Here is a 91,165-nt window from a genome sequence, read left to right as displayed (position 1 = left end):
CCGGCCGTCATGCTTATCAGCACCATTACCAAAAAGTGGGCGATGAAGAATGGCATCTTTCCTGGTGTGATAATTTGCCACTGAATAACAGCGCGGCAGATGTGCGCACGAATTTTTTAATTTTAAAAGTCACGGGCAAAAAAGGCAAAACCGCTACTTTTACTTGGGTTACAAATATTAAAATTAACAAAAGAAATGTAGTGTTTCTTGCCCGATGCGGCCGCGGCCGGTGGAAAATCGAAAACGAAACGTTCAACACGCTGAAAAATCAGGGCTACAATTTTGAGCACAACTATGGGCATGGGAAAAAACATCTATCAAATTTGCTAGCGACTTTGATGATGCTCGTTTTCCTCATTGACCAAATCCAGCAATTGGCCAGCAAGGTTTTCAAAAAGGTATTGTCTGCGGTAAAAACTAAAACCCGTCTTTGGGATGAATTCAGGGCTGTTTTCCGTTTTCTGGGGCTCAACTCATTTAAACACCTGCTCATGGCTTTAGCTTCAAATCATTCAGCTTCAGGGCCTTAGATGCCAAAGCGGGAATCGCTGCCTCCTTACAGGGCGGAGCTCTCAACCCTTATTAAACAAACCTTTACAAATAACAATAATATAAATCTGATAAATACCGGGTATGCGGTATGGAATAAATTGCAGTAAATCCTATATTTGTAACAACGAAAGTAGGCACCGTACTTAACTTAGTGTGTGTATAAGGAACCTCTTTCAAATTTTATTATCCCTTAAACTACATAATCCCATGAAAAAGCAGGTATGTCCTGGTTTTAACACGTTGCGTGTTCCACCCACTCTCCTTTCCGCTAATTTTCCAGTAAGGTTTTCTGAGTACTAAATTTCAGTTGATTCCGAATCAACCCTGAAAATCGTTTAGCCATACGCATGGCTGAGTAGCAGAAAGTGTACGACATGCAAGTAGCAATCCCAAAACTTAAAAAAATACTGCTCTATTTTTGGTTGTTGCCAATTGGGCTATGTGCCCAGAATGATGAGGCGGCATCCATCTCCCCCCAACCGCTTGTCTTTACAGGCACACACGGTACTGTGTTCTGTCAGGATTCCTGGCAGGTACCACCACCGGTTCTATCCTCTTCCTCATCTGAAACAATTTTCTACACTTTCGAAGACCAGTACTTCAACCTGAGCTGTCAAAGCCAGGGCTGGCAAGGCTATTTAGCATGGTCCAACTGGCGCCATGCCACAAGATATGGTGACGGTGGGGTAGATGTCACCGGAGCTCCCAATTCAGTATTAGTTGAAGGGGCTAATAGTGCTTCAATTATTCTGGCTCCCGGAAGCCAGGCAGCTTACGAGCTCGCCATTCCGGCTGACGGATTCGTCAGATTTGATTGGAGTTACGTTGGGGGCTCCTCTTTTTCGAACTACACTTTTAAAGTGTTCATCAATAATGAAGCTGTGCAGGACACTGGTCCTGAGCAGCCTTCCAACACATTTCATTCTTCTTTTCTCAGCACAGGAGATACGCTGAGACTCGTTGCGGAAGCCCGGGAAAGGGGCTTTGAAATCAGGCTCTCCAACTTTGAGTTTTTTAGCAATGCATTGGGCGTAGTGGAGCGTTTGTGGGTGGCTACAGACCCTGAAGCACCCATCAGTACTTTCCGCCAACTGATCAGTATCGAAAAACCGGGGATGGAGAATATCATCTTTCCCGAATCATTTGATGGGTTTGAGGCGCCAATACTGGGCAACCCGGCAACTTCAGATCCTGCGTATACCGGTTTCCCTGTAGTAGATACGGACGGGGACCCGTCCACTACACACGACCAAATAAGCCTGGGCGAAGTATCCTGCAGCTTTATGGCCACCTGGGAGGATGAAACACTATATGAAAACGGCTTTTGCATCATCTATCGCAAGTGGAGCGTGCGGGACCTTTGCGGGCAGAATGCACACCATGCTATCCAAACACTCAAAGTGGCCGGAGGCTGCCCCAACTGGGGAGTACCTATCCCAAAACCGTATCAGACAGAGGGCGTACCCCAGCCAGATTTTGACAATATTACGCCCGACGCCCACACCCTGACAAAAATCATGCATCCGGTAACAGACTGGCTGCGCGCCCCCCTGAATGCCCTGTATCCTTAGGATCTGTAAGCAGGCGGCGAAGCTTCCTGCTTGTAGGTTTGTAAAGGGTTTCTTATTACAGGACACTTTGATGGCAGAGAGCAACGGCTCTCTGCTTTTTTTATTTTAATTTGGCAGGGAGTAAAAACGCCACTTATGAAAAACCTACTTGAAGAATTTCCTGCTGTAGACAAGGCCACCTGGGTTGCCAAAGTGGAAAAAGACCTGAAAGGCAAACCGCTGGAAGATTTATTTTGGCACCTGGGCGAAGACATCACAGTTGCCCCATTCTATCACCCGGAAGACATTGATCATCAAACAACTGCCCCCCTACTCGCTGGCCGGCGGGGCAATGACTGGGAAATCGGTGAGTACATCAACGTTTACAAAGATGCAAAACAGGCGAATACAGCCCTGCTCGAAGGACTGAAAGGGGGCGTACAGGCTCCACTCTTTCGGCTGTTCCAGCCTTTAGACCGTACCCGCCTCCACCAGCTTCTTGATGGTGTGGCACCGGAAATGGTGACGCTGAACTTCAGCGAGCACTATTCTGACAAGCAGCCTGCCCGGTTAATGGAGCTCTTACAGAGCTGGTATCAGGAGAAAGGCGTTACTGGTGCACAGGCCAATTTTACCATTGACTTTGACCCCATTCTTGATTTTGCTGAGCCTCCTGTTGATACACTGTCCGCGTTCATTCAATCCTGTGCTGACCAATGGCCCAACGTACGCCCACTACAGGTCAATGCCAAAACCTTCCACAGCGGCCCCGAACAGGTCGTCGAGGAATTGGCTCTTACCATGGCTAAAGGTGCAGAGTACCTGGCCCGGCTAACCGAAACGGGACTGAATGCAGAAATTATCAACCAGCATTTGCAGTTTGGTATCGCTGTCAGCAAAAGTTACTTTGTGGAAATCGCGAAATTCAGAGCACTGCGCCTGCTTTGGAGCAACATATTGAAGGGCTATGGCGTGAAAGGGAAACAGCCTTTTGTGGTGGCCCACTTCGCTCAGGAATCACAGGACGAGAACCCGAATTCCAATATGATCCGCGCCAGTACGCAGGCGATGTCTGCCGTTATCGGGGGCGTGGACCGGTTGTATGTTTTGCCTTCTAACCGGGCACAAAAGGAGCCTGATACGCCCTTTAGCCGGCGGGTAGCTCGTAACCTGCAGCACCTCCTTAAAATGGAAAGCCACCTCGACCGGGTTATTGACCCCGGAGCGGGCAGCTATTATATCGAAAAACTTACCCGGGAAATTGCCGACCGGGCCTGGGCAAAGTTTCAGCAACTGGATCAGGAGCGCGCATTCGACTAAACACCAGGCCCGCAATACGAAGAGCGCCATCCGGACTGTTACCAGATGGCACTCTTTTTATCTAACCCATTTCAGGGAAAAATTTAGGGCAGCAGTACAGTATCAATAACGTGTACCACACCATTGGCTCCCTGAATATCGGCCAGCTCAACGGTTGCGGTGCTGCTGCCGCCTACGATCTGAGGAGCATCCGGGTTAGAAAGATCCACCTCAAGTGTTGCGCCTTCCGCCAGCGTGCTTACCATCATTCCGTCAGAAAGATCTGAAGAGCGTGCATTGACGCCGCTGCTGACATGGTAAGAAAGTACCGCCTCAAGCGTACCTACGGGGATATCGTTAAGCGTATTCCAGTCATCATTGCTGTCGAGCAGCGCCTGAAATGCCGCATTACTTGGTGCAAATACGGTGAATGGACCGTCACCACTCAATGCGCCTACAAAATCGGTGCTAAGGTCTGAACGGGTGAGTGCCGCCACCAATGAAGACAGCGCTGGGTTAGATGTTGCGAAGTCAACCACAGTAGGTGGCAAAATGACTGCATCGACACCGTGAATCACGCCATTGTCCACATCCACGTCTGGCACGACTACCTCGGGACCGCCATTCAGGACAACACCGTTATCGAGGTTGACATACAGGCTGGTGGTTGCATCACCAAAGCCAGTGGCGCTGAGGGTGGAATAATATCCTGCCATCAGATCAGAAGAAGTTACTTCTCCTCCGAGCACGTGGTTGGTCAGTACTGCTGTCAGGGTTGCTTCCGGGATATCGTCGAGGGTATTCCAGTCCGCGTTGCTGTCGAGCAATGCCTGGAAAGCAGCGTTGTCTGGTGCAAATACGGTGAATGGACCAGTGCCTGACAGTACCCCGTCAAGACCAGCTGCAACTACCGCTTCTGCCAGGATGGTGTAATCGTCGCTATCTTGCGCGAAGGAAACGATTGTTGTGGGCTCCGGCATCGGATCCGTATCATCGTCATCGTCACAAGCTGTAAATGTTAGTGCAGAAATGGCGAAAATGGCTAATAGCCAAAGATTCAATTTTTTCATGTTTGCTTTTTTAATTGATTGGAGAATTATCATCATTTCGGGTTCTTCAACGGGTACGCTTGGCAGAAGTTCACAATCAATTAACATCCCCTTCTAAGAACTGAGCAAAATGCCAATTCCTTTACAAAACCGCCGAAAAGCCTGTCTTAATACAACATTTGACGGACTTGCTCAGCCAGGGCATCATGTTGAACTGCAGTGGGAGGGGATGCAAAAGCATCACCGGAGAGTAGTTGTGCGACTTGTTTTTCGGCAAATGCCGCGACTGGTTCCCGGTAGGCAGCATCCTGAGCAGAAACGAGAACGATTAGCTTAAGGCCGGGGTATCCACTGAGTTTTGTGCCCAGCGTATTTAAGTGTTTTTGAAAGGCCCCTGGAGGTGCGTTTAGCGCTTCATCTTCCTGTCCAACTTCCAAGATCAGGCCTTCGGGTTTACGGTCCAAAAGTTGAGGGAGGCGCTGCAGCAGCCCCGGGAGTGGCTCACCGGTAATACCCGCATTAACCACGGCAGCTCCCAGCTGATCTGCAAAACCGGCTCCAAGGTCTGCCCCCTCCCCTGCCGTCCACCGCCCGCCACAGGCGATCCAGCCTTGGTGTGGCTTTGGTGGTATGATTTCAGTTTCTATCGGATTAGCTGTTACAGGGGGTTGTGGCTGTTGCCGGGTCTGCCTTTGATCTTCAGGCGCTTCCACCACCGGATCACAACTCCACAGCAACAAAGTCAACCAAATCAGGATATTACGCTTCATGGTCGGCTTTTTCAGATAGGGGCTTCAAAAAATTGATATTGCGCTTGAGCCCTTCGTACTTCGTCCGCTTTACCGCTGATTTACGGAAAAGCTCGCGGAAAACCTCTTCCGTCAGTTCTTCCCAATCACGGGCGGAAAGGTCCAGCAAATCAGGATGGGGCTCGAATTCGGGTTCCTGATGGGGCTTGCTGAAGCGGTTCCAGGGACAGACCTCCTGACAGATGTCGCAACCGAACATCCAGTTCTCAAAGTGGTCCCGGTAAGCTTCCGGTATGGCGCCTTTCAGTTCAATGGTGAAGTAAGAAATGCATTTGCTGCCGTCCACCACATATCCCCCGGGGCTGATCGCATCGGTAGGGCAGGCATCAATACAGCGGGTACAGGTACCACAATAATCTTTTATGGGGTGGTCATAAACCAGGTCTAAATCAATGATCAGTTCGGCCAGAAAGAAGTAGGAGCCGGCCTTAGGGTGGATCAGCAGGGTATTTTTGCCTACCCAGCCTATGCCGGTACGCTTAGCCCAGTCGCGCTCCAGCACGGGGGCGGAATCGACAAAAACCCGGCCGTTCACCGCTCCAATTTCGGCCTGAATGTACTTCATCAGGTCTTTGAGCTTATGCTTGAGGACGAAGTGATAGTCTTTGCCGTAAGCATACTTCGAAATCTTCGGGGCATCCGGGTCTTTGGGGCGGCGGTCAGTGTAGTGGTTGTACATGAGCGTAACCACTGTTTTGGCACCCGGCACGAGTTTCCGGGGGTCCACCCGCTTTTCAAAGTGGTTTTCCAGATAGCCCATTTCACCGTGCATGCCCTTGTTCAGCCAGGCCTCCAGCCGGCGCGCTTCCTCATCCAGACGGGTGGCTTTGGCAAACCCCACAAAGGCAAAGCCCAGGCGCTGTGCCTCTTCCCGGATCATCTGCGTATGCAAGGTTTTATTGCTCATAAGGGCAAAGGTAATGTACGATAGTCTAAATTACCGCCCGCCCACCTCAAAGTCGAGGTATTCTTCTTCCTGCGGATCGTAGGTGTCGTGGTCAAATTCAGGGATGTCCTTCCAGTTTTCGGGCTCTTCGATCAGTTCAACGATGCCAAACTCCTGCTCCAGCGCACGCTGAATCTCCCGTTTGCGGAATTCACTCCGCTCAAAGTCTTCCCTGACCCGCTGCTTGGCTGCCGTAATGTTGTAGTCGTCCAGCGTCCCGAGCATAGCGTAGTACAAGTTGAAAAAGCCCGACTGCCGTGCCGGCTTGGGCTTAAGGCTAGGGTCATGCTTTCGGAACCGGTCGGCTAGTACCTGTCCTGCATTCACCTTGAGGTAGTAGCCAATTTCGTTATCAAAGGAGTGCTCTCCGCTAATGGTAAGGTTGAGCGCATTGCTCCGGATGAACATCACAGGCAGGTAGAGCCGGCGGTTCCTGATCTCCAGGAAGTTCTGCATGTCCACAAAATTGATTTCCCGGAGGTCCCGGATATGAACGAAGTCGGAAAAATCCTGCAGCATTTCCAAGCCTTGCAGGGTACCATCGGAAATGCCAATGCCGGCTAATACACGTAGCCGGTCCATGAGGAAGTTGCCCTGTTCATCCCAGTAGGCATAAATGGCGACTTTGGTGTCCAGCTGCCCCTTTAAATGGCGGTGGGTGAGCACTTCCTGCCCGAAATTATCCGCCTGCTCAAATAAGGTGCTGACTTCCAGGTTTTGGCAGGCCATACGCGCCTCCAGGACCGGGGCAGCCTCAAAATTGACTTCCCCGTCCAGGCTTATTTGCCCGCCAAAGGCTTTAATCTCGCCCAGTACATTCATGGTATTGGCGCGGAAAGCCAGCTTGCCCTGAAAGTCTTCTCCTTCAATTTTTTGATAATTCAGTGCCTCAATATTGGCATCAAAGGTACCGTTTAGGAACCCCAGGAATAACGCCTGAGGCTCCTGTTCTTCCGGTGCTAAGTCCTCTTGAGTGGCTGGAGCATCAGCTTCCGCCTCTGCCGAAAATGTGAGGGCTCCCATCAGGCGGTCAATATCAAGGCTGCGGCCCGACAAACGCGCGTCAAACTCCAGTTGTGCCCGGCTGGAGTTTAGCGAATCCGCAAAAAGCACCGGAAGCAGATTGAATGCGGTACCATCAAAGGTGATGTCGCTTCCGGCTCCCTCCAGGCGCAGCCCTTCGATGCTCAGGCGGTTGCCTTCCAGCTGTAGGCGGCCCCGGTCCAGTAGCAGTGCTTCTTCTCCGATGACCAGTCCGGCATCATCAAATTCCAGCATGCCTTCAGCCGATACACGCCCGATGCGGCTCGGGTTGATCATATCTTTATAGCGACCTTCGATACGTACGTCTTGGAATTCAACCTCTCCGGAGCCTTCGGTGATTGCCGGTTTGCCCAGCAAGCCGTAGGCTGACTCAAGCGGCAGGACGCCGTTCAGGAAAAACCGGATATCAGGTTCTTCAAAATTGCTGACCTGCGCAGTCATTTCAATCAGCTCCCGGTTGAAGTACCCCTTAAACTGGTCCAGACGAAAAATGGAAGACTTTGCATTCCGATACTTCCCATTCGTAAATACCGCCTGCAAACTTACGTCTTTCAAGGGCTGCTCCAGCAGGTCACTGCTCAACCGGCCATCCTCAAGGCTGAACTCCACCCGTACCTCCGGTTGCTGTTGCTTGTTGTACTGCCCTTTTACAATCGCATCAAAGGCAAACCGCCCCTTGCTGCTAAAGCCTTGCAGCTGACTGGCGTAGGTAGCAGGCAACAGGGCCAGGACACCGGCCAGGTTGCCATCCTCTGCTGTGGCGTAGAGGTCGAAATAGGTCCCCGTTTCCCAATTTTCCACCGTGCCATCCACTTTAAAGGCATTGCCTTCCACCTCCAGCGCGCCCCGCTGCAGGGCGTAAGTGCCCGCTTCCAGGTCTACAGCCAGCTCCACGTCATAGGAAACAGCCTTACCGGGGAGATAACGGATGCCATCGAGGTCTGCAAATTCAAATTGAATCTGCGCCTCGCTTTCCAGTTCAAAAGCGGTATTGGAGAATGCCCCGGAAAACAAAGCAGATTGAACAACTCCTTCGATCTGTTGCCTCTGGCTTTGGTCGGTATAGGATATCGCAACCTGCCTCAGCTCGGCCGAGGTCAGGTCGATATTGGTAGCCTCTGAGCTGGCTTCTTCCTCTCCGGGTTTGAGAATATCGTAGTTGCCCCTACCCTGCTTATCGATCAGGATGCGCAGTTGCCCCTTATCAACCACTACTGAGCCGATCTCCAGGCTGGATTTGAAGAGACTGAGCAGCCCAAACCGGAAACCGATCGTCTCCGCTTCCAGCAATGGAGCCCCTGCAGTATCTTCCAACCGGACACCTTTTAGATTAGCCGAAAGGCTGGGGAAGCTTCGGAACAGCGTAATGTCGAAGCCCTGAACAGTAAGCTCAGCGGTAAGTTGGTTGTTGATGGTTTGGGTAAGCGCCCGCCCGATGCGGTCCTCAAACAGGTTCGCAATGACCGCCACGGCTCCAATGAGCAGCAGAACGGTAACGGATAGGATGATCAACAGGCGTTTTAAAATTTTTTTCATGGCAGCAGCAGGTTTTCAAAGCCCTGAAAATAAGCGTTTTCCGGCTAAAAAAGAGAAACGTTTACCGATTGCCGATTATTTTTATTTATTTTTTTTCTTGAAAAAGCTTGCGCCGTATCATTTTCGCCTCTATATTTGCACTCGCAATTAACGCACAGCGGAGCAAAAGCGCTCCGAAAACAAAAAAGGGCGGTTAGCTCAGTTGGTTCAGAGCACCTCGTTTACACCGAGGGGGTCGGGAGTTCGAGTCTCTCACCGCCCACAAAAGGGAGTACATGCAAATGTGCTCCCTTTCTTTTTTCCCTGCACTCAGGTCAAAAAAAGAGCCTTCCGGTGCAAAACGATGGAAGACTCATCAGTGCGGATTGTTCATAGGAACTGAATCACCGCTATTCGAAACATAACACGTTCTTTAACGAGGCATAAGGACCTGATTGATCTTCATTCGGGCCCGCAATGCCATAACAGATTGCTGCAGCTTCGTATCATCCTGCACTATATCCGCGACAGGAACCTGATGCAAGATAAAATGCTTTTCTATGGCTCGCTCGAGGCGGGACAATTGGTGCTGATGATGATCAGCAGCTAATTCCAGGTCAAGCTTTAAAGCGCTGATATCAGAGGCTTTACGTTCCGGTTCAACCGACTCCGCATACTCCACAATCGTATCAATAAGCACATTGAAAATCCAGGGGAGGGCCCGGTCTTTCGCAACATCAATCGTTTGAGCCTGAGCCCAGGCATTGACATAGGTCTTAACCAATAACGCTTCTATCACCTCATCGGTCTTACCGACTCGCCGTACAGTGCCATAGACAATTGGGCTGTAGGCTTCGTATAGCCACTCGAGCGCTCTTTTTTCCTTCTTTTTCAGCAAATTCATCATGCTTCGCTCATCCATTTGGCTTGTTGTTTTTATTGTTTACGGATCATACCGCTACCGTAGTGTTTGTTTCAGGCTATTTAGACTGCAAAGACCGGACCAAAGCATAAATTACTGACTTACAATACTTTAACTTTAATCCAGCGTTACTAAAATCACTACATAAGACAACTTTTATCTTATTTAATAAAAAATAAATCAAATTTGTATTTGCCTTGGATTTGATTATATTTAGACTGATTTACATCACGAAAGGCGTGAATCAAATAAAGCCCCCAGTCCTTACGCCCTCACGGCTTCAGGATGGTAACGTATGAAAGAACATTAAATACACCTACGTTCTAGGATTGCCAACATGAAGGAGAAACCAGCTTTAGATGCTGTGGATTTTGCTGCATTGTTCCAGCTCATTATGGCCAGGGGCAATGATGCCGTCATGTTATTTGACAAGAAGGGCCATATCCGGTATGCTAATGCTGTAGCGAGAAAAAGGCTGGGGTATTTGCAAGAAGGGCTCACGCAACTCCAGATTTTTGACCTGGAAGAAGAACTGAACATGGTCCGGTACCTGCAACGCTGGGATGCTGCAGGCGCCAGAAAAAGCAAATCCTGGCTCGTAGAATGGCGGCTCAAGTCTGGTGAAACTAAGTTTTTCCGAATACAGGGCTCGGTTTTAAAAAATACCTCCCCACCTTTACTATGCTGTTTCATACCTCCGGCAGGCTCTATTCAGAGCCTTAAAACACCGACCTACAGGCACCTCAGGCACTATCAAATTGCTATTTGGGAATGGAATATCATTAACGGGGACTTTCAGATGACAGATAACTTTCCTGATATCCTGCAACTGGATGCCGATCAACTCCCTCCGCCCCGCCAATTGAATATTGTATCTGCTCTAAAGGACCGGCTGCCTTCAAATCAATTTGCCACCCTCATCCAAAAAATCAAAGCTGCCCAGAAAAACCGGTCTCCTTTTGAGCTACAGCTGCAGTTACGCCATGACGAACAGCGGCCGGGGTATGAAATCAATATCTATGGCTACCCGGTGGAAGAAGACAACATAGTCGGAAAGCTGCAGGGCAGTATCTCAATAGGGCAGAGCTCCTCAGCGGAAAGGCACCTGGCAGGGGCAGTCCTGGATCGTTCCGAGGCTATGGTATGCTGGATCAACCCCGACTGCACCCTGCGATATGTCAACCGGGCCATGGCCAACCGGCTTGGCTATGAAGCTTCGGAAATGACCGGCAGGCTGGAAATTACCGATATCGATGCAGAAAACACCATTGAGCAATGGCATGAGATATGGGCTGAGGCCTCGGCAGGGGAAACCATGAAAATGGAAAGTACCCTGAGGACCAGAAACGACCGGGTTTTTCCTGCTGAGTTCCATCTTGACTTTTTGGACATCAACGGCACTAAGCTTATCAGCCTCAGTGCTCATGATATCACAGAGCGCCGCCAACAGGAAGCCGAATTGAGGAAAGCGTTGCTTGAAGTACAAACGCTTTCTGACCGACTGGAGGAAGAGAACATTTATCTAAAGGAAGAAATCTCTGAGGGCAATAAATTCGAGAACATCCTGACTCAAAGTGACAATTACCGAAAGGTACTCCAACAGGTAGAGCAGGTCGCGCCAACTGAAGCTACGGTGCTGATCGAGGGAGAAACCGGGACGGGCAAAGAGCTGTTGGCCCGGGCTATTCACAGCCTCAGCAAGCGCAGTGAGCGCTCTCTGGTGAGGGTCAATTGCGCTGCGCTCCCTGAAGAACTGATCCTCTCTGAACTGTTCGGCCATGAGAAGGGGGCTTTCACAGGAGCAACGGCTACAAAAACCGGCCGCTTCGAGCTGGCGGACAAAGGCACTATTTTCCTGGATGAAATCGGAGAAATCTCTTTGAAGATACAATCCCAACTCCTTCGGATACTTCAGGAGGGTGAATTTGAACGCGTAGGCGGGGTGGAGACCCTAAAGGTAGACGTCCGGATTATTGCGGCCACCAACCGTGACCTGAGAAAGATGGTCTCCGGGAAACAATTCCGGGAAGATTTGTATTACCGTCTGAGCGTATTCCCACTGCAAAATCCTCCGCTGCGGGACCGCCCGGAAGACATCCCTTTGCTGGTCCGGCATTTTATGAAACAGTTTGCCCGGAAAAATGGCAAACCGATTGATAACATCCGTGCCAAAGACCTCAAGCGCCTGCAGCAGTACGATTTCCCCGGTAATATACGGGAGCTCATGAATATTGTGGAGCAGGCAGTGGTCCTTTCCAATAACAAGACCCTTGACCTTTCCTACTGGCGCCCGGTACGCTCCAAACAATCGGCAGCCCACTCCGAAATCGGAGATGAATTCCCTACATTAGAAGAAATACAGCGTCAACATATCATCAATGCTCTTGAAAAAACCCACTGGCGGGTGACTGGCCCACAGGGCGCTGCCAAACTACTGGGCATGAAAGGGCAAACCCTGTTTTCAAAAATGAAAAAGCTGGGCATTGAACGGGAGTAGCTTTATTGCCTTCGCCTAATCTATATCTTCAATCAGAGCTGCATATTTAATATACCCTTCCAGTATAATCGGCACGATTATCAGAGAAGCGTCTCCTTTGGAACCACCCTGGTAATCATAGCTGAACTGCAACCGCTCGAAGGGCTTGCCATCAAAGACATTTTCCAGCATTTTTTTAACTTCGTCCCGAATATCTTCCGGCAAATAGGAATAAATAGGCTGCCCGATTAAGTCATCTGACTTTTTGCCGGTAAACCGTACCCGGTTAACAAAATGGACCTTCCCTTTTTTGTCGATAATCGCGATCTGCTGGTCTGATTGGCTAACGAACTGCCTGAAAATCCGCTCGGCTTTTTGTGTTTGATTGCGCGATATCGCGAGTTCGTTGATATTCACAAAAGTTAGCACTAATCCATCGATATAATCCTCCTCGGTACGGTAAGGAAGGACCCGCAGCAAATAATGATCGCCTTCCTTGTCTACAATCTCTTTTTCAAAAGGAGAAAGGGTGCTGAATACCTCCTGACAGACCTCTTCGATATCCAGCCCTTTAAAAGTAGTGGCAAAATTGGTAATCGAACGGCCAACATCAGAGTCTATGAGATTAAACTGCCGCCGGACAGCAGGTGTGAAGCGCCGGATCTTGAGTCCCTTGTCCAGAAAAATAGTGCCAATATCCGTGCTCTTGAGCAAATTGGAAATATCGTTATTAGCGGTTGTAAGCTCTTCATTTTTCATTTGGAGTTCGCTGTTCACGGTATAGAGCTCCTCGTTTACCGATTGCAGCTCCTCGTTGGTACTTTGCAGCTCCTCATTGGAGGCCATGAGCTCGCGGTTGGACGTTTGCAGTTCTTCATTAGTCGCTTCCAGCTCATTGACCAGTTCCTGAGAGCGGCGCTTGGAGGCTTTCAGTTGTTTTTGCAGCGTAGTGACTTTGCCTTCCGTCATATTCTTAGGAGCAGGCTCGTCTTCTTCTTTGGACTCTTCGGGCAGATAAACCTCGATGAGGATGACTTTCGGAGTGGACTCGTTTTCTCCTTTTTCGTACAATTCGGGCAGATGGGGTAAATCAAAGCGGACTTCTGCGATAAATTCCCGGTCGCGTTTCCTGAGTACAACATGCTCAAACGATATAGGACCACCCTCTGACAACACTTGCTGTATGCCCGCTTTAAAAGTAAGCAAATCCTCTTTGCTGAGCATTTTGCTAAGGTTTAACCGGGCTAAAGCCCTGGGCATGTTCAAAATCTGCTCAGCTTCACCGTTGAGGTAAAGAATATCCAACTCTTCAGTCACAAAAAAGGCAATCGGCGCGAAACGTTCAACCAGAAACCGGGTGAACGGGTCAGTATCCGTAAAAGACGGATGGAGGTCTGATTGGAAGCTACTCATATTCTGCTTTGATTTTTCAGTGTTTGCAGGCTTTATATGCATTGAAAACGAGGACTGAAGCTTTGGAGACTTATCAGCGCGCTTCGTAAAGATATTCCAGCTACGGGTGTATTTTTCAAAGGCATATTTCAGACTGCCGAGGGATTCACTTGGCCCAAGGAACAAAAATGCTCCCGGCTTGAGCGCAAAGTGCAATGTGGAAAGCGCTTTTTGCTGAACCTCCGGCCGCAGGTAGATGAGCAGGTTGCGGCAGGTAATAAGGTCCATATTTATAAAGGGCGGGTCGCCCAATAGATTTTGAACAGCAAACATAATCCGTTTACGCAGAGAAGGCCTGACCTGCATGTAATCACCTTCACGGATAAAATATTTGGATTGATACGGTTCAGGCACATCAGCGACCATATTCAGGGAGTAAGTGCCTTTAAGGGCAAATTGTATCGCGTGCTCATCAATATCAGAAGCAAAGACCTTATAATCTACGTTTTTCCTATCGTGCTCCTGCAAATAATCTTCGATTAGCATAGCGAGGGTATAGGCTTCTTCGCCGGTAGAACAGGCCGTTACCCAAAATCTGTATGGCGCGCCTTCTGCCTTCGGCTGGGAAAATATTTCGGGCAGGACTTCCTTCCTGATGGCATCGTAGGCCTCGGGGTCTCTAAAGAAATTGGTCACACCAATAAGGAAGTTACTAAACAGAGCGGCCACCTCCGTTGCATCCTGCTGAATGATTTCCCAGTAAGCCTGAATATCATTGCACTTTCGGATAAGAATGCGGTTTTCCAGCCGCCGGCTCAGTGTAGGCTCCCGGTATTCGCTAAAATCCACATGGGTTCGCTTAGAAACGAGTTGTACGATTTTATCAAAATAGGTCTCCTTCTGTTTTTTATCCTGAAAACCAACTTCTCTTGTTTTAAAATCCCGATGGGTAAGGATATATTCTATATCCTGCGCCAGTTCTTCGGGCGGGCTGATGCGATCTGCAATTTTCAGGTCAATAGCCGCTCTTGGCATCCCATCAAACTTTGCGGTCTCCGGTGACTGCACCAATACAAACCCACCTTTCTCCTTTATGGTACGTAGCCCTCTTGTCCCATCTGTGCCAGTGCCGGACAAGAGCACACCAACGGCATGGCTACCGAGCGATTCTCCTAAAGAATTGAAAAACTGGTCAATAGGCAGGTTTATTTCCGACTCAGGCGGGCGGGCTTTAGTGAGCAGCCTGCCATTGGCGAACACAATGTTCTTATTCTCTGCCATCACGTAGATGTGATTAGCTTTAACAGGCTGATCCTTGTACACCATCGTGACAGGCATACTCGTATGCTTCCCCAAGAGCTCCCCAATCATAGACTTGGTATTGGGAGACAAATGCTGTAAAAAAACAAAAGCGGCTCCGCTTCCATTGGACAATTTGGATACAAGCCTTGTTATGGCTTCCAGTCCGCCCGCGGATGCGCCGATACCAATTACTTTCATAGTCCCTTTTTCTGTTATCCAGGCCAGCGCGCGGGCTATATATGTTCTTGTAAACCAATAAGGCAGCTCGGGTACTTCTCCTTGCAGAGGAGGAATACCCTGCGTTTCCGGCAGACTTGGCTGTTGAATATATCAGAGCCAGTCCACGGGCATTCAGCAAACAAGAGCGTTTGATGGGAAGATAGGAAAATAAAATGAAGATACCTCAATGTGAGGGTTCATTTTCAAGAACAGAAGTCCGCCCGACAGGAATTTTTTCAGTGCCAGGCTACCAAATCCGAGGTCTGACAGGGCTTTGGTCCAATAGCTCAAATATATTTCTCAGCCCAATTAATAATCTTTCCAGTACTTCAGTGTGATTGAGATGACCTGTTCTGCCTGATTAAGCGGTACCGCCGCATCATTGAACGTTGGGGCCCGCCATTTCACGATTGGATTATTGGAAAAAGCATAAGGCTCAGTAGGGATACCCAGGGCGTTTTTATCCAGCTGATCATTGCCGTTCATATCCTGAAAGACCGCCACAGCGTAGGTATTATGGGGCAGGGCTTCCAACTGCCCGCTGACTTCTGCTTTGCCCCGGGGCGACAGAACCACACTGGATAAAGCAGATTCGTCCTGTAAGAAAGTGGCCTCCCGGTGTATGGCAATGTGAATATTCCCTCCGTTTGCAGCCACCCCCAATACGTTGACCTTCAGCCTTGCCGTAGCTGCCGGCCAATCCTGGCTTTGCCCCTCCGTAAATGTCAACAGCAATAAACAAAATCCAAGTACCCCATTCATTGGCTTAAATTTTACAGTAGCTAAACATGGCATTCACAACCTCCCGGACAACACTTTGTTACAACTCTGAAATTCAACATTCATTATGGGAAGCGTCAAAAAAATTTATCAAAAGTACGAATTAACAGATCGGAATATTGACCGGATCATAGAAATGGCCTGGGAAGACCGCACGCCCTTTGACGCCATTGAGGATCAGTTTGGCGTGAAAGAATCCGAGGTCATCCGCATCATGAAGAAGGAAATGAAGCTAAGCAGCTGGAAAATGTGGCGGAAACGGGTACAGGGCCGGGCAACCAAACACCGCAGGCTGCGGGCTAATCAGAGTACACGTTTCAAGTCCACCCGGCAGAAACACATCTCCCACAACAATATCTCTAAGCGATAGGGGGAAGTTAAGGTGCCGTTACAAATGCCAGCGCAAATACGATAACGGATACAATCAGTCCGTACATGAAGATACCGTAGCAAATGCGCAGGTATTTGTACTTCTTGGCCAGCACCACACCGAGGTAGTACAAATCGCGCGTCATAGAGCTGTATAAAAAATCGCTGTCGCGGATCATTTCCATCATGCCCCAGTGAAAATCGTTCAGCTCCATGTTGTAGAAATTGCCGAAAAAGAGCAGATTGGAATTCTTGTTCTCAATATTTTCCCGGGTTACCCGCCCTTCTGTCACCTTGGGGCGGGTGGAAAGGATGGCAAAGACCAAAGCTGACAAACAAACCGCGAGCAGCAATATCGTAGGCAGGATCAGACGGGGATTATCGGAAAAACGGGGTACCAGGCTAGACACCACAATCGAAATGATAATGGCATTGATCGACAACATGATATTGGCTTTATTGTCTGCGATGGAGCTCAAATTTACATGGGTACGGTAGGTAGTCCGGTACATGGTCTCCACGCCTCTTCCCAGGTTCAGTTCCTTCAACTGATCGCCATCCTTACCTTTCTTCTTTTTTTTCTTCTTCTTTTTCTTCTTGGACTGCTCTTCCTCCTGCATCACCTTCAGCGTATCCGGATTGAGGCGGAGCTTTTGCTTGTTCAGCTGCCTGATATGCTTCAGTTTTTGCTCATTGAAGAGCTCGCGGGCCACATCCGTATGATAGCTGTGCTGCATCAGGAAGTTGATCTCAAATTCCACCCACTCCGGATCCGACATTAGTATCCCTCTCGCGATGGCCATTTCCTGCCGCAGTCTGCCACAACGGTCCCAGTAGTGTGCATTGCCCAGATGGCTGAGATCTGCATCGCAGAGTATTTGCTGTAGTAAATTTTCGGGAGACTGAGGCAGCCGGGTCGCCAGTATACATCCCCTGACTTGCTCAATTTGCGCTTCCGGATAACCTTGCTCCTGTAAGAAAGCCCCTGCTAATACCGCACTCCTTGACTCATGCCCTTCCGGGGATTCGAAATAGCCCAGATCATGAAACCAGGCCGCCAGGCGAAGTACTTCGAGGTCCTCCGCCCCAAGTTCATACGCTTCACCGATCAGTTGTACTGCGTTGACAACATTCTCAAAATGCCGGTAATCGTGGAATGGTAGGTTATCCTGAAAATTTTCCTCATAAAAACGCTTTACGTATTGCTCAGCGGCAGCGACAATAGGGGTTTCCGTTTTCGTCATAGCATTATCCAGGTTGGCGATGGAGGTTTGAGGGGGCTAAAGATAGTAAACTCCGCGGTCCGTTTGGCCATTCGGCTCCTGTTAACGATACTGATGGCCCAAATAGTATAAAGTCCCTCAGTTCCTTACCTTTATCAAAAAATATGCGCCCCTGCCTGAATTTAATGTGGACGTTCCTGCCGCTGATCACCGTCAGCCCGCTTGCTGCCCAGTGGCCGGAAGGCGGTATTCGCGCTACTTCCAGCAACCATGTACAACAAGCTTTGGCCGAGCTCGAAGCTATTGCGCCCAATTTGATTGGCTTCATTCCTGAGACACAGCGGCGTTACATCAAAATTCCCCGAAGCAGTGCACTGCCAGATCAGTGGCAGGAGCGGCTACAGGATGCCTTCTATCGGGATGCGGCGGCGGCCTGCCAGCTTTATGGCCAGTTGTACCTTGCTGACTGGCGGGCTCTGCTAAGCAAAGCCGCGAGAGAGTCCTTTTGGGGTACTTCCTTTCTGTCCAACCGCACCCTCAACTATTTTGGCATCCGGCACCACGGCAAACCCTGGATTTGCGAACAGCTTGGCTTTTGCGCCGACCATATTCGCAACGACCCTGAACCGGCTTCATTTGTGGTGTTCCCTAACTTCGAGGCTTCCGTTTGGGCCTTCATCCATACCATTTACAGCGGTCATTTCCTGGCGCGCCTGCCTGATGGCGGCATCAGGGTCGCCGATGCTATACAGTTTGAGCGCAAACATGGCATTCACTATTGGGAGTATACCGCCACAGGGCACACCTACGGCCCCATGCTGCAAGGCCCGCTCTATCCTTCGCAATCCCTGATCTACAGCTGGAGCGGGCACCCTATCAATAACCTCTGCATCAACTGCGACCGGGCAACCGACTGGGAATGGGTACAAAAAATAATCAGGGCTGAAGAACGAACCCGGGCATACCCTCCTGCTTTCAACAATTAATATGCTGCTGCACAATTTCTCAAAACCGAAGAGCGTTTACTACCCGTTTTGGTGCTGCCCAAATGACCGAAGTGTGACTTTAACATCATACGAAGTCTAAATGACAGACAAATGTCGTAAATTAGTATCTGAGGCAATCCATGAACAAAAACCAAAGCCATATGAAAAGCTTACTCTTTCTTGCCTTTTTACTGCCCAGTGCACTACAGTCCCCGGCGAACCTGTCTGCCATCACGCAGGCGATCAGCCAGGGAGATGCCACCACATTAGGCAACTACTTCGACGATTCCGTGGAGGTTTCCATTTTAGATAAAGACGATGTTTATGCCAAAGCCGATGCCATAGGTGTTGTCCGGCAGTTTTTTAGCCAGCACCGCCCTTCCGGCTGGAGCACCGTGCATAAGGGAGCCGCCCGCAATAATGATTCTCAGTACTGCATTGGCAACCTCTCGGCCAACGGGCAGACTTTCCGGGTGTACATCTACATGAAAGAAAAAAATGGCCGCCAGCTTATTCAGGAGTTGCGCTTCGACCGTGAGTAGCAAGGCTTATTTCCCCTCCAGCACGCCCATCCCAAACAGGGCAAAATCATACTTTACAGGATCAGCGGGGTCGTAGCGCCTCAGCGCTTCGGTAAGCTCAAGAACGGCTTGCCAGTCCACCTGCTTGCGAGTCAGCAAGCCCAGCCGCCGCGCTACCCGTTCCACATGCACATCAAGCGGCATCAGCAACTGTCCGGGGCGTATCGTATTCCAAAGCCCAAAGTCCACGCCGCGCTCATCGGAGCGTACCATCCAGCGCAAAAACATATTGAGCCGCTTGCAGGTCGACTTTCGCACAGGCGTTGCTACATGCTTGCGAGTGCGCTGTGGCGCAAAGGGATGGTCGAAAAAACCTTCGTGAAACCCGGCCAACGCAGGCCCCACATGCTCTGCGTCAGAACTGAGATGACGGGCAAAAGCAGTTTCCAATGAGTCATGCGCCCGGTAATAGCGCTGCAAAAAATCCAAAAAATAAAGGGTATCGGTAGGCTGAAAGGTGCGGTGCTTAAAACTAAGAAAGCGGGCGCGGTCTTCCTCTGTATGTTGTGTGATAAATTCGTAGGGAGCACCATCCATCAACGCCACCAGCTCCTGCGCTTTATTGATGATGGTTTTGCGTTGCCCCCAGGCGAGCATCGCTGCCCAAAAGCCCATGATCTCAATATCCTGCTTGCGGGTAAACTGATGCGGGATGCTTATAGGGTCATCCTCAATAAAGCCGGGTCGATTGTAGTGGTCAACTAATGCTTCTAACTGTTGCTTAAGGTCTCGCTTGGGCATGCTTCTGCGGCTGTTCATAAATACGGAAACGCCCCAGCCCCAGCCGCTGCAGCAGATGGCTGAAAGACACCCGCAATACGCCCAGCCCGTACTTGCTGCTGCGCGCAAAATTGATGGAAGAAGCTTCTTCGAAGTATTTGGTCGGGCAGGTCACCTCAGCAATATGAAATCCGGCGTAGATGATCTGGGAAAGCATCTCATTGTCAAAGACAAAGTCATCGGAGTTGGCGTTGAAGTTGATCAACTCCAGCACTTCCCGGCTGAAGGCACGGTAGCCCGTGTGGTATTCGGAAAGTTTGTAGTTAATCAGAAGGTTTTGGGTCAGCGTCAGCGCGCGGTTGGCAATGTATTTGTAGAGCGGCATTCCTCCCGCCAGGGCTCCCTTTCCTAAAATCCGGGAACCCAGTACCACCGGATAAAGCTCATCGCCAATGATGTTGACCATGGCCGGTATCAACTTAGGCGTGTATTGGTAGTCCGGGTGCAACATGATGACAATATCACCGCCCAGCTCCAGGGCTTTATTGTAAAGCGACTTTTGGTTGCCTCCATAGCCTTTGTTGGTCTGATGGGTAATGACATGCTCAATGCCAATCGACCTTGCCAGTTCAGATGTATTGTCCTTGCTGGCATCGTCGCAGAGAATGACTTCATCCACCAGATCAAAAGGGATTTCCTTATAGGTTTTTTCAAGTGTCAGTGCAGCATTATAAGCAGGCAGCACTGCGATGACTTTCTTGCCTTTATACATGATTGCGGTTTATTGGGCGCAAAGATAGCAAAAGTGCGTAGACCTTATGGTATTGAACTGACAAACCAATCACTGGCTTCTTTGTTACACTCACCAAAAAACGAACACCCATGTCCAAAGCCATTCTCTGGTTCCGCAACGACCTGCGGCTTACCGACCAACCTGCGCTTAATGCAGCGCTCAGAAAGTACAAGGCTATTCTGCCCGTATATATATTGGACGAACGCCTGTTGCAGCCCGATCGCTGGGGCTTCACCCGCATGGGCCCCTACCGCCTTAATTTTTTGCTGGAAAGCCTGGAAGACCTTAGGGATGACCTGAAAGAGAAAGGCAGCGACCTGCTGGTCAAAGTGGGCATACCGGAAAAGGTTATACCCGAATTGGCGAAAGCCCATGACTGTACAGCTGTTTTCGCTTCCCATGAATACACACACGAAGAGCTTCAAACCGAAGCAAAACTCGCCAGTCACCTTCCACTCCACCTTTACCACAGCCAACTACTGTTCAACCCTGAAGACTTGCCCTTCGCCGTGGAACAGACGCCGGATATTTTCACGCAATTCCGGAAGCGGGTGGAAAAGTATGCAGATATCCCGCTGCCGCTGGACCCGCCTGAAACGATTGCCACCGTGGCTTTTGAGGCGGAATCCCTGCCTACTCTGGAAAGCCTGGGCTACCCTGCGCCTGTGCAGGACGATCGTGGTGTGCTGGCGTTCAAAGGCGGTGCACTTGCTGCCTACAGCCGCCTCGACCACTACCTTTGGGACACCGACGCTCTGGCGTCCTACAAACAGACCCGAAATGGGCTGATCGGAGCCGATTATTCCTCCAAGTTTTCAGCCTGGCTGGCCAATGGCAGCATCTCCGCCCGGGCCATTTGGCACGAAGTAGAAGCCTATGAGGCTGAGCGCACCAAAAATAAAGATACCTACTGGATGAAGTTCGAACTGCTGTGGCGGGAATACTTCAAGTACGTGGCCATGCGGTACGGGCGCAAAATCTTCTTCAAAGGCGGCATACAGGACAAGAGCGTGCGTTGGAAAAACAGCCCCAAAGCCCTTCATAAATGGATAACCGGTACCACCGGAGACGATTTCGTGGACGCCAATATGCGGGAACTCCTCTACACGGGCTTTATGAGCAACCGTGGCCGGCAAAACGTGGCCTCTTACCTGGTCCACCAACTGAAGCAGGACTGGCGCAAAGGTGCCGCCTGGTTTGAATCCCTCCTGGTCGATTATGATGTAGCCAGCAATTATGGCAACTGGATGTATGCCGGCGGCGTGGGCAATGACCCGCGCGACCGGGTTTTCAATACCCAAAAGCAAGCCCGGGACTACGATAAGGATGGGGCTTTTCGGCGGCTATGGCTGCACGAAGATGAGCGCGACCCTGAGGAAGTTATTGCTCAACTGGGCGTACTTCAGGCAGAACATTTCTAAATAAGACACATAGCGCCTGATTCGTCAACTTTGAATGCCAGCCCACGTTGTAATAGCTGAGTCAAAATTAAAATGCATTATGAGTATTGAAACTAAAAATCTGACCCACGAAAAAGTGGACGTAAATATCGGCATTGAAACCTCTAACCGTCAGGGAGTAGCCCACGCGCTTAAGCAGTTACTTGCAGACGAGCATGTGCTTTACATCAAACTGCGCAACTACCACTGGAACGTTACGGGTATCCACTTCCAGCAGCTTCATGCTTTCTTCGAAGAGCAGTACGATGCCCTGGAAGACCATATCGACGATATCGCAGAGCGTATCCGCAGTCTCGGCTTTTTCTCTCCGGGCTCTATGGAGGCGTTCAAAAAAGAGGCTCGCCTGGAAGAAACCGGCCACCTCAACGGTAATGCAGAGCAGATGCTTAAAAACCTCCTCGCCGACCATGAAGCTATTATACAGTTCCTGCGCCACGATCAGGAAGTAGTAATGGAAGAGTATAACGATGCCGGCACACAGGACTTCCTCATCGCACTGATGGAGGAGCATGAGAAAATGGCATGGATGGTACGCGCACATCTTGCTTAAGCTATCCTTTGAAGCAAGTGATTCTGCCTCATAGGCAGGAAAAAAGAAAACCGGAGCAGGAAATACTTTCTGCTCCGGTTCTTTTTTGGTGCTATTTGCTTAAGCTAATATTGCCTAGTTGACTTCCAGTTTAAATTTCACTGGCAAGTTGAAGAGGACTTTTACTTCCCGGCCGCGCTGACGGCCCGGGGTCCATTTTTCATTCATATTGTTCATCATTTCGACTACCCGGAGGGCTTCTGCGCCACAACCGCCGCCGATTTCCCGTACCACCTGAGCATCATCAATAGTGCCATCGGTGTCCACAACGAAGCTTACGACTACCGTACCTTCGATGTTGTTATCCCGGGCCACGGATGGGTACCGGATATTCTCGTAGATGAACTGAAGCATCTTTTGGTTAGCGCACATCCGCTTTTCGGAAGCGCTGGCTGTCATTTCTTCACAGCCGGGGAAGCGAGGCATTTCCTCTACCACCTTGAAGATTTCCGCAGCCTCTTCCTTGGGAGGAGGAGGTGGGGGCGGAGGAGGTGGAGGTGGTGCATCATTCTTCTCTTCATAGACTGGTGCGTCAATGTAGGTATCGGCGTCAATAGACTGGTCTTCGAACTCGAAGTCATCCTCTTCGTCTATGTCAATCTCCGCTACCGCCTCAATTTTTGGAGGAGGAGGTGGTGGAGGTGGAGGAGGCGGCTCCGCAGTACGGGGCTTTTCGATTTCGATATCTACATCCAATGCCAAGGCATCTTCAGGGATGTAAACCTCTTTCTCGTAGACGGTCCAGTTAAAGGCTCCGATGACCAACACCAGTACGGCGATAGCAGCGATGCGCAGAAACATGGGCGAATAATTGAATACGTTTACTTCCGGATACTTATTGCGTGCAGCGAGGCGGGAGCTCCTCTTCTCATCGCGGTACCGATCGGCCAGGCCGGAACGGGACTGTTTATTGAAATAGAAGCGCCCCAAGAATATAATGGCAAGAAGAACAAGTACTCCAATGCCCACGCCTGTCAGTAATGCTGGTCCTGTGATTGCGAAATTAGGGTTCATGAGTGAGGAGTTTTTGCCCGAGGGCGTTTAAAAATAATTTCTTTTAACACTCACAAGATGCTGGCTTTCAAAAGGATTCTGAATGACGAAACGCAGGGCCCTTTTATGACTTTTATCAATTTGTTAAAGTTTAGCGCCAGGCTGACTGCCGCATCACTTCAGGATCGGCAAGGGTCCTGGCACGGGCAGCCAGCAGTACCCTTCGGCCTTCGAAGGTACGGGTGTAGAGCAGTTCGAGGGGCTCGGGCATCTGCCACTGTAGCGACTCCCGGTAGGCTTCTGCCTCGGCGCGGCGTTGGCCAAACAGCCCCGGCACCGCATAGTACTGCACACTTAGCAGGGTTTCTCCGTCGCAGTGCTTCCGCAAAATCAGGTAGCGGGGATTGTCAATGGGGCCCAGGGCTTCTTCCAGCAGCTCGAGAAAAAGCTGCTCTTCCTGCAAAGTAACGCCCTCCAGGTAGCACCCCTCTTGGTCCTCCGCACTTTTCACCATGCGGAGTTTGATTTTGAAGTAAGGGCTGCGCAACTTATCCAGCTGCCGCAGGGCAAGCAAGATGCCGCGGGCGGTACGCTCGATGAGCAACCCTCCGTCCCCGGCTTCGTCCAGTTGACGTTGTGCGGCTGAAAGCTTGGGGCCTTGCAGGAGGGAGAGTGCAAGACCGGTAGCGGCACTACCCAGCAAGACCACGGTCAGGCCCGTCAACCATCCGCCAATAGCGCCGGCAGCCAAGGCAGACAGCCCAGCCGCTACCCCTACCCTGCCCCAGCGTACCCTAAGCTGTTGCCCTGCTTCGAATTGCCGCACCAAACGCCGTAAACGACCGATGTAACCATTGCGCCCCAAATTGAAAAGGCTGTACAGCAAAAGCAACAGCACACTAACCAGTAACAGCACCTGTGGAGGGATCAGCCCGGAAACCACCAGAGCTACGCTGCCCGCTGCCACCATTGGCATGACGATGTTCCCCATTTCCACAAGTTCTTCCAGCTGAGGAGCCACCATCGCCTGATTCTTCGCCCAGTACACTTCATAAACCTGCTTTTGGCGCCTTGTCCGAATCACCGGCAACGTAATCTCCTCCGCCATGTGCACACCTCGCTGAATACTTTCGCCCCAGGCACGCCTAAGCCGGTCGCGCATACCGGCCTGTTCCAGCATGCGCCTGTTAGTTTGGGCTACCGCGGCAGGCGTGATGGGCAATTCCCCTAAATGGAAACGCCCCACCCCGTTTTCAATACGTGGCGCGGCTTCAAAGGAAGGACCGGCAAAAGCCCGGAAGCGTTGTGCCAGCTTTTTCCAATCCAGTCCTCCTGCGTGGTGGTAAGGGTCCATACAAGCCAGGTGCCAGATATTGGCGGCTTTGGAGGGCTGCCGTGGGTCAGTACGGATGACCCGCCCCCGGGCCTGATTGGAAGTCACAAATGACTTAACCACAGAGGCCAGGATTAGGGTATTTGCGGCAGGGGCATCCCAACCTTCACCGAGCAGGGCGTTGGTGCCCACCAGGACTTGTAGCTGACCGTCATTGAACAGCTGCGTGATCAGGCCTGTCATCTGCTTTCTCAGGTGTTCCTGAGGCTGCAGGCTTACGTAGTGCGGATCGTGTGGCAATGCTGAGGCCAGGAGGCTGCTATCTGCCAGTCCTGTCTGCGCCATGTGCTGCCGGAGGGCAGGCAACAGCAATTTAGGCAAAATCAACAGGCTGCCAGTGAGCACGCCTATTTCGACTTCTACGGGGAAGAGCCGGAGGAGCACCTCGAAAATGGGAGCTACGCCTATTTTCTGCAATTCGGAATCATCCTCCAGTTCGGCACGGGGCAGGGCTTCCGCTCGAATGTAATCGGTGAGCACCAATAGCCGCAGGTCGCCGCCCATGCTTCCGTACTCTGCCCGGGCGATGGAAGCTATGGCATGCAGTTTGCTGCTGCTCTGCCGGATGCGGCGCTCCAGGTGAGGCGGCTCTTCCAAATAAATACGCCGACGCTCAATGGCATGTGCTTTCCGCAACCTCCGGTGAATGGACACCATACAGGGCTCCTCCCTTAAAGGCTCGAAGTAGGGGTCTTTATAAAAGGCTTCATTGAGGAACATCTCCAGCCATTCGAGATTCATTTCAGGGATCAGGCTGTCATCAGCGCCAATAATACCAATAGCGGTGGCAGGAGCTACCCCGCCTATGCCTTCCAGCACAATCATGAGCGCAGAGAAATACGAGGGATTTTCATAGATGGCTTCCAGGCACACCTCCGGGCGGATGAGCCAGGGATGTGCTTTGAGGTGCTCGCGAAACGTATAATTGGCCTTCAGGTGGTCCAGCAAGTCATCGATGGCTTCCTGAAAAGCCTTTAGCGGAGCCTGTTCTTCAGCAGCAGGCAGGGTAAACCAGATGTAGTCCTGATGCGGGCAGAGATTACCTTCGGCGATCAGCTCGGGCATGCTGATTTCGGCATCGATCAGGCCGCAGAGTTCCTGATAGCGTTGCCATTCGTAACCGGATACATCGTAGGGGGGCGTAGCGGTGAGGGCAATAAGGGTAGGCGACCACTGTTCGTAGGTTTTCATCAGGCTCTGCCACCAGGCTTTTTGCAGGTGGTGGCACTCATCGACTATCAGAGTACCGGCAGCAAGCCGCTTGAGGGTATTCCACACTTCATCTCCCCGCTTTACCGCAGCGTGCAGGGCCTGATAGGTGGTAATGGTAACGGTACCGGGCTTTTCGAGGTCGTAAGAAAGCCAGTCGGGTTGCTGCCCATTCAGGAAGTCCTGCGTGAGGCGTTCGCCCCATTGCTGACGGATGGCCAGCGTGGGGCAAAGGATGAGGCAGGGCTGATTGAGCTGCCGCATGATTTCCAACCCCAACACCGTCTTGCCAGACCCGGGCGGGGCTACCACATGCAGGCGGTTATCCCCGAGGTGCTGCCCCAGCTCAGACAGCAACCGCGCCTGATAGGTACGCCAGGGGAAATTGAATTTCATGTGGGGCGGAAAAGCCATTCGGGTCCGGGCATTAGTTAGCAAACCTTAAAATTAGGGATTCGACGGGGAAATTTCCCGTCCTGGATAGCTTCACTTCAGAATACCTTATCTTAGCCTCAAAAAAGAATGCGGCGCTACCCTGCCCTGTTGCAGTACCTTTTATTTTGGGCCATCACCCAGCTGTTTTACTTTCCCACACGGCACTCCGGCTTCGTCACGGACTTTACAGGGCTGTTGTCCCGTTTTGAAGGAAGGACAGCTGCGGGCATACTGGACTGCTTTGGGTTTCCGGCCATGCAGCAGGTACTGAATGCCCTGCTTTTTACCTGGCATTCCGTCTTTGGCATTGCGCCCCTGCCCTGGTATCTGCTGCAGAGTAGCCTTCATGCGCTCAATGCGTTACTGCTTTTGCAGTTGGGGAAAGCGCTGAGCGAGCGCCTGCAGTTGCCTAATGCTCATCTGATGGGGTGGATGGCGGCTTTTCTCTTCCTGCTATCGCCCTATGCTTCCGAGCCAGTCACCTGGCGGGTGGCACAGAACTTCCTGCTTTCCACCGCAGTCATTTTGGGTACGGCACGCCTCACTTTAGACTGGCTGGACAAGCCTGACCCTCGTCGGTGGGTGCTAATACAGGGCCTCTTTATCCTGGGCTTATTCACCTTTGAGTTGGTCCTGATCATCCCGCTCCTCAGCAGTTTGCTCCTGTTGATGCTACCCCATGGAAGCTGGCCTAAGTGGCGGCGACTGAGCCTGCCGCAGTTTGGAGGCGTAGGGCTTTACTTTATGCTCAACCGGCTTATGCTTGGGTCCTGGGTAGGGCACTACGGAGCGGAGGTCCATCTCAAGTTTGAGCTACCGGTGCTGCTTGGCAACGGTCTGCGCTACACCGCCAAGCATTTGCTTTTTGCCCGCAACTGGCCGCACGCTGCCAAACAATGGCTTTTTGAGGGGTTGGCACAACCTGCGGTTGCGTTGGGGTTGGGTGGAATATTGATTGTGCTCTTAGCCGCAGGGCTTATATTCCGGAACAGACTGAGTAACCGGTGGCGGTTATCGGTCATAGGGCTGACGGGTTTTGGGCTGGCGCTGCTTCCGGTGCTCAACCTGTATTTCAATTACACCCTGCATTTGGAAAACGACCGCTACGGCTATCTCGCCTCTGCCTTTCTCGCGCTGGTTCTGGCCGCAGGCTTGAGCGCGCTGCCGAGGTGGGGCCGCCTGCCTCTGCTGCTGGCCTATCTTGGTTGTTCCAGCTATTTCCTGTGGCAGCACAATCAGTTTTGGTGGAAATCCACACAGGTATACCAGCAAATGCTCGATGGATTTGACTACTACGATGCTCCGGCGGCTTACCTTCTTAATCTGCCGGACAACTTTCAGGGTGCGCCCATGTTCCGCGACTACAGCGGGGAGGATCACGCCTTTCGCGATGCGTTGAAGTACATCAGGCAACAACCTTACAACGGTCAAATCTACGAAGTAGCCCAATACAATATGACCCGTCTTACGGATGGTGCCACCGCTACCGTTGACAATACGGGCACCTTACGGGTGGAGTTTAATCAGTGGGGCAATTGGTGGTGGAGGCGCGGTATTGGTATGGGGCCGGGCTATGACACAGAAGTATATGAGGTCGATAGCAAAGGGCATCATTATTTTTTGACGCTGAGGCAGCCGGAGCAAGGAGCTGTATTTTTGATACAGGAGGGGCTGGAGTGGAAAACAGTAGATTGATGAAGGAAAACAGACAAGCCCCGGCAGCCAACACCGCCAGAGCTTGTCCATAAAGCCTTATTCCTCTTCATGCCTTACCGCTGTACCATCACTTTGAGCTGATGGGCGCGCTGCCCGTCTGCGGTAGTGAAGTGCAGGAAGTACCAGCCCTCTGCCCAGCTGTCGACCGGCAAGCGGTTGGTGCCGGACGGCAGCAGGCCTGACCATACCTCCTGCCCGGCTGCATTAATGGCGCGCAGAGAGAATTGGGCGCCCGGGCTCCACTCTACCGCCACTTCGTCCTGTGCCGGGTTGGGGAAGGCGGAGGGCTGCCTTTTATGCCGGCCAGCCCGTTATTGAGCAGCTTGGCGCAGTCCATCGTGACCAGCCCATAGTTGCTGCCTTCCCGGTTGCCCTCCACGATATGGAGCCCATAGAAATCATTATCCGCCACTTCAGCCTGCCCGCGCAGGGTGACATTAACATACTTGCCTGGCGGGCAGTACAAGCCCACGTCATTATTGGACAGCTCGCCCCCGCTCATGATGTACTCGCCTACGTTGGAGACGTGGACGGCGCCCCAGGTCATATATTCAGGCTCCGTTGGCACATTGTAGTTTTCAATGACACTTGCGTCTACCCGCACAGACTGCAGCTCGTCGAGCAGCATCGCATTCACACCGGTGCCGGTGCCATTGAAATGGCAGTCCCAAACCCGCGCATTGCTGCCGTATGAGAGCCAGATAGAATTCCGGTTATCAGAAAAGCCGCTCTGGAAGAACAGGAAGTCCAGCGCATTGGCTGGGTAGGTATGGTAAGCCTCCACAGCATTGGCAAACCCGTAGGCTTCGTTGTATACAAAACGGATTTTAGTCGCCCCGTCAGCCAGCAGGCCCACCGCCGTCTGCCCGCCGGTCTTCAGCTCTATGTTGGAGATAAAGGCTTCGCCCTGACCTACGGAGATTTTGGCATAATTCCCGTATTCCGCCAGGCCTTCCAGCAGCTCTACGGTATTGTCTCCAATATTAAGGGTCGTATTGTTGCGCAGGCGCAGGAAGCGCTTGCCGATGCCCCGCCCTTCGATGCGGAAAATACCGCCCGTAAGGCTGAGAATATGGCTCTGGAAAAAGTCAAAGAAGCCATTACCGCTGAAGTCGATGCTGCCCTGTACCTCCAGCTCGCCCTGCACTTCGAGCACAGCACGCCCGAAGGGGTCGTCCCCGTCCCAAAGCTGCACGATAGCGCCCGGCTCCAGTACCAGCTTGCCGCCGTCTTCCACCACGCACTTGGAATCCTGGCTGACGCGCAAAATGCCCCCACTGCCAATGCGGGCTTCGCCCCCTTTTTCGATGCGGACCTGCCCGCCAAAGCCTGCGCTGAGCAGCCCATCGGAGAGTACCTCGGTGTAGCCCCCTTCCTGTACGATAAACCGGGAGTCTTTATTGATGTACAGCTCGCCCTGGGCTTGAATGGAGACCGTCGCGTCTGCCTGCACGTAGACCTGGGCGGTGTTGGTGATGCCGGCGGCGGCGTCCCATTGGCCGAGCTCCATACGGGCGGTGGGGGCGATGGTGAGGGTGGTGGGGTCGCCCTCGCAGAAGCTGCTGCGGATGAAGACCTCAAAATCACTGACTTCATCGTTATTGAGATTGGCTGCTATATCCGTAAAGCCGATTCGCCCGGCCCGGTTGACCCAGAGTTGCCCGCCGTTGATGATGTCGGTATCTTCATCGATAATGGGCTCTGTGCGATATACCGGGAAAGGCATAGGAGGGTTGGCGTAATCATAGACCTCCGGGCTGTCCCCGTGGTTGAAGGTACGGTTGTCGAGCGTGGCAGGGGTTACTGCCCCATTGGAAGCTACGGAGAGCAGCATGCCGGTGTTTTCAGGGCTAAAAGGGTTTTCATGGTCAAGGTTTGCAAACTCTACTACCGGATCAATAGTAGCCACCATGTAGTCCATCGTGGTTTGTGACAAGGCCAGCACCGCGTTGTTATCATTGATAGGCTGGAAGGGGTCGCTCAGTGGCCCTGCTAAAGACTGATAGGGCCCCACTTCTAAAGCGCTTATGGTTGGAATAAAGCCAAAATTGGGCTGAAGCAGGCCTGGCAATGCCCCGCCTTCATCATCAACCAGAGCGGAACGTCCTGCCGGAGCACTATCGAAAGGCTGGGTGCCCGAAACTCGGACTTTTACGATGTCGAATACTACGGGAATAGTAAACACACGTACAACTGTCACGTTGCGGTAGATAAACTTTGGAGACGAGGGCATATCTGGCAAGGACCAAACATCAAAGTCCAAATATCCACCTGTGCCAAGAAAAAGATTGCTGGCAATATCAATTGGAAGGCTCCAGCCACTGCCCAAATTAGAAAACTGGGTCAGAAGCTGACCTGAAGTCCCTGCCAGAGAGACAAGTTTATCATGCGGATTAAAGCCCTGCCCAATGCCTATCTGAGAGCCAGCGGCTATCGCCAAATGCTCGCATTGCTGCAGTTTGCCCAGGCTCGTGAAGTAATCATAGAAACTCCGGTAGGAGTTATTGAACAGCAGGTCCTCTTCACTATGGTAGGTCAACAACTGACGAACCGAAGGGCGTTTTAGAGTAAAAGCAGCCCCAGAAAGGTCTGGCACTAACGTGCCTAGTGAGATACTTGCAACGCCCGGGACAACATGCACCTTTAAACCATTCAGGTGATGGACCATATGCTGCAACCCAAGCGGGATATTCGCCCCCCGCAGTGGGGAATCCACACTGACGAACAAACGGGCATCATGGGTTTCCCCATCGCGCTCCATCTCCAGCAGGGCCAGCTTGCCCACTACTCCGCCCATGCTTAGGCCAGCAATCACCAATGGCTCATCGGTAACCTTGCGGTCATTGATTTCCCGGATGGCTTGCTTGACCACTTGGGCATTTTGCTCCAGAGGTTTAGTCTCATCGTCAAAGTCCAGGAAAATGAGGTCGTAGCCGTCGTTGAGTAGGTCTTGAATTACTCGGTTTCCGGTTGGTGTCTGAGCATCTCTTAATCGTTGAATAATAAAGTCAAAATCATTATCAATAAAGAAAGGATGCCCATCCACCTTATTATCCTCGATATCCGGATCGAATAAAGTGGGCGTTTCAAAGCCGCCTATAATTAATAAGGGCCGACGGATGATGTCATCGCAACAGGAGGTTTGAACAAACAGCCGATCGGTTTCATCATCCCAGGCAGGCTCTGTAGATCCAAGATCAATGGTAAACTCTTCTGCTGCGCAATAATCAACCGGATCAATCGGAGAAACCGGTCCGATATCCGGCACTACCGCCATTTTGCTCCGGCTGAGCAGTACCTTACCATTGGTCAGCGTTACCCGGGCTTCAAAATCCATTTCGCTGCCCGATGATGCCGTAAAGGTGTATACACTGCCCGGTGCAACAGCGGTGAACCCCTGCCCCGTATTGATTTCGTACCCCGTTACAAACTGTGCCGGAATATTGGTCGCCACGGTGGGGCTGAATGCATAAACCTGCCCGGCCGTCAGCGCCTTCTTGCGCCACGGAGCAGCCGCAATGGCAAACTCCCGCTTGTAAGGCGAATCCTGAGGCCCGGAAATATCTACCAGCTGATTATTGGTGATACTGATGAGGTTTTGGCTGACCGCATCCGGTTTAAGTTTATGGTAAGCGTAGAGCAGAATTTGGTAATCGAAGGTATCAGAGCCAGACTCCGCAGGAAGCGCGGCCGTATCCACCTGCGCATTGGCATTGACGGTGGCGCTGAGCAAAGTGGCCTGCACGAGGCGGCAGCGGAGGGGCGTGGAGATGGTGGTGCTGTCCGGGTCGCCATTGAAGGCGCTGAGGCGCGTGAAGGGCGTGCCGTGTTCTTGCAGCAAGCCGGTAGACAACCCACTTAAATCGAGGTTAGCAAAGACCCAGTCCGGCGTGTAATATCCGGGGGGGGGGACGTATCTATGGTCTGTTGCGCGCAGAGCGCAGGCGCTGCCAGGATGAATACTCCAAGCAGCAGGTTTCTGAAAATAGCGGTTATACCGACGACGAAGTAATTTGGTTCCAAACATGACTTCGTGTCGGCATATACGCGTGCGTCGGGTTTGTGCCTTAGGCCCAAACCTCTCCGTTCCGAGTATAGTCGCATTTGATAAAGGTTAAAATAGGTTAATTAATTGGCCCAGTCGTAGTCGAATCGGCCATCGGTGATGTAAATCGTGTCGCCGCAGTTATCATCGACCACTGTGCACTGAAAGGTGCCAGAGACGATAAATTCTTCAGTGTCCAGGTTGAGAATTTCTACCCAGTTGTCAGCACCTTCCAACAGACGTGAAGGGTCACTTGACTCTTGACAAGGATGATTTCGATCGTTATAGAATGCATCGTGCAAGCTATATCTACCTACACTATCTACATACGCAGCGATATAAACCGAATCATCAAAGCCCTCACAGCTTCGTCTCATCCCAGAAATCTGAAAAATCTTATAATTCGGAGACCAGTTTCCAAGTATACTACTCTGAAGGAACCCGCCCCCACAGCGCTGCCAGTTCACCCCATTGATTTTGCAGGCGAAGTTGCCCTCCCCGGTCGTGGTGATGGGCGGTAGCTCATTGGGCTGTGCGATGGAACCTCTGTCGGGCTTAAAGAGTGGCTTATCGCACCCGACCCACAGCAGGGGTACGGCGAGCAGCCAGGTGAGGAGTAGGAATTTGTTTTTCATAGGTGAAGGTTTTATGTGTGAAAAAATAGAAATTGACTTAGATCCACCCCCGCCCTTTGGGCATCCCCGTCTCACGGCGCTGTAGCCAGTTGCGCTGCCGGAAGCGCCCGGCGGGGATAGGACGGGCGGTGCCTTCAACTGCCGGCTGGGCGGCTGTTCGGGCATGCCTGTTTAATGCCAATACTAATGGTACTGCTATAGCTCAAGGCTTTAGCAGGGCGGTTATGTTTTTTGTTCAAGTACGTGTGGCGGTCACACAGGGAGCGCCGGTTTTTATGTTACTGCGCGCAGTGATTCGTGCAATTGATTGGTAATATACGACTTGGCTGTGGTAATGTCAAGGTTGCAGCGTGAAAACATTGTTGTTGTTTTTGGGGCTTGGGTGGGGGTAGGTGGAGCGTTGGTTCTGGCTGGGTTGTACATGCGACTTCTACGAAGTCGGGCTGCATTGGGGTTCCTGAGAGATTAGGATGTGACTTCTACGAAGTCGTTTGACCGTTTTGTCCGGCTCATTAGGCAGGCTACACTTCCTTTGAGTAGCTGAAGGTGTCTGCGCCAGACTCCGGAGGAGGCGCTATAGGTTGTGCTATAAGATTGGGTACTGAAGATGTATTGGCAGAGCTTTTCTTCATGGCTTTATCCACCCGCCAACTGTACAACAAGCCGGTCCAGCTTTTCCTCATCTTCCGCGCTCAGTGGGATGTTGGCAAGCAAATCCTGACGGACGTACCTGCTCAGTACTGCCGAATCCCCTTGCGATTTGACAGACAGGAAGGTAGCAACAACCTCCATGCTCAGCTCTGTGAAGTCTGCTAATTTTTTAGCGGGCCAGTCTGGGAAGTGCACAGCGGTTTTGAGGAGGTTGAAGATGCTCTTTTTGTACATGCCTTTATCCAGCCCTTCCTCTCTACCTTCCTCCCGGCCCATTTCCAAAAGTTGTTCTAATGTACTCATCACATTCGGTTTTGTCGTGAATTCGGTGTTTTCCAGTTCCTCCAGGAATCTCTTTGGAGACCGCTCGGCTACGCCCAGGATATACGTAATGATGGAAAGCACCTGATCGCTGTCTTCTGCCCCTTCAAAGATAACCTCTATATACTCAAAGATCAAGTCCGGCTTATGCCGCAGCGCCATCGACAGTACCGTGGAGCGGAAGTAGCTAAGATCCAGCTTTAGCAATTCTTCCGGGGGTAATCGGTGCGCATCTTCAAATAAAAAACGAAAATCCGGCAGATAGGGTTTCAGGACTTCATAGCTGGGATGCACCTTGAAGATTTCTCTGATGCGCTTGGGTTGCCAGGTTGCTTTCCCATTGTAAAACAGCAGGGGCAGCACAGGCTCCAATGGCTGTTTACTGGCCTTAATTTGCTCACGCAGCAGCAGAAAAATATACAGCCCTATTTGTACCGCCACATGCTCGTCCGGCTCTGATTTGTGCTCGAACAGCAAGCAGAAATGAAAGTGTTCCCCACTTCCACCCTTCAACCGGCACCGGTACACGACATCAGCGCTGAACAGCTTTAAATTGGGGCGCATAGACTGCGTATTCTGCTGCTGAAGCGTACTGAAGTCCGCTATACCGGCAATTTCCGGATAGAAGTGCTGAAGATAAGCTTTGACCACTTCAGGGTCGCTCATGACCGACTTAAAAAAACGGTCGTCGGGCTGGTGTATTTTTGGTTTTGAGGGCATAATCATACAGAGTGTGCGTACGCCCATAAATATACAAAATACTTTTAAAAACATCCATAAAAAACAAAAACAACACTACCCGTTTTTATCTACCCCGAATACCGCAGCACGGCGCTCCCCTGATTCGACACGTATCAGTCCTTCCCGGTTATTGAAAGCATCAATATTGCAGGTCATAGGCTCTATGGCCAGGCAGGTACGGTGTGGAGGCGTGAAAAGCTGAACGTAAGGGAACCCGCTCTCCCCCACCTCCTGCCAGTAACGGAGCTCCTGATCGGCATGCGTAAGGACAATTTCAATACGCCCTTCCTGCTGCTGCAGGGCGAAGCAGTTATCCAGCACTTCGCTGCCGATACGCCGGGGTTGCGAGAAAGTGGTGTATTCGTAGCGTTTGCCCGTGGGGATCATTGCCGCATTCACACCAATCATTTCACAGGGAGGAAGGTGCAGGTGATGATTGGCGAGGTCATCCGAAAGCCGGAAGTAAGGGTGCCACCCCATGCCGAAGGGCAATGCAGAAGCGCCTGTATTTTCTACAGATAACTCCACTTCCAGAGCGCCGAACCGAAGAGTGAAAGCGGCTTCAAACCGGAAAGGGAAAGGGTAGTATTCCAATGCCCCGTCATAGTCAAACCGGCAACGGACCTGAGCATAATCTGCTGTAGCTTCTGAGCCCGCCACTTCCATCTCCTGCTCGGTACCGAAGCCATGCAGCGCGTTGTCAGTGGGCACATCATTGACCGGAAACGCATAGGCCTGCCCGTCCCATTCGTACTGCCCGTTTTTGAGGCGGTTTGGAAAAGGGTAAAGCAGTACATTTTTTGCCCAGCGGTTGATATCCATCTCACGGGGCGTTTTGTAGGTGTCCAGCACCGCCTGCCCATTCAGTTGCAGGTCAATCACACAGGCACCAAATGCCGGTACTAGCTTGAGCTGATGAGCTCCGGTAGTATCCGAAAGCAGGTACGCTTCGTATTCCCCAAAGGCTTCGGTCTTAATTTGAAACATGCTTCCTGTTTTTTATCGATTACTCCCCTTCTGTTTCACTTAGCAGGCGCAGCAACACCCCGTTGGTCCAGCCAAAGCCGTCCTGTACCGGGTACTCGCCACCGCCAGCTTCCAGCCCCATGTCTTCCACATTGTATTTTTCCACCATCTTGCCGGTATTTTCGTACACTTTGACGTTCAGGGCGACCCAGTTGTCGCGTACGCGCTGCGCCAGTTCGTCTTCTCCGTAGTTGCGCAGGCCCTTAATGCTCATCCACTGCAGGGGAGCCCAGCCGTTGGGGGCATCCCATTGCTGCCCGTTGTGGGTAAGGGTGGAAACGAGCCCACCGTCAGCGAGGAAGTCCCGCTCCAGCACACCGGCTACGTAAGCGGCTTGCTGAGGCGAGGCGATGTTGAAAAACAGCGGATACACGGCAGCCAGAGACCGCTGCCCCGTGAAGGCTTTCTCCACAAAATTGTAGTCCTGATAGAAGCTTTCCTGCTCATCCCAGAGGTACTTTTGAATAGCGGCGCGGCGCTGATCTGCTTTTTCCTCGTACAGCGCTGCCCGATCCGTCATGCCGTTCAGGGCGTTGGCTTTGGACAGGATGAGCTCCAGGTTGTAAAGCAGCGCATTCAGGTCAACCGGAATGATCTGCGTGGTCTGAACGGTCTCCAGGCGCTCAGGGTCAGCAAACCATCGGCTGCTGAAGTCCCAGCCGGATTCGCAGGCAGATCGAAGGTCCCGGTAGACTTGCTCTGCAGGGCGGTCTTCTGCTTTTTCGGCGGTTTCGATATCATCACGGTGCATCTCCTCCCGGGGATAATCGCCTTCATCCCAGTAACGATTGAGGATTTCGCCTTCCGGCAAACGGACAACATGCTTCACGGCCGGGTTTTCGGCACTCACCTGCTCTTCTCCATTCATCCAGAAAGCATATTCTTTTTCCAGCTGAGGGAGGTAACGCAGGTAGACCGCCTGCTGATCTGTGGACTCCAGTTCAGACTGTGCCAGCAGGTCAACCATAGCGGCAAAGAAAGGTGGTTGGGACCGGGTCAGAAAATAATCGCGGTTGCCATTGGGAATGAAGCCCACCGTATCAATAAGGTAGGCAAAGTTGTCCAGCATATTGCGGATCATATCGGTTTTGCCGGCAACTTCAAGCCCCAGCATCGTGAAGTAGCTGTCCCAGTAGTAAATTTCGCCAAAGCGGCCACCGGGCACCACGTAGGCATTGGGCAGCGGGATGAGCGACCCCATCGTGCTTTGGTTGTCGGGCTCACGGGTCAGCACCGGCCAAAGAGCGTTGATGTGCGCTGCCGGGCTGCGGGAAGGGTCTGAGGTAAAGCCTGAGGCGTAGTCCTTTGGTAATTCGAAATGCTCCAGTACAAAAGCCTTTAGATGAAACTCTGGTTCCTCTTTCATCGCTTCATAGGCGGCAAGGATCTCTTCCGCAGGCTGCTTAGGCGTACAGTCCACAAAGGTTTTTCCATCGGGGAAGACCTTTGCCATTTGAACATCGACAAACAGTTGCCCCCAACGCTCTGCCGGCGGCAGGAAGGGATGGGCTTCAGCAGCTGGCTGTGCGGAATTCTGTTCGGCACCAGCTTGTGCGTCTTCGGTTTGGCAGGCGGCCAGTGCGAGTAAAGTGCTTAGTGCAGCCAATAGGTATGATTTTTTCATAGGTAGCGATGGTTTAGGTTTAATCCCGATGCGGATGCTCAATCAGTTCTTCCTGCTCTGTTTTAGTGACCACGGGCATGCCCAGGCGGTCTGCCAGTACGTACAGGATGATAGCGGCAACGATGATGAGCCATAGCCAGTCCCATCGGGACAGTAAACGTCGTTTTTTAGGTTGTTCTTCAGACATAATCGAATCAGAATTCCATCCGCAGGCGGAGGTTGATCCGCCGGGAAGTGAGGTAATTCGGTATAGCGTATTGCTGGTTAAAGATAGTTTTTATCCAGGTATTGCCGGCCTGATTTCGGACCTGCATGAGGTTGAAGACTTCCAGGCTCAGCCAGGTGTTGCGGGTAAAGCTAAGGAAGTGGCTGGGGTTTTTCCGGCGCCTCTCCTCATCAAACAGCTGCAGGCTAAAGCCAATATCCACCCGGTGATAGGGCGAAAAGCGATAGGTATTTCGGAATACTTCGTTGTTGCCCTGCAGGCCAAAAGGCAGGCCGGTGCCTACGGTCAGGTTGAGGTGCATGCGGAAATTCTCGCTGTTGGGCAGATAGTCCTGGAAGAGCATCGACAGGTTCATGAACTGATCGGTGGGGCGAGGCACGTCATCTACCGGCTGCCCTTCCGTCTGCCCGACTTCGCGGATGAGGTGCTGCACACCATTGAGGCTTTCGCGCGCCCGCAGGAAGGAAAGGTTGATCCAGGACTCAGCCCCGGGCACAAATTCGCCATTCAGGCGCAGGTCGATGCCGGTCACGTAGCCCGTTGCATCATTCTGGCCGGAGTACCGGATGCGGACATTCTCAATCTCGTAGGAAACAACGTCCCAAAGGCTCTTGTAATAGGCTTCGGTGATGAAGCGGAATTTCTTGGGGTTGCGCTTGCCCAGGTAGAAATCGTAAGTGAATCCCCCGACAATATGTAAGGACTTTTGTGCCCGCAGGTCCGTGTTCACACTACCGTCAAAGCCCCGCATTTCCCGGTAAAACGGGGGCTGATAGTACAAGCCGCCCGCCAGGCGATAGGAAATATCGCGTTTGCCTGCCAACGGTTTGTACAGCAGCTGGGCACGGGGCGAGATGAGCAATTCCTGGTTCAAATCCCAGTAGGAAGCCCGCACGCCGGCGGAAACCCGCCACTCACCGCGCTCTTCGTCGCGATAGGTGTAAGTATCCTGCACGAAGGCAGTGAAACGAGTGCTCACCAGCTCGTTGCGGGTCTTAAGCACATTAAACAACTGGACATCCGAAGTATCGTAGGGCAGTGAATAGCCCGCCGAATCCAGGCGTTCCCACTCGTTGATACGATCGTCGATGAGCTCGTTTTGCACTTTGGCGCTCCATTGCACGAAGTGGCTGGCTGTCACATCGTCTTTGTCAGGATCGAGCTGCAGCTCAATGCCGCCTTTATGCTGGAAATTGTAGAGCTGAATGTCCAGGAAATTCCGGACAAACTGTTGTTGTGTGCCCGTGCCCAGCTCGGCAATCACCTCCCCAAAGTTATCACTGCCCAGCCCGGTCTCAATCTGGCGCAGGCTGTACCGGCCTATGATGTCGAACCGCTCATTCTCATCGCTGCGGAAGGAGGAAGCGAGGAATTTCAGGAAGAAGGGGTTGCGGCTGCGGTCGGGCAGATAGGTCAGGGACAATCCGCCCATCGAAGTAGTAAAATCATCGACCTCCTGCCCATCGAATACGCTGAACAGCTCCAGTGCGAAGTTGATCAGGCCCAGAGCCGTGCTACGCTCCGTAGGCGTGAAGTTGTACTCTGAGCGGTTGTAGTTAGCCAGCAGGCCGAGCTGCCAGTTGCGGTTGATGTCGTAGGTAATATAGGTCTGAAAGTCGGTAAAATTGGGGATATATTCGCCCTGCACATCCAGGGAGCCGAGCAGGTAACGGGTCGTTTTGTAACGGGCGCCGAAGAGGTAACGGAGCTTTCGGTAGCTGTCCTTACCCACATCGATGCTTCCCTCTGCATGAGTAGAGCCCCCCAGGAAACTCAGCTCCAGAGAAGCCCTAAGGCTATCCGGCCGTTTGTACTTGATGTCAAGTACAGAGGACAGCTTATCTCCATATTTGGCCTCGAAGCCACCGGAAGAAAAGGAAAGACTCCGGATCAGGTCCATGTTAGCAAAGGTCAGGCCCTCTTGCTGCCCGGCGCGGATGAGCTGCGGCCGGTATACTTCGAAGTCATTGATATAGACCAGGTTTTCGTCGTAGTTGCCACCACGCACGTTGTACTGTGAGCTGAGCTCGCCTCCGGTTCCACCACTTGCACCCAGCGCGATGTACGGCAGGAGGCTTTCAAGGTTTCCGGTGGTGGTGGGCAGGAGGCGGAGCTGCTCCACATCTTCGGTGATGATGCCTGCATCCTTAATTTTGCTTTCCCGCACGATGACTTCCACATCAGAATTAATGGGCGGCATTTCCACATCCACCTGCCGGGTGGTCCGGGGCGGCATATTGGCAATTTTGGCTTCGACCTTTTGATAGCCAATACGGCTGAAGACCAGAACGAAATCCTCATTGGCCGGCACGGTAATGCTGTAACGGCCCGTGGTGCTGGTTTCCACGGCTTTGTTCGTCCCATCAATGTAAACCGTTACCAAATCTACCGGGGCTTCGCTGACTGCATCGGTGACCAGGCCGGTGACCTTAGCTAAATTAGCTTCCTGTGCAGAAAGGGGAAAGATAGAAATGAAAAAAAGGGCAAAAAGTGACAGTTGAGTATGCTTCATAATACAGTTGTGGAGCAGGATGGTCCCTGCGGGATCGTCAAATCGGGCATTCTGAAAAGGGAACGCCGGATGGCATTTTTTATTTAGGCGAACCGCTGTATTTCGCCCCCAATGTCTTTCAGGCGCGCTACAGCATCCGCAGGGTCATCAGCTTTGAAGACACTGCTGCCCGCAACCAGTACATCAGCACCGGCCTGCAGGATTTTCTCGGCGTTGTGGAGCCCTACCCCACCGTCCACTTCAATGAGTGTTTCGGTATTGCGCACGGTGATCAGGTCTTTGATCCGCCGGATCTTGGGAATGGTATTGTAAATGAATTTCTGCCCGCCGAAGCCAGGGTTGACCGACATGACACAGACCAGGTCTGCCAGCTCGATGATATCTTCCAGGCTGCTTGCCGGTGTGTGCGGGTTGATAGCTACACCTGCTTTGGCACCGGTTGCCTTGATCTGTTGCAGCGTGCGATGCAAATGGGGGGAGGCTTCGAGGTGCACGGTGATGGTGTCTGCCCCGGCTTCGCGGAACTGCTCCACGTACTTTTCCGGCTCCACGATCATGAGGTGGACGTCGAGGGGCTTGGTGCAGAGTTGCTTCGCCGCGTCAATGAGCAGCATCCCGAAAGTAATATTGGGCACAAAGCGGCCGTCCATTACATCGAGGTGGAGCCAGTCTGCCTGGCTATCATTGACCATTTGAATTTCATCAGCCAGGCGGGTAAAATCGGCCGCCAAAAGCGAGGGTGCTATTATGTGGTTCATTGGTTGTACGATTGAGAAAGGCGAATATAGGGACGAATAGGGGAAATGTGGCAATTTAGGATAGAGTACAAAAAAGAAAACCGGTCACAACGGACCGGTTCCAAAAGAGCTTTGAGAGGCTATCTACATACCAAAAGGAGGGTGCCCATCGGCACCCTCAAAAAATTCATGAGATTATAATTGCATTATTCGTGGAACTACAATTGCTTGCAGTGATTCGGCTACTAAAAAGTGTGGATTATAATTTGTTAGTAGTAAGCCGAATGCTTTTGAGTGTCGTCGTTTGATTATGATTTGTCATCAGCAAGAAGGCTCCTGAAAAAAGATTATGATTTGTCATTAGCTCAAAAAACAGGTCGTGTTCATGAGATTATAAGTCGTTATCAGGATTTTGGATCTTGCATTGAAAGCCATTGCTTTCCGATCACATTACAAAGGTGAACTAATTTTTGGGGGATGCTAAGTACATTTTTAAATATTACTGTACTAAAACCTAAATCAACAAAAAACACAACTTTCTGATTTTCAAATACATAACACACTAAATACCTATTGAAGCTCTTAAAAACAGTGGGTTTAAGCCTGCATTCCGCTTCGTTTTTTCTGATTTTTTTTCGAAATACAGCCTTGCGCATAACAAAAAAGGCCCCCGGAACGGGGACCTTGAGACATTCGTTCGACTTAATGAGTAATGATTTACTGGCTTTTATACTCATCCTCAGCAGTTTTAACAATTGCTGCAGCGAAGTACACACTGACTCTAATGCTGGTCTAGTCAGCATTTTTGTACCGTCAGCGAAGAACGGCATAAGAAAGACGGTCAAAGCTTGCTCCAAGTCTTAAAAGGAACATGCTTGTCAGTCAAACTGGCAAAAAAGTAGCCAAAGCGTTTGGGTAGAAGCGTACTGAACATAGCGATCGAAGGGGTAGAAGAAAGGGGGGCGATTGATGATGCCGAGCTGCAAAGGGAACTCAGTGCCTTTACACTCCTTTTCCATCAGTTTTGCCGTTCTTGTTTACGTCGAACCGGCATAAGGTTTAAAATAGTGTTTCATTGTGAGTACGCCACAAATATGATATCATTTTATGTGTAAAATAAGTACATTTTCGTATATTTCTGACCATAAAACACGAACACCCATTAATCAAAAATCTGATTAACAGCAAATTACCACACAAAACTAAGCCCAATTCTGTATTTTTTTAATTTAAAACCTATGTATCAGAGCCGCCTCGTACAGCACATCCGTGAACTACCTGCCAAGAAGCGGGAGCGCTTTCGTCAATTTGTCAACTCCCCCTACTTCAATCAGCACGACCGGACGACCGCCCTTCTGGAATTCATCCTCAAAAAACTTGACGGGCGGCCCAGCGGGCTATCCAAAGAACGCGCCTACAAAGCCCTGTTCCCGGGCGAGGGCTTCAATGAGCAGCAACTGTACAATGTGATGTCTTATCTCAACAAGCTGTACTATCGGTTTATGGCAGCAGAATATACAGAAAAACAGAGGTACCTCGAGTCCATCTTCACACTTGAAGAAGCCTTCGACAACCATCAGTTCGATATCATGACCAACCGGGGCAAGCAACTGATGAAAAAGCTAAAAAAAGACCCCGTACACAATTCGGAGTACTTCCAGGCCAGCTACCGGCTCAATCATGCACTGGGCTACTACAGCGGCACTTATTTTGACCGGGCCGAAACCAACACTTTTCAAAGTATGCTCGACGAGCTTGACAAGTACTATATGCTCGAAAAGCTCCGCAACTGTTGCCACCTGACAGCCAACTCGCTTATCCTTAATACCTCCTATAATTTCCGAATGCTGAACGAGCTGCTGGAGCACTTACGGGCCAACTGGCCGGACTTCGAGGATGAATACTCAATCGTGATGTATCACACCGCCCTTATGAGTATGCTGGAGGAAGACAACCCTGACCACTATCAGCGGATGAAGCGGATGCTGGCGGAGAATATGAAGTCCTTTTCCGAAACCGAAGGGCGTGACCTCTATAGCTTCTCCTATAATTATTGTATCCGGATGATCAATGCCGGCCACCGGGACTATCAGGTAGAATTATTCCAACTTTATAAGCAAGGGCTCAAACAGGATCTTTTGCTGGACAAAGGCCTGATTTCGGAGTGGGACTACAAGAACATTGCAACCCTTGGCGCCCGGCTCAAGGAATTCACATGGACCGAAAACTTCCTGCAGGAATACCAGGAGAAGCTCCCGGCCCATCGTAAGGAGAACGCCTATAATTACAACCTCGGTAACTTGTACTACAACAAAGGCCTGTACGAAGAAGCCCTTTCGGCCCTCCTTCTTGTTCAGTTTACAGATGTCAAATACCACCTGAGCACCACCTTCCTCCTCCTGCGCACCTACTATGCCCTGCAGGATACCGAAGCCCTGCTCTCACTCATTGAAACGTTCCGCATTTACGTCATTCGCAACCGCAAGATGACCGTGGAGCAAAAGCGAGGCTACACCAATTTCCTCCGCTTTGCCAAAAAGCTGGTCCTTATCAAGCACAGTGCTTCGACCTACTCCCGTAAGGATTTTGAAAAAGAAATTGACGAACTTCGCGACAAAATAGAAATCAGCGAAAATGTCATCAATAAATACTGGCTCCTGGAAGAATGCCATACCGGCGCTAAAGCAACGGCTTAACTCATTCCTTCTCTTGCCGCTGTTGGTACTGGCAAGTACGCTCTACGGACAGGCAGGCCGCCCCCTAAAGCGTGAATTCCGTGGTGTTTGGGTCGCAACCGTTCTCAATCTTGACTACCCCAAGTCTCCCTCTGCATGGCCCACCGCCCATCAGGAGGAATGGCGCAATTTGCTGGACAAGCTCAAAGCAACCGGCTTCAATGCCGTTGTTGCTCAGGTGCGCCCGGCAGCAGATGCCTTCTACCCTTCTGCATATGCCCCATGGTCGGCCTACCTGACTGGCAAGCAGGGCCTGCCGCCCAGCCCGGAGTACGATGTCCTTAAGTTTATGATAGAGGAAGCGCACGAGCGGGGTATGGATTTCCACGCCTGGCTCAACCCTTACCGGGTGAGCATGAACCTCGACACCGCCCAACTGTCGCCCAATCAGGTGTTCTATCAGCACCGTGACTGGGTCGTACTTTACGGCAACCGCTACTACCTCAATCCGGGGCTGCCGCAGGTAAGGCAGCACCTGAGTGCCGTGGTTGCTGAAATCGCCGGCCGGTATGATATTGACGGCATCCACTTTGATGACTACTTCTATCCCTACCCGGTGGCGGGCACGCCATTCCCCGACAGCCTGGCCTTCGAGCAATATGGCAGAGCTCAATTCGACACGATCGCTGACTGGCGGCGCTATAGTGTTAACCGGCTGATTGAGATGGTCGACTCCACGCTCGAAAAGCATGCCCCCCACGCAGAATTTGGGGTCAGCCCATTTGGGGTATGGCGCAATCGGGCAGAAGACCCCAGAGGCTCTGCCACTCAGGCCAGCATCGGTGCCTATGATGCACTTTATGCAGATGCGCTACGCTGGGCGGAGGAAGGTTGGATCGATTATCTGGTACCACAGCTCTACTGGCATATTGGCTTCGAGGTTGCAGACCACGCTGAGCTGCAGCGCTGGTGGAGCCGGCACAAAGGAAAGGCCAAGCTTTATGTTGGCTATGCAGCCTATAAAGTGGGGCGTGATAACATGGAGCAGTGGCTCTTACCGGATGAGTTGCCCCGGCAGATCCAACTGGGCCGAAGCAACCCCGATATTGATGGTGGCATTTTCTTCCGTGCTGCATCCACTCTATATGGTGACCTGGGGGTGCGTGACAGCCTGCAGGCCGCTTTTGCCACTCCTGCCCTGCTGCCCGCACATCAGCATAAAGAAGGTCCGGTACCCGCTGCTCCCCGGCTCCGGAAAGCCAAAACCCGGCGGGACGGAACGTTGCTCAAGTGGAAATTTGGAAAAGGAGACCGCAAAAACCGTCCACACTATTATGTGGTGTACCGTTTCGAGGGCAATCAGCCAGTAAACTTAGACCAACCGGAGCACATTTTGCACCTTACTCATTTTGGGACGGGCAAACGGCGGTACAAATTTATGGACAACACTACAGAACCGGGGCATACCTATATCTATATGGTTACGGGCATCAGCCGCACGCACCGGGAAGGCCCTCCCAGTAAAAGGGCTGAGCTCAAGCGTTAAGCAAGCGGACATATAAGATGTGTTTTTCCTCATCGAAGCACACCAGCAAGACTTCCGGTAAGGTACTCGGGTGATCATCCTGGTAAGCTTTGATGGCCTGCAGGGCTGCTTCAGCCGCTTTTCCCTTCGGATAACCATAGCTCCCCTGCTGATACCAGGAAAGGTGATGGATGTCAATTTATACAACTTTGCTAATAAAAAGCACATCAATTCGCCAAAAAACAGATCATTACGATTCATTTTGTGCATAAAATAAACCCAAAGCCCTTTCCCTGTGTTAAAAATAATAGAAAAAATAAACTATATGGCATTGATTAACAACTGGAAAAAACTAACGAATGAGACGCCAAAAAACCTCGTGAATGCGATGCAGCAGCTTCATCATGCATCACAATGCGTTGCAGCTTTTGGCAACAGCCTGATCCCTAAAGCCTCTGATGACTCCCAATCCAGCCTGAACTGGGTGCCCGATATCAAAGCCCTGGCTTCACAGGAAGTCAACCTGAAGCGGCGTGTCCGTTTGGCGCTCGTTTATGACAAGTTCGAGCTGCGCATGATCAACGAAAATGAAAACACTATGGGCGTTTTCCCGCTGTCCGGGCAAACCAAAAGCACCGCCCTTAGCTTTGTGCGCACGCAGGCGCGAGCAATGGGACTGAGTGGGGAAGATGTACAGCCTATCGACCACTATCAATTGCCAGAACATGACCTTGACAAAGGGGCTCCATTCCTGATGATATCGCCCGAAGACCACAGAGAACTTGCCAAGTACCGGCATAACGCCAGCCTGGTACTCCGCGAAATTGCCAAGATGTACGAATATGCCAGCGAGGTGGCTACCTGGCCCCATCATTTTGATACCGCCAGCCTGATTACTGTCAGGTTCGATGACACCAGCAACCCGGAAAAAACAGTAGGCATTGGTTTTGCACCAGCCGATAATCTGTGCGACGAGCCCTATTTTTATGTGAATCACTGGGCAAAGAAAGACAACATCAGTTATGATAGCCTGCCCAGTCTTCCTGAGGGTGGCGCATGGAAAACCGACACGGACTGGAAAGGAGCCATTCTGAAGGCTTCTGCCATTGCCAAGCTCAAGGAAGGCACTGCGCAGTACGAACTTACAGATCAGTTTTTGAAAGAGGGCATCGAAGCATCCCTCGAAATACTTGAAGAAACCGCTGTAAAAGCTTAAATTACAGCTGAATTTTTCCCCGAGACGGAAAGAAGGTTCGCACCTCTTCGGAGTGGTGGGCCTTTTTCTTTTCTGGCCTCCACCGCGATATTTACCATTTATCCCGGTTTTCGTACCAATCCGCAGGCAGGACCTGCAAACAAACCGCCGCTTTTCGCATTTACAAATGCGTACCCAACTCAACAAATTTTATGACCTTGCACGCGACACCTGCCTCAGCAGGCACCCTCCTCGACCGGTACCAGTCTATTCGCCGGCAAAGCTTTAATATCTGTGCGCCTCTACAGACAGAGGACTATGTGGCGCAACCTGTACCATTCGTCAGCCCGCCCAAGTGGCACCTTGGCCATACCACCTGGTTTTTTGAGAACTTCATCCTGGCGGAGCAAATGGAGGGCTACCAACGGTTCAATGAAGCGCTGAACTATTGCTTTAACAGCTATTACCAAAGCCAGGGCCCACGGATTTTGCGCGATAAGCGCGGTAATCTGACCCGCCCCTCTTTGGAGACCATCAAGGCTTACCGCGAATATGTGGACGAGCATATGTCCCGCTTTCTCGAACAATATGCACAAGATGGCCTGCCCGAAGACCTGGCCCTGCTGCTGGAGGTGGGGTTGCAACACGAACAACAGCACCAGGAATTGCTCGTCACGGACATCAAATACATCCTGGGGCACAACCCGATGCATGAGCCTTATCAGACAGACTATACAGCCGTAACCTCTCCTGAGCCTGCGCCACTGTCTTTCACTCAGGTAAAGGAAGGCATCTACACCATCGGGCATCAGGGAGAAGGGTTCTCCTGGGACAATGAGCAGGGCGCGCACAAAACCTACCTGCACGACTTCGCCATCGCTAACCGGCTGATTACCAACGGAGAGTACATGGCTTTCATGGCCGATGGCGGATACGAGCAATTCGGGTACTGGCTGGACGATGGCTGGAGCTGGGTACAGGAACAGGAGGTCAAAGCCCCCCTCTACTGGTACGAACAAGCGGGCAATTGGTGGCACTATACCATGCAGGGGCTGCAACCGGTGGACCCCAATGCCCCCGTCACCCATATCAACTACTACGAGGCGGACGCCTTTGCCAACTGGAAGGGCGTGCGCCTGCCTACAGAGCAAGAGTGGGAAGCCGCCTGCCGCCTGCTTTGCCAGGGCATTCCGGAAGGAGCAAACTTTGTGGAATCAGAGCGTTTCCACCCTACTGCCCCGGTCAATAGCCAGGATTTTCAGATGCTGGGCAATACCTGGGAGTGGACCAGCAGTGCCTACCTCCCCTACCCCAACTACCCACGCTTCAAAGGCGCACTGGGCGAGTACAACGGTAAGTTTATGGTCAATCAGATGGTGCTCCGGGGCGGCTCCTGCGTTACCCCGCGCTCGCACATCCGGATGAGCTACCGCAATTTCTTCTATCCGCAGGAACGCTGGCAATTCACCGGGCTGCGCCTGGCTAAATAACACCAAAACCTCAAAAAAACCAGACCTATGTCTTCTAATACTGCTTCCACAGCAATCACTACGGCTGAACTTTCTGCATTCGCCCGAGATGTGCTTCACGGGCTGTCGAAAACCCCCAAGCAGCTGCCCTCCATGTATTTTTACGATGAGCAGGGCGATCAGCTATTCCAGCGCATCATGCATATGCCGGAATACTACCTGATGAACTGCGAACTGGACATCTTCGAGCAGCAGAAAGCACAAATCCTTAACGCTATCGGGCTCGAACACTTCCATCTGCTGGAGCTGGGGGCCGGCGACGGGTACAAAACCCGGGTACTGCTCCGTTACTTTATGGAACAATCAGTCGACTTCGAGTACCAGCCGGTGGATATTTCACCAAATGTACTGCTGGAGCTCGAACAGCGCCTCCGCGAGGAACTACCTGAGCTAAAAGTCCACTCCTTACCCGGCGACTACTTCAAAGTACTGCACGAAGTAAAAGAGACCGATGCCACGCCCAAGGTCGTCCTCTTCCTGGGCGCCAATATCGGCAACTACCCGCAAAAAAGAGCCGCTGCTTTCCTGCGACACCTGCAAGATGAGCTCAACCCCGGCGACAAGCTGCTCATTGGCTTTGACCTGAAGAAAGACCCCGACGTCATTCTCTGTGCTTACAATGACCCGGCTGGGATCACCGCTGCCTTCAACCTCAATCTTCTGGAGCGCATGAACCGGGAACTGGGTGCCAATTTCAATGTGCAGGACTTCCGGCACTGGGAGTCTTACGACCCGGTAACCGGAGCCACGCGCAGCTTTTTGGTGAGTGAGAAGGCACAGCACGTTTTCATCAAAGCCCTCAACCGGTCTTTCCACTTTGATGCCTGGGAGGCCATCAATGTAGAGCTGAGCCAAAAGTACAGCCTGCCGGAAATTGAAAGCCTGGCCCGGGAAGCAGGGTTTCAGGTTGAACAGCACTTCACTGATGATCAGGGCTACTTTGTAGACAGCCTTTGGTGTAAGGTTTAAACTCTTACTCCACCACAGCATTGCCCCAGCCCAGAAAGGACATCCGGACCACCTCCAGACTCGGAAAGCCAAACTCAAGGACTACCCTGCCCTCGATTTTGTAGACGCCTTTGCCCCGAAAGGGCGATCGTTTGAGGGTGGGTGGAAAGTGGACGGTATCAAAGAAGTGCCCGTCCTGCCCAATCCAGCATCCGAAAGCCATCAGTTTGCCCTTGCTGGTGCGCACGTCTTTTTTGCAAACGTAGTACCCCAGTACCCGGACGATCCGCCCTTCCAGCTCCCCCAGGCGAGCCGACTGGGAAATGGTATCTGTGAAAAACTGCCTGTCCAGCAAGTCGAAGGGCGGGCATAGGGGGAAACCAAGGAGCTCCAACTCGTCTATTGCATCGGCATAAGGCTCAGGGGCACCTGCTTTGCCTCCAGACAGAAACTGACGGGCGGTGGTTTCCGCCTCTTCGTATTCCTGCGGGAAAAGGCTCATGGTATGGCGCTCCTGCCCCGGTGGCTGAAACAGTGCTACCCGTTCCCACATCAGCTCCTGTTTGGTTTGCCCGGTAAAACGAAAGGCACCGATGCGGATGAGCAAATCGACCTGCTCTTTGCCAATTTCGACGCGATTTAGAAAGTCAGACAATCCGCGGAAGGCACCGCCCTGCGCCCGCTGATGTACGATGCGGTGGGCCACCTGCTGCTCCATTTGGTGGAGGTGCACGAAACCGATGTAGATGTCCTCCCCGTCCAGCGTAGTCAGGTACTGACTGTGGTTGACGCAGGGGGCATGCACCCGCCCGCCACAGCGCCGCGCTTCGTGAAAGTAGTACTCCGAGCGGTAGAAGCCTCCGAAATTATTGATCACCGCCACGATGAATTCCAGCGGAAAGTAGGCTTTAAGGTACAGGCTTTGAAAACTCTCGACCGCAAAACTGGCAGAGTGAGCTTTGCAGAAAGAATACCCGGAAAAACTTTCCACCTGCCGCCACACTTCTTTGGCCAGGTCTTCCGGGTGCCCCCTTGCCCGGCAATTCCCGAAGTACTTTCGCTGCAGGCGCTCAAAGGTGTCGCCTTTAGACTTCTTGCCACTCATAATACGGCGCAGCACATCGCTTTCGTCCAGCCCCAGCCCGGCAAAGTGGTGCACGATTTTCATGACATCCTCCTGGTAGACCATCACGCCGAAGGTTTCACCCAGTTGTTCTTCAAACACCGGGTGCAGGTATTCAAAACCATTGGGGTTGTGAAAGCGGCGGATGTACTCCTTCATCATGCCCGACTTGGCCACGCCCGGCCGGATGATGGAGCTGGCAGCCACCAGGTGCACGTAGTTGTCGCACTGCAGCTTCTTAAGCAAGCCCCGCATGGCCGGCGATTCAATGTAAAAACAGCCCATGCAGTCCCCGGAACGTAGCTGCGCCTTCACCCGCTCATCTGACTTGAGGCGGGGGATGTCGTGAATGTCCACTGCCTGCTCCCGGTTTTGCTTAATCAGGTCTACCGCATCCTTGATATGCCCGAGCCCCCGCTGACTGAGCACATCAAACTTATGGAAGCCCAGGTCTTCGCCGTGGTACATATCAAAATGGGTGATTGGAAAGCCTTTTGGCATCAATTGCAGTGCGGTCTGATAATAAATCGGCTCTTCCGAAATCACAATGCCCCCGGCGTGAATCGACAGGTGGTTGGGGAAGCCTTCCAGCTTACGGCCGTAGTGGACGATTTTGCCTGCCAGCTCATGATGCTCCTCTGGTTCGAAGGGCGCAGCTACGATTTTGTCGATCTCTGCCTTTGGCAAGCCATATACTTTGCCTAGTTCGCGGACAATAGAGCGCCCTTTGAACGTAGAGTAGGTGGCCAGCAGAGCCGTGTAGTCCCGTCCGTAGCGCTTAAAAATGTAGTCCGTCACATCATCCCGTTCATCCCAGGAAAAGTCGATATCGAAATCCGGGGGCGAGGTGCGGTGCGGGTTGATAAAGCGCTCAAAGTATAGCCCCAGCTCCATGGGGTCTACGTCGGTAATCCGCAGACAGTAGGCTACAATGGAGTTCGCCCCGCTCCCCCGCCCCACGTGGTGATACCCGGCTGAAGCAGCGTAACGCACAATATCCCAGGTGATGAGAAAGTAAGCACAAAAGTCCTGCTGCTCAATCACTTTTAGCTCCCGCCTGACCCGCTCCAGCGTACTGCGGTAGGCCGGAGTGTCCGTACCCAGGTGGGCGTAGCGGCGTTCGCACCCATTCAGGGCCAGCTTCTCGAGTAGTTTAAAATCACCTGCTTTGCTCCCGGTAAAGGTTTGGCGGTTGAGGTGTAGCCCGGGGCGCAGGTTTGCTTCGCAGGATTGGAGCAGGCGTTCGGCGTTCTCAATCAGGTAGGGCTGTGTTTTATAGAAGGCACGGAGCTGCTCGGGCGGCATCAGGCGCTCAGAAGCCTTGACCGTTTGCCTGGGCGTCAGCTTGCTCAGCAGGGTATTCTCATCGATCGCCCGCAGCAGGCGGTGGAGCTCAAACCCTTCGTTGTCTGCAAAAAAGACCGGGCTGAGTGCCACCAATTTGTTTTTATACTGCAGCAGTTCGTGCCCAAAAAGCCGGGCTACGTGCTCCGGGCGGACCCCCAGGAACTCTTCCTCCCGGAACACCTGAATGGGCTTGACAAGGCGGGGATAGATGATGTAAGCATGCTGCATGGGCGGAGCCACTTCGGGCAGCGGCCGACCCTCAATTGAGGCTTCACTCAGGAACTGATTGAGCTCACGAAGCCCCTCCCGGTTGCGGGCCAGACCGATGTACAGGCAGCGCCCTTCTTTACGGAACTCCAGCCCCAAAACAGGTTTAATGCCGGCTTTTTCGCAGCAGCGGACAAACTCATATGAGCAGCTGGTATTGTTGATGTCCGTGAGTGCCATAGCCGTGTAGCCCAACTGTGCAGCGCGTTCAGTCAGGGCGGGCGGTGGCAGGGTGCCATACCGGAGGCTGTAGTAGGTATGGGCGTTGAGCAGCATACGTTTTTCTCATAGTATTCGGCTCGCTAATTTAAAGTTATTGTTTGAAACAAAAACTTTCTTCCCGGGATTCTTCAAAAAAATCCCGGCTCCTGATCAATATACAGAAGCCGGGATGATCCGGGTATCGGAATCGGGCTGACGCGCTAGTTGAGGTAATACTGCTGGAAAAACAACCGGTACCCGTCGATCTTACGCTGCTTGAGGATTTCGCGGTAGTTGTTCTGTGTGACGGGGAAGAGCTCAAACTCCACCCCTCCATCAACAAATTCACTCTTATTGCGCTGTACGCCATTATAGTACTTCATCGCATCCTGCTTATCCTTAAAGCGGCGCAACACGAGGATGGGAATACGGTCATCGGCTGTTGTGCCCAGATAAATATTGGATATCCGGATACGGTCGAGCTTATGATACTTCTCATTGTAGTCTGATACCTTCACTTTAGCATCTGTCAGGCTCACTTCTTTATCTTTGAAGGCGATAATGGTGTAGTGCAGCTTGTCGTCTTCCTGTGTAAAGGCTTCGATTTCCTCTTTTGCGCCGGCAGGCAGGCTCGTAGTCGTCTCGCCCAGGAGGCGCAAGATTTCACGGGCACGCAGTTGCTCTTCCGTGTCAGGGTAGCGGGCCACGACTTTGCGCAGCGCTTCCACGTAGGCTTCCTTACCTTCCATATTGCCGGTGCTCATGGCTGAAAGCAGGGCAAACTTGGGCTGAAACGGATTAGCTGCCCCAAATTTATCCTTAGCCTGCTGACTGCGGTCAAATGCCAGGCGATAGTTACCGGAAGTAAAGGCGGCATAGGTCTCATCGTAGTAGCGGTTGAGCTCCCGTTCTTCCTTCACGAGCTCCTCAGCGTAGTTTGGATTTTTAATGATTAGCGCATAGGCGGTATTCGGGTATTTCTCCAAAATCTTATCGGCATAATACCTTGCTTTCTCGTTGTTGCCCATATCCGTGTACGCCAGATAGAGCTGATACCAGGAATCCAGCTCGTAGGTATTGCCAGGGAAGCGCTCGTTGAGCCCCTCCAGTACGGCCACGGCCTGATCGTAGTTTTCGAGGCGTTCCCGGTACAGGGCGCCCAGTTTGGACATGGCTTCCTGCAGCTGAATTTCAGCCGCTGCGATATCGCCTTCGGTTTTAGGGACTGCGCCCAGGAGTTTTTCGATCTCCTCGTCCGTCAGTATATCGCTACCGTCATCGGAGCCGATTTCCTCGATAATGTCGTTGGAGCTTGCTGCTGAGCGCCGCCAGTTGTCCTCCAGCGGGCGGGTGCCCCAAACCCGTTGAAAATCCCGGATACCCCGCTTCTGCCTGCGGTCGTCGTAGGCAAAAAAGGAACTCTCTTCGCTGCCCAGGCTTGCAGACGCATTCACCCGGTTATTGAGGTTGCCAAAACGCTGATTGGCTTGTTGATTGGCTTGTGCGATCAATTGCTTACGGCGGGCCTCGTCTTGTTTTTTCTTAATTTCCAGTGCCAGGGCTTCCTGCTCGGCCGGCGTCATCTGACTGATGGTCAGGAGGCTGTCCTGCAGGGCGATGATTTCCAGGTTTTTGGCGATATCTGTGAGGCTGCTGGCCATGCCTTTGACCCGCTTGTAGCGCTCGTCCTGTTCCGTCATTACCATGAGAGTGCTGTCGTAGTAATTTTTGGCTTTCACATAGGACTCTCCCTCATAGTAGAAGTCGGCCAGTGTCACGTAGGCTTCGGCTTTCTGCCCCTGATTGCCCGAATCATGCTGCAGGGACAGCTGCAAGTTGCGCACCCCTTCCGCCTGATCGCCTTCCTTGAACGCAATCATTGCCAGCGCAAAGTAAATTTGATCTTTAAACTCGGCATTTTTCTCTTCTCTGAGCAGCTTTTCGAGGCTGGCGCGTGCTTCCCGTGCGCTTCCGGTGCCGCTTGCCCAGGCGTTCTGCGCCATATTCAGTTTGCAGTTGAACGCCATCACATAGTCCGGCCGATAATTCAGGGCCTGCTCGAACCCGGCATAAGCGCCGCGGCTGTTGCCCAGTTTCTGATAGATTTGTGCCATGATGAAGGCGTAGCGGGCTTTGAGCGCTTTATCGTCCGTCATTTCTATGGCGTTCTCCAGAGCAGGCAGGGCATCTACGTAAGCCTCCTCCGAGATATAGAGGTGCGCTTTGATAACAGCCAACTCGGCTTTGGTCTCCGCGAAGGTCCCCGGGTCCTGTTCCAGCTCCCGAATCACCCGTTCTGCGCCGTCAAACTTGTCGCGTTCAATAAGGGTTTTGGCATAATACAACATGCCTTCCTGATAAGCCAGCTGATGCTTCAGCGGATTTTTCTTCGGATCATCGTTCGCTGCATTTTCTTCCTCCAGGGCGGCTTCATTTTCCTTTCGCTTTTCCTCTTTGGCATCTGCCATTTCCTGGTCTTTGCCACTTTGCAGGATAGCCGGCTTTTCCGGTGCCTGCCCGCCGGATTTACGGGCTTTGCGGACAGCCTTATTGTACTTTTTCAATGCCCGCGCCTTCTTCTTGCTCATCTTGTTTTTCTTGCTGCGGGACTTTTTGCGCTTCTTCTTTTTCTTTTTCTTCTTGCTGGCTTTTTTAGCGGCGTCGGCTTTTTTCTCCTTTTTGCGCATTTCTTCCGGGCTAAATTCATTAGAAAAGAAGCGGAAAGTCGCCTCTGCGGCTTCGTAGTCGCGCTTGTAGTACTGGGCTTTGCCGAAGACCAGGTAAGAGTCATCCACCCACTTGCTGTAGGGGTGCAGATTGACCACCACCGTCACTTTTTCCATGGCGATATCGAGGTCTTGTGCGACCACGGTGGCATCTTCCACAGCCAGGTGTTTGTAAATGGGCAGCAGCTTGGTATAGTTATCCGTATGCGACTGTTCCAGCAGCGCCCGGCTGAGCATGATCAGCTCATCCGCATTGAAATAACCATTATAATGTGCCGTTGTATTGTGGTAGGCTTCGCTGAGCGCTGACATATCGCTGCGGCTCTTGGTGGTGGTACAAGCTGCCAGTACCGCCATGCTCAGGAATACCCAAAGTATCTTATTGATCTGTTTCAAAGTCCTGTTATTTTCCGAATGCGCCTGCCGGGGCGCCAAATTGTAAAGAAAAAGGCCGAATTACTTCCGGGCGCTGTGGACACTGCCTAACTTTGCGAACCCGGAACTGTATAATAAACGCCAAAAGCCAAAATTATTTTATTATTAACAGACTACAAACCTTTTGAGTGGGTCTGCGTCAAATTTTAGCAGCCTGGCAGCGTTATTCAGGCGGATGCAAGAAACAACAAACACAGATGGCTCCGAACGAAGATAAATTCAAAGCGTGGTGGAAACGGACGAAGCAGAACCTGCAGCATACGTACCGTTTTATCATCATGAACAACGAGACCTTCGAAGAAGTGGGCTCTTACCGGCTTACCCTGCTCAATGTGTACGTCGCAGCCAGCACCATTCTGGTCTTGGTGGCTTTTCTGGTGGTGACCGCCATTGCCTTTACCCCGCTGCGCCAGTACGTGCCCGGCTACGGCGAAGGCGACAAAGCCCGCCGGCAGGTGGAAAAACTATACGATGAGGTACAGTCGCTGGAGCAACAGCTCGCCGCCCAGCGGGCCTATTCTGAAAATATCCGCAAAGTGCTCGTGGGAGATGTGGAAACCGCCGAACAGGCTGAGCAAAAAGCTGGCCCTGAAGTACACATGGACTCCCTGCAGGAGGTGGAACGCTCAGAGGCGGAGGAACAACTACGTGAAGAACTGGAACTCAAAGAGATTGGAGATGTGGCACGCCGTGGCCGCCCCATCAACTTCTCTCCGGGCGATGTGCCCCTGGAGCAGTTGTTTTTCTCCCCGCCCGTTACCGGAGAAATCAGTGCCGCCTTCATGCCTGACAAAAAACACTACGGCGTGGATGTACTGGCACCTAAAAACACCGCGATCAAATCCGCGATGGATGGGTTTATCTTTTTCTCCGACTGGACGCTTGAGACCGGCAACACCATCGGCATTCAGCACTCCAACAATACCATCACCTTCTACAAGCACAACTCCGTGCTGCTGAAGGAGGCGGGCAGTTTTGTCAAAGCCGGGGAAGCTGTTGCCATTATTGGCAATACCGGGACCCTGTCGGACGGGCCGCACCTGCACTTCGAGCTTTGGCACAAAGGCAAGCCGGTAGACCCGGTGGAGTATATTAAATTTTAACCCAGCAGCTGATCCAGCGCCTTGTCGATGGCCGGATATTCAAAGGTAAAGCCCGTAGCCTGAATCTTATCCGCCAGTACGCGAGTGCTGTCCAGTACGGCATCCGCCATTTCGCCCATCGCTAAGCGCATGGCAAAAGCCGGCGCCGGCACGATCAAAGCCGGGGAATTCAGCGCTTCCTTCATTTGGGTAACCAGGCGTTTGTTGGTCACCGGATTGGGCGCTACGCCGTTGTAGAAACCCGATATCGTCTCCGTTTCCAGCGCATAAATGAACATCCGGGCGATATCATCAATATGGATCCAGCTGTACCATTGCTCGCCGTCTCCAAAGTAAGTGCCTGTGTAAAACCGGAAAGGGATGAGCATTTTTTCCAGTGCGCCGCCCTGAGTAGACAGCACAATCCCGATACGCAGCCCAACCGTCCGCACGCCTGTTTCCGCCACGCCCTTGATGGCTTCTTCCCAGGCCTGTGTACTTTCCGAAAGGAAGCCGTCGCCGGGCGCCGCATCTTCTGACATCCACTCGTTGCCGCGGTCACCGTAGTAACCAATCGCAGAGCTGGAAAGATAAGCCTTAGGCTGATGCCCCAGTTTTTGGAAGGTATCGGCCAGCAAAGCTGCGGACTGGACACGGCTGCTGATGATCAGCTTTTTCCGGGCTTTGGTCCAGGGGCGGTCGGCAATGCCTGCCCCCGCCAGATTGATCACATAATCCGCTTTTGCCACAGCGGCCTCGTCGATCGTGCCCGCTTCAACATCCCACTCGAAGGCGGGGAATTCAGCATCAGGCCGGGCCGTCCGGCTGAGGTGCATCACCTCGTACCCTTTTGCTTTGAGCAATGCGCTGAGCCGTGTCCCAATTAGACCTGTACCGCCACCGATGAGAACTGTAGACATATCCGTTGGTTTTTGTTTTGAAGGTAAACCATGCCGAGCACTGCGTGGCTTGGCGTAGTTTTTTAACAATTCCTGAAAGGCAAGGTTCAGGGTAGCCTCCTGGTGCAGCCTCTACCTGGGATTGCCAGGGAAAGGTTTTCGACTTCGCTGAAGCTACGTCGAATAGAAAAGGTTCAGGTTGAGCACCAGCCTGCGCCTCCCAAAAGCACGGCACCTTTGCGGTCGCCTCCCGGTAGCCCAGCCACAGCCAATGCCTCATAGGGGCTAATATATAGGCAACCACTAATATCTTCCATCTCCTCGTGCCATAGGCCTGCCTGGCTGGCCATGGCAGACAGGTACGAAATGTAAAAACCCAAGCCACCCCGGCTAAGGTACTGCTTACACAACGCCGGGGGAAAGGAGAGCCCCCGGCGTTATGATTCCCCCAAGCCACACCGACCGGCAACGCTCGGAATCCAGGACTGCCCCTAGGGCACTGCTCGCCACTTTTACATTAGTGTATGTTTGGAGGTGCACTTCGGCTGATAACCAAAGTCTTGTGAATCCCGGTCAAACCGGGAACGTCATGGAAAAATACTTATTTGACCCGCCAAACGCGCATTTTTCCATTTAGTCATAACCACAACTCTTTGATTATCAACTCTCGTTTACTCCAAACATACACTAAGGGTTTTGCAGTTCTGGAGCGCAGCAAGGACCGTATGGGTTACATTGATAACCATGGCGGGGGTCGGGGGTGAAGGCCATTCATTTCGGTAAATGACCGGACAACCGGCCGTTTCGCCAGCAGAGCGTGCCCGGGATCAAGCCCCAATTGACCAGCCATTTATCTGAGACACCTGATTGAGAAAAACCCGTTTTGTTCACCACTCCGCCCCGGCGTACCAAGGCGATTGGCCCGCTAACAAGCCGCCGTGTGCATAACAAACTGCACTTTTGATAGCCTGGCAGCATTTGCTGTTTGCCTCTATTGGATAAGCTGGAGCAGAGCGGGAAGCTCTACCCCAGCAGCCATTGCGCTTAAATGCAGAGGGTTGCCCCCCGGTAACTAGTGGCCACTTCATATGGCGTATATAATCTACGGTATCACTTTCTGTTTTGAGCAATTTGTTATACCTACCAGGCCACCTCCGGAAAAATAATTATAAATTACTCACCAAATCCTTTAATTTCGGGCAGGTCCCAAGCTTATTCTTCCTTTGAACGAATCTGAAAATATGATCAAAATCAGCCCCGCAGTACTACTGCTGATGCTTAGTTTTTTTCTTTGGCGTTGCCAGGACAGTTCGCCTGCTTCCGGCGGGCAAGCCTCCGGAGTGGATTTCAAGCGCAAAGACAATGTCGTTTACGCCCGGCTTCCTGCCGAGCCCGACCGGCTGAACCCTATACTTGCGGCGAGCACTTACGCCCGCGTGGTGAACGAGCAGCTCTTTCTGAACCTCCTCCACTTCAACCCCACTACGCTGGAGCTGGAACCGCAGCTGGCAAAAGCGCCCCCCGTGGTTAAAGAAATCACTGAGGCCCCCAACGCCGGTGGTGTCGCCTACACTTTCGAAATACATGAGACCGCGGTTTGGGATGACGGCAGCCCGATCACCGGGCATGACCTCGCTTTTACGCTCAAAGCCATTCTCAATCCCAAAGTCAATGCCGCGCACTACCGCGCCTACCTGGAGTTCATCAGCGAGGTGGAGGTCAATGCTGACAACCCCAAAGCGTTCACGGTTTATGCCAATAAGAAATATATACTCGGCGAGCCTGCCATCAGCAATATGACAGTACTGCCTGCCCATATTTATGACCCGGAAGGCCTGCTTAGCCCATACCGTGTGGCGGACTTGTCCGACCCTGAGGCAGCGGCCCGCCTTGTGGAGTCCGACCCGGGCCTGCAGGCTTTTGCAGATGCTTTCAACAGCCCTAAGTACTCCCGGGAAAAAGGCTTCGTTTCCGGTTCCGGCCCTTACACTTTTGAAGGCTGGGAAACCGGGCAGAAAATTGAATTGTCCCGCAAAACTGACTGGTGGGGGGATGAACTGCAGGCGGATTACGCTATGCTTAGCGCGGCACCGGAGCGGTTGGTTTTTACGATTATCCCTGATCAGACGGCCATGCTGGCTGCGCTTAAAGACGAACAGATTGATGTGACGAGCCAGATTGATGCCGAAGACTTTGTCGGCCTCAGGGACAATGAGCTGGTAAGCAACCGTTATGAACTGCATACGCCGCCGGCACTCGTATACTACTTCATCGGGCTCAACAATAAGTCTCCAAAACTGGCAGACAAAAGGGTACGCCGGGCGCTGGCCCACCTGCTTGACGTGGATGAACTGATCAACACCCTTTACAACGGCCTGGCCACCCGCACTGTGGGCCCCTTCCACCCTACCAAGCCTTATTACCATGACGAGCTGCCCCCCATCCCCTTTGACCCGGAACAGGCGCGCAGCTTGCTGGCAGAAGCCGGCTGGGAAGACACCAATGGCAATGGTATCGTAGATAAAAACCTCAACGGCGTACTTACCGAACTGGAGCTGGACTATATCATCAGCTCAGCCAGCAAATTTGCCAACAACCAGGCCCTCCTCTTTCAGGATAATGCCAAACGGGCCGGCGTAAGCATTAATATCGAACCCAAAGAATTTACCGTGCTGATCGACCAGGTCAAAAAGCGCGATTACGAAATCTACTCCAGCGGCTGGGGGCAAGCCCCTATACCCGATGACCCCAAGCAGCTCTGGCACTCGGAAAGCGACACCCCGTCCGGTGGCAACCGCGTCAGCTTCCGCAATGAAGAAGCCGACCGGCTCATCGAAGCGATACAGGTAACCCTGGACGAGCAGAAGCGCCGCGAGCTTTATCTCGAATTTCAGGAGCTGATATACGAAGAGCAGCCTTACATTTTCCTATTTTCGCCACTGGAACGCATTGCCATCAGCAAACGATTCGAAGCGATGGCCTCCGCGCGAAGGCCTGGCTTTTTTGTTCAGGACTTTGTTCTGCGGGATGTAGCGCCCCAATAATTACCTATTTTACCTTAATTCGCCCCAATTCAATCTAAAAACCGACCACATGACTTTACGTTATACCCTCCGCTTCTTGTTGTTTGCTCTATTGATTGGCTTCTTTAGCTGTGGCAGTGATCCCGATCCGGCATCCGATACCGCCCAAACGAACCAAGGCATTGCCCCTGAATCGGTAAGCCTGCAACTGGATGCGGAGCCCGATCAGCTCAACCCCGTGCTGACCCTGAGCAATTATTCCAATACCATTATTGGTGCCACCTTTTCCTATTTGCAGCGGCTCAACCCCACCACCCTGGAGCTGGAACCCGCACTTGCCGTGAGCGCGCCTGAAGTGAAAATTCTGGAAGAAGACCCCTACGCCGGCGGCGTTTCCTACACCTTCGAAATCCGCCCGGAAGCCGTTTGGGACAATGGCAGCCCGGTGACGGCAGAGGACTTCCTGTTCACCATGAAAGCCACCTTCAACCCCAAAGTGCCGGCTGCGCCCTACCGCGTTTATTTGTCCTTTATTAAAGAAGTAGAGATAGATGCGGAAAACCCGAAGCGGTTCACGGTCTACTCCGACCAAAAGTACATCATTGGGGAAGAAGCAATCAGCGCAGCTTTGCCCGTGCTGCCTATGCACCATTATGACTCCCTCGGGTTGATGGCGGACATCCCCCTGCCCGACCTGATGGATACCGAGAAAGCCAAAGCCCTCGCCGAAAGCAACGAAAAGATCAACCAATTTGCCGAGCAGTTCACCAGCCCCTTTTTCAGCCGGGAGCCGGAAGGTGTGAATGGTTGCGGGCCCTACAAGCTGGTGCGCTGGGAAACTGGTCAGCGGCTGGTCCTCGAGCGCAAAGCAGACTGGTGGGGCGATCAGGTGGAAGGCGCAGGCATTGTCATGGAATCCTATCCGCAGGAAATGATCTTCCGCCCCATTCAGGATCAGACCGCAGCGGTGGCTGCCCTGAAGGACGGGCAGCTTGATGTGCTGGCGAATACTGCACCGGAGCAGTTCAATGAATTAAAGGAGACGGCTTTTGTAGCTGAAAAGTTTGACTTCTACACACCACCCTCTCTGGTGCATGCCTTTATTTATGTCAATACCCGCCTTCCAAAACTGGAAGATCCCAAGGTACGCCGGGCTTTGGCCTATGCCACTGATGTGGAAAGCATGATCAATACGGCTTTCTCTGGGCTGGCAGAGCCTTCGACCGGCTCCGTACTCGCTTCCTCTTCTTACCACAACCCGGACATTAAGCCTATCCCCTATGAAGTGGAGAAGGCCCGGGCACTGCTGACCGAAGCCGGCTGGGAAGACAGTAATGATAATGGTATTGTGGACAAAGAAATTGACGGGGTGCTCACGGAATTATCGCTGGAATATAAGTACACCGCCGGGCGGCAGGTTTCTCAAAATGTAGCGCTGCTGCTTCAGGAGTCTGCCAAAAAAGCCGGCATCGAAATCACCCTGACCCCACAGGAGCACAACGTGAATATGGAAGATGTCAGCCGCCGGGACTTCGAGCTCCTGGCAGGTGCCAAAGGCATTCAGCCCATCACCTGGGAGCCCAAGCAGGAGTACCATTCCGAAGGTGATGACCGCAGTGGTTTTGCCACTCCTGAAACCGATGCGCTTATTGACCGTATACAAGTTACCCTGGATCCCAAGGAGCGCAAAAAGCTCTACATGGACCTACAGGCCAAAATCCACGAGTCTATGCCGATCATTCCCATTTTGGTACCGACCGGCCGGCTTATCATTAATAAGGAGTTGGAAGCCCCGATCACACCGGTGTTCCCGGGCTACGTCCCTGCATTATTAAAATTTAAAACCGAGGGCTAGGTGCCCGCCATTTATGCTGCAGTACCTGCTTAAACGCCTGTTGATTTTTCTGCCCACCCTGCTGGTCATCTCTTTGCTGGCCTTTGGGCTGAGCAAGATGGCACCTGGCGACCCGGTGGAACAGCGCAACCGTGATATGGGTGGAGGACTGCAGCGTGAGCTAAGGGACGCAGACCGGGTGTACCGGGAAACGTCCGAATACCTGGGGCTGGACAAGCCTGTTTTTTACCTGAGCCTGTCTTCTGCGGCCTACCCCGACACCCTCTACCGCATCTTCAAGCGCGATGAAAGGGAAAACCTGGTCAAGCTCATTCAACAGTATGGTAACTGGGAAGCCATTTCCAACTACTATCATGCAATACGAAAGGCAGACCAAGGTACCGAACAACTCCTGGGCAAAACCGAAGCCGTTCGTGCCGTGCGCCCACTCATCAAACAGCTGTACCTGGCTTATAAAGACGAGCGCATCAGCAGCCTGCTCGACAAAGCCGCCAGCCAAACCGCCGGAGACAGCACCCTGCAGGCAACCATCGGCACTTCGGTAGCCCAACTGCAGGAAACGTATAGTCAGCTTAAGGCTCAGGCCAGCCCCGGGCGACTCTACATCCCCGATATCAAATGGTACGGGTTCGACAATCAGTACCACAACTGGATTACGGATTTTCTGACCCTCGATTTTGGAGAATCCTTTATTGACAGCCGGCCTGTGGCCGATAAGATGGGGGATGCGCTGCGGTGGACCCTGACGATGAACCTCCTGGCCATTTTTATTGCCTACCTTTTGTCGGTGCCGATTGGAGTGTTTTCGGCGGTCTGGAAAGACAGTACGTTTGACCGTGTGACGACTTTGCTGCTCTTCGTGCTGTATTCGCTGCCGAATTTCTGGATTGCCACGATGCTGGTGGTTTTCTTTACCACGCCGGAGTACGGTATGGACTGGTTTCCGTCTCTGGGACTGGGCGACCTGCCGCCGGAGGCACCATTCTGGCAGCGGTTTGTGGAAGCCGGCACACACCTGGTGCTACCGGTCTTTTGCCTGGCCTACGGTGCGCTGGCCTTTATTTCGCGTCAGGTAAGGGGCGGCATGTTGAACGTGATCCGGCAAGACTACATCCGTACCGCCTGGGCCAAAGGCCTGAATGCGCAACCGGTGATCTGGAAACATGCGTTCAGCAACGCTTTATTTCCCATTATCACGATGTTTGCGAGTATCTTCCCAGCGGTGTTTGCCGGCTCGGTGGTGATTGAGGTGATTTTCAATATACCAGGTATGGGTAAACTGACCGTTGATGCTATTTTTCAGCGCGACTGGCCGGTAGTGTACACCGTATTAATGCTTGCTGCGATACTGACGATGACCGGTATACTGGTGGCTGATATCCTTTATGCAATGGCAGACCCCCGGGTCTCCTACGGAAAAGACAAGAATTAACCATGCTGATTGGCGTACGCAAAGAACAGGAACTGGCTGACCACCTCAGCCAACAGCAGGCTCCCCCGCAGAGCTACTGGTCGATCGTGCGGCAGCAGTTCCGGAAAAACCGGATGGCGGTCTGGTCGCTGCGGGTACTGTACGTACTAGGGTTTATTGCCCTCTTTGCCGACTTCATCGCCAATGAAAAGCCGATATACGCCAAGCTGGACGAGGAGTCGCACTTCCCGGTACTCCGCTCCTATGCGGTTGGGCTGGGGCTGGACAGCTGGGAAGCCCGCTTTTTCCAGAATAGCTGGCATGAGCATGAGTACGACTATGTGATCTGGGCGCCTATCCCCTACTCCGCCCAAACGATGGACCGGAACAACCGCAACTACGTAGCTCCGGGCGATGAGCAGGATGTGCCTTCCACCCGCTTCCGGCACTGGCTCGGCACCGACCAACTGGGCAGAGATGTGGCTGCCGGGATGATTGCCGGCACCCGCACAGCTATGCTCGTTGGTATCGTAGCGATGAGTATTGCAGCGCTGATCGGCATCTTCCTCGGCGCACTGGCCGGCTACTTTGGAGATGAGCGGTTCAGCATTAGCCGGATTCGGTTGGTTCTAAACGGGCTGGGGGTCTTTCTGGCTTACTTCTATGGCTTTCAGGCCCGGTCCTTTGCCCTAAGTGAAGGCACCTTTGGTTGGGAAATATTCAAGAGCCTGGTCCTCATTATCGCCATTATGAGCCTGGTCAATCTGCTTGCGGTGTGGTTGAAAGGCAAGGGAGTCTGGTCGCAACCCATCACCATTCCGCTTGACCTCGGAGTGATGCGGCTGATCGAAGTGGTCAACTCTATCCCCGGGCTCCTGCTCATTCTGAGCATCGTAGCCATCATTGAGGAACAATCGGTTTTTTACATTATGGCCATTATCGGGCTGATTGGCTGGACCGGAATCGCCCGCTTCATCCGTGCAGAGCTTCTGCGGGTGAGAAACCTGGAGTACATTGAAGCGGCACAAGCCCTGGGCTACAGCGAATGGCGGATTATAGCCCGGCATGCCATTCCCAATGCTCTGACGCCGGTGCTCATCACTATCGCCTTTGGGGTCGCCAGTGCGATACTGATGGAAGCCTTTTTATCCTTTCTGGGCATAGGGGTAGCTGCAGAAGAAGTCACCTGGGGCTCCCTGCTCAACCTGGCCCGGAGTAAATTCTCCGCGTGGTGGCTGGCGATCTTCCCCGGGCTGGCGATTTTTGCAACGGTCACGGTATTCAACCTCCTCGGCGAAGGGCTTACCGATGCGTTGGACCCCCGCCGGAAGCAGTAGGCCTAATTTTTGTAGAACTTCTTTGGAAAAAGCTGCGACTTGCCCCCCCGTGTGGGCAGCTCCCCCTTACGGTTAGGTTTGACATGAGCGTTTTCCACTGCCGGGCACCCGGCTTTACGGTTGCAGGAAGAGGTCGTAACCGTCATAAAAGCCATAACCGTACAAAATCCTAATAACAATAAGCTTCGGCGCATGTATGCAAATTTTATTCTGATCAGGAGAAAAATAAACAAGTGTCAAATGTAATTCGCTCCAAAGATATATCCAAAACGTCCAAAACCCTTGAAAATTCTGGCTTCCCGCATTTTTTTTGAGTAGCAAAACTTGGTAATGACAGTTCCAGCGCATAAATTTGCCGCACGTTAAGTTTAACTAATTAAAACATTCAGAAATGAATAAGGGAGATCTTATTAACAAAATCGCCGACAGCGCGAACCTTTCTAAAGCACAGGCTACTGACGCACTGAACGCAGTGCTCGATGGCATCACTGACTCACTGAAGGGCGGTGACAAAGTTACCCTGATTGGCTTTGGTACTTTTTCTGTTTCCCACCGCGAAGCACGCAGCGGACGTAACCCACAAACCGGTGAAACCATCAAAATTGCAGCTAAGAACGTTGTGAAATTCAAGCCCGGTAAAGAAATCTCTGACGCTGTTAACGCTTAATTACAGCTAAGTCTTATAACACACCGGGTGGCGGCTAACGCCTCCGGTGTCCTAAAAGGGCAATCTGGTATACTTATCAGATTGCCCTTTTCTTCATTCTTAAACCACAACCCGCTACAAGCGGGCCGAAAGTACACAGCCCTACATATGAAATTCGGAACCAAAACCATACACGCCGGCGTACACCCGGACCCCGTGACCGGTGCCGTCATGACACCAATCTATCAAACGTCCACCTATGCACAAAGCGCACCGGGCGACCACAAAGGCTATGAATACGCCCGGACTCAAAACCCTACCCGGACCGTACTGGAAAACAACCTCGCTGCACTGGAAAACGGGAAGCATGGTATTTGCTTCGGCAGTGGCCTCGCGGCTATGGATGCCGTACTTAAACTCCTCAATCCGGGGGATGAGGTGGTCTCCACCAACGATCTCTACGGTGGCTCCTACCGCCTGATGACCAAAGTGTACGAGCGCTATGGCATTAAGTCTACCTTTGTCGACTTCAATGACCTGGATGCGGTGCGCGCTGCTATCTCGGATCAAACCAGGCTTCTCTGGGTGGAAACACCAACCAACCCTATGCTCAACATCGTGGACATCGAAGCGGTCTGTGGTATTGCCCGGGAAAAAGGCATCCTGAGTTGCGTAGACAACACCTTTGCCTCTCCATACCTGCAAAACCCGCTGGATTTGGGCGCTGATATTGTCCTGCACTCCGCTACCAAGTACCTGGGCGGCCACTCTGATGTGGTCCTGGGCGCTTTGGTCACTGGCAGCGATGAGCTCGCGGAGCAGTTCCACTTTTTCCAGAATGCCGTTGGCGCCGTCCCTGGCCCTCAAGACTGCTTCCTCGTACTACGGGGCATCAAAACCCTCCATCTCAGAGTAGAACGGGCTTGCCACAATGCTGCACAAATCGCGGAAGTCCTCAAGGGAACGGAGAAGGTAGGCCACGTCTATTATCCTGGCTTTTCTGACCACCCTGGTCACGAAATTGCCAAAAAGCAGATGCGCTATTTTGGCGGCATGGTCTCTTTTGATCTGAAAGATGACCGCTTCGATCACGCAGTAAAAGTGCTCAGCAACACCAAAATCTTCACGCTCGCAGAATCACTGGGTGGCGTGGAGTCGCTCATCGGGCACCCTGCTTCCATGACGCACGCTTCTATCCCGCGGGAGGAACGCCTGAAAGTAGGCCTCACGGATTCACTAATCCGGCTAAGCGTAGGCGTCGAGGATGTCGAAGACCTCATTCAGGACCTGAAGCAGGCACTGGCACAGCTATAAGGCTCCGGCGGGATCAACAACAAAATTAAGGCTTCGGGGTTATGCCCCGGAGCCTTTTTTTATGCTTTACGAACTTCATTCTGTGCCTGAAGTTCACCCGGGGGCTGTAGCTCCATTGATGGTTGTATACCGCCTGTGGATCGCTGACAACTGCCACTTTGGTAGCCTCTGCCAAGTCCGCAAACTGACCGATATGGATGAAAGGGCTATGTACCTGAGCAAAAGCCATACAGTCCACAAAAAGCTAATCATTGGAATAGTGCTCTGCATCAATTTGAATTTGGTGGTTGACTAAAGATGCAGGATTCCAAAGGTGAAAACAACCACCTATTCCGGGGCAGATGAAGAAAATAGTCTACAAATTGTTTACAGGGGTTGCAAATAAAAACTTTTTGTTTTACTTTTGTTTTAAACACAATCTTAGGAAACAAAATGTATCAAAAATGAGCCCGCAAGCAGAACACATCAAAAATTATCTACAGCGCAACTGGTTTAAGCTAAGCATTGCTGCCCTATTGATTTTTGTAGCCTTAAAAAAAGACCTCAGCTTTAAGCTCAACCTCAATACACCGGTGCAGCTGGAGCAAAGCCCGGAAGAACCGCCACAGGAAAAAGCCGTCAAAAGTGAGCGGTATACGGAAAATGCCACCCTTGATGCTCCGGCCAGCCAAACGGAGCATTTTGACCTGACCGCTGCGGCGCGCAGCCCTAAAAAGGCCAATGCCCTGGAGCGGCTGCAGCGTACCGGGCAAGACCGAATTAAGCAATACATTGAACGCTTTGACAAAGTAGCAAAAAGTGAAGAGCGCAAGTTTGGAATACCGGCAGCGGTTACCCTGGCGAGTGCCCTGCTGCACAGTCAGGCGGGCACAGCTCCCTGGTCCGGAGAGGGGCGCAACAACCACTTCCTGTTGCCTTGCACAGAGGACTGGAAGGGGGCTGAAAAGGCTTATGATGGCCGTTGCCTCAGGCAGTATGAGAATGCATGGACAAGCTTTAGGGACCACAGTTTCTACGTTACCACCGGCCCCTACAGCGAACTAAAAACACTAGGCGTAGATGATATCAGGGGCTGGGCGGCAGCACTGCAGGACAAAGGGTTTTCGGAAGAGCCCGGCTTTGCTGCCCAATTGCTGGAGGTGATCCGGGTGTATGGGCTGTAGCCGTTTGGGAGGGTGGCGGTTGCCTGTGCGGCGCTAATCCGTTTCGACGCCTTTTAGCTCGTGCTTGTAGTAGTCGACACAGGCACCGAATACCCAGCCCTCCTTACCACTCGGCGTGCGTACTTTTACCCAGGGTTCTTCTGCGGTAATTTCGCCCAGGTCAATGCGTTGTGTCGTATCCGTCACCTCACCCAGAAACTGCAATTCATCATAGAGCTCCAGGCGCTCCATGATTTTGAAGCGGAGGCCCGGCCCGGTGCGCATATTCAGCGCAGGTGTGATGACATAGAGCGGTGTGGAAATAGCCGGCTCAACGCTTTCCGCTTCAGGTGCCGGGTTCTTTAGGGGCTTTACGGTAGTATCCAGGGGCATATAGTCGCCAACCAGCCCGGCACCGCGCAGGGAATCCGCCTGAGCCTCCTCTATGGCTTCCTGCTGTGCCTGTTCCTCGTAGGCCTCCTGCGTAGCCGCGCATTTGGAGACCGCCCAAATCATAAACAAAATAAAAAAGCCCCCAATGATGAGGATCTCTACCTTTGGTAACATACCACCAGACTGCTCACTCATACAAGATTGTTTTCAACGCTTTTTGTGTTACAAACTACAAAAAAGCTACAAAAAATTGCTTCCATAATCTGAAAAGCCTATCTTTGAAGCGAAATTATAAATTAACGCGGAATTGTCCTCCGAGCCTGCCCATTCGGGCAGCAATATTTCGGTTAACGGCTAGTCAGCGCATTGTTTTTTGAGTGCACTTTATGCTGACTGTCTATTCTGTCTTGTCTGTGCAGGGTGTTCTTCTCACCCGTTATTCCAGTCTATTTTGATTCATGAGCTGAAGGTTTACTCCGCGCCAGCTATACTAACATGAATGATGATATCTTCTACCAGGTCGCTTTGACGCTCATCCCCAAAGTTGGTGCGGTGACAGCCCGTAATCTAATGAGCTACTGTGGCGGAGCAAGAGCTGTTTTCGAGGCGACAGAAAAAGAACTGAAGGGAGTACCGGGTATCGGCGCTCAGCTCCTGCACAACATTCGCAACTCAGATGCCCTTTTCATGGCAGAGCGCGAGCTGGACTTTATTGAAGCGCATGGCATTAAGGTTTTATTTTACACTGACCCCGGGTATCCACAACGGCTCAGGCATTTACCCGACAGCCCACCTTTGCTTTATTACAAAGGCAACGCTGATCTAAATGCCAAACGTACGGTGGCAATTGTCGGGACCCGGCGGCCGAGCCCGCAGGGGGTGCATTTCTGCGAAGAGCTGGTGGAAGGGCTAAAACCTTATAATGCAACGGTAGTAAGCGGGCTGGCCTTTGGCATTGATATCGCCGCCCACCGGGCCTGTATTGCGAATGAAATCCCTACAGTAGGCTGCGTTGCGCACGGGCTGGAACGCATCTACCCGGCTCAACACACCTATTCAGCTCTTGAAATGATTGAAAACGGAGGGCTGCTCTCCGAATATCCCAGTCAGACGAAACCCGACCGGGAGCGATTCCCTATGCGCAACCGCATTATTGCCGGTCTTTGTGACGCTCTTATCGTAGTGGAGACCCAGCGGCAGGGCGGGTCTATGATTAGTGCGAAGATGGCAAATGACTACCATCGCGACGTTTTTGCCGTCCCCGGCCGGATACGGGACAGATCCTCAGCAGGCTGCAATCTGCTCATCAAAAGCCACCGGGCCAACTTACTGGAAAGCGTGGACGACCTTGCCTACGTGATGCGCTGGGAAAAGTCAGATGTTCAACAGGGCATACAGCGCGAACTCTTCCCTGACCTTACGCCCGGAGAGGAGACCATTGTCGCACTCCTGAAACAACAGGATTTATTGCCGGTCGACCAGATATCGGCCGCTACGCAACAAAGCAACAGTGAGCTGGCAGCGCTGCTTTTGGGGCTGGAGTTTAAAGGGGTCGTTCGAACGCTTCCGGGCAAGCGGTATACCCTTGTCTGAAAACAAGTGGGTTTTGTAACTTAGCGCGATTTGAATTGGCAAACCCGACCGCCCTGTTATCAGCGCGTAAAATCATTTTCATGAAGTTTCAGCTACACTACCTGCTTTTTTTACTCTTGCTGCCATTTGGCTGCAAAAGCCCGGAGAACCTTAACCTGGAGCTTCTGGAGCGCGAACCACCTGCCCGGAATATCATCTTGCTGATCGGTGACGGTATGGGTATTGGCCAGATCAGTGCCGGCATGTACAGCCATAAAAAGCCCCTGAATATTGAGCAATTTAATATCATTGGCCTTCAGAAAACTTACGCTGCGGATGACCTGATCACAGACTCAGCGGCCGGGGCTACAGCTTTTGCCACCGGGCATAAGACTAATAAAAGTGCGCTCGGGTTGGATGCCAGCGGCAATGTAGTCTCCAATATCTTTGAGCAGGCAAAAGAGCGGGAATACGCACTCGGGCTGCTGACCACTTCCTCTATAGTACACGCCACACCGGCCGGATTTTTCGCACACGTACCCCTGCGCAGTCAGTACGAAGATATTGCAGAACAACTCACGAATAAAGAGATCGATTTTTTCATGGGAGGAGGCATGCGCTATTTCAACAACCGGGATACAGATGGCCGGGACCTCATTAGCGACATGAGAAAGAACGGCTATAACATCTATGATGCCTACGAAACGGAGCTGTATACGATCACGCCTGACTTTAGCCGGGGTTTTGGTTATTTCACAGCTAAGGAAGACCCACCCAAAAACAAAGATGGGCGGAAGTACCTCCCACCGGCGACCCGTATCGGGACCCGGTTTCTTCAAAAACGCAGCAGCCGGGGCTTTATATTTATGGTCGAAGGTGCTCAGATCGACTGGGCCGGGCATGCCAATGACCAGGAATACATGATTACAGAAATGCTGGACTTTGATGAGGCAGTTGGCGAAGCATTGGCTTTTGCCAAACGTAATAAAGAAACACTGGTCATCGTCACGGCCGACCACGAGACCGGAGGCTATGCCATTCAGCCGGGCTCCACCAGGGACTCTCTTATTGCCGGGTGGACAGCAGACAACCATACCGCCAGCCTCGTGCCTGTTTTTGCTTATGGACCACGGGCAGAACTCTTCCGGGGCATTTATGAAAATACTGCCATCTACGATAAAATGGTGCAAGCCCTTGGTTGGGGTGAGGAGACAGCTGCAGAAGAGAAATAAAAAAAAGCAGTTGCGGATGTACTGCAACTGCTTTTTTCATCAAAACCCTATGGGCTTAATTCAGCTGGAAGCGGACGATAACCCCCCCTGATGCATCTGTTCTCGGCGCAGCCGGGCCAATAGCCGGAACCGTACGCCGGTAATCAAAGAACAGGCGCAGTGAGAGCCGCTGACTGATTGCATACTCTGCTGAAGGCGATATCGAAAAGGCATAAGTACCCCGGGTAGGCTCCTGAATACCCTCATCCAACCGGTGGGCAAAGCTGATATCATCCCGGATCGACATATCGAAGTTGATATCCAGGTCCTGCCCTTGCAAACCCCGGCCACCGCCGCCTCGCCGGTTATTCCTACCTTGATTTTGCTGGTTAGGGTCTTGCTCCTCCTCTTCTTCCTTTTTACGGTCTCGCTTCTTATTGCTCCCTGTCAGGAATGGAATGTCTACATTACGGATCAGGTAACCAAACCCAACGGTAAACTCCTCGGATTGAGTTTCATTCAGCTGGTAGTTGACGGTACTCAGGGCCAGTGTACGGGATTTTTTGTAATCTACATTCAGGCTTATACCATTTTGCAGAGTCATATCCAATGCAATCAGCGGAGCAAACTGTTCCTGAACGACCACATCGGCAATCTCCAAACGCGGATAAAAGTTGAACGTCCCGGTATCTATGGGCTCGGTAGCCCGGGTAGCCAGGAACGGCAGGCTCGACCGGAAGTTATTCACGCTAAGCGTGGACCGGTACCCGTGGGAGATAGAAAAGTTCTGGAAGATATCCCTAAAGAATGGAATCCGGGATAAGCCATTGTATTGCATCCTCCAGTTGACAGAAGGCATTTGATCAAAAATATTTAACCGCACACTATTGGGGTCCACATCCCGGTAAGCAGCAATGAAAGCAGGCAGAATAACCTCCTGCTGTGTATTACCATAGCCCCGGGTATAACCCAGCGCGCTAAGGTTTTCATCCTGATGATTTCCCACTCCTAAACGACGGGAAATAATGACGCGGTTGGCTTCGAAAGTATTAAAGAGCTCGCTGATATCATCCCGGCTGTCCCGGAATAGCGTACTCAGCGCATTGTAGGTCATTTGTGTGCTGCCCGTTTCGTAGGGAATGGTATGCACCAGCCGCCGGACGCCATCGCCGGGGAGGGTATCCTTGAACGTCTCTGAGTAATTCTCTGTGAAAGTCCGGTTGAGCTCCAGGTCAATGCGGAAGTCCTGGAAAGGCTCAATGGTAGCCCGCGCATCAAATCGCTGCGAATAGGTCTGCATAACCTCCCGGTTGAGGAAGGAACTCCCGGTAATCCACTGCTCGTTTTCCCTCAGCCAATCTCCCTCAATATTATTTGGATTGGGGTTGAACAACTGGTCGTCTGTTAAGTTTCGGATATTTGGCTGCAAACCTGCCACAAAGCCCCAGCCCGGAGAGTCAAAATCCGTCATACCCAGTATCTGGGACTGCGGCATGTAACCCGGCACTGTAGTCGAAAACTGCTCATTATAATTAAAACGCACCCGCCGGACCAGCATCAACGGCCGGATCAATGCCCGTTCGATGGTCGATGGGCCATTGCGTTTCTTCTTTTTATCCTCGTCGTCATCCTGTTGGCTCTTGTCATCATCACGGGAACTCGGCTGCCGGCTGCGCGAACGGTTTGCGCCACCTCCGCCTCTTGAGCCCCGGTTGATCTTCCGCAGGTAATCTACTTTGTCATAAAGCCGCTCCAGGTTAAAGTCGAGGTCTGCCGTTCGGTTTTGGTTATTCTGAATGACATTACCAAGGCTATCCACGTTCAGGGCGGCAGCAGTCCAGTTGTAGCTGCCCTGGTACTGTACCTTTGCTGTCACCCAGCCCTGCAAAAGGGGCAGGTGCTTGATGGGCAGGTCATATCCCACGCTTAAGTTATGCTGATAATTCTTGGGCCGGCCGAAGTTGCGGATATTCGTCCAGATACTATCCCGCCGGATCTCCCGCGCTTGTTCAAACCCGAAGGTCTCAACCAGGAAAGATTCATTGGGCTCATCAATTACAGCACTGTTGGTCGCATTGAAATTGAACTTCAAAGCTCTCGTCAGGTCCCACTGCAAGTCATAATCCCGGTCCCAGGTAAACCTTTTGTTGTAGAAAGTCCGGTACTCCGGTGCCACATCCGTGAAGCGGTAGCTCGTCGTTTCGAACACCCGGTTCATGATTGAGCTGAAGCTAAAGGCATTAGGCAACGGGTTGAAGTTAAACTCCGAAATGATCTTGAAAGCATTGCCCTGTATCCCTTTAAAAGGCTCAATGTAGTTGGTCCGCCTGCTAAAGGCATAATCGATAGAGCCGGTATGCCGCTCTTCTTCGTTAAACTCAATAATCGGATCCCGAAACTCAGACTCCGTATAGGAATAGGACGCGCTGAAGTTGGAGATATCCCACGGCATCGCTGCCTTACTGTTATTCGCCCGCTCTTTGCGGACATTCGTCAGGTTCACACTTTTGATCGTGGTGACCTCCTGGGCAGCAGCCCGTATAGAATCGCGCTCGGTCCGGTTATCTGCATCCCTGATTTTATCTTCCAGCAGGATATCCAAATCGTAAGGATCAAATTCCGGTGTGCTCGTGGTATTGGACAACTGTGCGTAGAATGGCAACTGAAGCCCCCAGCTATCCGGCAGGAACTTGTCCAAATTGAAGTTGACCGCAAAGTCATAGCCCGTCAGCCGCTCCCGGGCCCGTTCCTGTACTTTCTGGTCCAATGCACCAAAGCCAATAGTGCTGATGTTACCAGCTGCAGCAATCGAACCGAAGTCCGCCAACTGAGCATCAATCCTTGCAGTAGCAGCGGCACCGCCCCGCTCATCCAGACCGGTAAGCCGCATTTCATTTATCCAGACCTCCAGATCGAAGTTCTCGTCCTCCGTCACAAAGTCGTACTGATTTCGCACCCCGACCATCAGGACTTTCACCTGCCCCACACTGGGGTTGCCCCTTATTTTCAGGCGGTGAATCTTAGAGCCTACCTGCTGCTGCTCGACATATTCCTCGCTCAGGTTTACGCCGCCCTCGTTGCGCCGCTTTTTAAGCTCTACAAAGTCTTTCAGCGCGAAGTCAAACCCGTTGTCCGGCCGCCAAACTGCATTTTTATAGGAAGAGCTGGTTGGCGCTCCCGACAGGTCCTCCACTTCCGACATCGTCAGCGGAATTTCGTATTCGTAATAATTGCCCTGGAAGTCACTACCCAGGCGTACGAAAATAGAGGTAGCACCCTCCGGAATCTCCGTACCATTCTTTTCTTCAGCGTGGATGAACATTTTGAAGCGTTCGTAAACCCGCATGTCCATGTTGATGACTTTGAAGACCGAGCGGGTCGCCCCGTTACACAGGTCTTCGATATTGAGCGACAGGGACTGCTCATTCTGCAGGTTGGTAAAAACGCCTACTGCCCGTTCCCGCTGAATACCTTCCGGCAGCACGTAGTTGAACGGTTCACGCCCGCTGTTCTCCTCGATATTGACGTTATCGACCGTGAAGTTGGTCTCGTCGTCAATACATTCCGGTGTGGCAGGGCCTCCTACCTCAGACAGGTCCGGGCGATAGCGCCGCCATTGGTTTCTGACCAGTTCGAGACGGGCAAAACGCAGCGTCACCGGCGCATTGAAATTGTGCAGGTACATCCGCATAAACTGAATAGAGCGGAAGTCCCGGATGCCACCGACTGCCTTATCGGGCTCCGTCAATGGGATGCGGAAACGGTACCAGATCCGTCCGTTGGAAGCCTGCCTGCGGTCGGTGATATAAGGTGTCTCTTCAAGGTCAATTTCACCGGGGTTCTCCAGGCTACGGCGCAATGGGATCTTGTACTCGAAGTAGGTTTCCGATTCATTCAGGGTATTGTCCTGGTTGAGGTCCTCTGCATCCGGGATGTTGGTACCGGTTTGGCGGAGGTTTTGGTTACCTGTATTTTGAGAAGCGGAGCGGGAGTTGCCGTCCGGGTTGTTGAATTGGATGTAGCGCTCGTAGACCCCCGCTTCGTTAGGCCATTGCCCATCGTTATAGTACCGGAAGTTGTCCTGTGAAGGGTCTTCTGCCACCTGCTGTCCCACCACCGGGTTGGTCGCCGAAATCGCCTCGATGTAATCCTGGTATTTGATCCGCTCGGCGGCATCATTCAGGCCGTCCAGCCCTACGTCCTGCTGCTCACGGGTGGCCTCGTCAATGTCGAAGCCCCGGGTAATCTGTTGGGAAACGGGCACGCGTGACCATTCCGTATCATTGGTCGGGCGGCTGGGGTTGGTCGGTCCGGGAAGGCCGTTCTCGTAAAACAGGCGCGAGTCCCGGAGGATATCCTCTGAAATGTTACCCAGGTTGATATAGAGGTCTCCCTGCTTGGCATCAGCGTCAGAAGCAGCACCCTGCCCGGACTCGTCCAGGAAAGGGCTCAGCATCCAGAATTCCAGGAATTCAATATTGGCAGACTGGAAATCGTTGGTGGTCATGTCACGCATAATACCCGCCCATCGGGTTTGGGGGTCCTTGAGTTCCACCCGCCCATTGGAGGTTTCCACCCCTCTTGTATAGCCGGGATAGCCTTCAGGGATATCAAAGTTATAAGGGCCACGGAGGGTAGGATAATAACGCAGGTCAAAGGTCTGTACGTTCGGTAATTGGTTGGGCTGTAGCTGCAAATTAGGGAAGACCTCAAGCTGAGGCACCTGGCTGGTGTATATATTCTCATTATCGTTCCCGCCACGTGCCGCCTGATCGATCCGGTACCAGTTGAGCAGAGCCCGGTTGGCACCGTAGCGCAAGTCATTGATGAGCTGCCCTTCCGGGAGAAGCTGTTCTGCGCCCGGGTCGTCATTCCGCGGCACACTGGCCAGGAACCAACGGTTGGCCTGAGCGCGGAGGTCGAAGCTTGCACCACTGCCTTCAAAGTCATCGATGTAGACCACGCCCCCTTCGTCCACCGGGTTCAGGCTGATCGCCCGGGCATGGCCAGGTTGAATAGCGGCGACCTCTGCAGCTACCGTGATATTGGATGGTTCCTTCGTAGACAAGCCCGGGAGGGCATCTACTGCACGGGTCAGCCAGGGTGCCTGACGGCTCAGGTTGAGGTCCAGCCCGTAGATATTGTTGTTGATAGGGTCATCTCCAACGTTTACTTTCTGGGTAAACGGCCGCTCGAAAAGCTTCAGGAAGGTCGCACCGATGTTAAAGTTCTCATCGATTTCATAGTCGGCCCTCAAACCGACCATCGTCTTTTGCTGGAAGCCGAAAAGGGTGTTGTCCTCAAAGGAAACATTCACCGGCACGCCCGATTGCAGGATGGCATCATTCAGGATGCGGACCTTACCAATGGTGTAGTCCACCTCATAATCCCGGCCCTCCTGTAGTACCTGCCCGCCGGCGCGCACTGTCACCGAGTTCGGAGGGATATTGAAGGCACCGAGCGATATCTCTGAGGAGACACTCGATTTGTATTCGCCCCGAATGATAAACCGGTTCTGCTCGGCAGCTTCCTGCGCCAGGAATACGGTAGTCCGGTAGAGGGAGTCGTAAACGTATTTTCGCCGGAGTTCTTCGTCATTAATTTGCCGGGCCAAAGCTTCCCCGAAGGGTTCCAATACCGGGAACATGATCCGCCCGTTTCGGGGGTTGATGGTTACGCCGGGCACAAAGTCAAAGATACCGTCGGGCTGCGGGTCCCCCTGCGTATTCAGGCTATCGAGGTTGAAAATGCGCAGCAGCGGAATGCCTGCGATGTTGGTCTCCGGCAGGAATCGCTTTTGGCCTGCGCCGGGATCATCGTAGAAAATATCGAGGCGGAAGTCCTCTTGATTCACCTGGAAGGCACCGATGGGGTACACGTTTTTCATCATCAGGTCCCAGGTCGGCACGTCGGTCCGCTGCGTGGTACTCTTCAGCATTTTCACAAAGAGCACCTTTGGCGTCAGGTCGGTGGTATCAGTACCAACGGTGCTGTTGTTGATCGACATCTCCCCTACCCGGAAGATGCTACCGTTGTACTCATATTCGAAAGCCACGCCCAGCACCTGATCGGGCTGCACATTGATATTCACGGAGACGAAGCCCAGCTCCGGGTGGAAGGTATACTCTGAAGGCTGTAGCTTACGCGCACTTACTTTTTCAAAATCGCGGGTTTGCTGCAGCTCGAAGTCGTTTTTGAGGGTAGAAACCGCGCGGTCGATATCCCGGACCTGTTCGCCACGGGAGATGATGCGGCTGTACAGGTCGTTGGCGGAGTTATCAGGGAGCAGGTCCCGGTTGACCAGGTCGCGCTTGTTCCAGGATGGATTTTGATTAATTTTATCCGGGCTAACCAGGCGGTTCGGCTCAGCCAGGTCAGCCAGAGCGACGATATCCCGCACATCCGTTACTTCATTCCGGTCATTGGTGATCCAGACCTCGAGTTTTTTGATTTTGAAGAGGCTGTTGATCTGCGGCAGGTTCTGCAGGGAGCGGTTGAAGTTGTCGCGGTTGTAAAAAGTCAGGAGGAAGTGGCGGTTTTCGTCGTATTCATCGGCGCGGACTTCAAACTCCTGCACCTGGCTGCCGCCTTCGATTTGAATGTTTTCCTGTTGCGAGCGCTGCTGAGAGACAATGGGCGTCAGGCGCAGGTGCCCGAACTTCAGTTCTGTTTTCAGGCCGAAGAGGCTTTGCCCACCCTGAATCAGGTTGCCCCGGAGTGGCAGGCTTACGTTACCGGCTTCAATTTTCTGCAGGATAGCATCCTCTCCCCCTTCAAAGTTGTCGGAGTTATAGTCCAGCTTAATCTGGTTGTCGAAGTTGAAGTTGGCGTTGGTGTTGTACGTGGTGGTCAGGTTCAGTTTTTCCCCGATTTTACCAACTACGTTCATGTTGATATTCATGTTGAAGTCGAAGTTGGTCAGGTTCCGCTGCCGTTCGGGGAGGTCGGGGCGTTCGGTGATACTGGAATTAACGCCGAAGGTGAGGTCGATGTTACCCTGTGGGCGGATGTCCACCTCCGTGCCACCGAACAGGCGCTCCAGGAGGTTTTCCTTCACGTCGATTTTCTCAATGGGGTCAAGCGCCCCGGTAGCCCCGGTAGAGCTGATGCCCGCCAGCTCATTAAAATAATTCTGCTGATCCTGTCTTTGACGGAAATTGAGGTACTCATCAAAAGACATAAAGGTAGGCGGGCGATAGAAGTCTTCCCCAATTTTTTCAGTGATGATATACTGGCCGGTAGCCGGGTCAAATTCCACATTCTGCTGAACGACATCGGGGTCATTGAGGTCGAATGGATTGGAATTCGGGTTCGTCAGAAAGTCGCCAAAACGCTCATCGATGTCCGGGATGGTATCCGAAGCAACCGTGTAGCTGCTGCTGTAGGGGTCCTCCTTTAGGTGAGGGCCGCTTCCCAGGGCAATAGTTGCTATCCCACACAAAAACGTAGCGAGTATCAGTAGTTTATTCATATTCAACATCATGGAATTCTTGCACGAGGCATCGCTTAATCCGTAGAAAATCAAAAAGTCAGGGCATCAAAAGGGTTAAAATCTTGTTAATCCTAATCCTTTTACGAACACAATTTTCAGGGTGTTTCACCTATAAACGAAGGTGACGGGTATATTTTACCCCACCCTACAACTTTAACATTCTGCTTTTGGGAAACTCCGGAAGCCTCCTGTCCTGTCTTAAAAGACGGCGCAAAGTAACGCATTTCAACAGGGGCAACCAAAGCGAAATAGATTTGGTTAAGAAAGCTCCTTAAGCGTGAGCTTGATCAGGGTTTCTACCTGGCCAATACCCGGCTGGGCTTTCAGTACTTTGTTAAGGGCTTTTTGGGCATGTATGCGGTTAAACTGCAGCGCAACCAAAGCTGATAACGCCTCCTCCCGGATCGTATTGTCTGCCTGCGGCACATTGGCTGGCAGGTTTTCATCGCCCCCATCCTTCAGGAGCTTATCCTTGAGATCGAGTATGATCCGCTGCGCGGTTTTCGCACCAATACCCTTGATTCGCTTGAGCCCGGCCACATCCTCGCCGATGATAGACGCCCGCATCTCATCTGGCGTCATGGAAGAAAGCATTAGCTGTGCCGTACTTGGCCCTACTCCGGATACGGAGATCAGATGGCGGAACAGGTTACGCTCTATGGACTCGGCAAACCCGTAGAGGGTATGGCTGTCCTCTTTGATATGCTGATGGGTCAGAATCTTGACCGCTTCCAGCTTTTCGATCAAAGCATAGGTATGCAGGCTGATATTAATATGGTAACCAATGCCACCGGCTTCCACCACGACATAGGTTGGGCTTTTGTGGGTGATATTCCCCTTGATGTAAGTAATCATGAGTGAACAGGGTGAGTGAAAATGGGCCGTTTCGGATAATCAGGCTGCGAAGGTAAGAAGTTCCGCTGTAAACGAGAAACAGCTGAAAAAAACAGTACATCCCAATTATCGGTGAAGCAGCAAAACCGCAAAATAATAGATTGGATATTAGGCAGGCTCAGCCAAAAGTATCTATTTTACACTCGTTTTGCAGCGCCGTCTCATCGGGCAACAGAAACGAAGAACCACACCGGGAAGACCCCGGCTTAGCTAAAACTACAATTACACATGTCGAAAGCGAACACCTTTGACTTTGACAATCAGCCCTCACTCTTTGGGCACCCGATTGGGCTTTTCGTCCTATTCTTTACCGAAATGTGGGAGCGCTTCTCCTACTATGGCATGCGCGCCATCCTGGTCCTTTACATCATCAGCTCGGCAACCGGAGACAACCCGGGCCTGGGCTGGGAGTCCTCTGAGGCACTGGCGCTTTATGGCTGGTACACCATGCTGGTTTATGTGATGTCCATACCCGGTGGTATACTGGCCGACAAGTTTATCGGGCAAAAGAAGGCGGTGCTCTACGGTGGCTTGACGCTGGTTGCCGGGCACGGTATTTTGGCTATTGAGGCTATTTGGGCTTTTTATACGGGCCTGGCCCTTATCATTCTTGGCGTGGGTGGGCTGAAGCCCAATATTTCCACCATGGTGGGCGGCTTGTACAAGCAAGGTGATGAACGGCGCGATCAGGGCTTTACTATATTTTATATCGGCATTAACGTTGGGGCCTTCCTGTCCTCCCTGATTGTGGGCGCGGTGGGCGAGACCATCGGCTGGCACTATGGCTTTGGCCTGGCGGGTATTGGCATGCTCCTCGGGCAGGTCATTTTCATGCTGGGGCAAAAATACCTCAAGGGCGTAGGCGAGCCCCCAAGCAAAGCCCCCAAAGCGGCCGGGGAAGCCGCAGATTCCTCTTTTGGCGACTTATTCCAGGAGCTTTTCAGGAGCCCGGTGCAGCTGGCGATTACAGCTGGCCTCATTATCGGCTCTTCGATCCTGGCATTTACCGCTTTTGAAGGTACGGACCGTTACCTCTATACAGCGCTGTTCCTGTTCCTTTCTATCGTAGCCGGGCTGATGATGATGATTTACAAGGAAGTGAACAGTATCGAGAAAGACCGCTTTATGGTGCTCATCCTGTCTTTCCTGATCATTATTGTCTTCTGGGGCGCCTTCGAGCAGGCGGGTGGTTTACTCAATATTTACACCCTGAACAAGATTGACCGCATGGTGAACTTCTTCACCATCGACCTGCTGTTTTACGGCGCTGGTGGCATTTTGCTGATCCTCGGCATCATCCACTACTTCCAGAAAAAAGATACGTACTACCTGTTTTTGCCGATTGGGGCACTCATTTTGGCAGGCTATAGTTTTTACCGGTCGGATTTGTATACATCCGGGATGTATGAAATCCCGGCATCGGTCTTTCAGTCCGTGAATGCCCTGTTCATCATTATTTTCGGTACCCTGGTGGGCAGCTTCTGGATTTGGTGGAAACATCAAGGCTACGAGAGTTCGTCTCTGGTGAAGATGGCAGTGGGTACCATTATTATGGGCGCGGGCTTCCTGTTTATGGCGAAAGCCAGTGCAGATGTGGAGCAATACGGCGACAAAGCCGCGCTCTACCTGCTCATCCTGGCCTACCTGCTGCATACTTTGGGCGAGCTTTGTGCTTCACCGGTTGCCCTTTCCTTTATCACGAAGGTGGCGCCCGTCAAGTATGTCTCCATCATGATGGGGGTTTATTTTGCGGCCACCGGCCTGGGTAATAAAGTGGCGGGTGCCATTGGGGAGTCTTCTCAGCTGGAAACCGTGAGTACGGAACTGGTGGCTTCTCCGGCAGAATATGACCTGGTTGCAGATACAGTCATTATGAAAGCCGATGATTTTGAGTTCACGGCCAATGCCTACCTGGAAGGCGGGCAGGTGGTGCTCCGCGAGGGCGGTGTGGACGTAAAGCAACTGCTGCAGCTTTCGCCCGAAAATGAGCAGCTGCTGACCGAATATCTGCAAGAAGAAGGGGCGGCATCAGATGCTCAACTCACGGCAGTGGTGCGCATGGCCTACGACGAGGAAGCCAAAGCTGCCATTGAGAATGATGGCGCTAAAGTCGATATCAGCAAATACAGTGGCGAAATAGAACTCTTCGAGCTGCAAAATCAGCAGGAGTACAAGACCTTTGTCGGCATCTTCATCTTTACCGCAGCCTTTGGCGTGCTGCTGTTGCTCTTCTTCAAGCGCCTGAAGAAACTGACCCACGGCGCGGAGGACACCACCGACACCCACTTCGAGGAGCAGGAAGGGTACGAAATTGCCGATCAGACCGACGAAGACAACCCTACTCAGGACGACGATGGGTCTATGCTGAACCCTCCGAAATCATAAAACCCTGGCCTCCGGCCCTCTCATAGAAGGGACGGGGGCTTTTTCATCTAACCAAATTACGAATCTGCAAGCCCTGTTTTGGGGCCAACAAAAAACAGCAAAACACTTATGTCGAACGGATCATTGAACAGCCTGACCAAACACGGAACCGTGCTCGGGCACCCTTCGGGGCTATTCGTTTTGTTTTTCACGGAGATGTGGGAACGCTTTTCCTACTACGGTATGCGGGCCCTGCTCGTCATTTTCCTCATTGGGGCTATAGATGTGGAGAATCCCGGCTGGGGATGGGAACGGGAAGACGCGCTGTCCCTTTTGGGCACCTATGCCCTTATGGTTTACCTCACGCCTATTCTGGGCGGATACATTGCTGATAAAATGATCGGCTATCGTTCAGCGGTGGTTATCGGGGCATTGCTGATGACCCTGGGCCACGCCTCTATGGCCGTGGAGACCCCGCTCTTCCTTTACATTGGTATTGGATTGCTGATCTTTGGCAACGGTTTCTTCAAGCCCAACATGACCTCCATCATCTCCAAGATGTATGAAAACTTCCCGGAGAAAAAAGACGGCGCATACACCATCTTCTACATGGGTGTGAATGCCGGCGCCTTTCTGGGCATAATGCTTTGCGGGTACCTGGGTGAGAAAGTCGCCTGGAGCTTTGGTTTTGGCCTGGCGGGTATTTTCATGTTCCTGGGCATGCTTCAGTTCTACTTCGCCAAGCCCATTTTTGATGGCATTGGCGACAAGCCGGAAGCCACTACTGATGAAGAGCTCGAGATACCGGAGGGCGACAAGCTCAACCCTTTCAGCCTGCTGGACAAAATTCTGATCGGCGCTTTTGTGGTGCTCTCGGTAATCTGGATTTTCAATGACCCCCTATCCAAGATCGGGGAAATGCCAATATTGCCGGGCGGAGCAGAAGGCACTGTGGCCAATTCCGTGATACTAACGGCCCTGGTTGCCTTCCTTGTACTGCTTATTTCCCGCCTGACCCGTTACACGCCTTTGGTACGGGATAAAATGATTGCGGTAGCCATTTTTGCGTTCTTCACCGTATTCTTCTGGGCTTCTTTTGAGCAGGCGGCGGGTTCTATGGCGATCTTTGCCAAAGACTACACGAGCCGTGCCCTGGCTGGCAATACGGCCATGATTTTCAAGATCGTGGATACGATCATCACCATCATACCACTGGCGATCATCACCTGGGTGCTTTACAGCCTGTTCCGGATGACCTACAAGAAAATCACGCTTTCCAATATTATCCTGGGGCTGAGCTTTGTGATCATCTGGGGAATTGTGATCTACAAGTTGATCCGGGAATTCTCCAATACCGGGACAGAAGTTCCAGCCACCTGGTTTGCCATTCTGAATTCCCTGTTCATTATCATGTTTGCGCCGTTGTTCTCCCGATGGTGGGAAAGCAAGTACAACCCTTCTGCGGCGATGAAGTACGGAATCGGGCTGTCCCTGCTGGGCGTAGGCTTTGGTTTTCTGGTGTTCGGTTCCCTTTCCATTCCTCAGGGAGCAGAGACCGCAGCCGTAAGTATGATCTGGCTGATTCTGGCTTATCTGTTCCATACGTTGGGTGAGCTCTGCCTGTCACCGGTAGGGCTTTCCTACCTCAGCAAGCTGGTGCCTGGCCGTATGATTGCCTTTATGTTTGGCATCTGGTACCTGGCCATTGCCATTGGCAATAAGCTGGCCCACTTTATGGGCGGCAAGATTGACGCGATCGTCTCGCAGTACTCACTGAGTACGTTCTTCCTGATCTTCACCATAGTCCCTATTGCCTCCGGGCTGCTGGTGATGGCGCTCAACCCATTGCTCAAGCGCCTGATGCATGGTGTCCGCTAGGTAGTCAAGCACTTCGCGAGGGACCGGGCTGTTGCCATTTGCCGCAACAGTCCGGTTTTTATTTCTTCCCTTCTGAAACTTTGAAGGCATCGGATTTACCGCTATTTTGAAGAGGTATATCATATAGTAATGAGGATAACCGACACCACTTACTATGAAGCCTGCCGTTTTTGTTGCAGTTGCCTAAGGCAGTAGGGGCAATGAAATGAAGTCTGCTGCTGCCCCCGTTACTTACCAAAATCCAGTTTCTGTGAATACTCAGGTGATCGGCGTGGGAAGCTTTTCATTTAAAATCAGGTGGTAACTTTAGCCCCGATAGCTATACGGGGGGCGACCTGACAGACAACCTTACGTCTTATGCTCAGGCCACGATTCCAAAATCGTCGCCTGAGTTTAAACCAAGAAAGCGCCTTCAAAACCGAAGCTCCATACCCCTGCGCCCTTTACCAGACCACGGCGCCTTGAACTGAAGGATCAGCGTAAGATTAAGCTCATTGATCGGGCGGAGCATTTCCCGCTCCCTGTTCCTCAGCCCCAGGCCATGAATGTAGGACAGCTCTACCATATACCTTTTGTACCAGTAGGCGAGTGACAGGTGTGAGGTGTACTCGAAATAGCGATGATCAGGAGCGTTTTCACGGTAATTGTAACTCGTGATTTTCCAGTAATCTTTTCCATCTGTACTTATCTCAGAATTATGGATGTAGTTCAGCCCAAGTCCAGCTCCTACCAAAAATGCATCAGCAATTGAACGCTTAACAGCAAAATCCGTACGCCAGCTATCAAAGCGATGAAAATTTATACTAGCGATGCCATCTGTCCGCATTCTGAATACACGATCAAAATAATAGCCGTTCGCCCAGGAAAAGAATAGCGCTTCGCCTATTTGTTGTTCTACGCTCAAACCAACCAACAAGTGCCTTAGGGTTTGTGCGTCCACATCGTACCAATCTGGACGAGGTCCTGCTACATGGAAATCCCCTCCTTCAATATCCGTCAATCCTCCTCCCAGCCGCAGGCTGAAGTAGGTCTGCCCGTGCAGGGCACTTGCGCTGAGCAGTAGGAGTAAGGCAGTAAAGGTGCGTTTGAAGTAATGGTTCATGGCTTTATTTTTTTAGCCCTCCTGATTTCCGAAATTGCTTCTTCCGCTTGAAGAGAGAATGCAAAGATGCATTACTCGTTCTTTTTGGAAATCAGGAGGGGCCGTTTTAACTTTATGCTATCTGTTAGGCATTACTTTTTGGGTGCCTAACCATTTTCCATTTTCGTCAAAGTATTGCAACATTAGCATGCCGTATCGGCTGGGGAGACCTTCATCCCTTATATCTTTGAAGAGCCCATCATAAACCAGCCTTCCCATGATGTCGTAACCTTTAATCCAGTACACTGATTGCTGTGGTAGGTTTTGATCTATGGTAAACCGGGTTTTACCCAGGCGGTGTTCGACAGCACTCTCATGTTGCCCTTCATCATTGTGCATCAATGGCTGCAGGCTATCATAGTACTCCCAACAAGTGGGGTCATCTCCGTTGCAGTCAATTAACCTCACCGTGATGGACTGATTGTACGCAGGGCCTACTGTAGGAGAATATATGTCAATTTCAAAGGATTGAGGGTAATAAGGGTAATTATCAAATTGAGTTACGTACAAGCAATTGCCTTCAAATAAGTTCGTACCAGATTGACCGTTAGCCGTCCAGTTCGCATCTCCAGGAATATACCACCTGTACGTAGCATTAGGTATCCCTCCATTGATACATAACAACAAGACATTGTTTTCTTCACAAACAATAGGATTTCCAGTGATAGTGTATGGACAAATAGGTGTATTACCCACACAGATTTCATTCCATGCTCTAGCGATCGAAGTGTACTCTTCCGAACATACACTGTGTTGCAATTCAACCACCCCTAAAACCGCATCTTTAAGGTCGCCGTAATCACTTAATGAGGAATTCGCTGCCAGGGCATCCATGATATAGCCTAAAACCGTTTCCATGCCCAGCGAGTTGATGCCCAGAGCGGGGTCTCCTTCACTGGCTAAGAAAAACCAATGGCTAAGTGGGGTGGACCTCGTGTGTGGTTGAAGTAAACTTTCAACATCCGAAAAACAATTGAACTCAGGGTTGGCTAAGTCTCTGTTTACTTTTTCGGCCACAGCCGGCTCATCATCACCTATTACCCAATCGACTGAGCCTTGTATAACGGACTCGACATAGGTACCAAACATATCTGCGATACCTTCGTGAAGGGATTCATTTCCTGCATTTGTATATTCCAGCGACTCCCCAGACATATAGCAATGACCTAGTTCGTGGGCAACGATATCAAATATAGCCGTAGTTGACCCTCCTAGGAAGCCTAGAGCTATAAAGGCACTAAAATCAGTGGATTCACTGTAAGCTATTGCGTTTTCCTTTTCATCCACAGCAACCCGGACCGTGCCAAAATCTATTTCTAAAGAGGAGGAGAAAATTTTTACGCATTCCGTAGTTGCAAAATGAGCTTGATAAACATGAGGAGAGGCTATAGTCCCGTCCCACTGAAGGAGGTTAGTTGACGGTATAAAGGCGTCAGGCCATTCACTGAGATTAATGCTCAAGGGTCTTTCTTGCATATTTCCACCAAAATCATAAGTTCTTACCTCCGAATCCAGGTTTTCACTAATTAGCCGGGTTGCTGATCCGTCAAACGAATCATTCAAATCATTGGTGTTTCCAGGAAGTTGCCCATATCCGGGTGTTTCCATAGGAGCAACCAAATTCATTGATCCGTCGGTTACATTAAGCACCGTCCCGCTTTTGGCATCTACCCATGCCCTTTTGCTTTCACCATCAATAATATAGTTAACATCCCAGGCTAGATGGTAAGCACAGTCATTAAGAAGATTGGGCCAGATGCTCATATTGGTATCTAAAACAGACAGGCTTGCCTGAGGTTGGGCTACATAGTAATTCCCCAGAGTATTTGCCACTGAAATCGAGCTCAATGGAATAGGGTCTATCGAGTGTACCTCTGTTGCAACAAACGGAAAAAGCATTTTCACTTCTAAACAGGGGTTTTCAGGGCCTGGACCTGGTCCAGCCAGAGCAGCAATCGTGAATCCTCCCCCTTCAACCAGAATGTTCTTATAATATTGTTGATAACGGTAATAACTGATTCCATCATCGCCCCGGCTCTTTTGTGTTTTTACCAGCTGAAAACTATAATCATTATTCAGCCCCATCATACTGCTGATGCTATCCACGCCTCCCAGCTCGTGCCAGTGGTCAGCTCTAATTATCATCCGGCCACTTGGATAAATAGTATCAGAAATATACTCCATTGTTTCTAATGCCCCAGTATCAAAAAATCCATTGTAGCTATCACAGGTAGACCAAGCTCTATAGCTATTTTTCTCACCCTCACGTTGAGCATAGGAAGGATTGGTCATGACAAACAAGAGAACCGTCGCTAGCAGAAACTTAAGAACGCTGTGTGTGTGTCCTCCTTCGCCGATTGGCTTCGGCGGATGTAATGTGTATGTGACTTCTGTAATAACCAGAGCCACGCAAAAGGTTAAGCAAGTTCATTGTTCAGTGTTTAAAACTTGAGAGATTAGAATAAGCGCTTATCCTATTGTCATCCTAAAGATATGAAAATTTTAGGAACCATTTTGTGACATTTTCTCCGAAAAAAGACTGGGCTGATTATTGGCTAATACATATAGAGGATAGATACAAGCCTAATAGTCAATCCAGTAGCTATGGTCAAATTGGTGATTAAGCAGCGCGCTGGTTTAAATGCACAAAAAAACAGTTTTCTGCCCCACCACGCCCCCGTCACTCCCCAAAATCAAATTCCTGTGGACATCCAGAGAAATGTCGCCAGGCACCGCGGTCTGCCCAGCTAGCCATTAGGGCGTATACAAAATAAGCCTTCAAAACCGAAGCTCCATCCCCCTGCGCCCCTTGCCAGACCACGGCGCCTTGAACTGAACGATCAGTGTAAGGTTGAGCTCATTGATGGGGCGGAGCATTTCCCGCTCCCTGTTCCCCAGCCCCAGGCCATGAATGTAGAAAAGCTCTACCCTATACCTTTTGTACCAGTAGGCGAGCGACAGGTGTGAGGTGTACTAGAAATAACGGTGATGGGGAGCGTTGCCCCCAAGGTTCCTGCATTTTCCGCATCCATGCCAGTTTCAGTATTAGACGACAAAGATTGCCCTCATACCATCGTGCCAAAAGTTCTAAATCATAAAAAAACATACTTTTTCAAAATTTTATTCATATTTCACTATGTTTACAATATGATTGAACGAATACTTGCAGAACGCATAAGCGGAAAAGCCGGTAGAGGAAAGGCGATTATTATAATTGGGCCCCGGCAGGTTGGTAAAACGACATTGATCAAAAAATTGCTCAGGAACGAGCGATATCAATTTTTTGATGGTGACGACCCACGTATCAGAACATTATTGGACACCCCAAATACGGATCAAATCCGTGCCTTTATCGGCGATCACAAAGTCGTATTTATTGATGAAGCACAGCGGATCAACAATATAGGCCTAACGATGAAAATAATAATTGATCAGCTAAAGGATGTTCAATTATGGATTAGCGGCTCCTCTTCCTTTTCACTGTTCAATGAGCTCAATGAACCACTTACCGGGCGGAAATGGGAATACGAACTATTTCCAATAAGCTGGGAAGAATTTGAGCATCATGTAGGGTTTATTGAAGCCGATCAGCAATTAGAAAGGAGATTGGTATACGGCATGTACCCAGATGTCATCAACAATCCTAATGAAGAGCCGGAAATTTTGGGAAATCTGGTTAGCAGTTATTTATACAAAGATGTTTTGTCTTATGCTGGAATAAGAAAACCTCAGGTATTGGATAAGCTGATTCAGGCATTGGCTTTACAAATCGGAAGTGAAGTCCGTTACAATGAGTTGAGCCAGTTAGTGGGTGTGGACCGGAACACCATCGAGAAGTACATAACGATATTGGAACAAGGATATGTCGTATTCAGGCTTCCAAGTTTTAACCGAAACGTTAGAAATGAAATCAAAAAAGGAAGGAAAATCTATTTTTATGATAATGGTATCCGGAATGCTGTAATTGGTGCCATGGACCACCTGGCATTAAGATCAGATGTCGGACAACTTTGGGAGAACTTTCTTATCTCAGAGCGAATAAAAATGAATAAATATAAATTCACCCTTGCAAAATCTTTTTTTTGGAGAACAAACCAGCAGCAGGAAATTGATTACGTTGAGCAAAGAGGGCTGAATTTGAAAGCCTACGAATTTAAATGGAACCCAAATAAGCGCGCTAAAATCTCAACTACTTTCACTAAAGCTTATGATGCCGAAGGGTTCCTGATTAACAGAGAAAACTTTCGAGCATTTGTTAAGTAGATACCGGTCCTTCCATCTACCTAACTGGCATGCGTTAGCTCGTTTATTACTATAATGCCGGAGTGGGAATTTTCAATGTGCAGGCTTGGGACTTTAACAAGAGGGGCTCACCACGCCCCCATCATTCACCAAAATCCAGTTCCCGTGGACATCCAGGGAAGTGGGGTCAGGCAATGCAACCTGCCCAACTAGCCTTTGGATTATATAAAATAAGCCTTCAAAACCGAAGCTCCATACCCCTGCGCCCTTTACCAGACCACGGCGCCTTGAACTGAAGGATGAGCGTGAGGTTGAGCTCATTGATGGGGCGGAGCATTTCCCGCTCCCTGTTCCTCAGCCCCAGGCCATGAATGTAGGACAGCTCTACCATATACCTTTTGTACCAGTAGGCGAGCGACAGGTGTGAGGTGTACTCGAAATAACGATGATCAGGAATGTTGCCCCCAAAATTTCGACGAGTAGCCCTTGTTAGCCACAATTATTAATACTCAATATTCACTTACCCTAAAACGTCCGCATTGGATATTCATACTATCGGGTGCATTAACGAAATGATTAACACTCCTTTGCGGGAAGCGAACTTGAAAATGCCCCTCTACGATACTAGTGTCTTGATTAAAATAATCAATGATTAAAAAGTCATTATAAGTCAGTTCATCATCGGGAGAAAAATCAAAGTCTCCAACTATGGAATGGTCTTCAAGGTAAGTATATTTAGTTCGCGCTACATTTGGAATGGGTACATTACTGTATGAAAACCCCAGCCAAATTGTATCATTTAAGTCCGTATGTTTATTAACAATAAAATATAGATAGCCATCTATACTATTCGATTCATACTTCCGCAAGTTTACTAACATCATTGCAGATGGGGTGTTTATTTCTAACTCAGTATTATCTGCTATCCAACACTCCTCATTCATCACACCAACACCATAAAAATCCCCCGGAGTCGAGCAATCCATTTCGCTACAATCAACCACCATGCCATCAGGTTCTTTTATCATCATATCATCATCATTGCAACAGCTTATAAAAAATGAAAACAGAATCATATTGAGAAAGTATAACTGCTCTTTCATTAGTGTACGATTATTATGGGCAGATGAAAATATCTTTCGGCAGATTTTAACTCCAGGATATAAAATCCAGGAACCATGCTGCCTACGTCAATGCTTAATTGGGTTGATTGTTCGCTAAGCAGGTTTTTATGAAAATCGTACCTGGTACCTTGAACGGAATAAAGATTGACTTCTAACAAATCATTTAAAGCGACTGTTTCCGATTCAATGTATAGGATATTCTTCACAGGATTAGGGAAAATACTTAAAGCACCTTCATCACTGGTTTCAGATATACGCCCAGCTTTTACTCTTCTGCTAGACCTAACTGCATAGGAGTCCTCTCCGTTTGGGTCAATTTTCAAATTCCATGCACTCCAGTTAGTGAGCTGTAATACCCTGACAACCTCATCCGGCTCTTCGGTACAACTAGCAGTCAGTCTGATGAAGCCAGTCGGTTGGTTCTGAGGAACATCTACAGCCTGTAGAATAGCATCTTCCTCATAAGACAGCGTCTGAAAGGTATTCTGATGATCCCAGCTAATTTCCCAGTGATACTCAACAATGCCGTCTTGACAGCCTTCATAGTAAGAGGAATAAGTAAAAGAACCGATATTATCGTGATAAATATACAATGGCCCAGTGGCATTGGCATTAAAAGGGGGGTCTGCAAATCCGCCCTCCACCATACCTCCAAATAGACTAATCGGGCAAGCTGTCTGGGCTATCATTCTAGCATTATTATGATCTTCTGTGCCAGTGGCAAATTCCTGATAAAGTCCTTCCGGATTAGAAAATCTCAATACCCTGCTTACACCAGCGTTCCCGTCCATGACAGTACTCATATATTGGGCACAAAAATTTTGCCCCTCACCAGATATTGGCAATGTGCATATTTCATAAGCATTAGCAAATCCGTGTGGGTCATCTTCCTTTAAATGTCGACAGCCAAGTAAGTGTCCTATTTCATGGGCAAAAATATCTGGCGGAGCTTCTGTATCAATCACACTAAAAACCATATTCACGTCTGGTACACCACCTGTAAATCGGCCATCATTTATCATTGCTATTCCGCCTAGTTGCACGCCATCTGAAAAGAAATCCATGACTTGGAACAAGACAACCAAATCGGCATTATATTCATCTCTAAGGGCTGGAATATTTGGATTTTGTTCTAATTGGCCGCGAGCAGCAATCGCGTTGCCCATCTCTTCATACCCCTCCAACAATTCATATCCTGCAATTTCAGCCGAGACATTGGTATTAGGAATCGCAGATTCGGCAAGGGCAGTATTTAGGTCAGCTACCCCAAGTATTGCTTCTTGCTCATAATCTATCCCTGCGTCGAGTACTTCTTGTGAATAAAGTATTAATAC

General features: G+C 51.5%; 62 protein-coding genes, 1 tRNA gene and 1 pseudogene. 30 read left to right on the top strand and 34 right to left on the bottom strand.

What is annotated here, in order from left to right; all coding sequences use genetic code 11:
• The 3 genes and pseudogenes from IX84_RS33375 to IX84_RS14845 all read left to right on the top strand — a co-directional run.
• A pseudogene (locus tag IX84_RS33375) lies at positions 1 to 530 on the top strand (transposase); the annotation flags it as partial.
• A gap of 396 nt (positions 531 to 926) precedes the next feature.
• Positions 927 to 2,123: a hypothetical protein gene (locus tag IX84_RS14850; RefSeq protein WP_044222353.1), complete on the top strand. Its 1,197-nt coding sequence runs from the start codon at positions 927 to 929 to the stop codon at positions 2,121 to 2,123.
• Positions 2,124 to 2,258: 135 nt separating this feature from the next.
• Entirely contained in the window at positions 2,259 to 3,422 is a 1,164-nt protein-coding gene (locus IX84_RS14845) for a methylmalonyl-CoA mutase family protein (protein ID WP_044222350.1), read from the top strand.
• A gap of 83 nt (positions 3,423 to 3,505) precedes the next feature.
• Here the strand turns inward: IX84_RS14845 and IX84_RS14840 are convergent, their stop codons facing one another.
• The 4 genes from IX84_RS14840 to IX84_RS14825 form a co-directional block, all read right to left on the bottom strand.
• The gene (locus tag IX84_RS14840; protein ID WP_044222347.1) at positions 3,506 to 4,471 is read right to left on the bottom strand and encodes a fasciclin domain-containing protein; all 966 of its coding nucleotides are present in this window, start codon (positions 4,469 to 4,471) and stop codon (positions 3,506 to 3,508) included.
• A 146-nt stretch (positions 4,472 to 4,617) separates the two neighbouring features.
• Positions 4,618 to 5,220 (bottom strand): SGNH/GDSL hydrolase family protein, encoded by a 603-nt coding sequence (locus IX84_RS31050; RefSeq protein ID WP_052516028.1) that lies wholly within the window; start codon positions 5,218 to 5,220, stop codon positions 4,618 to 4,620.
• Positions 5,210 to 6,166: a tRNA epoxyqueuosine(34) reductase QueG gene (queG, locus tag IX84_RS14830; RefSeq protein WP_044222343.1), complete on the bottom strand. Its 957-nt coding sequence runs from the start codon at positions 6,164 to 6,166 to the stop codon at positions 5,210 to 5,212. Before queG ends, IX84_RS31050 begins: the two co-directional genes overlap by 11 nt.
• A 30-nt stretch (positions 6,167 to 6,196) precedes the next feature.
• Complete coding sequence (locus IX84_RS14825; RefSeq protein ID WP_044222340.1) at positions 6,197 to 8,785, bottom strand: AsmA family protein; 2,589 nt, start codon at positions 8,783 to 8,785, stop codon at positions 6,197 to 6,199.
• Between IX84_RS14825 and IX84_RS33370 the strand changes: the two genes are divergently transcribed.
• Together IX84_RS33370 and IX84_RS14820 are read left to right on the top strand one after the other, a co-directional pair.
• Positions 8,784 to 8,936 carry a hypothetical protein gene (locus IX84_RS33370; RefSeq protein ID WP_160213792.1) on the top strand — a complete coding sequence of 51 codons (153 nt, stop codon included), beginning with the start codon at positions 8,784 to 8,786 and terminating at the stop codon, positions 8,934 to 8,936. The genes IX84_RS14825 and IX84_RS33370 overlap by 2 nt on opposite strands.
• A gap of 36 nt (positions 8,937 to 8,972) precedes the next feature.
• Positions 8,973 to 9,047, top strand: a tRNA-Val gene (locus tag IX84_RS14820).
• 150 nt (positions 9,048 to 9,197) lie between these two features.
• On the opposite strand, the gene IX84_RS14815 is transcribed toward IX84_RS14820, so the two are convergent.
• On the bottom strand, positions 9,198 to 9,686 hold the full coding sequence (locus IX84_RS14815; protein WP_044222337.1) for an RNA polymerase sigma factor: 489 nt from the start codon (positions 9,684 to 9,686) through the stop codon (positions 9,198 to 9,200).
• Positions 9,687 to 10,023: 337 nt separating this feature from the next.
• Between IX84_RS14815 and IX84_RS31045 the strand changes: the two genes are divergently transcribed.
• The gene (locus tag IX84_RS31045) at positions 10,024 to 12,183 is read left to right on the top strand and encodes a sigma-54-dependent Fis family transcriptional regulator (protein ID WP_052516027.1); all 2,160 of its coding nucleotides are present in this window, start codon (positions 10,024 to 10,026) and stop codon (positions 12,181 to 12,183) included.
• 15 nt (positions 12,184 to 12,198) lie between these two features.
• On the opposite strand, the gene IX84_RS14805 is transcribed toward IX84_RS31045, so the two are convergent.
• Both IX84_RS14805 and IX84_RS14800 read right to left on the bottom strand, forming a co-directional pair.
• Positions 12,199 to 15,054, bottom strand: coding sequence for a chemotaxis protein CheB (locus IX84_RS14805; RefSeq protein WP_052516026.1), 2,856 nt, complete (start codon positions 15,052 to 15,054; stop codon positions 12,199 to 12,201).
• A 330-nt stretch (positions 15,055 to 15,384) separates the two neighbouring features.
• On the bottom strand, positions 15,385 to 15,837 hold the full coding sequence (locus IX84_RS14800; RefSeq protein ID WP_052516025.1) for a DUF2141 domain-containing protein: 453 nt from the start codon (positions 15,835 to 15,837) through the stop codon (positions 15,385 to 15,387).
• Positions 15,838 to 15,922: 85 nt separating this feature from the next.
• Here IX84_RS14800 and IX84_RS14795 point away from each other — a divergent pair, with 85 nt between their 5' ends.
• Positions 15,923 to 16,225, top strand: a complete 303-nt coding sequence (locus IX84_RS14795; RefSeq protein ID WP_044222335.1) for a TIGR03643 family protein — start codon at positions 15,923 to 15,925, stop codon at positions 16,223 to 16,225.
• A gap of 7 nt (positions 16,226 to 16,232) precedes the next feature.
• On the opposite strand, the gene IX84_RS14790 is transcribed toward IX84_RS14795, so the two are convergent.
• Entirely contained in the window at positions 16,233 to 17,468 is a 1,236-nt protein-coding gene (locus IX84_RS14790; protein ID WP_044222332.1) for a Pycsar system effector family protein, read from the bottom strand.
• Positions 17,469 to 17,611: 143 nt separating this feature from the next.
• Between IX84_RS14790 and IX84_RS14785 the strand changes: the two genes are divergently transcribed.
• Both IX84_RS14785 and IX84_RS14780 read left to right on the top strand, forming a co-directional pair.
• Entirely contained in the window at positions 17,612 to 18,433 is an 822-nt protein-coding gene (locus IX84_RS14785; protein WP_081968770.1) for a glucosaminidase domain-containing protein, read from the top strand.
• A 161-nt stretch (positions 18,434 to 18,594) separates the two neighbouring features.
• Positions 18,595 to 18,975 carry a DUF4783 domain-containing protein gene (locus IX84_RS14780; RefSeq protein ID WP_044222326.1) on the top strand — a complete coding sequence of 127 codons (381 nt, stop codon included), beginning with the start codon at positions 18,595 to 18,597 and terminating at the stop codon, positions 18,973 to 18,975.
• A gap of 6 nt (positions 18,976 to 18,981) precedes the next feature.
• Here IX84_RS14780 and IX84_RS14775 read toward each other — a convergent pair whose 3' ends face one another.
• Positions 18,982 to 19,755: a TIGR02757 family protein gene (locus IX84_RS14775; RefSeq protein WP_044222324.1), complete on the bottom strand. Its 774-nt coding sequence runs from the start codon at positions 19,753 to 19,755 to the stop codon at positions 18,982 to 18,984.
• Entirely contained in the window at positions 19,736 to 20,506 is a 771-nt protein-coding gene (locus IX84_RS14770) for a glycosyltransferase family 2 protein (protein WP_044222321.1), read from the bottom strand. Before IX84_RS14770 ends, IX84_RS14775 begins: the two co-directional genes overlap by 20 nt.
• Positions 20,507 to 20,616: 110 nt before the next feature.
• On the opposite strand from IX84_RS14770, the gene IX84_RS14765 reads away from it, so the two are divergent.
• Both IX84_RS14765 and IX84_RS14760 read left to right on the top strand, forming a co-directional pair.
• Positions 20,617 to 21,948: a DASH family cryptochrome gene (locus IX84_RS14765; protein WP_044222318.1), complete on the top strand. Its 1,332-nt coding sequence runs from the start codon at positions 20,617 to 20,619 to the stop codon at positions 21,946 to 21,948.
• 79 nt (positions 21,949 to 22,027) lie between these two features.
• On the top strand, positions 22,028 to 22,537 hold the full coding sequence (locus IX84_RS14760) for a Dps family protein (protein ID WP_044222316.1): 510 nt from the start codon (positions 22,028 to 22,030) through the stop codon (positions 22,535 to 22,537).
• A 114-nt stretch (positions 22,538 to 22,651) separates the two neighbouring features.
• Here IX84_RS14760 and IX84_RS14755 read toward each other — a convergent pair whose 3' ends face one another.
• Positions 22,652 to 23,590, bottom strand: coding sequence for an energy transducer TonB (locus tag IX84_RS14755; protein WP_044222312.1), 939 nt, complete (start codon positions 23,588 to 23,590; stop codon positions 22,652 to 22,654).
• Positions 23,591 to 23,720: 130 nt separating this feature from the next.
• A complete protein-coding gene (locus IX84_RS14750) occupies positions 23,721 to 26,567 on the bottom strand; it encodes a DEAD/DEAH box helicase family protein (protein ID WP_160213790.1) in 2,847 nt (948 codons plus the stop codon).
• Positions 26,568 to 26,693: 126 nt separating this feature from the next.
• Between IX84_RS14750 and IX84_RS14745 the strand changes: the two genes are divergently transcribed.
• The gene (locus IX84_RS14745; protein WP_044222310.1) at positions 26,694 to 28,301 is read left to right on the top strand and encodes a hypothetical protein; all 1,608 of its coding nucleotides are present in this window, start codon (positions 26,694 to 26,696) and stop codon (positions 28,299 to 28,301) included.
• Positions 28,302 to 28,375: 74 nt separating this feature from the next.
• On the opposite strand, the gene IX84_RS14740 is transcribed toward IX84_RS14745, so the two are convergent.
• The 10 genes from IX84_RS14740 to rpe form a co-directional block, all read right to left on the bottom strand.
• Entirely contained in the window at positions 28,376 to 28,576 is a 201-nt protein-coding gene (locus IX84_RS14740; protein ID WP_044222307.1) for a hypothetical protein, read from the bottom strand.
• Positions 28,567 to 32,349: a hypothetical protein gene (locus IX84_RS14735; RefSeq protein ID WP_152605073.1), complete on the bottom strand. Its 3,783-nt coding sequence runs from the start codon at positions 32,347 to 32,349 to the stop codon at positions 28,567 to 28,569. Before IX84_RS14735 ends, IX84_RS14740 begins: the two co-directional genes overlap by 10 nt.
• 101 nt (positions 32,350 to 32,450) lie before the next feature.
• Positions 32,451 to 33,002, bottom strand: coding sequence for a hypothetical protein (locus tag IX84_RS14730; RefSeq protein ID WP_044222300.1), 552 nt, complete (start codon positions 33,000 to 33,002; stop codon positions 32,451 to 32,453).
• Positions 33,003 to 33,039: 37 nt separating this feature from the next.
• Positions 33,040 to 33,183, bottom strand: a complete 144-nt coding sequence (locus IX84_RS33365) for a hypothetical protein (protein WP_160213788.1) — start codon at positions 33,181 to 33,183, stop codon at positions 33,040 to 33,042.
• A gap of 455 nt (positions 33,184 to 33,638) precedes the next feature.
• A complete protein-coding gene (locus IX84_RS14725) occupies positions 33,639 to 34,694 on the bottom strand; it encodes an Rpn family recombination-promoting nuclease/putative transposase (protein WP_160213785.1) in 1,056 nt (351 codons plus the stop codon).
• A gap of 75 nt (positions 34,695 to 34,769) precedes the next feature.
• Positions 34,770 to 35,702 (bottom strand): aldose 1-epimerase, encoded by a 933-nt coding sequence (locus tag IX84_RS14720; RefSeq protein WP_044222294.1) that lies wholly within the window; start codon positions 35,700 to 35,702, stop codon positions 34,770 to 34,772.
• Between the two features lie 19 nt (positions 35,703 to 35,721).
• Positions 35,722 to 37,365: an alpha,alpha-trehalase TreF gene (treF, locus tag IX84_RS14715; RefSeq protein WP_044222291.1), complete on the bottom strand. Its 1,644-nt coding sequence runs from the start codon at positions 37,363 to 37,365 to the stop codon at positions 35,722 to 35,724.
• 19 nt (positions 37,366 to 37,384) lie between these two features.
• Complete coding sequence (locus IX84_RS33360; protein ID WP_160213783.1) at positions 37,385 to 37,552, bottom strand: hypothetical protein; 168 nt, start codon at positions 37,550 to 37,552, stop codon at positions 37,385 to 37,387.
• Between the two features lie 7 nt (positions 37,553 to 37,559).
• Positions 37,560 to 40,103, bottom strand: coding sequence for a TonB-dependent receptor (locus IX84_RS14710; RefSeq protein ID WP_044222288.1), 2,544 nt, complete (start codon positions 40,101 to 40,103; stop codon positions 37,560 to 37,562).
• A gap of 83 nt (positions 40,104 to 40,186) precedes the next feature.
• A complete protein-coding gene (gene rpe / locus IX84_RS14705; RefSeq protein WP_044222285.1) occupies positions 40,187 to 40,861 on the bottom strand; it encodes a ribulose-phosphate 3-epimerase in 675 nt (224 codons plus the stop codon).
• Between the two features lie 1,217 nt (positions 40,862 to 42,078).
• Between rpe and IX84_RS14695 the strand changes: the two genes are divergently transcribed.
• From IX84_RS14695 to egtD, 5 genes are all read left to right on the top strand, one after another.
• A complete protein-coding gene (locus IX84_RS14695) occupies positions 42,079 to 43,536 on the top strand; it encodes a hypothetical protein (RefSeq protein ID WP_044222279.1) in 1,458 nt (485 codons plus the stop codon).
• Positions 43,475 to 45,061 (top strand): glycoside hydrolase family 10 protein, encoded by a 1,587-nt coding sequence (locus IX84_RS14690; RefSeq protein ID WP_063978276.1) that lies wholly within the window; start codon positions 43,475 to 43,477, stop codon positions 45,059 to 45,061. Before IX84_RS14695 ends, IX84_RS14690 begins: the two co-directional genes overlap by 62 nt.
• 304 nt (positions 45,062 to 45,365) lie before the next feature.
• Positions 45,366 to 46,256: a hypothetical protein gene (locus IX84_RS14685; protein ID WP_044222273.1), complete on the top strand. Its 891-nt coding sequence runs from the start codon at positions 45,366 to 45,368 to the stop codon at positions 46,254 to 46,256.
• A 191-nt stretch (positions 46,257 to 46,447) separates the two neighbouring features.
• Positions 46,448 to 47,725 (top strand): ergothioneine biosynthesis protein EgtB, encoded by a 1,278-nt coding sequence (gene egtB / locus IX84_RS14680; RefSeq protein ID WP_044222270.1) that lies wholly within the window; start codon positions 46,448 to 46,450, stop codon positions 47,723 to 47,725.
• A 27-nt stretch (positions 47,726 to 47,752) separates the two neighbouring features.
• Complete coding sequence (egtD, locus tag IX84_RS14675; protein ID WP_044222267.1) at positions 47,753 to 48,733, top strand: L-histidine N(alpha)-methyltransferase; 981 nt, start codon at positions 47,753 to 47,755, stop codon at positions 48,731 to 48,733.
• Positions 48,734 to 48,737: 4 nt separating this feature from the next.
• On the opposite strand, the gene IX84_RS14670 is transcribed toward egtD, so the two are convergent.
• Entirely contained in the window at positions 48,738 to 51,725 is a 2,988-nt protein-coding gene (locus tag IX84_RS14670) for a DNA polymerase III subunit alpha (RefSeq protein WP_044222264.1), read from the bottom strand.
• A gap of 146 nt (positions 51,726 to 51,871) precedes the next feature.
• Entirely contained in the window at positions 51,872 to 54,772 is a 2,901-nt protein-coding gene (porW, locus tag IX84_RS14665) for a type IX secretion system periplasmic lipoprotein PorW/SprE (RefSeq protein ID WP_044222260.1), read from the bottom strand.
• A gap of 236 nt (positions 54,773 to 55,008) precedes the next feature.
• On the opposite strand from porW, the gene IX84_RS14660 reads away from it, so the two are divergent.
• Positions 55,009 to 55,914 (top strand): murein hydrolase activator EnvC family protein, encoded by a 906-nt coding sequence (locus tag IX84_RS14660; protein WP_044222257.1) that lies wholly within the window; start codon positions 55,009 to 55,011, stop codon positions 55,912 to 55,914.
• Here IX84_RS14660 and IX84_RS14655 read toward each other — a convergent pair.
• A complete protein-coding gene (locus IX84_RS14655) occupies positions 55,911 to 56,813 on the bottom strand; it encodes a TIGR01777 family oxidoreductase (RefSeq protein ID WP_044222254.1) in 903 nt (300 codons plus the stop codon). The two genes, IX84_RS14660 and IX84_RS14655, sit on opposite strands and share 4 nt — an antisense overlap.
• 1,220 nt (positions 56,814 to 58,033) lie before the next feature.
• Here IX84_RS14655 and IX84_RS14650 point away from each other — a divergent pair.
• Genes IX84_RS14650 through IX84_RS14635 form a run of 4 tightly spaced genes read left to right on the top strand, consistent with a single transcriptional unit; the run spans position 58,034 to position 64,418 of the window.
• The gene (locus IX84_RS14650; RefSeq protein ID WP_044222251.1) at positions 58,034 to 59,836 is read left to right on the top strand and encodes an ABC transporter substrate-binding protein; all 1,803 of its coding nucleotides are present in this window, start codon (positions 58,034 to 58,036) and stop codon (positions 59,834 to 59,836) included.
• Positions 59,837 to 59,885: 49 nt separating this feature from the next.
• Positions 59,886 to 61,670: an ABC transporter substrate-binding protein gene (locus IX84_RS14645; protein ID WP_052516023.1), complete on the top strand. Its 1,785-nt coding sequence runs from the start codon at positions 59,886 to 59,888 to the stop codon at positions 61,668 to 61,670.
• A gap of 13 nt (positions 61,671 to 61,683) precedes the next feature.
• Positions 61,684 to 63,102: an ABC transporter permease gene (locus tag IX84_RS31040; protein ID WP_052516022.1), complete on the top strand. Its 1,419-nt coding sequence runs from the start codon at positions 61,684 to 61,686 to the stop codon at positions 63,100 to 63,102.
• Positions 63,103 to 63,104: 2 nt separating this feature from the next.
• On the top strand, positions 63,105 to 64,418 hold the full coding sequence (locus IX84_RS14635) for an ABC transporter permease (RefSeq protein ID WP_052516021.1): 1,314 nt from the start codon (positions 63,105 to 63,107) through the stop codon (positions 64,416 to 64,418).
• 2 nt (positions 64,419 to 64,420) lie between these two features.
• On the opposite strand, the gene IX84_RS32955 is transcribed toward IX84_RS14635, so the two are convergent.
• The gene (locus tag IX84_RS32955) at positions 64,421 to 64,612 is read right to left on the bottom strand and encodes a hypothetical protein (RefSeq protein ID WP_152605072.1); all 192 of its coding nucleotides are present in this window, start codon (positions 64,610 to 64,612) and stop codon (positions 64,421 to 64,423) included.
• A 197-nt stretch (positions 64,613 to 64,809) separates the two neighbouring features.
• On the opposite strand from IX84_RS32955, the gene IX84_RS14625 reads away from it, so the two are divergent.
• The 3 genes from IX84_RS14625 to IX84_RS31035 all read left to right on the top strand — a co-directional run bounded on the left by IX84_RS14625 (position 64,810) and on the right by IX84_RS31035 (position 67,541).
• Positions 64,810 to 65,085: an HU family DNA-binding protein gene (locus IX84_RS14625; RefSeq protein WP_044222245.1), complete on the top strand. Its 276-nt coding sequence runs from the start codon at positions 64,810 to 64,812 to the stop codon at positions 65,083 to 65,085.
• A 147-nt stretch (positions 65,086 to 65,232) separates the two neighbouring features.
• Positions 65,233 to 66,378, top strand: coding sequence for a cystathionine gamma-synthase (locus IX84_RS14620; protein WP_044222242.1), 1,146 nt, complete (start codon positions 65,233 to 65,235; stop codon positions 66,376 to 66,378).
• A 443-nt stretch (positions 66,379 to 66,821) separates the two neighbouring features.
• A complete protein-coding gene (locus tag IX84_RS31035) occupies positions 66,822 to 67,541 on the top strand; it encodes a glucosaminidase domain-containing protein (RefSeq protein WP_052516020.1) in 720 nt (239 codons plus the stop codon).
• A gap of 33 nt (positions 67,542 to 67,574) precedes the next feature.
• Here the strand turns inward: IX84_RS31035 and IX84_RS14605 are convergent, their stop codons facing one another.
• Entirely contained in the window at positions 67,575 to 68,108 is a 534-nt protein-coding gene (locus IX84_RS14605; protein WP_044222236.1) for an SH3 domain-containing protein, read from the bottom strand.
• A 300-nt stretch (positions 68,109 to 68,408) separates the two neighbouring features.
• Between IX84_RS14605 and dprA the strand changes: the two genes are divergently transcribed.
• Positions 68,409 to 69,506 (top strand): DNA-processing protein DprA, encoded by a 1,098-nt coding sequence (dprA, locus tag IX84_RS14600; protein ID WP_044222231.1) that lies wholly within the window; start codon positions 68,409 to 68,411, stop codon positions 69,504 to 69,506.
• Positions 69,507 to 69,586: 80 nt separating this feature from the next.
• The gene (locus IX84_RS14595) at positions 69,587 to 70,717 is read left to right on the top strand and encodes an alkaline phosphatase (RefSeq protein ID WP_044222228.1); all 1,131 of its coding nucleotides are present in this window, start codon (positions 69,587 to 69,589) and stop codon (positions 70,715 to 70,717) included.
• 55 nt (positions 70,718 to 70,772) lie between these two features.
• Here the strand turns inward: IX84_RS14595 and sov are convergent, their stop codons facing one another.
• Positions 70,773 to 78,167: a T9SS outer membrane translocon Sov/SprA gene (gene sov, locus IX84_RS14590; RefSeq protein WP_044222362.1), complete on the bottom strand. Its 7,395-nt coding sequence runs from the start codon at positions 78,165 to 78,167 to the stop codon at positions 70,773 to 70,775.
• A gap of 279 nt (positions 78,168 to 78,446) precedes the next feature.
• Positions 78,447 to 79,043, bottom strand: a complete 597-nt coding sequence (gene ruvA / locus IX84_RS14585) for a Holliday junction branch migration protein RuvA (protein WP_044222225.1) — start codon at positions 79,041 to 79,043, stop codon at positions 78,447 to 78,449.
• 267 nt (positions 79,044 to 79,310) lie between these two features.
• On the opposite strand from ruvA, the gene IX84_RS14580 reads away from it, so the two are divergent.
• Together IX84_RS14580 and IX84_RS14575 are read left to right on the top strand one after the other, a co-directional pair.
• The gene (locus IX84_RS14580; RefSeq protein ID WP_063978275.1) at positions 79,311 to 81,467 is read left to right on the top strand and encodes a peptide MFS transporter; all 2,157 of its coding nucleotides are present in this window, start codon (positions 79,311 to 79,313) and stop codon (positions 81,465 to 81,467) included.
• 108 nt (positions 81,468 to 81,575) lie between these two features.
• Complete coding sequence (locus IX84_RS14575) at positions 81,576 to 83,324, top strand: peptide MFS transporter (RefSeq protein WP_044222222.1); 1,749 nt, start codon at positions 81,576 to 81,578, stop codon at positions 83,322 to 83,324.
• 412 nt (positions 83,325 to 83,736) lie between these two features.
• Here IX84_RS14575 and IX84_RS14570 read toward each other — a convergent pair whose 3' ends face one another.
• Positions 83,737 to 84,426, bottom strand: coding sequence for a hypothetical protein (locus tag IX84_RS14570; protein WP_044222218.1), 690 nt, complete (start codon positions 84,424 to 84,426; stop codon positions 83,737 to 83,739).
• A gap of 117 nt (positions 84,427 to 84,543) precedes the next feature.
• Positions 84,544 to 86,874, bottom strand: a complete 2,331-nt coding sequence (locus tag IX84_RS14565; protein WP_044222215.1) for a M4 family metallopeptidase — start codon at positions 86,872 to 86,874, stop codon at positions 84,544 to 84,546.
• 579 nt (positions 86,875 to 87,453) lie between these two features.
• Between IX84_RS14565 and IX84_RS14560 the strand changes: the two genes are divergently transcribed.
• Positions 87,454 to 88,728 carry an ATP-binding protein gene (locus tag IX84_RS14560; RefSeq protein ID WP_238578284.1) on the top strand — a complete coding sequence of 425 codons (1,275 nt, stop codon included), beginning with the start codon at positions 87,454 to 87,456 and terminating at the stop codon, positions 88,726 to 88,728.
• A gap of 217 nt (positions 88,729 to 88,945) precedes the next feature.
• Here the strand turns inward: IX84_RS14560 and IX84_RS33355 are convergent, their stop codons facing one another.
• The 3 genes from IX84_RS33355 to IX84_RS14550 all read right to left on the bottom strand — a co-directional run.
• The gene (locus tag IX84_RS33355; protein ID WP_160213781.1) at positions 88,946 to 89,098 is read right to left on the bottom strand and encodes a hypothetical protein; all 153 of its coding nucleotides are present in this window, start codon (positions 89,096 to 89,098) and stop codon (positions 88,946 to 88,948) included.
• Between the two features lie 118 nt (positions 89,099 to 89,216).
• Positions 89,217 to 89,810, bottom strand: coding sequence for a hypothetical protein (locus IX84_RS14555; RefSeq protein ID WP_044222209.1), 594 nt, complete (start codon positions 89,808 to 89,810; stop codon positions 89,217 to 89,219).
• The coding region (locus IX84_RS14550; protein WP_044222207.1) for a zinc-dependent metalloprotease family protein at positions 89,810 to 91,165 on the bottom strand (1,356 nt) is incomplete at its 5' end. The genes IX84_RS14550 and IX84_RS14555, both read right to left, overlap by 1 nt.

This window comes from Phaeodactylibacter xiamenensis, from assembly GCF_000759025.1.
In the GTDB taxonomy this organism is placed as follows: Bacteria; Bacteroidota; Bacteroidia; order Chitinophagales; family Saprospiraceae; genus Phaeodactylibacter; species Phaeodactylibacter xiamenensis.
This window is presented reverse-complemented; position numbering and strand designations above follow the sequence as displayed.

Coding starts and splice junctions, on each gene's coding strand:
- IX84_RS14850 (WP_044222353.1), top strand. CDS start 927: ATGCAAGTAGCAATCCCAAAACTTAAAAAAATACTGCTCTATTTTTGG.
- IX84_RS14605 (WP_044222236.1), bottom strand. CDS start 68,108: ATGAGTGAGCAGTCTGGTGGTATGTTACCAAAGGTAGAGATCCTCATC.
- IX84_RS14730 (WP_044222300.1), bottom strand. CDS start 33,002: ATGAAAAACAAATTCCTACTCCTCACCTGGCTGCTCGCCGTACCCCTG.
- IX84_RS14780 (WP_044222326.1), top strand. CDS start 18,595: ATGAAAAGCTTACTCTTTCTTGCCTTTTTACTGCCCAGTGCACTACAG.
- IX84_RS14710 (WP_044222288.1), bottom strand. CDS start 40,103: ATGAAGCATACTCAACTGTCACTTTTTGCCCTTTTTTTCATTTCTATC.
- IX84_RS14815 (WP_044222337.1), bottom strand. CDS start 9,686: ATGGATGAGCGAAGCATGATGAATTTGCTGAAAAAGAAGGAAAAAAGA.
- IX84_RS14625 (WP_044222245.1), top strand. CDS start 64,810: ATGAATAAGGGAGATCTTATTAACAAAATCGCCGACAGCGCGAACCTT.
- IX84_RS14685 (WP_044222273.1), top strand. CDS start 45,366: ATGGCATTGATTAACAACTGGAAAAAACTAACGAATGAGACGCCAAAA.
- IX84_RS14840 (WP_044222347.1), bottom strand. CDS start 4,471: ATGAAAAAATTGAATCTTTGGCTATTAGCCATTTTCGCCATTTCTGCA.
- IX84_RS14770 (WP_044222321.1), bottom strand. CDS start 20,506: ATGTATAAAGGCAAGAAAGTCATCGCAGTGCTGCCTGCTTATAATGCT.
- IX84_RS31035 (WP_052516020.1), top strand. CDS start 66,822: ATGAGCCCGCAAGCAGAACACATCAAAAATTATCTACAGCGCAACTGG.
- IX84_RS14660 (WP_044222257.1), top strand. CDS start 55,009: ATGGCTCCGAACGAAGATAAATTCAAAGCGTGGTGGAAACGGACGAAG.
- IX84_RS14695 (WP_044222279.1), top strand. CDS start 42,079: ATGTATCAGAGCCGCCTCGTACAGCACATCCGTGAACTACCTGCCAAG.
- IX84_RS14745 (WP_044222310.1), top strand. CDS start 26,694: ATGCGGCGCTACCCTGCCCTGTTGCAGTACCTTTTATTTTGGGCCATC.
- IX84_RS14645 (WP_052516023.1), top strand. CDS start 59,886: ATGACTTTACGTTATACCCTCCGCTTCTTGTTGTTTGCTCTATTGATT.
- queG (WP_044222343.1), bottom strand. CDS start 6,166: ATGAGCAATAAAACCTTGCATACGCAGATGATCCGGGAAGAGGCACAG.
- IX84_RS33360 (WP_160213783.1), bottom strand. CDS start 37,552: ATGTCTGAAGAACAACCTAAAAAACGACGTTTACTGTCCCGATGGGAC.
- IX84_RS31040 (WP_052516022.1), top strand. CDS start 61,684: ATGCTGCAGTACCTGCTTAAACGCCTGTTGATTTTTCTGCCCACCCTG.
- IX84_RS14555 (WP_044222209.1), bottom strand. CDS start 89,810: ATGAAAGAGCAGTTATACTTTCTCAATATGATTCTGTTTTCATTTTTT.
- IX84_RS14720 (WP_044222294.1), bottom strand. CDS start 35,702: ATGTTTCAAATTAAGACCGAAGCCTTTGGGGAATACGAAGCGTACCTG.
- IX84_RS14825 (WP_044222340.1), bottom strand. CDS start 8,785: ATGAAAAAAATTTTAAAACGCCTGTTGATCATCCTATCCGTTACCGTT.
- IX84_RS14670 (WP_044222264.1), bottom strand. CDS start 51,725: ATGCTGCTCAACGCCCATACCTACTACAGCCTCCGGTATGGCACCCTG.
- IX84_RS14790 (WP_044222332.1), bottom strand. CDS start 17,468: ATGACGAAAACGGAAACCCCTATTGTCGCTGCCGCTGAGCAATACGTA.
- egtB (WP_044222270.1), top strand. CDS start 46,448: ATGACCTTGCACGCGACACCTGCCTCAGCAGGCACCCTCCTCGACCGG.
- rpe (WP_044222285.1), bottom strand. CDS start 40,861: ATGAACCACATAATAGCACCCTCGCTTTTGGCGGCCGATTTTACCCGC.
- IX84_RS14580 (WP_063978275.1), top strand. CDS start 79,311: ATGTCGAAAGCGAACACCTTTGACTTTGACAATCAGCCCTCACTCTTT.
- IX84_RS14845 (WP_044222350.1), top strand. CDS start 2,259: ATGAAAAACCTACTTGAAGAATTTCCTGCTGTAGACAAGGCCACCTGG.
- IX84_RS32955 (WP_152605072.1), bottom strand. CDS start 64,612: ATGCGCCGAAGCTTATTGTTATTAGGATTTTGTACGGTTATGGCTTTT.
- IX84_RS14785 (WP_081968770.1), top strand. CDS start 17,612: ATGCGCCCCTGCCTGAATTTAATGTGGACGTTCCTGCCGCTGATCACC.
- IX84_RS14650 (WP_044222251.1), top strand. CDS start 58,034: ATGATCAAAATCAGCCCCGCAGTACTACTGCTGATGCTTAGTTTTTTT.
- IX84_RS14635 (WP_052516021.1), top strand. CDS start 63,105: ATGCTGATTGGCGTACGCAAAGAACAGGAACTGGCTGACCACCTCAGC.
- IX84_RS14755 (WP_044222312.1), bottom strand. CDS start 23,590: ATGAACCCTAATTTCGCAATCACAGGACCAGCATTACTGACAGGCGTG.
- IX84_RS14575 (WP_044222222.1), top strand. CDS start 81,576: ATGTCGAACGGATCATTGAACAGCCTGACCAAACACGGAACCGTGCTC.
- IX84_RS14560 (WP_238578284.1), top strand. CDS start 87,454: ATGGGGAGCGTTGCCCCCAAGGTTCCTGCATTTTCCGCATCCATGCCA.
- IX84_RS14570 (WP_044222218.1), bottom strand. CDS start 84,426: ATGAACCATTACTTCAAACGCACCTTTACTGCCTTACTCCTACTGCTC.
- IX84_RS14805 (WP_052516026.1), bottom strand. CDS start 15,054: ATGAAAGTAATTGGTATCGGCGCATCCGCGGGCGGACTGGAAGCCATA.
- IX84_RS14800 (WP_052516025.1), bottom strand. CDS start 15,837: ATGAATGGGGTACTTGGATTTTGTTTATTGCTGTTGACATTTACGGAG.
- IX84_RS14775 (WP_044222324.1), bottom strand. CDS start 19,755: ATGCCCAAGCGAGACCTTAAGCAACAGTTAGAAGCATTAGTTGACCAC.
- IX84_RS14620 (WP_044222242.1), top strand. CDS start 65,233: ATGAAATTCGGAACCAAAACCATACACGCCGGCGTACACCCGGACCCC.
- IX84_RS14655 (WP_044222254.1), bottom strand. CDS start 56,813: ATGTCTACAGTTCTCATCGGTGGCGGTACAGGTCTAATTGGGACACGG.
- IX84_RS14735 (WP_152605073.1), bottom strand. CDS start 32,349: ATGTTTGGAACCAAATTACTTCGTCGTCGGTATAACCGCTATTTTCAG.
- IX84_RS31045 (WP_052516027.1), top strand. CDS start 10,024: ATGAAGGAGAAACCAGCTTTAGATGCTGTGGATTTTGCTGCATTGTTC.
- IX84_RS14690 (WP_063978276.1), top strand. CDS start 43,475: ATGTCATCAATAAATACTGGCTCCTGGAAGAATGCCATACCGGCGCTA.
- IX84_RS14795 (WP_044222335.1), top strand. CDS start 15,923: ATGGGAAGCGTCAAAAAAATTTATCAAAAGTACGAATTAACAGATCGG.
- IX84_RS31050 (WP_052516028.1), bottom strand. CDS start 5,220: ATGAAGCGTAATATCCTGATTTGGTTGACTTTGTTGCTGTGGAGTTGT.
- IX84_RS14595 (WP_044222228.1), top strand. CDS start 69,587: ATGAAGTTTCAGCTACACTACCTGCTTTTTTTACTCTTGCTGCCATTT.
- ruvA (WP_044222225.1), bottom strand. CDS start 79,043: ATGATTACTTACATCAAGGGGAATATCACCCACAAAAGCCCAACCTAT.
- IX84_RS14725 (WP_160213785.1), bottom strand. CDS start 34,694: ATGCCCTCAAAACCAAAAATACACCAGCCCGACGACCGTTTTTTTAAG.
- egtD (WP_044222267.1), top strand. CDS start 47,753: ATGTCTTCTAATACTGCTTCCACAGCAATCACTACGGCTGAACTTTCT.
- IX84_RS33370 (WP_160213792.1), top strand. CDS start 8,784: ATGGCAGCAGCAGGTTTTCAAAGCCCTGAAAATAAGCGTTTTCCGGCT.
- treF (WP_044222291.1), bottom strand. CDS start 37,365: ATGAAAAAATCATACCTATTGGCTGCACTAAGCACTTTACTCGCACTG.
- IX84_RS14765 (WP_044222318.1), top strand. CDS start 20,617: ATGTCCAAAGCCATTCTCTGGTTCCGCAACGACCTGCGGCTTACCGAC.
- IX84_RS33355 (WP_160213781.1), bottom strand. CDS start 89,098: ATGGTAGAGCTGTCCTACATTCATGGCCTGGGGCTGAGGAACAGGGAG.
- dprA (WP_044222231.1), top strand. CDS start 68,409: ATGAATGATGATATCTTCTACCAGGTCGCTTTGACGCTCATCCCCAAA.
- IX84_RS14750 (WP_160213790.1), bottom strand. CDS start 26,567: ATGAAATTCAATTTCCCCTGGCGTACCTATCAGGCGCGGTTGCTGTCT.
- IX84_RS14760 (WP_044222316.1), top strand. CDS start 22,028: ATGAGTATTGAAACTAAAAATCTGACCCACGAAAAAGTGGACGTAAAT.
- sov (WP_044222362.1), bottom strand. CDS start 78,167: ATGAATAAACTACTGATACTCGCTACGTTTTTGTGTGGGATAGCAACT.